The sequence below is a fragment of the Mesorhizobium sp. M0854 genome (assembly GCF_040319815.1).
Lineage (GTDB): Bacteria > Pseudomonadota > Alphaproteobacteria > Rhizobiales > Rhizobiaceae > Mesorhizobium.
Genome location: NZ_JAMYOL010000023.1, coordinates 1 through 83,880 on the forward strand (window position 1 = coordinate 1; position 83,880 = coordinate 83,880).

The 83,880-nt window shown below is 60.5% G+C and carries 65 protein-coding genes and 11 pseudogenes; 30 read left to right on the plus strand and 46 right to left on the minus strand.

Annotated features, from left to right (window positions below; all coding sequences use genetic code 11):
* The 4 genes and pseudogenes from NKH99_RS25245 to NKH99_RS25260 all read left to right on the plus strand — a co-directional run.
* Positions 1–647: transketolase family protein (locus tag NKH99_RS25245; RefSeq protein ID WP_353016189.1), on the plus strand; the 647-nt coding region annotated here is incomplete at its 5' end.
* 106 nt (positions 648–753) lie between these two features.
* Positions 754–1,040, plus strand: a pseudogene (locus NKH99_RS25250) (transposase); the annotation flags it as partial.
* Positions 1,041–1,111: 71 nt separating this feature from the next.
* Positions 1,112–1,267: pseudogene (locus NKH99_RS25255) on the plus strand (ATP-binding protein); the annotation flags it as partial.
* A 266-nt stretch (positions 1,268–1,533) separates the two neighbouring features.
* Positions 1,534–1,890: a hypothetical protein gene (locus NKH99_RS25260; RefSeq protein WP_352453730.1), complete on the plus strand. Its 357-nt coding sequence runs from the start codon at positions 1,534–1,536 to the stop codon at positions 1,888–1,890.
* 138 nt (positions 1,891–2,028) lie between these two features.
* On the opposite strand, the gene NKH99_RS25265 is transcribed toward NKH99_RS25260, so the two are convergent.
* Positions 2,029–2,982 carry a glycosyltransferase family 10 domain-containing protein gene (locus NKH99_RS25265; RefSeq protein ID WP_352881705.1) on the minus strand — a complete coding sequence of 318 codons (954 nt, stop codon included), beginning with the start codon at positions 2,980–2,982 and terminating at the stop codon, positions 2,029–2,031.
* 551 nt (positions 2,983–3,533) lie between these two features.
* Between NKH99_RS25265 and NKH99_RS25270 the strand changes: the two are divergent.
* Positions 3,534–4,657: pseudogene (locus NKH99_RS25270) on the plus strand (tyrosine-type recombinase/integrase).
* A 38-nt stretch (positions 4,658–4,695) separates the two neighbouring features.
* On the opposite strand, the gene NKH99_RS25275 reads toward NKH99_RS25270, so the two are convergent.
* Entirely contained in the window at positions 4,696–4,830 is a 135-nt protein-coding gene (locus tag NKH99_RS25275; RefSeq protein WP_353016191.1) for a hypothetical protein, read from the minus strand.
* A gap of 69 nt (positions 4,831–4,899) precedes the next feature.
* Positions 4,900–6,561, minus strand: a complete 1,662-nt coding sequence (locus NKH99_RS25280; protein ID WP_353016194.1) for a tannase/feruloyl esterase family alpha/beta hydrolase — start codon at positions 6,559–6,561, stop codon at positions 4,900–4,902.
* A gap of 191 nt (positions 6,562–6,752) precedes the next feature.
* Between NKH99_RS25280 and NKH99_RS25285 the strand changes: the two are divergent.
* A pseudogene (locus tag NKH99_RS25285) lies at positions 6,753–7,071 on the plus strand (integrase); the annotation flags it as partial.
* Between the two features lie 192 nt (positions 7,072–7,263).
* Here the strand turns inward: NKH99_RS25285 and NKH99_RS25290 are convergent.
* From NKH99_RS25290 to nadE, 3 genes and pseudogenes are all read right to left on the minus strand, one after another.
* Positions 7,264–7,332 (minus strand): annotated as a pseudogene (locus NKH99_RS25290) (hypothetical protein); the annotation flags it as partial.
* Between the two features lie 661 nt (positions 7,333–7,993).
* Entirely contained in the window at positions 7,994–9,076 is a 1,083-nt protein-coding gene (locus NKH99_RS25295; protein WP_352835558.1) for a sensor histidine kinase, read from the minus strand.
* A 404-nt stretch (positions 9,077–9,480) separates the two neighbouring features.
* Positions 9,481–9,812: pseudogene (gene nadE, locus NKH99_RS25300) on the minus strand (NAD(+) synthase); the annotation flags it as partial.
* Between the two features lie 1,013 nt (positions 9,813–10,825).
* Between nadE and NKH99_RS25305 the strand changes: the two are divergent.
* Positions 10,826–12,892 carry a carbamoyltransferase family protein gene (locus NKH99_RS25305; RefSeq protein ID WP_353016292.1) on the plus strand — a complete coding sequence of 689 codons (2,067 nt, stop codon included), beginning with the start codon at positions 10,826–10,828 and terminating at the stop codon, positions 12,890–12,892.
* A gap of 85 nt (positions 12,893–12,977) precedes the next feature.
* Here NKH99_RS25305 and NKH99_RS25310 read toward each other — a convergent pair whose 3' ends face one another.
* A complete protein-coding gene (locus tag NKH99_RS25310; RefSeq protein WP_352457364.1) occupies positions 12,978–13,154 on the minus strand; it encodes a hypothetical protein in 177 nt (58 codons plus the stop codon).
* 320 nt (positions 13,155–13,474) lie between these two features.
* Here NKH99_RS25310 and NKH99_RS25315 point away from each other — a divergent pair, with 320 nt between their 5' ends.
* The 5 genes from NKH99_RS25315 to NKH99_RS25335 all read left to right on the plus strand — a co-directional run bounded on the left by NKH99_RS25315 (position 13,475) and on the right by NKH99_RS25335 (position 17,138).
* Positions 13,475–14,659 carry a glycosyltransferase family 9 protein gene (locus tag NKH99_RS25315; RefSeq protein WP_352791170.1) on the plus strand — a complete coding sequence of 395 codons (1,185 nt, stop codon included), beginning with the start codon at positions 13,475–13,477 and terminating at the stop codon, positions 14,657–14,659.
* A 538-nt stretch (positions 14,660–15,197) separates the two neighbouring features.
* A complete protein-coding gene (locus NKH99_RS25320) occupies positions 15,198–15,482 on the plus strand; it encodes a type II toxin-antitoxin system TacA family antitoxin (protein ID WP_352453587.1) in 285 nt (94 codons plus the stop codon).
* Entirely contained in the window at positions 15,483–15,992 is a 510-nt protein-coding gene (locus tag NKH99_RS25325; RefSeq protein WP_352835552.1) for a GNAT family N-acetyltransferase, read from the plus strand.
* Positions 15,993–16,182: 190 nt separating this feature from the next.
* Positions 16,183–16,617, plus strand: a complete 435-nt coding sequence (locus NKH99_RS25330; protein WP_352858011.1) for a hypothetical protein — start codon at positions 16,183–16,185, stop codon at positions 16,615–16,617.
* 236 nt (positions 16,618–16,853) lie between these two features.
* On the plus strand, positions 16,854–17,138 hold the full coding sequence (locus tag NKH99_RS25335) for a hypothetical protein (RefSeq protein WP_353016197.1): 285 nt from the start codon (positions 16,854–16,856) through the stop codon (positions 17,136–17,138).
* Between the two features lie 105 nt (positions 17,139–17,243).
* On the opposite strand, the gene NKH99_RS25340 is transcribed toward NKH99_RS25335, so the two are convergent.
* The 3 genes and pseudogenes from NKH99_RS25340 to NKH99_RS25350 all read right to left on the minus strand — a co-directional run.
* The gene (locus tag NKH99_RS25340; RefSeq protein WP_353016200.1) at positions 17,244–17,579 is read right to left on the minus strand and encodes an FMN-binding negative transcriptional regulator; all 336 of its coding nucleotides are present in this window, start codon (positions 17,577–17,579) and stop codon (positions 17,244–17,246) included.
* A pseudogene (locus tag NKH99_RS25345) lies at positions 17,570–17,641 on the minus strand (hypothetical protein); the annotation flags it as partial. The pseudogene NKH99_RS25345 and the gene NKH99_RS25340, both read right to left, overlap by 10 nt.
* A gap of 89 nt (positions 17,642–17,730) precedes the next feature.
* Positions 17,731–18,613, minus strand: a pseudogene (locus NKH99_RS25350) (class I tRNA ligase family protein); the annotation flags it as partial.
* A 442-nt stretch (positions 18,614–19,055) separates the two neighbouring features.
* On the opposite strand from NKH99_RS25350, the gene NKH99_RS25355 reads away from it, so the two are divergent.
* Positions 19,056–20,702: an MFS transporter gene (locus tag NKH99_RS25355; RefSeq protein ID WP_353016202.1), complete on the plus strand. Its 1,647-nt coding sequence runs from the start codon at positions 19,056–19,058 to the stop codon at positions 20,700–20,702.
* Between the two features lie 891 nt (positions 20,703–21,593).
* Positions 21,594–21,793, plus strand: a pseudogene (locus NKH99_RS25360) (phage integrase N-terminal SAM-like domain-containing protein); the annotation flags it as partial.
* Positions 21,794–22,544: 751 nt separating this feature from the next.
* On the opposite strand, the gene rlxS reads toward NKH99_RS25360, so the two are convergent.
* The 9 genes from rlxS to NKH99_RS25405 all read right to left on the minus strand — a co-directional run bounded on the left by rlxS (position 22,545) and on the right by NKH99_RS25405 (position 30,612).
* Positions 22,545–24,515 (minus strand): relaxase/mobilization nuclease RlxS, encoded by a 1,971-nt coding sequence (rlxS, locus tag NKH99_RS25365; protein WP_353016204.1) that lies wholly within the window; start codon positions 24,513–24,515, stop codon positions 22,545–22,547.
* Between the two features lie 193 nt (positions 24,516–24,708).
* The gene (locus NKH99_RS25370; protein ID WP_353016207.1) at positions 24,709–25,395 is read right to left on the minus strand and encodes a lytic transglycosylase domain-containing protein; all 687 of its coding nucleotides are present in this window, start codon (positions 25,393–25,395) and stop codon (positions 24,709–24,711) included.
* Positions 25,383–25,931 (minus strand): signal peptidase I, encoded by a 549-nt coding sequence (gene lepB / locus NKH99_RS25375; protein ID WP_353016210.1) that lies wholly within the window; start codon positions 25,929–25,931, stop codon positions 25,383–25,385. Before lepB ends, NKH99_RS25370 begins: the two co-directional genes overlap by 13 nt.
* A complete protein-coding gene (locus NKH99_RS25380) occupies positions 25,928–26,197 on the minus strand; it encodes a helix-turn-helix transcriptional regulator (protein ID WP_023679653.1) in 270 nt (89 codons plus the stop codon). Before NKH99_RS25380 ends, lepB begins: the two co-directional genes overlap by 4 nt.
* A gap of 150 nt (positions 26,198–26,347) precedes the next feature.
* Positions 26,348–26,671, minus strand: a complete 324-nt coding sequence (locus tag NKH99_RS25385) for a DUF736 domain-containing protein (protein WP_023672372.1) — start codon at positions 26,669–26,671, stop codon at positions 26,348–26,350.
* A gap of 545 nt (positions 26,672–27,216) precedes the next feature.
* Complete coding sequence (locus tag NKH99_RS25390; RefSeq protein ID WP_353016212.1) at positions 27,217–28,938, minus strand: ParB/RepB/Spo0J family partition protein; 1,722 nt, start codon at positions 28,936–28,938, stop codon at positions 27,217–27,219.
* A gap of 77 nt (positions 28,939–29,015) precedes the next feature.
* The gene (locus tag NKH99_RS25395) at positions 29,016–29,435 is read right to left on the minus strand and encodes a DUF2958 domain-containing protein (RefSeq protein ID WP_353016214.1); all 420 of its coding nucleotides are present in this window, start codon (positions 29,433–29,435) and stop codon (positions 29,016–29,018) included.
* A gap of 14 nt (positions 29,436–29,449) precedes the next feature.
* Positions 29,450–29,653, minus strand: a complete 204-nt coding sequence (locus NKH99_RS25400) for a hypothetical protein (RefSeq protein ID WP_352549568.1) — start codon at positions 29,651–29,653, stop codon at positions 29,450–29,452.
* Positions 29,650–30,612, minus strand: a complete 963-nt coding sequence (locus NKH99_RS25405) for an ArdC family protein (RefSeq protein ID WP_353016217.1) — start codon at positions 30,610–30,612, stop codon at positions 29,650–29,652. The genes NKH99_RS25400 and NKH99_RS25405 overlap by 4 nt, the downstream gene beginning before the upstream one ends.
* Positions 30,613–30,956: 344 nt before the next feature.
* Here NKH99_RS25405 and NKH99_RS25410 point away from each other — a divergent pair, with 344 nt between their 5' ends.
* Positions 30,957–31,127, plus strand: coding sequence for a hypothetical protein (locus NKH99_RS25410; RefSeq protein ID WP_352740732.1), 171 nt, complete (start codon positions 30,957–30,959; stop codon positions 31,125–31,127).
* Positions 31,128–31,325: 198 nt separating this feature from the next.
* Here the strand turns inward: NKH99_RS25410 and NKH99_RS25415 are convergent, their stop codons facing one another.
* Both NKH99_RS25415 and NKH99_RS25420 read right to left on the minus strand, forming a co-directional pair.
* Positions 31,326–31,553, minus strand: coding sequence for a hypothetical protein (locus NKH99_RS25415; protein ID WP_023679647.1), 228 nt, complete (start codon positions 31,551–31,553; stop codon positions 31,326–31,328).
* A 135-nt stretch (positions 31,554–31,688) separates the two neighbouring features.
* Entirely contained in the window at positions 31,689–31,940 is a 252-nt protein-coding gene (locus NKH99_RS25420; protein WP_023722035.1) for a helix-turn-helix domain-containing protein, read from the minus strand.
* 117 nt (positions 31,941–32,057) lie between these two features.
* Here NKH99_RS25420 and NKH99_RS25425 point away from each other — a divergent pair, with 117 nt between their 5' ends.
* The gene (locus tag NKH99_RS25425) at positions 32,058–32,327 is read left to right on the plus strand and encodes a DNA -binding domain-containing protein (protein WP_352496249.1); all 270 of its coding nucleotides are present in this window, start codon (positions 32,058–32,060) and stop codon (positions 32,325–32,327) included.
* Positions 32,328–32,422: 95 nt separating this feature from the next.
* Here NKH99_RS25425 and NKH99_RS25430 read toward each other — a convergent pair whose 3' ends face one another.
* From NKH99_RS25430 to NKH99_RS25480, 11 genes are all read right to left on the minus strand, one after another.
* Positions 32,423–34,330 (minus strand): putative bifunctional diguanylate cyclase/phosphodiesterase, encoded by a 1,908-nt coding sequence (locus NKH99_RS25430; RefSeq protein WP_353016220.1) that lies wholly within the window; start codon positions 34,328–34,330, stop codon positions 32,423–32,425.
* A gap of 303 nt (positions 34,331–34,633) precedes the next feature.
* Positions 34,634–35,815, minus strand: a complete 1,182-nt coding sequence (gene ubiM, locus NKH99_RS25435; RefSeq protein WP_353016294.1) for a 5-demethoxyubiquinol-8 5-hydroxylase UbiM — start codon at positions 35,813–35,815, stop codon at positions 34,634–34,636.
* 423 nt (positions 35,816–36,238) lie between these two features.
* Positions 36,239–36,391: a cbb3-type cytochrome oxidase assembly protein CcoS gene (gene ccoS / locus NKH99_RS25440; protein WP_352453617.1), complete on the minus strand. Its 153-nt coding sequence runs from the start codon at positions 36,389–36,391 to the stop codon at positions 36,239–36,241.
* The gene (locus NKH99_RS25445) at positions 36,388–38,676 is read right to left on the minus strand and encodes a cation-translocating P-type ATPase (RefSeq protein WP_353016223.1); all 2,289 of its coding nucleotides are present in this window, start codon (positions 38,674–38,676) and stop codon (positions 36,388–36,390) included. The genes ccoS and NKH99_RS25445 overlap by 4 nt, the downstream gene beginning before the upstream one ends.
* A complete protein-coding gene (locus tag NKH99_RS25450) occupies positions 38,673–39,170 on the minus strand; it encodes a FixH family protein (RefSeq protein ID WP_352642228.1) in 498 nt (165 codons plus the stop codon). Before NKH99_RS25450 ends, NKH99_RS25445 begins: the two co-directional genes overlap by 4 nt.
* Complete coding sequence (gene ccoG / locus NKH99_RS25455; RefSeq protein ID WP_353016226.1) at positions 39,167–40,726, minus strand: cytochrome c oxidase accessory protein CcoG; 1,560 nt, start codon at positions 40,724–40,726, stop codon at positions 39,167–39,169. Before ccoG ends, NKH99_RS25450 begins: the two co-directional genes overlap by 4 nt.
* 111 nt (positions 40,727–40,837) lie before the next feature.
* A complete protein-coding gene (ccoP, locus tag NKH99_RS25460) occupies positions 40,838–41,701 on the minus strand; it encodes a cytochrome-c oxidase, cbb3-type subunit III (RefSeq protein ID WP_352516163.1) in 864 nt (287 codons plus the stop codon).
* Between the two features lie 2 nt (positions 41,702–41,703).
* On the minus strand, positions 41,704–41,853 hold the full coding sequence (locus tag NKH99_RS25465) for a cbb3-type cytochrome c oxidase subunit 3 (protein WP_023679629.1): 150 nt from the start codon (positions 41,851–41,853) through the stop codon (positions 41,704–41,706).
* Positions 41,854–41,864: 11 nt separating this feature from the next.
* Positions 41,865–42,596, minus strand: a complete 732-nt coding sequence (ccoO, locus tag NKH99_RS25470) for a cytochrome-c oxidase, cbb3-type subunit II (protein WP_353016229.1) — start codon at positions 42,594–42,596, stop codon at positions 41,865–41,867.
* Positions 42,587–44,218 carry a cytochrome-c oxidase, cbb3-type subunit I gene (gene ccoN / locus NKH99_RS25475; protein WP_352468490.1) on the minus strand — a complete coding sequence of 544 codons (1,632 nt, stop codon included), beginning with the start codon at positions 44,216–44,218 and terminating at the stop codon, positions 42,587–42,589. Before ccoN ends, ccoO begins: the two co-directional genes overlap by 10 nt.
* 604 nt (positions 44,219–44,822) lie before the next feature.
* Positions 44,823–45,569: a Crp/Fnr family transcriptional regulator gene (locus tag NKH99_RS25480; RefSeq protein WP_353016232.1), complete on the minus strand. Its 747-nt coding sequence runs from the start codon at positions 45,567–45,569 to the stop codon at positions 44,823–44,825.
* Positions 45,570–45,723: 154 nt separating this feature from the next.
* Between NKH99_RS25480 and hemN the strand changes: the two genes are divergently transcribed.
* Positions 45,724–47,073, plus strand: coding sequence for an oxygen-independent coproporphyrinogen III oxidase (gene hemN, locus NKH99_RS25485; protein WP_353016234.1), 1,350 nt, complete (start codon positions 45,724–45,726; stop codon positions 47,071–47,073).
* A 558-nt stretch (positions 47,074–47,631) separates the two neighbouring features.
* On the opposite strand, the gene queE is transcribed toward hemN, so the two are convergent.
* From queE to queC, 3 genes are read right to left on the minus strand one after another with little or no spacing between them, the layout of a single operon-like run.
* Positions 47,632–48,366: a 7-carboxy-7-deazaguanine synthase QueE gene (gene queE / locus NKH99_RS25490; RefSeq protein ID WP_352823958.1), complete on the minus strand. Its 735-nt coding sequence runs from the start codon at positions 48,364–48,366 to the stop codon at positions 47,632–47,634.
* Entirely contained in the window at positions 48,363–48,719 is a 357-nt protein-coding gene (gene queD, locus NKH99_RS25495) for a 6-carboxytetrahydropterin synthase QueD (protein ID WP_023722053.1), read from the minus strand. Before queD ends, queE begins: the two co-directional genes overlap by 4 nt.
* Complete coding sequence (queC, locus tag NKH99_RS25500; RefSeq protein ID WP_353016237.1) at positions 48,719–49,417, minus strand: 7-cyano-7-deazaguanine synthase QueC; 699 nt, start codon at positions 49,415–49,417, stop codon at positions 48,719–48,721. The genes queD and queC overlap by 1 nt, the downstream gene beginning before the upstream one ends.
* A gap of 611 nt (positions 49,418–50,028) precedes the next feature.
* On the opposite strand from queC, the gene NKH99_RS25505 reads away from it, so the two are divergent.
* From NKH99_RS25505 to NKH99_RS25530, 6 genes are all read left to right on the plus strand, one after another.
* Positions 50,029–50,418 carry a hypothetical protein gene (locus NKH99_RS25505; protein ID WP_353016240.1) on the plus strand — a complete coding sequence of 130 codons (390 nt, stop codon included), beginning with the start codon at positions 50,029–50,031 and terminating at the stop codon, positions 50,416–50,418.
* A 33-nt stretch (positions 50,419–50,451) separates the two neighbouring features.
* Positions 50,452–50,607: a hypothetical protein gene (locus NKH99_RS25510; protein WP_353016243.1), complete on the plus strand. Its 156-nt coding sequence runs from the start codon at positions 50,452–50,454 to the stop codon at positions 50,605–50,607.
* A 155-nt stretch (positions 50,608–50,762) separates the two neighbouring features.
* On the plus strand, positions 50,763–51,587 hold the full coding sequence (locus NKH99_RS25515; protein ID WP_353016245.1) for an SAVED domain-containing protein: 825 nt from the start codon (positions 50,763–50,765) through the stop codon (positions 51,585–51,587).
* Positions 51,515–51,931: an SAVED domain-containing protein gene (locus NKH99_RS25520; protein ID WP_353016248.1), complete on the plus strand. Its 417-nt coding sequence runs from the start codon at positions 51,515–51,517 to the stop codon at positions 51,929–51,931. The genes NKH99_RS25515 and NKH99_RS25520 overlap by 73 nt, the downstream gene beginning before the upstream one ends.
* Before the next feature lie 12 nt (positions 51,932–51,943).
* Positions 51,944–53,161: a nucleotidyltransferase domain-containing protein gene (locus NKH99_RS25525; RefSeq protein WP_353016250.1), complete on the plus strand. Its 1,218-nt coding sequence runs from the start codon at positions 51,944–51,946 to the stop codon at positions 53,159–53,161.
* Positions 53,154–53,435 (plus strand): hypothetical protein, encoded by a 282-nt coding sequence (locus NKH99_RS25530; protein WP_353016252.1) that lies wholly within the window; start codon positions 53,154–53,156, stop codon positions 53,433–53,435. The genes NKH99_RS25525 and NKH99_RS25530 overlap by 8 nt, the downstream gene beginning before the upstream one ends.
* Before the next feature lie 58 nt (positions 53,436–53,493).
* Here NKH99_RS25530 and NKH99_RS25535 read toward each other — a convergent pair.
* A pseudogene (locus NKH99_RS25535) lies at positions 53,494–53,644 on the minus strand (chloride channel protein); the annotation flags it as partial.
* 310 nt (positions 53,645–53,954) lie between these two features.
* Between NKH99_RS25535 and NKH99_RS25540 the strand changes: the two are divergent.
* Together NKH99_RS25540 and NKH99_RS25545 are read left to right on the plus strand one after the other, a co-directional pair.
* Entirely contained in the window at positions 53,955–54,806 is an 852-nt protein-coding gene (locus NKH99_RS25540) for a hypothetical protein (protein WP_353016254.1), read from the plus strand.
* A 270-nt stretch (positions 54,807–55,076) separates the two neighbouring features.
* Entirely contained in the window at positions 55,077–55,319 is a 243-nt protein-coding gene (locus NKH99_RS25545) for a hypothetical protein (protein WP_353016256.1), read from the plus strand.
* 15 nt (positions 55,320–55,334) lie between these two features.
* Here the strand turns inward: NKH99_RS25545 and NKH99_RS25550 are convergent, their stop codons facing one another.
* The 5 genes from NKH99_RS25550 to NKH99_RS25570 all read right to left on the minus strand — a co-directional run bounded on the left by NKH99_RS25550 (position 55,335) and on the right by NKH99_RS25570 (position 57,298).
* Positions 55,335–55,724 carry a hypothetical protein gene (locus tag NKH99_RS25550; protein WP_353016258.1) on the minus strand — a complete coding sequence of 130 codons (390 nt, stop codon included), beginning with the start codon at positions 55,722–55,724 and terminating at the stop codon, positions 55,335–55,337.
* Between the two features lie 341 nt (positions 55,725–56,065).
* A complete protein-coding gene (locus NKH99_RS25555) occupies positions 56,066–56,269 on the minus strand; it encodes a hypothetical protein (RefSeq protein WP_353016260.1) in 204 nt (67 codons plus the stop codon).
* A 21-nt stretch (positions 56,270–56,290) separates the two neighbouring features.
* Complete coding sequence (locus NKH99_RS25560; RefSeq protein WP_353016262.1) at positions 56,291–56,611, minus strand: VpaChn25_0724 family phage protein; 321 nt, start codon at positions 56,609–56,611, stop codon at positions 56,291–56,293.
* Positions 56,612–56,624: 13 nt separating this feature from the next.
* On the minus strand, positions 56,625–57,014 hold the full coding sequence (locus NKH99_RS25565; protein ID WP_353016265.1) for a hypothetical protein: 390 nt from the start codon (positions 57,012–57,014) through the stop codon (positions 56,625–56,627).
* A gap of 122 nt (positions 57,015–57,136) precedes the next feature.
* Positions 57,137–57,298, minus strand: a complete 162-nt coding sequence (locus NKH99_RS25570) for a hypothetical protein (protein WP_353016268.1) — start codon at positions 57,296–57,298, stop codon at positions 57,137–57,139.
* A gap of 407 nt (positions 57,299–57,705) precedes the next feature.
* On the opposite strand from NKH99_RS25570, the gene NKH99_RS25575 reads away from it, so the two are divergent.
* The 4 genes and pseudogenes from NKH99_RS25575 to NKH99_RS25590 all read left to right on the plus strand — a co-directional run bounded on the left by NKH99_RS25575 (position 57,706) and on the right by NKH99_RS25590 (position 60,695).
* Positions 57,706–58,182 (plus strand): nucleoside/nucleotide kinase family protein, encoded by a 477-nt coding sequence (locus NKH99_RS25575; protein ID WP_353016271.1) that lies wholly within the window; start codon positions 57,706–57,708, stop codon positions 58,180–58,182.
* Between the two features lie 192 nt (positions 58,183–58,374).
* Positions 58,375–58,713: a hypothetical protein gene (locus NKH99_RS25580; protein WP_353016274.1), complete on the plus strand. Its 339-nt coding sequence runs from the start codon at positions 58,375–58,377 to the stop codon at positions 58,711–58,713.
* A 339-nt stretch (positions 58,714–59,052) separates the two neighbouring features.
* Positions 59,053–59,883 (plus strand): annotated as a pseudogene (locus NKH99_RS25585) (TniQ family protein); the annotation flags it as partial.
* Positions 59,844–60,695 carry a hypothetical protein gene (locus tag NKH99_RS25590; protein WP_353016277.1) on the plus strand — a complete coding sequence of 284 codons (852 nt, stop codon included), beginning with the start codon at positions 59,844–59,846 and terminating at the stop codon, positions 60,693–60,695. The pseudogene NKH99_RS25585 and the gene NKH99_RS25590, both read left to right, overlap by 40 nt.
* Positions 60,696–61,038: 343 nt before the next feature.
* On the opposite strand, the gene NKH99_RS25595 is transcribed toward NKH99_RS25590, so the two are convergent.
* The 5 genes from NKH99_RS25595 to NKH99_RS25615 form a co-directional block, all read right to left on the minus strand.
* Positions 61,039–61,605 (minus strand): hypothetical protein, encoded by a 567-nt coding sequence (locus tag NKH99_RS25595; protein WP_353016280.1) that lies wholly within the window; start codon positions 61,603–61,605, stop codon positions 61,039–61,041.
* 41 nt (positions 61,606–61,646) lie between these two features.
* On the minus strand, positions 61,647–62,312 hold the full coding sequence (locus NKH99_RS25600; protein WP_353016282.1) for a hypothetical protein: 666 nt from the start codon (positions 62,310–62,312) through the stop codon (positions 61,647–61,649).
* Between the two features lie 78 nt (positions 62,313–62,390).
* Complete coding sequence (locus tag NKH99_RS25605) at positions 62,391–70,358, minus strand: hypothetical protein (protein WP_353016284.1); 7,968 nt, start codon at positions 70,356–70,358, stop codon at positions 62,391–62,393.
* Positions 70,355–81,313 carry a hypothetical protein gene (locus tag NKH99_RS25610; protein ID WP_353016286.1) on the minus strand — a complete coding sequence of 3,653 codons (10,959 nt, stop codon included), beginning with the start codon at positions 81,311–81,313 and terminating at the stop codon, positions 70,355–70,357. Before NKH99_RS25610 ends, NKH99_RS25605 begins: the two co-directional genes overlap by 4 nt.
* Before the next feature lie 12 nt (positions 81,314–81,325).
* Positions 81,326–83,116 carry a M23 family metallopeptidase gene (locus NKH99_RS25615; RefSeq protein ID WP_353016288.1) on the minus strand — a complete coding sequence of 597 codons (1,791 nt, stop codon included), beginning with the start codon at positions 83,114–83,116 and terminating at the stop codon, positions 81,326–81,328.
* Between the two features lie 197 nt (positions 83,117–83,313).
* On the opposite strand from NKH99_RS25615, the gene NKH99_RS25620 reads away from it, so the two are divergent.
* Positions 83,314–83,496 (plus strand): hypothetical protein, encoded by a 183-nt coding sequence (locus NKH99_RS25620; RefSeq protein ID WP_353016290.1) that lies wholly within the window; start codon positions 83,314–83,316, stop codon positions 83,494–83,496.
* Positions 83,497–83,880 lie beyond the last annotated feature (384 nt).

An 83,880-nucleotide genomic window follows, 5' to 3' on the forward strand; every position in this document is an offset into this window, starting at 1 on the left:
AACTCAATGTGAAGATCGTCTGCGCCTTACCGGGGCTGACGACCGGCTACGGCCCCAGCCACCAGGCGACGGAGGACATCGCGATTTTCCGCGGGATGCCGAACCTGACGATCATCGACCCTTGCGACGCGCTCGACATCGAACAGGCCACGGAGGCGATCGCGGACTACAACGGGCCGGTCTACATGCGGCTTTCGCGCGGTAAGGTTCCTGTCGTGCTCGACGAAGACGACTATACATTTGAAATCGGCAAGGCGCGAATGCTGCGCGAGGGCGCGGACGTATTGTTCATTTCCAGCGGCCTGATGACCATGCGCGCGCTGGAGGCCGCGAAGGCGCTTGAAGCCGACAGGATCGGCTGCGCCGTTCTGCACGTTCCGACGATCAAACCTCTGGATACGGAGGCGATACTCGCTGCCGCGCGCCGTTCGGGACGGCTGGTGGTGGCGGCGGAGAACCACACCATCATTGGTGGCCTTGGCGAAGGCGTTGCCGCGCTGCTGATGCGCGAGAGAGTGACCCCAGTCTTTCGCCAGATCGCCCTGCCCGACGAGTTCCTCGACGCTGGCGCGCTGCCGACGCTTCACGATCGCTACGGGATCTCAACTTCCGAGCTCGTGCGCCGCGTCCGCATTTGGAGCGAATGAGAAGTAAGAGCTCTCCCCACACAACAGTTGAGTCATCGACCTTGACCTTGCCCCTCTTATCTAATCCGGTTTGAAGTTCGTTCTGGCCCATCGAGAGGACCAGGACATGAAACGTAGCCGCTTCTCTGAAGAGCAGATCATCGGAATTTTGAAGGAACATGAGGCCGGGGTATCGGTTGCCGATCTGTGCCGCAAGCACGGGGTCAGCGACGCCTCGATTTACAACTGGAAGGCCCGCTTCGGCGGGATGGATGTCTCCGAGGCTCGGCGACTGAAGGCTCTGGAGGACGAGAACACGCGGCTGAAGCGGCTTTTGGCCGACGCCATGCTCGACAATGCCGCGTTGAAGGATCTTGTGGGAAAGAAATGGTGACGCCCGCGGCCAAGCGGAAACCTTTCCAGCGACCAGATCGATCAACTTCAACGCCGACTGCAACGGACCAGGCGATCAAGGAAAGGTGCATCATGAAGCATTCGCGGAGCCGACAATAGCCGACGCCATTCTCGACCGGATCATCCACAACGCCCATCGCATCACCCTCGAAGGCGACAGCATGAGAAAGCAAAAAACACCGCCGCCCTTGACCGGCGCCGAAAACGGCGAAATCAATCGCAAATGACTTCAACCAGGCAACCGAGCGCCGACCCCATCCTGCTGTCCGCGAATTAGTGAAACTGCTGTCCGCGATTTAGCGGAACGACTGTCCCGTTTTTGCGAAATACGCACGTCCGACGCAGCTTGCGTTGACAGAGGCGGTTTTACGCGCAGTTGCAATAGCACTTCCGCCGGCCTATTTTTGTGGAGTTCAATTGTGGTTCGGCCAAGGGCGCTTTGGGCGCCGGACCGGCCCCGTGTAAACCTCATTAAAGAGAGACGAACCCTGCCATGGAAGAATTCTTATCGCGCATCGCCACTGGTGCCGGCATCGGCCCGGCTCTCGCAGAGAAGGCCGTTGGGTTAATGCTGGGTTTCCTGCAACGCCACGCGGCCGACGGTCCCGTTGCGCGCATGATCGCGGCCATTCCCGGAGCTTCGGAATTAGTGGCGAAGTATCATGGCAACGACCCAGAGGGCGGAGGCGGCCTCATGGGGCTCGGCCAGCAATTGATGAGTGAGGGTCTCAGCATTCTAAAGATCGCCGCCATCGCCAACGAGACGATCGCCTTCGCCAAGGAACATGCCGGCGACGAACTCGTGGACGAGGTCCTCAATTCCGTTCCTGGCCTTCCCCAGTTCGTCTGATCAGCGGCAGCCGGGGGCGCATGACCTCGTGCGCCCGTGCTGGCCCGTCTGCGCAGGTAGGCATTCTCCGCCGAGCGCTCCGTACCGATCTCGCCAGACCACCAACCGCCGGGCACGCGAAGCGAGCGTTGGAGTACTTCATTCGTCTGTCCCAAAATCGACCGCAGGCGAACCGATGTGTATAACTTCCGGCGGTAAGGGTTTATCGTGAACGCTTTCGATGAAGCCCGCGAGATAAGCAAACGTATTGTATTTCTCAAGAACCAACCGCTTCGCCTCTTGTATTGCGCCGCGACGCTCCTTCCAGAGGTCCGAGTCGATGATTTCTTGAATTTTTTGGATTACGTTCTTGTCCTCTGGGTCAATCAGAACCATTGAGTCGGAAGGGAAGAACCTCGTGATTGCCGGGCTGCCGTAATAGATCGGCATTGTTTCAGCAACGAAGCAGTCCATAAGCTTCTCTGTAAAATAGTAATCAGCACGAGTATTCTCGAAAGCTATACTGTAACGGTACGGTGCGAGTGCGTCCCATTTATCTCCAATCAGCCGAAAACCTCGGCCGAACAGGTCAAAATCGAGCTCCTCTCTCAGCCGTTCCAGAAACGCCAGCCGATATCGATGCCCTTTAAGCAGGGCGATGTTACTGGTAATCCATGAGAGCCGAAGCGGCTTGTCCACGACTTCGCTGACCAGAAGTTGGTCATATGTCTTTGTTACAGACCAAGACCGAGTGATAGGTGGAGACAAAACGAATCGGCGCTCTGCATTCTGCCGAGCAGCCAGCTCTGCGTCAGACGTCAGGACGATGGTATTTTTCCCTTGCCCTTCATGAAATGCGCGATGAGCTTTCGTCGGCGGTTCGCCGATTGCAAAAATTGTCCTGTTTGGACTCGCCTCGATATCAACAGGGAGCCCAAAAATAGAAGCAGAGTTAAAGACAATATGCCAATCGGGCGCGAAGGATGTCCTGCGTACAAAAGCGACATTGTTCCAGATTCCACTGCCCTTTGGAGTGAGATGGTGGATTGCATCATCCAAAACGCCCCAAGAATCCAGACATGTAGCAACAATGGGCGCCGGACGTTCCGTCAACAATTTGGTCGACAAAGCAGTTCCACCCCATTCACTTCCGTTGGACCGGGAGCAACTCGTGCATCGGGCGCAAGACCTCTCTGCGCCTGAAATAGCTCGCGATCCTGATCGGTATCAAACACACGATTCTGTGCGACTTCGCGATTCTGTGCGACTTCGCGCCATTCGACAACTCATCTCTAAGACCGCGGGAATCCCTTCACTCGTGAAGGTACTCAATCGCCATTTCGGATTGCGGTAAGATTGGGCAGCATAAACCTTCCGGGACCCGCTGTCGAGGCAATTGTCGCTTTGCACCTAACCAGGTTCTTCCTCACTTTGTGTGGTGATCAGGCCGGTTGAGTGGCAGCATGCGTGCCCTCTAAAATATGGAAGTTGACTACATTCTTATTATCAATCGGGATATACGACCAGTTTAGAGGCGGCTCGCCTCTCACAGGCGACGTTTGCAGCGGCGACGGCAGATCGAGATATTGGCGGGTTGATGCCGGGGCTTTGTCCGAAATCTGTGGTCCGATTTCGGACGAAGTGACGGTCAAGATGTCCGAAACATGCTACGAATTTCGGACAAGCTTCACACACAAAGCGCCGCGGCTTTGCCCGACATCATCGATATCGTCATGCAGATGGGCGATGCCGACCTAGCCTCGTCCCCTCCCCTTCCAGCCATTGCCAATCCCAGCCTGCCTGCGCATCTTGAGGCGCTCGCCGGCCGCGCGCGCGATTATATCGAGGCGGCGAGTTCGGCCAACACGCGCCGCGCCTACGCAGCCGACTGGAAGCATTTTTCGAGCTGGTGCCGGCGCCAAGGCATCGAGATGTTCCCGCCCGATCCTGAGGTCGTCGGGCTCTATATCGCCGCCTGCGCGTCAGGTACGGCCACTGGCGACAAAAAGCCCAACACCGTTTCAACCATCGAGCGCCGGCTTTCGTCGCTCTCCTGGAATTTTGCCCAGCGCGGCCAGCCGCTGGACCGCAAGGACCGGCATATCGCCACGGTGATGGCTGGCGTTCGCAACACCCACGCCTCCCCTCCCCGGCAGAAGGAAGCGATCCTGCCCGAGGATCTGATCGCATGTTCGAGACCCTCGACCGCGGCACGCTGCGTGGTCTGCGCGACCGCGCCATGCTGCTTTTGGGTCTCGCCGGCGGCCTTCGCCGATCCGAAATCGTCGGCCTCGACGTCGGCAGGGATCAGACCGAGGACGGGCGCGGCTGGGTCGAGATTTTTGCCGATAAGGGTCTGCTTGTCACATTGCGCGGCAAAACCGGCTGGCGCGAGGTCGAAATCGGCCGCGGCTCCTCCGACGCCACCTGCCCTGTGGTCGCTCTGCAGACCTGGCTAAGACTGGCGCGCATTGCGCACGGACCGCTGTTTCGGCGCGTTGCTGGTCAAGGCAGAGCCGTCGGTGCCGATCGCTTGAACGACCAGGAGGTCGCACGCCTGGTCAAGCGCACGGCGCTCGCCGCCGGCGTGCGCGGCGATCTGTCGGAGGGCGAACGGGCCAAGAAATTCGCCGGCCACTCACTGCGCGCCGGCCTCGCCTCGTCGGCCGAGGTCGACGAACGCTATGTGCAAAAACAGCTCGGCCATGCCTCCGCGGAGATGACGCGAAATTATCAGCGCCGGCGCGATCGTTTCCGCGTAAATCTCACCAAGGCGTCCGGGCTCTGATGCCCCCGTTTTGTCCGCTGGGATGAGGCGGTCAGATCTCAGGCGATAACAATTACCTCATCGAGCACAGCGAGCGCTGTGTCCAGACTATCGGCGGCCGACGCTTCGTAGTCAGGCATGATCATCAACTGCGTTATGGCACGGCCCACAAATTCCGGGTTTAGCTTTTCCAACCGATCCTTGGTCCGGGAGACCTGTTCCGGGAATGCGCGCAGATTGAAGCGAACAAATGACGAGGTCTCTTATCCCCGACACGAATAGCTCGCGATCTCATCGGGATTTCCCTTACCGCCATAGGCAGCTTGAGTGGGATAAGCGCAGATCGGCTGGTGCTTGCCGGGGAATGCCTTGCTGCCAGCCGCGAGAGAATCCGGAGCCTTGTCTTGGTTTATCCAGCCCTCGATGGCGGCCAAAGGATCAAAGTCGTCGAAGGCTTGGCCATCGCCGCAGTGGGTCATCCCCGGGATTATGAACATGCGCACGAAACGGCGAGTCGCTTCCAAATCGCCGCCGCTTGTGACCTCGACGACTTGCTTGTACCAGCGCACCAGATCGTTGGCTGAGAAGACCGGATCGGAAAGTCCCTGAAACAAGAGCAGCTTTCCACCGTGGGCAGCGAAGCTGGCGAGATACGTGCCGGTCGCATCATTGAGCTTGGCCGTATCCGCAACGCGTGCCGGATCCTTGTCGAAGTCGAACTTCAGGGGGTCAAAATTCGGCGCCGGGGGCGTCATGAAGTAGTATTGAAGCGAGCGGGCTCCCAGAACGATGTTATTTGCATCCGACTGGGAAGTGGGGGAATTGCCCAGCTTCCACATTCTCCAGTCCGCGCCCGCAACGCCCGTATCATATGGCCAATCGCTGTAAAGCTTTTCGCCATCGGAGCTTTCCGGACCCGCGAACGCGCGGCTCATGGCCTGCACTTGACCAGCCGTGAGGCAGCTGTCCGTCTTATCGCCTTGGCAGGACAGGACCTTTGGGTCGAACCGGCACTGCTGCCAGGCGTTGATGACGCCATCCTCAATGCCATCGCGGGCATCACAGGCAGCGAGAACCGCCTTGGCGACGATGTTCAGATCCTGCTGGGAGAAGGCGCGGGACAGAATGGGATGGCCGGCCTCATCCTTGGGAGCGATGCTCATGTACTGGCGAGTATCCCAGGCTTCGGCAATGTTGGCGGCACTGAGACGAAAACCCGGGCTACCTGCAACAATGCCGTCGAACTCGAGCGGATATCGCTGAGCCGCTATCAACGCCTCACGACCGCCATTCGAGCATCCCATGAACACCGACTTTTTCGGAGCCGCCCCATAGAACTTTGCAATCACCTGCTTCGAGACCGAAGTGACTTTGCCAATGGAGGCGTACGCAAAATCAATGCGTGCGGCTTGATCGACCCCGAAAGCCGGATCGGGGCTTGGGTGCCCGCCATCCATGCTTACAACAGCGTAGCCGCGCAAGAGCCCGGGAGCCGCGGTCGAGTTCCGGCAAGGAATGGTCCCGACGGCCGGCGCCAGGAAGCCATCAACTGCGCCGCCGCCCTGGAAAAGGAACATGTCGTTCCAGGTCGTCGGAAGACGCACCTCAAACCGGGTGCCATATGATCGACCATCGACCCCCTGGCGTTTCCCGATAACACCTCGGACAAGGCAGTGCCCGCCCACTTTTACCGCCTGAGGCGAGGCGCCGGTGAATGCAGTGAAGGGATCTGCGGGGATCTCCTGCGGCTTTTGAAGGCTAGCCTCGGTAAAGATCACGCTTGGAATTTTGAGCTTGGCGATGGACCGGCACGCCTGATCCGACGCGTTTGCCGCCAGTGCAGGCGCACATACACATATAATCGCCAACATCAGTGCCAGCGTGCACCCGCGGTCCCGCAGCTTGAGCCCGTTAGCCAAGAACATACCCATCCTCCCTGGATGCGCCCGATAGCCCGAAAGCTGATCGCATTGGTAGCTAGTTGTGAGCTTTCAGTAGCTTGTCCATCCGGTCCGAACCGGGAAAGCTGAGATTGTCGAAGCTTCAGTGACTCCAGGGGGACCGGATGAACATCCATAAGAATACCGGTCTGACGCCGCTCGGTCGAGAGTGGATTTTTTGCGCCTGGGCGCGCCGGCAGCACCTCGGAGGTGTTGCCGCCTGATCCGCAGACCGTCGGCCTCTACATCACGGCCTGTGCATCCAGAAAGGTTACAGGAGACAAGAAACCAAACTCTGTGGCGACGATCGAGCGCCGTCTCTCCTCCCTGGCGTGGAATTATACGCAGCGTGGCGAGCCGCTCGATCGAAAGGACCGCCATATCGCCACCGTGCCCGCCGGCATCCGTAACAGCCACGCAAAACCGTCTGTGCAGAATGAGGCCATACTTCCCGAAGACCTGATCGCCATGCTGGAGACGGTGCTCCGCAAGACCCATCAGGTCGCCCCAGGCCAGAGCAACCGGCTCGTCCCCGGGGAGGACGAAACGGTCGACCACTTCGCTTGTTCGACTTGTGTTCGGGCGACTTATCCCGGCTTCTATGCATCGCGCTTCGGCGCGGCGAGCTTTGTCCAACGCGCCAAGCCTTTGAACCGAATCGCTGTAGACGGAAGTCGCGGCGAGCTTCGCGTTGTTGATCGGAGCATCGAACCAGGCGTCGTATCCGCGGTATCCACCCCATCGTCTGTCGCGCAATCTGTTGGCGAGCGCGTCCTCAGCCGTTCGATCGCGGCCGTCTTTGCCGCAAACTATTATATGGCGGCCGCCGATGCCATTCGGGCGCGCAATATCTCAGGGGTTGAAGGATCGTCGATCAGTTTTCCGATGTCTTGGCGGGCCGCGATGATCTGCACATGACCCTACAAAGATTGCGCGTAGTAGGAAATACTGGTGCAACTGGTCACCCCAGGCGTCAGGATAATCGTAGAACCAATCGAACGAATGCACGCATCGCGGTTTGCCTACAGCACTGCTCTCCTGTCCCGATAGCGCAAATTCGCGGTTACCTCCGGCCACGAACGGTCGGACCAATTTTATTTGTAGGTTAGACCTTCGTCCTCGGCAAGATTGGCCAAGCGATGACTCGCTGCTGAATTGCCGGCCCGCGCGTGATGAGCGCGAAGGCGTCAGGTGCCCCCGCCGTCAAGACTCAAGCCGCAACGTAATCAGGCGGGAGTGCCTTCCGCTAGGTGGGGATGGACTGGCCGCCGAAGTCAGAAGCAGCAAGCCTGGAGCATAATGGAAGACCTCGACCATGTGAAACAGGCCGTGAAGGGCGACCTAGCCTATTTGCAGCCACCTGCTCAAAGCCGCGACATGAAGCCAGCCGCCAGCCTGCTAGTTCGACAGCAACCGTTCAGCTTGCTGCCGCCGACCGCTTGAAAACGATGGTCACCTTCGTCCCTTTGTTGGCGCTGGACTCGACGGCTAGCTGCGCCTTGGCGTTCTCGGTCAGCGATCGCGCGATCAGCGCTCCGAGCTTGCCTGGTTTGGGCCACACCTCGCCTTCCGGCAGGCCGATTCCGTCGTCCGCCACCATAACCCGGCAGCCGTCGCCATCGACGACGCTGTGCAGTGTTATCGTGCCGCCATCGCGGCCCCGGAACGCATGCTTTAGTGAATTGGTCAGCAATTCGTTTACGACCAGCCCGGCCGGCATGGCGACGTTTATTGACACGGGATATGTATCCACCTTCATATCCAGCCGGATCCCCTCGACTGCATGCGAGCTCATCACCGCGGACGCGATCTGGCTGAGATAGACGCCAAGATCGACCTCCTCCTTCGGCTCGTCGGCCGTTAGCGTCTGGTAGAGGATCGCCAGAGCGTCGACGCGACCGGCGAGCCGCTCAAACCGTCTCCGGTCGGCCTCGGTCGCGTTGCGGCTTTCCAGCCGGATCAGCGCGGTGATCATCTGCAGGTTGTTCTTCACCCGGTGCTGCAGTTCGCGCAGCAGCGTGTCTTTCTCGCTGACACGCTCCTCGGCCGAGCGCTGATCTCCCGCCTCGCCGTGAGCCGATACGTCGACCAGGGCCACCAGTCGGAAGCAAACCTTACCGTTGTCGTCTTCGATCACGTTGGAATAAACGTCGACGATCGCGGGTTTGTCCTCGCCGCGCTCCAGCCTGAAGGTGCCGACCAAATCGGTTCCCTCGACCACCGCCTCGGCTAGCGGCCTGTCCTTTTGCTGATGGAGGCCCGTGCCTAAAAGGGCCGCCCAGTTTTCTTGGGTGAGCCTGGCGGCCATCAGGCCTGAGAGTTTCTCGAATTCCGGATTGGCGTAGACCACGCGCTCTTCACCGGCAAGGTCCGAAACGGCTATGGCGATCGGCACCTGGTCGAGGAATTTCTTGAACTGTTCGCTTTCCAGTGCGGTTGCAAGGTCAGGTGTATCAAGTAACTGCTCGACCGCCTCAGCCTTCTCTGAATCCGATGTCATTTGCGCGCCTGTTCTGTGCGGATGATATCAACAATGCGGCGAGCCCGCCATCGCCAAAACTGGAGCTGCATCTCACGTTTCGCATCACGCATCTGACAACCAGCTCTGCATAGCGTAACGGCCGCACGTCTAGCATTGCGACCGGCCGAAGGAGAGCGGCAAGGATCGGCTACAATCCAGGTGCCTGGAATGTCGAAGCGACCGGTCAAGTGGGTACGCTGCGGAAGATCGATAGAGCAGGCATTCAGGGAGAATGAGTTCGCGTGCCGGCCTCGGCGATACGTGCCGACACTGTCAACCTCATGACCGCATGCGGGCTGAAAGAGCAGCGCTTCGCTCCAGCGGTAATTCAGGCCGCTAGCTGCCTAACTGCGGCAAGCCCATCGATCGTGTATGTTGAGACGCTATTGCCGATGCCTAAATATCGAACCCGTCATGGCAATCGTTGTGACGGGAAGCGCTCGCTTATGGGCTGTGCTGGAATGCGCATGAAGTATACGCCTGTGCGCCGCTTCGTTGATCTCTTGGCCTTCGAGGAAGTCGTCAATCTCATCGTATGTGAGACCGGGACGAGGTTCTCCAGGTCGGCGGTCGGGATCTTTTCAATAAGATCAGACGGAGCGCCCAGACACACTGCCAAGGCGCGAACTCTGCGCTTGCTCAGCCCGGAAAAAGGAAGAATGTCTGCGGCACCATCGCCGAACTTGGTGAAGAAGCCCATCAAGGCCTCGGCTGCTTCGAAGCGACTTCTGAAAAAGAAGTGTGGGTTTGCTCTCATACCCTTTGCTGAAAAATGTTGTCATAGAGCGCATGGAATGCCACGCGCTTCGAATCGGAGTAGCCATCCGGGAAGCCTGAAGCCCCTTTGAAGCGCATGTCCGGCAGCTATTCATAGCGTGGATGACTTTGATCGAAACAAACGATTTCATAACTCTTCGGAAATCTTGCATGGACAAAAGCACGTCCGCACCGGTCACCCATCCAAAGGAGAAAATCTTCCATGCGCCCTGACGTGCAGTGGAGGTCGTGCCGAGAAGTGAGTTGCAACTGGCCGATCATGTCGGCGGTTCGACGCTAGTCGTCCCCAATGTTCCTGAGCTGCGAAGTCTTGCAGGCGAGCCAGCTGCCCAGCGCGATTCTGCTTGTGGCGGGCTTTTTGCCGCAGGCAGTCCGCTCGTTTGGGCAGCGGATTGGAGACCCGGCCGGCAGCGCTACCATACAACATCAGCGCACTTTACATCTACGCGGTATTGCCGGGCTTCCAGTCGGTGCCATGTTTGGCCGACGAATGACGCGATGCGGCCTCCTGCACAAGCGAAGGAGTTATCGGATGTGCGACCGGGAAGCAGGCGGACAGTGCAGCACATGTCAGTCGCCTGTGCGACGGTCTTTCGGGGAATGAAATCGGGCCAGTTCACGGCGCGGCATTATTCGTCAACAGCCGCCCCTTCGCAAGGATATAGGCAGCCCGCGTCACAAGTTCGTGCTGCAGATGAAAACGGCATCGCCGGCATGCAAGTCAGCAGCCGCTCAAGATTCGATGATCCAGCCAAGCTCTCGGCGTCATGGAATGGCAGGCGCCACGATCGAAGCATCTCATGTTGATTCAGGCGGACCCTTATGAGGCGTTCTTTGATGCCGGTGATGCCTGACAGGCGGTTGCAGCTGCAAGCGACAACGCGGCCTATTTAGTTGGAAACGGTCTGAGGCAGGCCAATTTGGCTTGCCCGTCACTATGTGGAGAAAGAAATGCTGTGTCTAGGAATTAGCGGCGGACTTGACCAAGTCCATGAAAACCGATTCGAGCTTCGGAACGCCTTTATGCACGATGGCGCCGCGGTGCTCGTCCGAGACGGACGGGTGATAGCAGCCGTCGAAGAGGAACGCCTCAATCGGATGAAACACTCCAACAAGCTCCCAATTCGTTCGATTCAATACTGTCTGTCAGCGGCGGGGGTTCAGCTCAACGACATTGATCGTGTCGCGCTCTACGCCAGCGAGCCCTATGCCAACGCCATGCTTGAAGGTATGTCCGCATCCCACCCGGACATTCTCTCCATTCCGTTGGATGCTAAAACGTTGGTGCAGGATCTGTTAACGCGTGAGTTCGGCACTAAGTTGGACAGTTCGCGTATTTCATTCGTAAGTCATCATCAGGCGCACGCCGTGAGCGCCTTTGCAATGTCGGGCTTCGAACAAAGTCTCATTCTAGCGATTGATGGCTCTGGTGATTTCCTATCGGGCCTCTTGGCGGTAGGGTCTGGCACAGAAATTACGCAACTCGAGGCTTTCCCCGAGAACAATTCTCTTGGGCTGTTTTATCTCGAGACGATCCGCTATCTCGGCTACGGCTTGTTCGACGAGTATAAGGTAATGGGACTCGCGCCCTACGGCGACCCCGCTCCCTATCGCGAGCTCTTCGAGCAGTTCTACGAGCTCTCCGCCAACGGCGGTGGCTACCGTGTTCACCTCGACCGCATCGGTCCGGCGTTGCTCCGCAATATCGAGGTCAGGCGAAAGGGAATGCCCTTCACCCAGCAGCATCGAGATGTGAGTGCGTCACTGCAGGAAGCGCTTGAGCGGATCGTGTTCCACATTCTCCGGCATCACCGTGAGGCCACCGGCATGAAGCGGTTGTGCCTGGCGGGGGGGGTGGCCCACAACTGCACGATGAACGGTAAGCTGCTGTATTCAGGGCTTTTCGAAGACATTTTCGTGCAACCCGCGTCTCACGACGCTGGCTGCGCATTGGGAGCTGCGCTGATAGTCTCTAACGAGATGGGCCGCCCCGCGCCGTGTGAGCGACTGCAGGGGGTCTATTGGGGTCCTGATCTCGGGAGCGAGCGCGCCGTGCAACAGGAACTGAATGCATGGGCCGGACATCTCGAGGTTGAACGCTCTGATGACGTGGCAAGCAGTGCAGCCGACTGGATCGCCAACGGCGCCGTGATCGGCTGGGTGCAGGGTCGTTCGGAGTTTGGGCCACGTGCGCTGGGCAACCGCAGCATTCTTGCCGACCCTCGGCCCGCCGCAAACAAGGACCGGATCAATGCGATGGTCAAGAAGCGCGAAGGCTATCGGCCCTTCGCGCCATCTGTGCTGGAGGAGGATGCGAGCGAATTTTTCGACCTCCCGGACGGTAGGCACGAATTTCCATTCATGAATTTCGTCGTTCGCGTGCGTGACTCAAAGCGCGCCTTGCTCGGTGCCATCACGCACGTCGACGGTACCGCTCGCCTGCAAACAGTATCGCGCAACGCCAATCCCGCGTACTGGGAGGTCATCAATGCGTTCAAGAAGCGCACAGGCACTCCAATTCTGCTCAATACGTCCTTTAACAACAATGCCGAACCGATCGTGGATTCGGTTGCAGACGCGATTGCCACCTTTCTGACGACAGAGCTGGATGGACTTGTGGTCGGGCCCTTCCTGGTAAAAAAGCGGACTGCAACGCTGCAGGATTGGACTGCGCTTGCGGTTTCGTTGCCGCCCTATGTGTCCCTCCATCAAACCCGCGCTTACAAAGCGCCAGATCGTCGGGAGACTCACTGCGAGATCAGCACGACCCACTTCAGCAGTGACAGTGTACGAATTTCACACGACTTGTTTAATCTGCTGATGCGGATTGAGGGCGAAGCCGTGTTGGGAGATCTCCTCAATACAATTGCGCCGGATCAGGCTAAGCGTGAAGCTCTGATGGAGGGCCTGCGACGGCTGTGGGAGCAGCGCCTCGTTCGATTGCATCCCTCACAAGCTGCTCGCATGGATCAAGACTGCGATCAAACGCTGGACCAGCATAACAGGCTCTCAGCGTGATAGAGGTGCCGCTATCCAAGCTCGGCGAATAATGGTGTTCATCGATGCCGCCTGCCACCTCACCGCTGGCAGGCAGTCGACTTCATCACAGGGTTGATTCGTCCACTTCACCTTGGACGACCGGACGCGCAGAAAAAAGCGGCTGCGGCGGGTCCTTGCTAGCGACCGTGATGCGGGACCACAGCGACAGGGCGTGCCCGAGACGGTCAATGCGGCCGGCGGTGTCGTCGCCGGCGGCGACGGTCGCATTCAGGATCAGCATCGACCAAAGAGCGAGGCCACTGCCGTTATGCTCCGAGATCTGGGGACGGCGGCTTGGCGATCACCGTCTACTCGGCGTTGCCGAACTCACTGCATGCGAGACCGTGACGAAGCCCTTCACATTGCGGGTCGGGACATAGCTGGCTTTCTTGGCGCGCTACCATCGCTAGAGATGCAGACTTCGCCCAACAGCTCCTGCTGGAGCGCGGCTTGGATCTGATGGCAGAATTCTTGCGGAGACGCGGACAAAGTGGGGAGCACTCCAATCTACACACGCGTCACTGGGCTATCAGTGTTGACCGTATAATTTTCGGAATGGCAATGGCATATTTTACAAAGCACGACGGCAATCAAATTATATACCGCAGCTGGGAAGAGCCGGAACAGTCAAGCGCAAGGATGAGAATTTTGGTCCTCAAGCTTGATCATGTCGGCGACTTTTGGATGTCTCTAGGGCCTCTAAAGGACCTTCGTCAGCGTTTTGCGCATGCCCACATTACGCTGGTGGTGGGAAGCTGGAACATCGCTACTGCAAAACAGTTCGACCTCGCCGACGATCACGTTGCTTTTGACTTTTTTCCTCGCAACCCAAAAGTCAAAACGCGCAAAGAAGCCGCGGACATAAGGCCGCTGCTGACCGGCGAGTTTGATCTTGCCATTGATATGCGTGTTCCGGAAGAAACAAGGCCGATCTTGCTTGAAGTTCCCGCCAGGCACCGTGCGGCGATAGTTGATCCGTACAGCATGCATCAGATCGATATTGCGATAGCGCCATTCAATCTGAAACTGCGCAGAACCATTTTCTACAAGCTGGTCCAAAAAATAGGGCTTGCTAACAAAATCCCCCGTAGATGGCTTGATTGGTTCATTGACCGTAAGCAGGTGCGTCTCCAGCATGTGTCAGAAATCCTCCTCTTTCTGGTCGCAAAGGCAGCTGCCTATTTCGAAAGCGGAGCGGGTCACCCACAGAATTCGACTACAGGCAATGCCCCGATTGTCGTGGCTCCGTTCTCCAATTCCAGCCTGCGAGATTGGCCGATTGAAAGTTTTGGCAAAGTTGTCGCTGCTCTTTCGACCCGTGGTGAGGTGGTCCTCGTTGGCCGTGGCGAATGCCTGGAAGCGCTTGAGGAGGTTGCGAAGATAGCTAGGGAACGTGGGGCCGCGAACATTCGGACGGCTGTCGACTTGTCAGAATTGGAATTCAATTGTCTCGTGAATTCGGCCGCCCTCGTCGTTTCGAACAATTCAGGCACCGGCCATGTCGCTGCCCAGCTTGGCCGCCCTACTATCGGCATTTTCACGGCGTCACATCTACCGGAGATTTGGGGGTTTCGAGGTCCCTTGGTCAGCATGCTTATGAGTGTTATTGAATGTCGCGGATGTGGTCTGGACCAAGTGCGGCATTGTCCGGTCAAAGTCCGATGCAAGTTCGACATCACGCCGGATCTCGTGATTGCCGAGGTAAACGCCTTGATGAATCATTGTAAGGGTACGGCACAAACTTAGTGGCTCGCGGTCACCACAACCGCGATTGCCCAGCCCTTGTCGCTGATTCAATCGCTACAATCATCTAAAGGCCGAAATTCAGAATCGAATCGACTTGTTCGAAGGACCGCAGTGGCGATGTCACATTGGCCGACAGGTGGCATAGAGCGGCGCCTGAGAATGAAAGTGCCGCCGCCCAGGCTTCATAGCCGTTCCTCCTTTGTGGCGTGACGGCCCGAAAGTCGCCATCGCGTCAGATGTTCATCAGCTTCGGGATAGCCGGGGCTCGTCCGGCGACAGTCATGGCAGCGACTTCGCTTCTGGACCCGCTCATCCGGCCGCCAAAAACAAATGCGCTTTCTAAGCCGTAATTGATCCGCCGGAGCTGACCAAAGCCACCTTGCTCTGGGTTGCGGCAATGGCGACTGGGGCGAGAAGCCGAGAAGAACCGATGCGGCGAGAAATCCTGAGACCATCCGCCACGAGACGTCGCCAGGGAACGTAGTATTGCGTTCCGCGTTACACTAACGTATATACGTCCGCAGCACAGGAGCGCGCCATGGCCACCACACCCACCAGGAAGGAAGCACCCGTCTCGATGCGGTTTCGCGACGATGATCTCACCATCATCGACCGCGGCGCGGAGCTGCTCGGCCTGTCGCGCACGGAGTTCATGCGGCGCGCCGCGCTGCACGAGGCGCAGGCGGCCATCCTCAACGAAACCGTCATCCGCGTGTCCCCGGAAGCCTATGACGCCTTCATGCAGGCGATCTCAGCCCCGGCCGCTGCGCCCCCGGCGAAGGCGGCCGAGCGGCTGCGTCGGTCCCCGCCCTGGGACCGCTAGGTGGCGCTTTCAGGCATCGAACTCCTCGACCACGCACACCGCCTCGACAGCTTCGATTGCGGCAAGCCGGCGCTCAATGCTTGGCTGGCCGGCTTCGCGCGAACGAACCAGGCCCGCGGGTTTACCCGCGTCCTGGTCGTTCACGACGAGGGAACAGTCGTCGGGTATTACGGCCTCGCGCCGGGCGTGATCCAGCCAAATAGCGCACCGCGCGCCATCCGCACCGGACGCCCGCCCGATCCGATCCCCTGCCTGCTGATCGGACAACTCGCCATCGACCACCGCTATGCCGGACAAGGCGTCGGTAGCGGCTTGGTCAAGGACGCGCTGTATCGCTGCGTCGCCGGCGCCGACATCGTCGGCGGCCGCGCGGTGGTGGTGCGGGCGATCGACGCCGAGGCAGAGCGCTACTGGCAGAGCTGGGGCTTCATTCCCGCGCGGGACAATCCGTCGGTGCTCATGCGCTCGATCCAGGACGTGAGCCTCTGGCTGGCCGACAAAGGCCACTAGCTCCGCGCGCGTAGCGCCTCCGGAAGCGGCAGGTCTGCGCGCCGGCCTGCCGCCGACCGGGCTCTAGTTGCGGCGTCCCGCCGCTCCCCGAGCCGGCTTCGCCGTCTCGGCGTTCGGGTGACCCCTCACGCAGGGCCAGAGGGAGACGGCGGTCAGAGCGAGGGAGCCCTGGAGAGAAGGGAAAGTCATGATGTCGATGATATTCATAGGGGGTTCACGCGAGATATTTGAGCTGACGGAACCTGCCATCGCTCGGATCCGCCCAATCGTTGTTGCCGTGCACGGCGTGCTGATTGGCGACGCGTCTGGAGCCGATGCCGAGGCGCAGGGCCTGCTCGCGGGCTACGGCTACAAACATGTCGGGGTCTTCCATGCGGCCAAGGAACCCCGCAATGATCTGGGCGACTGGGCTGCCTACCGGGTCCCGTCTCCTGAAGGTGCTAGAGGATACTGGATCTACGCCGCCAAAGACCGGGAGATGGCGCGCGCCGATTTTGGGATGATAGTCTGGGACGGCGCATCACCCGGCACGGCCGTCAACGTGCTTCGGCTCGCCATGGCGAACAAGCCGAGGTCATCTACGATCTGGCCAGGGGCAGCATGGCGACTACGCACCATGTCGTAGACTGGTGCGCCATTGCTCCGCGATGCCGGTCCAGACATTCGGCGCGCCAAGCCGAAGCCCGCATGACGCGAGGCGAGCGCCTGGCGTTGCCGGGATGATGTACGCGCGGTCCCGGCGGGTCCAACGCGATAGGCTTGATCCGGCCCCGCGCCCCCAACTCCACTTGTATGAACGGCCGGGGCCGGCCCTTTTCGAAACCGGCTCACCGCCGCGTGGCGTTGTGCAGGATGATTGTCTTGACCCGTCTCGCATCTGAAGCGGGTGCAAGCCTGCCGCACATGCCGCTGCTTGGTCATGCGAGGCATCGCTACCGTGGGGCGTGGCGTTCGCCGATCTCCAAACCGCTGTGCCGCCATACCGAACACGCAAGGCGGTTTAACCGCCAGGCTGCTGTTCAAGGTATTAACGACGCAGGCGGCATGACCGGCGAGACTGGCGGGGTAAGCAGCTTCCATCGATCCGGCGGCATTGCGGATGTGGCTGGCGATGGCGGCCTGAGTTCTTGTCCATCTGCCGCATAGCGGGTGGTCAGATGCTGGTCGCGTTTCCGGCGAGCCGAAGCATTTGTCTCTCAAGGTCACCCGTTGGAAATCCAGCACCAGCGGCTTGTCGGGACAAGATAGTTGCTATTGGGATTTGGCCGCCGCAACCGCGAGCATCGCTTCTCCCATCCCATTGACGCCTCGGGCATTCAGCATTTCACCAGCGTTCTGAATGTCGCGCACCTCTTTGTTCTGGCTGAGTTTTGATTTACCAACCAGGCTGGTGATCTCGATTTCCAGGGCGACGATCGCCTTCACCATCGTGTCAATGAAGTCCTTCGGCGCGTCGCCCATCTTCCACGGGGCAGGCTGCGAGGCTTCATGCATGTGAGTGAGCTTCGCCACGTTACGGCGCACATAGCGCTCATCATCCCGGACAGTGATGCGTGTCCGTGGGCGTGGACGACGAGATAGTTCCACGTCGGCGCCTGGTTATGGAATTCATGCTTGCTTGGACCAGTTCGGCGAGATGTAAGCGTCAGACCGTCGAGCTCGTCCCGGACCGCATGGCGCTACGGCGCCACCTCCAGCCCGGCGAGACAGTCGTCATTGTCCGTGAGGGTGACCGCCCCTCTATGGTGAGAATATTGATCGCCGGCAACTTATGGCGCCTGCCGACCTCAAATTCGTTGAAGTCGTGCGCCGGCGTGATCTTGACCGCGCGGCTGCCTTTCTCCGGATCAGAATACTCGTCCGCCACCACCGCGATCCTGCGGCCGACGATCGGCAGAGGATGAGGTTCTTGCCGACAAGATGCCGGAAACGCTCGTCGTCGGGATGCACCGCCGACCGCCATATCGCCCAGCATCGTCTCCGGGCGGGTCGTCGCCACGGTGATGAAGGTTTTAGGATTTTCCGGATCCAAAACCTCGCCCTCGACGGGGTAGCGGAAATGCCAGAGATTGCCGTTGACCTCCTGCTGTTCGACCTCAAGGTCGGACTCGCGGTCAAGAGCTTCGGGTCCCAGTTGACAAGCGCTTGTCCTTGTAGATCAGGCCTTTCCTTGTAGAGCGTGACGAACACTTCGAGCACCGCCCTGGACAGGCCCTCGTCCATGGTGAAACGTTCTCGGCTCCAGTCGGCCGAGGCCCCAGCCGCTTCAACTGGTTGAAGATCGCGCCGCCGGATTCGGCTTTCCACTCCCAGACTTTCTCAATGAACTCGTCGCGCGTCAGGTCACGGCGGTGGATCTGCTTCTCCATAAGCTGGCGCTCGACCACCATCTGCGTGGCGATGCCGGCGTGATCCATGCCGGGCTGCCACAGCACGTTCTTGCCGCGCATGCGCTCGAAGCGCACCAGAATGTCCTGCAGCGTGTCGTTGAGCGCATGGCCCATGTGCAGCGACCCAGTGACGTTCGGTGACGGGATGACGATGGTGAAGGCTTCCGCGCCCTCCTCGGCGCCTGCGCCGACACGAAACGTCTTTTGAAGCGTATTATGTTTTTTGTGCATAGACCAACGAGTTGAACGGCGGCCCCATAAATCGCCGATGTGATAGGTCGGGCGAAGGCGTCCACCAGCTCGTACTTGTCAAGACGATGCCACCCTTGATCTTGCACCCGCCTCCGATACCAGCGATGCGCTGCGTCGTACGCTCATGCCTGTCAGGATGGGATGGGCGCTGCTAGCACCGTGGCAGTTTGACAACCCGGCCATCGGGGCGGTAGCACCGTCCAAGGCCAAGAGTCGCAGGGCAGACCGCACCCCATCGGGCTGCGCGACCCAGACCAGCTGACGCCCAACTGGCACACTCATCGCGCATCAGCACCGTGGATGCGACATCTACTTTGTTGCGAGCGCGATATCGGAACTTGGTTGTGACGCAGCTGTGCGTAAGCGCACCGCTGTCAGCAAGTGAGTGAGCGAAAGAACTACGTGGTGGAGGTGAGAAGTCATGCGGCGTCAAGATTCCCCGCCCTTTGCGGCAAACACACTGATCCCTCTTCAGAATCCGGTCTTTCGTTCGATCTGGACAGCCACGCAGATATCCAGCCTTGGCTGGCTGGTGCAGAGCGTGGCTATAAGCTGGCTTATGGCAACGATTTCAGCCTCCGATCTGATGGTTGCGCTCGTGCAGGCTGCATCGACACTGCCCGCCTTCTTCTTGTCGATCCTTGCTGGAGCGATTGCAGACAGCTTCAGCCGCCGCGGCGTGATGCTTGCCGGACATTGCCTGATCGCACTGGCATCCACGGCGCTGGCTCTCTCTGTTGGACTGGGCTTTGTCAGTCCATGGCTGATCTTGGGACTGAGTTTCTTGGCGGGATGCGGCTTTGCCTTGAATGATCCAGCCTGGCACGCCTCGGTCGGCGACATCCTGGAAAAGCGCGACATACCCGCTGCAGTGACACTGATGTCGGTGGGGTACAACGTGGTTCGAAGCATAGGACCGGCGCTTGGCGGTGTAATTTTGGCTTTGCTGGGCCCCCTTACGGCTTTCGCCTTCGCTGCGCTGACCGACCTGGTCCCGTTGAGCGCTGTACTGCGCTCCAAGTGGCAAGTTCGCTCTTCGCCTCTTCCGCGCGAGCGGATGACGACGGCCATTCATGATGGCATGCGCTTCACGGCAATCTCCTCGGAGATCAGAGTGGCGATCGTGCGTGCAACCCTGTTCGGGCTGTCAAGCATCTCGATCCTTGCTCTGCTCCCCCTCCTGGTTCGCGACCAACTGGCGGGGGGGCCAATTGTTTACGGCGTCCTGTTGGCCGGCTTCGGCACAGGCGCCTTCATCGCGGGCATTGGCAATAGCTACTTGCGACGCATCACGTCCCAAAATCGATTGATCACGTTCGCGTCCGTTGCTTGCGCAACGTGTTGCCTTTTACTGGCTCTCACATCATCGGTGGCTGTAGCAGCGATCGCGCTTGCAATCGCTGGCGCAGGCTGGGTTGTCACCTGGACCGGAACCGACGTGTGTGTGCAGTTGGCAAGCCCAAGGTGGGTCGTTGGTCGCACCCTGTCGATCTATTACGCCCTGACCTACGGCGGCATGGCAGCGGGCAGCTGGATCTGGGGTGCTGTCGCGCAGAACTATTCCCTGACGTGGGCTTTGGAAGGTGCTGCAGCGGCGCTGTTGCTGGTTGCAGCTGTGGGAAAGCTATTGCCGGTCCGCCTATGGGAGGAATCGGATCAAGGGGCCTTCGACTTCAGGCCACCAGAACTGGCCCGCGATTTGAAGCCCAGGAGCGGCCCGATCGTGATCAAGGTGGAGTACTCGATACCCGAGGAGAATATCGAGGAATTTCTGAGCTGCATGCGCGAAAGGCGGCGCGTTCAGAGCCGTGCCGGTGCGCGGGACTGGACCCTCCAGCGCGATCTTCAGAACTCGACTCTTTGGACCGAGACATTCCGCACGCCGACATGGACGGACTATCTTCGTCTAAACCATCGGCTAACGGTGACTGACAGGGAAGTAGGCGAGCGCCTTGCCGCTCTGCAGGTCGGTGATTCTCCTCCTCGTCTCTCACTTTCGATTGAGCGGTCGACAAGCCCCGCCCCCGGCAGCCAAGTCCAGCCTGTGCCCTTTGTATCGCGCCCGTAAGGAAACCAGTAACTTTTCTGGGTTCGGACACGGGAATGGCCGAGACCTACTCCTTCTTTCGTCGGGTCTGCCCGGATTGCCATACGTTGCAGCCGGTTAGGCGAGCATGAGGATTTGTGTGGCACGTATGTCCACCACGGGCCCATGTCCAGCCCCACCGCCTCTGCGGCCATCAGATCGGCTTGGGCACGGGTTCAGGTCGCCTGTCCCCCTGCATCGCGGCGAGCAGCGGGAGCAAGGGGGGCGGAAGGGTCTCCCCGGTCTGCAGGGAGCGCAGCGGGCAGACGGAGGAATCCGCCAGCGGCGGCTTGCTGGGAGAGGGCCGCGCGCCTCTTTCCCCTCCCTGACAAAACGTGCCGCCAAGCACGTTCACGTCGGCGCAGCCGTGCCGCAGAGGCGGCCGCAACAAAGAAGGCCTACAAGGCGGAAGCATCGAAATGTTCGCCAGCGGGACCAATTCAGTTCGGTGCTGGAGAAAGCGATTCAACAGGGCGGCCATGGGAGCGCCAGCATAGCGCCGCTGTCAGGCGCGATGCGGACCGACAGCCCCGGCGAAGGGCGCTGATTGATCGACCGAAATTGGATCGGGTCATAATCCATGAATTTTTCACGATGCTTCAGCACGCGCGTGGATTTGTGCATTTAACTGCAGCGTCCAGGTGGTCCGGTGGAAGCGCGCCCGGGGCATCTTGGAACTTATTTGATGCAGCCATCCAGGACTGCTGCATTGCCACAGCAATGGTCACAACCTGCTAGGATCCGGACCCATAAAGGGATTGAACGAAGCCGCTGACGCGTCATTTGGTGCGTGGGTTTGCGGATGACGCTTCTGTTTTGAAGGATTGCGGCTGTTGAAGCGCAATCTTGAGAACAGGAGTTTGAGAGTTTGAGATGGCCGAGTTGAGCCCTCTTCACCGACGCATGATCGAGGACATGACGATCCGCAATCTGTCGCCGGCCACCCAGCGATCCTACGTGCACGCGGTGGCCAAGTTTTCGCGATATTCGACCGCTCGCCGGACCGGCTCGGCCTGGAGGACGTTCGCGCCTCCCAGGTGCATCTGGTCTCTACCGGAATCTCGTGCCCCTCCCAGGCGCTGCGCCAGTAAAGCGTCGGCGAGCCAGCATCCGACGGTGCGTTCGAAGCGATCTCATTCGGCGGCCATGATCGCGCCGGTCACCATGCCGCAGCGGAAAGCTGCCGAGCTCGTCTGGTCAGGTCGCTGACCGCCTCGTCGTCGCGGGCGACGATCGAAATCTTCCCCACCGCAGCGAGGTTTCTCCCGTTAGAAGATCCTCAGCGGGATGGGCTGCCAGTTCACGCCCGGTCAACAGCATCCGGCCCGCGGGGTCGACCTTGTCTCCCGGTCGTGTGAGCAGAAGAACATCGCGAAGTGCGGCTTCATCCTCGACGCCGCGAGCCTGCTTCGCCGTACCACGGCCGCCGAAAGCCCTAGGCGCTGTCACCAGGCGCCAGCCCACCTCTCTAGCTGGCGGACCATCTCATCGAGCGCGCCGATGGCTGCACCGTCAGTGATTGCAATGTCCTCAATGCGCCGCAACTGTTTGGGTCGGGGGCAGCCCTGTGCAACCAGGCCGGCACCGCCGCGTCGGCGCGGCTTCCGTGGCACCGGGAAGAGTGCCGTGGTGGCGCAGGAGGGTTTTGGCTCAGAATCATGGAACACGATGAATCATCGCGGCGCATTTTGTAGAGCGAACGATAAGTCTTGCACGACCAGCCATTTATCCCTCGCGAGATCAATGCCGCGGGCAATTAGCAGGCGAACTCCGTCCGGACTGAGTACCTGTTTCAACGCGGGCAAAAGAAGTTGTGTAGCCATGTCACGAAATGCTTGGTCCGCTTCTCTGCCGGCCGATGGTCCATGAAATCCCCTCTGCACGCACGACGCCGGAAACGTCCTTGCCGATATGATGCTCAAGCACCGGCCGCCATGGCACCAGCGTGAACTCGCGCGATTTCTCGATGACAGCGTATTTTCCGCCGGCGAGCTCGACGGAGCGGCGGAGCGTGCCTTCTATTCGATCTCCACTCTGGGCTTCAGAATAGGGCAGACCGAGTTCGTTCGACAACTGGCCGGCCACGCGGTTCAACTCGCGTTGGCGCAGCATCGAAAGCATGTTGGCGCGATAGACGATCCGGTCCTGCTCTTCCCGAGCAAGACCTTGCGCAATCAGCCACTGCCGTCGGCGGCCTTGCGCCTCTCGGACATCGCGGCCGAAACCAGAGCTGTGCAAGGCCTCCGGTATGTCGGAAACCAGCTCTCGATCGAGCCAGGTGGCGCCGTCGAAGCTGACTTGTTGTTCCAGCGGCGTCGATGAGAGCTTGTCAACCGTGACAGGCTCGGCCCCGGCCCGCTGACGCTCGTAGTCAGACACACGGTCGAGATGATCCGGTGCGACGATCCAGGTGCCGTCCGGCTCGCGCTCGACACGACCGGTCGCCCGGCGGATCGCCTCCAGTCGCCGCGCGTGCGTTTCGGCAAAGCGTTCGGTGGCCGACGGGTCATGCTTGAGATGGATATCGATGCTGTAGCGCCCGTCATGGGCCGTGGCGATCTCGGCAATTGTGCGGTCGACTTGCCTTGGCCCGGTGTCCCTCGGCGTGACCCGCACTATGCAGCCCTCTGGCGTCGGTTGGGTGGCCTCGCCTTTGCCGATATCAACATAGTGGCTTTTGCCGTCCACGCCGTCGACGACGAGGTAATGGCGGTCAGTGATTTCGTCGGCCAGGCCGCGCGCAATGATGCGGCCGACGACAGGCTGCATCTGCTCTGCAGATCGATCATGGACAACATAGTCGGCGGCACTGCGGGCGAGCCCCTTGCCGGTCAGTTCGCGGTGCATGGTCTTGATGATGTCGCCCCGCTCGCCGATGCGGCGCAGCGTCGCTTCAAGCTCGCCATCAAGGCGCCAGCGGCCCGAGCCGACTTCCTCAGCCAGACCCATCCGCTCGAGCTTGCGCAGGCGGCCCTGGTGCAGCGTCTGGCGAAACGTGTCTCGGCTGGCCGGTGAGACATGCCCCTCATGGTCGCGCATGCGGAGCAGCTGCCGATCTATGTTGGTGAAGCGTTCCCGCTCCATTTCCTGGCGCAGGCGTTGCTCGATCTCGCGGTCCGTTCTCGGGCCAAGGTCGAGGCTGACCAGCTCCGCCGCCCGTTCACGGATTCCAGACGAGATGTAGTCCCGCGCGATGACGAGGTTTTCGTCGCGGTCGTCCTTGCCGCGGACGATAATATGGGTATGCGGATGACCAGTGTTGAAATGATCGACGGCCACCCAGTCGAGCCTAGTGCCGAGGTCTTCTTCCATCTGCGCCATGAGGCGCCGCGTGAGCGGCTTCAAGTCATCATACTCGATGCCGTCTTCAGGGGCGACGATGAAGCGGAACTGATGCCGGTCGCCATCGGCACGATCGATGAAGGCCTTGCCATCAACGCGGTCGCTGTCGGCGCTATAGAGCTCGCCAGGCTCGCCTTCGCGGGTGACGCCGTCGCGCTGGAGGTAGCGAAGGTGTGCACGTGCCCCGTCAACACCCTTGCCGGCCAGCTTGACGATACGCGCCTTGACGACGGCGCGCCGCTGCCGAAACGCCGCGTGGGGGTCGCGCGCTCTGAGAACGGCGGCAGCAGCCCCGCCGCGCCCCGCCCGGCTTCCGATGAAGCGGCCACGGCGACCGCTGCCGCCGCCGGCTCGGTTGATCGCGGCGCGGATCTGGCCGGCGAAACGCTTGCCTGCCTTCGAGCCGCGCGATCCGATTTTGCCCAGGCTCGGCTTGAACTCTTCATCCTGCATTGAGCCTCCTAGTAATCTTAAGCAATATCAGAGGTTTGTCGGCAGCAGCTCTCCTGACGCTGAAGGCAGCCTCCGTGGAAAACGATGTGCAGACAAAGACTTCGCCGCCTCCAGGAGGCGATGCCTTTATCTTGCCTTCCGCGGACCTGCCTCCCTGCCTCCCTGCCCCGCCCGACCCACGGTACCCCTGCCCTCACCTGCGATCCGGCCGGCCTGACCTTGCTCGCTCCGATCCGAGCGGCACCACGATTTGGCCATTCGGATCGGTCACGGAAACACCGTTTCGCAGGAAAAACAGCGACTGCCCGGACGGGATTTCCGGCGCTTTTCCGGAACGGGATTTGCCGGTGAACGCGTCCATGTCGGCGGCCGCGATCCCCGCCGCCTTGAGCTCTTCCAGATACGAAACCGTCTCGCTGGGCAGCGGTCGCCCACGCTGCAAATGCTGTTCGTAGCGGTCCGGCCCAGCGTTATAGGCGGCAAACAGGCCGGGAAAGCCGAAGCGGTCATACATGGCGCGCAGATAGGCAGTGCCTGCCAGAATGTTGTCGCGAGGGTCGTGCGGATCGGCCCCCAGGCCAAGCTCTGCGCGCATCTGCTCATAGGTGCCGGGCATCACCTGCATGAGGCCAATGGCGCCGGCGTGTGAGGCGATCGGCCGTCCATTCAGCCTTGTCTGCCCCCGGCTTTCGGCATCCATGACGGCATAAATCCAGGGCTGTGGAATGCTGAAACGCCGGCTTGCCTCAGCTACGTAGTGCTGCCATCTTGCCAGCTGCGGACCACGGGAGATGGCGACCGGCTGAGCGTCGGTCGCGGCGGAACAGGCGCATGGCGCTATCGCGACCATGCCCAGCATCAGGAGGGTTACTCGGTCCATAGCGGCACCAGCCCCCCGACAATATTTTCGGCCGGCACCGGCCCGAAATAGCGGCTGTCGAAGGAGTGATTTCTATCGTTGCCGAGCAGGAAAAACTCGTCGGCGGCGAGCTTGCGGCAGGCATTCCACCAAGGCAGCGGACGGTGCTGCGTGTCGGTTGCCAGCCGGCGCGCGACGATCTCGCCGCCGATGATGATGGCGTCGCCGAAGGCGCAGACATGCTCGCCAGGCAGCGCGGCAAGGCGCTTGACCAGCGGCACATTGCTGGGCAGATAGAAGCGTTCGGCGGCGAGATCGGCGACCGGTTTTGGCGGGCGGACGAGCACGAGATCGCCACGGGCCGGCGATCCGGACGCGACGCGATAGAGGCCGACCGGCGCACTGGCCGAGGCGTTCCACACCAGCCAGGGCGATGGGTTGTCGAAAGCGGCGAAGCCGATCAGGCCGAGGCCTATTGTGGCCACGGCGATCGTCTTGCGCGCCCGAACGCGCCGCAGATGGCTGCCGATCAGACGGATAGTGGGACGCCGGCTCATGAGCGGCCTCCCTCACCGGCCGAGCCGGAATCATGCCCGGCATCCTCGGGCCTGGTCTCCTGCGCGCGTCCCTTCGACCAGTCGTCGAGCTCGTCGATGTGATAGCGGACATAGCGGCCGTGCTTGCGAAATTGCGGGCCGCCGCCTTTGAGCCGCATCTTCTCCAGCGTGCGCTGGGACAGCCCGATATAGAAGGCCGCCTGCGCGGTGTTGAGAAACGGACTGCCCTTCTTGGCACGGGCCGCGCGTTCGTTTTCGTCGTCCATGATGGTCCTCGTTTTGCTACGGACAAGCGAAGGCGAGGATCGGCGAGCGAGATCGTTTCGGGGACGGGCGAAGAGTGGGGGGCGAGTTTTCGCCGCCCCCTCCCGAAAGAGCCCCGCGCCGGTTGCGGCGCGAGGCTCGAGGCAGGCGGTTCAGTCGACCGGGTTCCAGATGATGGCGTATGTGTCGTCATCATCCTGGCCGGCGGCGCGGCCGAGATTGGCGTAGAGCTTGCGCGGGCCGAACTCCGGGGCGGCAATCGACAGGCTCACATAGTCCTTGCCGGAGGTCTCGCCGGTGCGGATCCAGCCGGCCCCTACTTCGACCCCTTGCGTCAGCACCCGAAAGTCGGGATGGGTGTCGGCGCTCTTTGCCTGATTGGGCACGATGTCGATGTCGGCGCGGACGCTAAGCGTCTTGAGCTGGCCCTTGTAGCCGCCGTTTTCCTGTTTGGTGACGTATCCGATCGCGGTCATTTTCAGTCTCCTTTTGGTGCTCGCCGGGGACCATTCCCCTGCGATGGCGGACCGTCATGGGCGCGTCCGGACCGCCGGAACCGGGACGGCCGCAGCGATAGCGGAGGACCCGAGCGGACAGCTTTTTTGAAGCGAAGCGGCGCGAGGAAGCCGCCGCAGGCGGCGGGGAAAAAAGCTGCTGGCGAGGGTTTCGGGCGGGCCGGATCCGCCCATAGGTCGTCAAGCCAGCCGCAGGGGAATGGTTCCTGAGACACATGGAGACAGGTAGCGCGATCGGCGGCGCAACGAACAGGCGGCAACGCAGGGCGCCGGCTGCGCGGGCTCTGTCGGCAACCGGATCGGACAATTGGCCCCATGCGCCTGGCGCCTCAGCAAGCAACCCGGCGCGGTGCAGGGCTGCCGAAACGGGCGCGAATTGGCGTCGGGATTTCTCGCGCGCGGCACTGGCTCGACATGACGACCGATCGGCAGCCGGCACGGTCCGGAGCGGCGCGCGCGACCTGAGCGGCGGTAATCGAGAGAACCGCCGCTCGGGCCCTGATCGATTATTCGCGGACGAACAGCGGCTGTACCTGTGTCCACTGATCGGCGGTGCGGAAGCCGCCGCGGCTGGTGTAGCTTTCGGCCGGGAATTTCATCCAGCGCGGCAGCCAGGTCTCGACCCTGAGGCGGCCATTCTCGCCCGCCAGGAAGTCGCGGATGATCTTCTTTTGCGTCTTGACCTTCTCGGCGACATTGCCGTCCGCGACCAGCTTGCCGCCGACCTCGGCCAGCATCGAATTGGCGATTTCCTTGTCGCGCAAGAGGTCGAAGAAGGCATCGTCCGGTTGCCACCATGTGCCCATATCGACGTTCAGATGGTTGCCGAGCGCCTCGATGACGGCGCTGCCGGCTGCAAGCGTCTCGGCCATGACAAGGGTGAGAACGCGCATGACATCGTCGTCGCAGAGCGCCAAGAGGCGCGCGAACACGCCGGCGATAGCAAAGGCGTCGCCATTGCCGCCGGCGACCACGCCGTCCTCATCCGGTGATCCGAGCAGGGCCAACACTTCGCGCCGTTTTTTGCCGAATGCAGCTTCAGCCTTGCAGCCGGCAAGGCTGGCAGTCACCGTCTCGTTGACTGCGCACTGTGGCTCACGGCGCACCTGCCACAGGCCGGAACCGGTGACGGCGTGCGCCACCACGAGGCGCAGCGCCACGGCGGGATGGTCGAGCATGGCCGCACGCACGGCAGCATGGCGATGCAGATCGACATAGTTCTGCATCGGGCCGGTGAGTTCGGGGCGCGGCGGCTTGGCGGCTGTTTCTTCTTGCTCGCCGCCCTCGCGGGCGCGGCGGGCTTGCTTGCGTGACAGCCAGCCCTCGTGCCACTCGACCTCGCCGCGATACGTGACCGCGATGAAGACCTTGCCGCCCTTCTTCTTCGGGGTCTTCTCGTGGTCCCATGGGTGGAAATACTGGCCCGGCTCCAGCAGCACCACCTCGCTCCAGCCGTCGTTGAGATAGGTGTCGCGTCTGGCGGCAATCGCTTCGTTCTGCTTTTGCCAGAACAGGTCGGCATCGGCGAAATAGCTGTCCTCGCCGAACAGGTCCGAGGTGATCAGGCCGGGATACTCCTCGATGGCAAACAGCGCCACCTTGGTGGAAATCGACTGGCCGCCGAACAGCCATTGCTTCAATTGATAGCCACGCGGCGCGTATTGATCGGGATCGGCACAGAGTGCCAGCCAGTCCTTCTGCTGCGCCTTGGACGCCATGGTGAGATGGCGCACCGTCTCGGCGTCGATCTCCTCGCGGCGATAGGCTTCGCGGATTTTGGGCAAGAGGTCGCCAAGCGCCAGAATGCGTTTGACCTTGAGGTCAGTGATGCCGAAGGTCGCAGCGATGTCGGGAACGGTGCGGCCTTGCCTGACGAGCCGCGAAAACGTCTCCCATTGCGAGACTTCGTCAGGATCGAGGCGGGCGAGGTTTTCGATCAGCGAGGCTTCCAGCGCATCGGCGTCGTCACCGTCTTCCATGATGGCGCAGGGCAAGGGATCGCCTTCGCCGCGCTCGTCGGCAAGCGATTTGGCGGCGAAATAGCGCCGCCTGCCGGCGACGATCTCGAAGGTTTCCGGCTGGCCGTTCGGCCGCACAAGGAGTGGCACCAGCACGCCGCGCGCACGCACGGAGGGCAGGATGTCGGATATGTCGGGCGCGCGTTTTCCATGGCGCATGTTGAGCGCGGAAATATTGAGCTGATCCAAGGGGATGTGGGCAAGCTGCATGGTTACTCTCTTTCGCTTTGGTTGAGGTTGTCCCGCCGCAGGGGGCGAAGGCCGGCGGGGCGGGACGGTTTTTGCCCCTATCGGCGCTGCTGTTCCGCCGTGTCGGGCGGAAGCTCGGAATGGGGCTTTGAAAGGGCGTCTGCTGCCTGCCGCAGAAGTCGCTCGGCCTCGGTGATGTGGCCGCAAATGCGGGCGGCTTCGGCATAGACGGAGAGCGGAAAGCGCGCCTGGAAATGCAGGTCGCGCTCGATGCCGAGGCCAAGCGGACCTTTTGCGGGTGCAAGCTCGGCCAGACTGACGTTGCCGAATTCGGGGAAGCCGAAGCCGAGATCGCAAAGGCAGAACAGCGTGTCGCCATCGGCGTCGAGTTCGGTCAAAAGCCACGTGGCGGCACCTGTCGGATTAAACAGTTTCACAACGGGAAAATGGTCGATGTCGGCGTCGGCGGTGCCATTGGCTAGCAGTCGTGCGCGCAGTGGATCGGTGATCAGGATCATGGAAAGACTCCTTGTCAGAACAGGTCGAGTTGATTTCTGCTGGCTTCATCGAAGAGGCCGATATCGAGCGGCTTTTGCGCCGCGCGCGGACACATCGGCGCGTCCATCAGGAGGGTGAGCCGATCGCGCGTGGTGATCGGCCGGACACCGGGAATGAGCATCTGCTCGCCTTGCGGCGTCGGCTCGCTCGCGGTCAGTTGAGGATCGCGCATCGTCATGCCGCAATCCCTTCCTGCGCCTCGCCTTCGGCATCGGCCTGAAGGCCAAACAGGAAATCGGCGGCCTTGGAGGCAAGACTGGCGGCACGGAAGATGGCGCGGTTGTCCTCGCGCAGCACCTTTAGCCATGAGCCGACGTAATCGGCATGACGCACGGTCGGCTCGATACCGAGATTGCTGCAGACGAAGGCGGCAGTGATTTCGGCGACCAATTCTTCACGCGCGTAAGCCTTGGAGCCGAACGAGCCGGAGAGGTCGCGAGCAAGCCGCGTTGGGTGGCCGGTCCAGTGGCCAAGCTCGTGAAAGCAGGTCCGGTAATAGTCGATCTGGTGATGGAACGCCGGCTGCGGCGGCACCTGAATGTGGTCGCTGCCCGGCATGTAGAAAGCGCGATCGCCGCCGACCCTGAAATCCGCACCGCTGGCGCGAATGAGCGTCTCGGCCTGCGGCACGATCTCGCACTGAGGCAGCGGCTCGGCGGCGGCATAGAGGTCTTCCGGAAGATTATCGCACTGCGCGACATTGAAGACGGTGAAGCGCTTCAAAAAAGGCACGGCCTGTGGTTCATCGCCCTCGTGGCGTGCGCGCTCCTTCTCGTCCTTGGGGACAAAGCGGTCGGCATGCACGATGGTCGTGCCGCGCTCGCCCTTCCTGACATTGCCGCCAAGGACGAGCGCCTGCCGGAAGGTGAGCCAGTTCTGGCTGGGATAGCTGCGCTCGATGACCGCGCCCCACAGGATGAGGATATTGATGCCGGAATAGGTGCGCCCAGAGGATGCATTCCTCGGCAGGCCAAGGCCTGCCTTTGCGCTGCCCCATGGCTTGACCCATGGCACGGTGCCGCGCTCCAGTTCGGCAATGATGCGGTCGGTGATCTCCTGATAAAGGCTGGCGCCCGGGCGCCCGCCCTTGCCTGCGCCAGCCTCTGTGCTGGCACAACGCTTGCTGTTTGCATGCATCGTCTCATCCTCCGCTCGCCAATCGCCGCGCCTTTCCCCGGAAGCGGGGTGGGCGGCGAGTCGCGACCGGAAAGGCCCGCCGTGGGAGGCGGACCGCATCCGAAGGACCGGAACGAAGAGGAGGACCCTGAGCGGCACGCGAAGGGTTGCGGGCTGCCGCGGCGGGCCTAGAAGGGAGTGCCGCCCACCCCGCGCCACCGGGAAAGGCCAACAGACAAACCGCGCCGCCCGCAAGGGCGGCGGCCGTCACAGCCCGAAGGGCTGCCCACGCCAAGGGGCGAAGCCGAATGGCCGAGACCGCCTGAGCTTGCCGAAGAAAAGCGGGCTCGGTTCACGAGCACCTGGTGCGCGTCGTCAGGCGCGCGGGCGCCCGCCAGGACAGATTTTTCGCACGGATCATCGTCAAGCGCCGCAGTTACGTCGAGAAACTCGACGACATCGCCGCCGTGCGCGCGGCTTCCTACGAACAAAGCCAGCGCTCGCCTTTCAACAGGTTGAGGCGCGTGTCCCAGTAATATTCCTGACCGGGATCATGATAGACGCGCTCGCCCGTTTGTGGCTTATATTGGCTTTGATGATGCAGCCGACAGCGGCAGGGTCGATTCGAAGGCAAGAATGCCAGCCAGGAGTTGTCCTGATAGCGATGGTTGCCCACGCCCCTTCCCTCCGAAGAGAGAATGCGACGTTTGCGGCCTAGAGTCTACAAGTCGGGTCTAATTCACCGGTCCTGTTCCGAACCATTGAATGAACGGCGCATCCTTCCCCGTGATATCCTTCACCGTCTTTAACAGCGCTTCATGGGTGCGCTGGAGAGCCAGGTAATGGTTGCTGGTAGGTGATAGAAGCGGCTGGACGATGCTCTTGTGCAGCCGTTCCGCCTCCGCCAGAAAGCGCTCGATTTCAGCCTGTGAAAGCTGCTTGGAAAGTTTGGTCCTAGCCATTGCGATCTCCGTTGAGGAATCGCCCCACCTAGGATTATCATCCTATACCGGCATGGGTTGGTAAAGACCCACCCGCAGCGGAATGGCAGCTTGCCGAAGAAAAGCACGCTCGGTTCACGGTACCGGCGCGAGCCGTTAGACGCGCAGGCGCCCGTTAGCCCGCAGGCTGGACAGAATCTCGCACGGATCAGCGTCAAGCGCCGCAGTTAAGTCGAGAAACTCGATGACGTCGAGACGCCGCTCTCCACCCTCGTACTTGGCCACGAAGGATTGGGGACGATCAAGCTTCTCGGCCACCTGCGCCTGAGTCAGGCCTTTGGCCTTGCGCAGGGAAACCAGCTGGGCCAGAAACCGCTGGTGGCGGGGCGATCGAAGAGACTTGGGCATGTAGGCGAACCGGTCGGGTAAAGACCGGATCAGCGACTAATCCCGGTTTCGGATTATCCCATTTTGGGATATTCTGCGGACGCTCAACAGGCGAGGTTCGCAGGCATGAATCGATCAATGGGAACAGATGAGACTCGAAACTCAACTCTGTGCGACGAAGTCCCCTGGTCGGAGAACCTCACGAGCTACGACAGGGAGCATTTCACGATCTACCTGCGGATCCTGGATGCCTGCGCCGACAATGCCAGCGAAGAGGAGATGGCCGATCTCATTCTCGGCATCGACCCGTCCCTTGAACCGGTCCGCGCCCGCAAGGCTCTTCGCAGCCATATCGACCGGGCGAACTGGATGGTGACGACTGGCTACAAGGAACTGTTCGCCGGCTGACGCACAGCACGGATAGTCATGCTCTTCAAACAAGGAAGTTCAGATACCCGCCATTCATGAGCGCACGGCCGCGAGAGACGGCGCGGCGGGAGCGGTCACAACTGGTTCGCGTGCTGTTTGACTGCCATTTCCAGTGCTTGGCTCAGAGGCACAGCCTTGGAGAACAGGAAGCCTTGAGCGGTTCGGCAGCCAAGCTTGTGCAGGGTTTGCCGATCCGCCTCTGTTTCGACGCCCTCGGCCATGACCTCGATCCCGAGCATGTTACCGAGATCGATGACCGATTTGACAAGCAGTCGGTCCTCTCGGGACTTGGCCAAGCCGCGAATGAAGCCCTGGTCTATTTTGACCTTGCGTATCCGACTGTCCTTGAGCGATGCCAACGTAGAAAAGCCGGTGCCGAAGTCATCGAGCGCGATGGAAATGCCCGCATGTGAAAGCCGTCCGAGCTTTTCATCCACTCTGTCCGGGTCCACCGGGGATTCTTCGGTAATCTCGATCTCGAACATCGTTGCAGGGAGATCTCTTGCCGCCAGACCATCCAGAACCATGTCGTCGATATCGCCGGCTTCCAGTTCGCGCGGTGAAACATTCATCGCCACACGGAGATCACGACAGTCAGCTTTCACCAAGCCGTCGATAAAAGCACAACAGTCGGCGAATACGGTTTGCGTCAGCAGCTGAAGCATTCCGGTTTCGCGTGCAGCTGTGATGATTTCGGGTGGAGAGATGGCACCATGAGTCGGATGGGACCACCTCAGCAAGGCTTCAAAACCGACCACGGCCTCGGTGTCGAGTTTCACGATCGGCTGGAACCAAGGTTGCAAGCTTCTCGTCTTTATCGCCGAATGAAGGTCCCGTTCGACGGACTGGCGGCGTTGCAGTTCCCTGTCGAGTTCGGCATCGAACAGGCAAAATTCGTTCCTGCCACGACGCTTGGCCGTGTAAAGGGCGATATCCGCCCGCAACAACATTTCGGTCAGGCCCGGGCTTTCCGCCAGGTATATTCCTATTGATGCCCCGACACGGACGGACGCGACCTCGATATAGGGTCGGGCAATTTTGGCTATGATATTGGAGGCGAGATCACTGGCAGAAAGCGAAACCCTCGTTGAGGGAAAAAACAGCACGAATTCATCGCCGCCGATACGAGCGAGCGTTGAGCCTTCCGGTGCTTCCTCCTCTATGCGGCGGGCGATCCTGACAAGCAGTTCATCACCGGTCCTGTGACCGTAGGTATCGTTGACGGATTTGAACCCGTCCAGATCAACCAGCATTGCCACGAAGGGACCATCCGCGGTCTCGAAACGTCCGATTGCGTCTTCGAGGCCACGCCTGTTGAGAAGGGCCGTCAGGTGGTCCTGCCTGGAACTGGCCTTCATCTCCGCCGCAAGCCGCTCGGCCTCATGCCTCAGGCGGCTCGCTTCGCGGAACCGTGCTTGCCCAACAAACGAAGCTCGAACCAAGCCGCCCATGAAGAGCAGAACGGTAAAAGCCAGAATGTAGTCTTCAAAATTGCCTTTCGCCAAAAGGCAACCCACCGTGATGAGGAGCGGAGGTGTGATGAAGTTGATCGCCGCCGCGGCATACGAACTGCCGTATGTAACCGCACCAGCTGAAATGCCCGCCAGAATGACCAGATGCAGCGGTGCTTGAGGTGTCGTGTATCCAACAGTCAGGACGGCCAGGAAGGACCAGGCAAACCCTGCCAGAAGAGCAAGGATGCCAAACCAGCGAAGCCGCGGCAAAACCCCCACTAAACCGTCATGGCGCCCCGTTTCCTTTAGCTGATAACGCGCGAGTGCAAGGCGGGCGGCATTTATCGCATTGACGACCAGGAACCAGATTGCAGCGGCAAAGCCGCTGCCAGAAAGGGCGTGCACCGCCCAAATCAGGCCTGACAGGATACCGCTTATCGGCATCGACACGAAGAGGCCGGTCCTCAGGTCAGCAAGCTGATCCTGACGGATTTTGGCCTCCAGCGTGTCTGCTTTCTTCGGGGCCATGGACGGACCAGCTTGCTCCCATCGTTGTTCGCGAGGACAAGCTTACGCAGGCCCACTGAAGGACGGGTTAACTATCCAGCGGGGGTAACCAGTGCGCTCACCATGTCTTCGGGGCGCACGTCTGCCTCTTGGCCTTGCCGTCTGACCATCGAGCTCTTGCCCGCACGCGTGCCTTGATCCGAATCATCCCAGGATCGGCAACGTCACCATGGAAGCAGCCCTGCCAACGGCATCAACGCGCCCGGCGAGACAAAAGGAAGCCGGGCCGAGATAGCGTTCCAGAGCGGCAGCGCTGCCTGCGATTCACCGCCTGAGCATGGCCGAAATACCAAGGCGGATAAAGGGAAGATATTGGGCAAAGCGAAGCCCTGCATGTCTTGCAAGCCGTGCCGCCGGGTGCTCGCCTGAGTAGAGAGCGACAAGTGCATTCGTAGCATGATAGAGCGGTGCCGCCGACAGACGCAGCCGGCTTTCGTATCTGCCGAGTATGTCGGGATCAGCAATGTCGCGGCGCTCGCGACATGCCGCCAGGATTCTATCGGCGAGTTGCTTCTGGCCACTGAGGCCGATGTTGAAGCCATGCGCGGTCACCGGGTGCATGCCGAGGGCAGCATCGCCGATCAGTGCCGCACTCGGAGCCCAGAACTTGTGCGCCCAGGTCGTGACCAGCGGATAGGCATGGCGGGTGCTTGCCAAGGTCATCTCTCCGAAGCGTCCTCGACACCGGCTCGTCGATTCCATGAGGAACAAATCGTCGTCGAGAGCAAGCAGTCTGTCGGCCTCGCTTGAGCGCAAAGTGAGAAGCAGCGACGACACGCCTTCCATGAGCGGCAACATCGCTATCGTCTGATGGTGATCGAACCATTCGACCGCGATCTGGTGATGGGCGCGCTCGTGCCTCACCCGGCAAATCAGCATGGAGTTGCCAAGCCGATTGATGTCGGCGCCAATGCCGAGCAGGTCGCGCGTCGCGGACAAACGCGAATCCGCTGCAACGAGCAGCCGAGCGGCCAATTGCCTGCCATCAGAGAGCGTTATGACTGCTTCTTTGTGGCTGGTTGTTGCATTGACGACCGAGCGGCCGCACAGCAGCTGGGCATGATCCTGGAAGTGGACAAGCTTGAACAGGGCGTCGCGGATCCGACAATTTGGGACCAGAATTCCGAGTGGTTCCCCAGATCCGCTGGGAGAATCGAAGCTCAGGGCGAAAGGGCTCGATCCGTTGAGCACGCGCGCGCCTTGTAGCGGTGATTTGTCCGAAGCGGGGATGGCATCCCAGGCGCCGAGCTCGCGAAGGATTCCAACCGATGCGTGGGTCAGCGCGATCTCGCGACCGTCGAAAGCCGGATTCGCCAGGCTTTCGAGCGACTGCCGTTCAAGCACTGCCACCTTGAGTCGGCTCTGGGCAAGCGACGCGGCGAAGGAAAGTCCGACCGGCCCGGCTCCGACCACAATAACGTCGAATCTATCGACAGAGCCGGCCATCAGCGTGCCGCCATTGCGTCGGCTATCTGCGACGAAGGGCACTGGAACGCATCGCAATCGATCCACGGTTTGCGGCTCATCTCCCCAAGCGTCTCCACGCGACCTAACCGTCCGTTAGACATCCGTTCTCCGTTCAAAAATGCTCAATGAAACCATGCCTATGAAGAGATAACCCTGATGTGGATCAACCAGGCTCGATAAACGCGGCAACGGCGGGTTCACGGTCGACTGGTCGACCGCCACGCCATGGTCTGGTCAGGTCATCATGGAATGGCCGGCTTCCCGTTCGGTGCGGCCCTTTCCTGGCCGAAAGTTCGGCAACGTATTCTGGCTGATCCGTTCGCACCCGTCGCGCGCCGAAATCGGCATGACGCGAAGCAACCGCGGAAAATATTCGAGCGAGTCCTCGCAGGGCAGGCTGGGTCAACTGCGTTGCTCGTCGCGGTCGATCAGGATCCGCTCGGCGGCGCCATCGAGATCTTCATATTGGCCGCTCCTCAAGGCCCACAGGAACCCCGCCAGCCCAAGCGCTCCGAGGAACAGGGCCACAGGTATGAGGTAGGCGAGCGTCGTCATGAGGATTGTGCCAGTGCGCCAATGTCCGAGCGCCTGTCATGTCGGGCATCTTGCACCGATGCATTTGACACGAAACCTTGCAGACGTAGCGCATTGCCGATGACCAGGAGGGACGAGGCGGACATCGCGACCGCCGCGATCAGTGGCGTAACGTGCCCCAGAATGGCGACCGGCACGGCGATGCCATTGTAAACGATCGCGATGGCGATGTTCTGCCGGATCAGCCGTCCGGCCTTCCGCGAAATGTCTAAAGCAAGTGGGACCGCCAGAAGACTTTTACGCAGGAACACGAAATCCGCGGCGTTGCGACCGATATCCGCCGCCGTGGCCGGAGCGATCGAAACGTGTGCGGCGCCCAATGCAGGCGTGTCGTTGAGCCCATCGCCGACCATCAGCACCTTGTGGCCAGTTCGCGTCAATGCTTCGATGTGTTCGACCTTCCCGGAGGGAAGCAACGAGGGAACGAAGCGCTCGACGCCCAGTGCTTCCGCGACTTCGCCGCAGGCAGCCTCTGTGTCGCCCGACAGCATCTCCACCGACACGCCGGCGCCGTTCAGTTGCTCGATGGCCGCCTTGGCATCGGCACGCAGCTCATCCTCGAAATCGAAAGTCGCGACAATGACCCCGTCCTTCGTCAGAACGGTTCCGCCATAGCCTTGTTTGCCTTCGCCGCCGATCCGAGCTTTCCACTCACGCCATCCGCGGCGACCCAGCCGCCAGGTACTGCCCTCGCCGATGGCTTCGATGCCGAAGCCCGGATGCTCGCTGACGGACGCGAGTTTCGGCTGGCCGGCAAAGGCTGCATTGCCAGCGATTGCCTTCGAAAAGGGATGGCGGGAATGCGCTGCCATCTCGGCCGCCATGGCGAGCATCGTCGGATCGATGGACGGCGCATTGATCAGCCTGGGCAGTCCGAGCGTAAGCGTGCCGGTTTTGTCGAACAATGCCGTGTCGATCCCCGCCAGGCGCTCCATGGCGGAGCCGTCCCTGACCATGACGCCGCTTTCAAACAGCCGCCGCGCAGCGACCACCTGCACGATCGGCACGGCGAGACCGAGCGCACACGGGCATGTAATGATCAAAACGGCGATCGCGATTGTTGTTGCCCGGTGCCAGTCGCCGGTCGCCGCCATCCAGCCGAGGAACGTCACAAAGGCGGTGAGGTGGACCACGGGGGCATAGAGCGCGGAGACGCGATCGGCGATCCTGCGATGGCGGGCGCGGCCGCCCTCTGCCGCTTCCATCAGCCGAACCATTTCGGCCAGGAAGGAATCCTTCGCGGCGGCCGTCGCCTCGATGGTCAGTGGACCGGTGAGATTGAGTGTACCGGCCTGGACCTGCGCCCCCGGGCCCACCGTTCTGGGCGTGCTTTCCCCGGAAACCAGGGAACAGTCGAGATCCGATGCCCCGCCAATGATCCTGCCGTCGATGGGCACCCTCTCGCCAGCCGCAATCAAGAGCTCCATTCCTGGTTCGATCTCGCCAACCGGCAAGTAGTCGCGCGAACCATCCTCGCGCAGCACCATGGCGCCGCGCGCCGCCAGCCGAGCCAGTCCGTTCACGGCCGTCCGTGCCCGTTCCCGCATCACGTGATCCAGCGTGCGGCCGATCAGCAGAAAGAACAGCAGCGACACCGACGCGTCGAAATAAGCATGGTCGCCATGGTTGATCGTCTCGTAGAGGCTCATGGCGTAAGCGAGCGATACCCCGACCGCGATCGGCACGTCCATGTTCATGCGGCTGTGGCGCAGCGCATTCCAGGCCGAGCGAAAATAGATGCCGCCGGCGAAAGCGAGCGCAGGAATGGCAATCAAGGCCGAGACCCAATGGAACAGGTCGCGGGTCGCGCCTTGCGCGCCGGACCAGACGGAGACTGATAGCAGCATGATGTTGCCCGCCGCAAAGCCGGCGACCGCGACGGCGCGGATCAGTTCCGAGAGCGTCCTGTCCTTCCCGTCAGCCTCGGGATCGAACAGGTGCGCGCCATAGCCCAGCCGTCCAAGTGTGGCGACGAATGGCGGAACCTCGTCGCCGCGCCACCGGACCGAAACACGTTTCGTTGAAAGATTGACACGAGCGCCTTCGACGCGATCCAGCTTACCGATCGCCGTCTCGATCGTCTGGATGCAGGCGGCACAATGCACGGCCGGCACCGAGAGGTCGGTCTGGCGAAGATTTTCGCCGATCGAGCGGCTCGCCAGTCTGATTTCCTGGCCAGAAGGCAGGACCAGTGTGACCTTTTCCAGGTCCAATGCCATTTCGGCGCCTGGCGCGCAGCAGCTCATTGCAGCGCCCCGCGGGAAATCACGATCCGGCGAACGTCGCGATAGGGTTCCGCAAGGCTCGCATCGGCGTCGATTTCGACGATCCAGACGCCATCCTTGGGGATGTGGTGCGCGGCGAATATCTGACCGGAGGCAGCGGCAAGAGTGACGGATTTGTCCTCGGCCTCGTAGGCAGGATGACGAAACAGCACCTTGACGCCATGCACGGCAACCGTCTTGCCGCCAGCATCGGTGAGGCTGTAGCGGACCTCACCGCCTGCGATGGTCAGTTTGCCAGTCCAGCCGAGGGCTGCCTGAGCTCGCCCTTGCTCGGCCTTTTTGTTGAATTGCTGGCTCGCCACATAGGTGTTTTCGACGACAAGGCCGGTCCAGCTCGTGTTGGCGAGCGTCGCCATCGTCAGATTGACCGCTATGACCACGCCGAAGAAGCCAAGGATGGTGAACAGCATATGCCTGCCGGTGAATTCGCGAGATTGTCGCGAGGTGTCGCTCATCTGGCGCTCTCCGGTGCGTTGAAAGTGGCCGTGTATTCGTCCGACTCGAACGGTGCCTTGTTTTCGACCCGGAACTTGAAGCTTTGCGCTGCACCCCGAACCTGATCTGCCGGCTGACGCACGAAAACCTTGAGCATCTTGAGCCGGTCGGGTTCGACCGGAATGGCAAAGGAGCGATCCGCCGGCAGGTCGATGCCGACAACGCTCATTTCGGCTCCATGCAGGCCCTGCATCGTGACAATGATCGTTCTTGGTTCGGGGATCATGTTGAGCAGCTTGACGGTGTAGCCATTGCGGATCGAACCGTCGGACAGCGTCACGAACTGCGGGTTGCGATCGTGCAGGACATTCAATTCGAGCCGTTCGCGGGTCAGCAGCGAATAGAGCAGCGCGAGACCGACCGCCGACCAGGCGCCCATGTAGATGAAGGTGCGCGGGCGAAAGATCTTGCCGATATGGAAACGGGCCACCTTGTCGGAGAACAGGCCGTCAGCGTTCCTGACCAGTGACGGGTTGACTGAACCGGAGCCGCCCGGGGTCGCCAGCATCATATTGGCGTTGTAGTCGGCCAGCGTCGCATAGGAAATCAGTCCGCGCTCCCTGCCGAGCTTGTCCATGATACCGTCACAGGTATCGATGCAGAGCGCGCAGGTGATGCATTCAAGCTGCTGGCCATCACGAATGTCGATCCCCATCGGGCAGACAGCCACGCAGGCGTTACAGTCGACGCAATCGCCGACTGACTCTCCGGCGGCCTGGACCTTCTTGGTGTGACGCGTGCGCGGTTCGCCGCGCCAGTCATTGTACGTGACGGTGAGCGAACTTTCGTCGAGCATGGCCGCCTGGATGCGCGGCCATGGGCACATATAGGTGCAGACCTGCTCGCGCATCAGCCCGCCGAACGTATAGGTCGTCGCTGTGAGCACAGCGACGGTGATGTAGGCGACAGGCGCTGCCGTGCCGGTGAAGAGTTCGACCAGCAAGATCGGCGCATCGGCGAAATAGAAGATCCAGGCGCCGCCGGTCGCTGCACCTATGATCAGCCAGATGGCGTGTTTCGATATTCTCAGCGCGAGCTTGCGGGCGGTCCAAGGCCCGGCCTCGAGCTTCATGCGGGCGTTGCGGTCGCCCTCGATAGCTCGCTCGACGACCAGGAACAGATCGACCCACACGGTCTGCGGACACGTATAGCCGCACCAGGCACGACCGATAGTCGACGTAACCAGGAAAAGACCGACGCCGGCCATGACCAGAAGGCCGGCCACATAGTAGAATTCCTGCGGCCAGATCTCGATGAAGAAGAAGTAGAAACGCCGGTTGGCGACATCGAGCAGCACGGCCTGGTCAGGGGCAAACGGGCCACGATCCCACCGCAGCCACGGCGTCAGATAGTAGATGCCGAGCGTGATCGCCATCACCAGCCATTTGAACCGGCGGAAACTGCCAGAGGCCCGGTTCGGGAAGATCTTCTTGCGTGCGGCATAGAGCGGCTGACGGGTCTTGGCGGAGTTGACCGCATCGGCTTCGAGCCGTTCTATTTGCGTGTTATCGAGCACGAGAAGCTCCAGTCACCAGCGACCCATCGGTTTCTGGATGATGCCGAGGCCCGGCTCGCGCCGGGCCTCGTCGCTTGGCGGTGGGGGGGAGGACGAGAATAGGCTGCGTACCTATTCTCCGCCACCAAGCGAATGGACATAGACCGCGAGTTCCTTGGCCTTGATCTCGCCGAGACGCCCGATCCAGGCCGGCATGACGCCGTGCTTCGGCGCGCGGACCTGCGCGGCGATGGCTGTTTCGCCAGACCCGTATAGCCAGATCGCGTCGGTCAGGTCGGGTGCGCCGAGCTCCCTGTTGCCCTTTGCATTCTCACCATGACAGGCCGCACAATTCTCGGCGAAAACATTGGCGCCGAGTTCGATCAGGCTTGTGTCCTGAACAGGATCGGAGAGGCTTGCGACATAGGCGCCGACCTGCTTGATCTGATCCGTCGTGATGATGTCGCCAAAAGCAGGCATTTCCGACAGGCGCGTATCCGGGTCTGATGCGAAGCGGATGCCGTGCGCAATCGTCTGCTGGATCTGTTCGGCGTTGCCACCCCACAGCCAATCATCGTCGTTTAGGTTGGGAAAACCCTTGGACCCTTGAGCGCCCGAGCCATGGCACTGCACGCAATTGACCTTGAACGCGGCGCCACCTGCGGCGACGGCGAATTCGCGTAGCGTATCGTCGGCAGTAATCTCGGAGACGGTCTTCGCCTGAATGGCAGCGACAAATTTACCCTTGGCCACTTCGGCCGCGGCCAGTTCATTCTTGACGTCTCTGCGGCTCGAATACCCCAGCACACCCCTGGTCGCGGAAGTCAGCATCGGCCATGCCGGATAGACGACGGTGTAGCCGATCGCCCAGGCAATGGTGATGTAGAAGGTGATGACCCACCAGCGGGGAAGCGGGTTGTTGAGTTCCTTGATGCCGTCCCACTCATGGCCGGTCGTCGAGATACCCGAAACCTCGTCGATATGCTCGCTGCCCATGATCAGTCGTCCTTGAGAGGAATGTGAGCGGCTCTCTCGGCTTGCCTGCGGCTGCCGGGACGAAGTGCAAAGGCAACGCATCCGAGGAAGAAAAGCGCCATGGCAAGCAGACCCCAGCTGTCGGCAAACTCCCGCATGAAATTGTAGGTCATCGCCATTCTCCTCAGCGGTAACCGGCGGCTTCGTCATAGGTCCTGAAATCGACCAGCGTGCCGAGCATCTGGAGATAGGCGACCAGCGCATCCATTTCGGTGACCTGCTGCGGATCGCCGTCGAAGTCCCCAACCTTGGCTTTCGGATAGCGTCTCTCCAGGCCCGATGTGTCGGCATTCGCATCGGCCTGCGCCATGAGATCGGCATTGGCATGAGCGATCATGTCGTCTGAATAGGGCACACCGACACGGCTGTTGGCGATCAGATGCGTCGAGAAATCCTTCACCTCGATGGGCATGTCCTTCAGGAACGCGTAGCTCGGCATGATCGATTCCGGCACCACCGAACGCGGCTCGGTGAGATGCTGGACGTGCCATCCGTTCGAGTAGCGGTCGCCGACCCGGGCGAGATCCGGCCCGGTGCGCTTCGAGCCCCACTGGAACGGGTGGTCGTACATCGACTCGGCCGCCAGGCTATAGTGGCCGTAGCGCTCGACCTCGTCGCGGAACGGCCTTATCATCTGGCTGTGGCAGAGGTAACAGCCCTCGCGCGCATAGATGTTGCGCCCGGCGAGCTCGAGCGGCGAATAGGGCCGCATGCCTTCGACCTTCTCGATCGTATTGTCGAGATAGAAGAGCGGCGCGATCTCGACGATACCGCCGATTGTTACGACCAGCAGGGACCCGAGGAGAAGAACTGTGGCGTTCTTCTCGATGACCGCGTGTCTGTCCATCAAGCCCATTTTCTGGCTCCTGATCGCACAGGCTGGAGGGCGGGGATGGAGCGCGGCATCGGATCCTCCTCGCGCCGGTAGCCGAGGATGGTCATGGCGATGTTCCAGGCCATGATGAGGGCGCCCGACAGATACATCGCGCCGCCGATGGCACGCATGATGTAGTAGGGATGCATGGCTGCGACGGTTTCGGCGAAGGAGTAGACCAGGAAGCCCTGCTCGTTGTATTCGCGCCACATAAGGCCCTGCATGACGCCGGAGACCCACATCACCGCGGCGTAAACGACGATCCCAAGCGTCGCCAGCCAGAAGTGCCAGTTGACGAGCCGCAGCGAATAAAGCCGGTCGCGGTTCCATAACTTCGGGACCATGAAATAGATCGCGCCGAACGAGATCATGCCGACCCATCCGAGCGCGCCCGAATGGACGTGACCGATGGTCCAGTCGGTGTAGTGCGAGAGCGAGTTGACGGCCTTGATTGACATCATCGGGCCTTCGAAGGTCGACATTCCGTAGAAGGCGATGGCCATGACCATCATGCGGATGATCGGGTCGGTGCGCAGCTTGTCCCAGGCGCCCGAGAGCGTCATCAGGCCGTTGATCATGCCACCCCATGACGGCATCCAGAGCATGATGGAGAACACCATGCCGAGCGTCTGGGCCCAGTCCGGCAGGGCGGTGTAGTGGAGGTGGTGCGGACCGGCCCAGATGTAGAGAAAGATCAAAGCCCAGAAGTGGATGATCGACAGCCGGTAGGAATAGACGGGTCGGTTGGCCTGCTTGGGAACGAAATAATACATCATGCCGAGGAAGCCGGCGGTGAGGAAGAAGCCGACGGCATTGTGGCCGTACCACCATTGCGTCAGGGCGTCCTGTACGCCGGAGAAGGCTGAATAGCTCTTGGAGCCCAGGAAGGAGACCGGCATCGACAGGTTGTTGATCACATGCAGCATTGCGATGGTCACGATGAAGGCAAGGTAGAACCAGTTGGCGACATAGATGTGCGGTTCCTTGCGCTTCAGGATCGTGCCGAGGAACAGGATGAGATAGGCGACCCAGACAATGGTCAGCCACAGGTCCACATACCATTCGGGCTCGGCGTATTCGCGGCTCTCGGTGATACCGAGCAGGTAGCCGGTTGCCGCCATGACGATGAAAAGTTGGTAGCCCCAGAACACGAACCAGCCGAGATCGCCGCCGAACAGCCGAGCGCGGCAGGTGCGCTGGACGACATACAGGGACGTGCAGAGCAGCGCATTGCCGCCGAAGGCGAAGACGACGCCCGACGTATGCAATGGCCGCAGTCGGCCGAAATTGAACCAGGGCTGGATGTTGAGATCGGGGTAGGCGAGCTGCAGGGCGATGACCACGCCGACCAGCATGCCGACGACGCCCCAGAATACGGTGGCGATGGCACCGTAGCGGATCGGCCCATCCATGTAAGCGGCGGGGTCGATCGGAACTGCCGGCTTGAACTCCGTGTTGCGCAACAGAATCGCAGTGAAGCCAGCCACGGCGAAGAACAAAACCCACATATGCCGGCGAAAAGGTTCATCTACGCCGAAGCCGGCAGCCACCAGGGCCGCAAACGCAAACAGGCTTAGAAGGACGATCTCTGTGCCGAATTTCATCGCAAGCCCCGATTTCCGATTCCGGCGGGCGCCAAACCGCAGTGCCTTATTGCGCAGCCGTGGCCTGCTCGCCCTGATCCATGTCAGAGCCGCACGATTTTGCTTCGAGCAGCATCGAGTTCGGTGCGATCAGACTGTGGCGATCGAATGTGGAAGCGCAGCACCGGCCGCCACGCTTATGGACAGGCCCGGCGTCCCCGGTCTGGCCGGGTATGGAGGCGATCGCGGGCGTGTGGGAAGCGCGCCTTCTGTGACGCTGGAAAGTAGGCCGATGCCTTGCCGAACGTCGATCGTTTCAATGCCTTGGGACAGCCAGCGCCAGCGTTGCGCTGCCTTCGTAACATTCATGGTTCGGGGAGACGGCGATTTTCCCCTGCGTATGAGGCGTATTGACTTCGGCCGAGTGCGATCCTGCCTGGAACAGCCGGTTGCACGTCGAGCACGTCGAGGATGGATGCTTCTCCGACGAGTTGGCCGAAACGCACCTGGCTCATGCGATCGGATGGAGAGCGGGCTGTCGCTATGCGACTTCTTCTACGCCCAACGCCAGCATGCCCTGCCCCGAACGAAGTAAGTGACGTAGGCCATGCAGCTTCGGTGTCATTCAAACGGCGGTTGCGCCTCGGTCGCCGCAGCGCCGTTCCAGCCGGCTCATGCTGTCCACGGTGACACGGCGGTTGTTCTCGATCCGAATCACGCCGTCCATTCTCAGGCTGGTCAGCTGACGGCTCACGGTCTCGTTTGTAATTCCAAGGAAATCAGAGATGTCGGCACGCGTCATCGGCAGCTCGAAGCACGCCGACCTAGCCGCCGGGTCAACACTGGAACCGATGTTCCGGGCGATCATGAGGAGAAAGCTCGCCACCTTCTCCGGTGCGGTCTTGCGCCCCAGAGTCACCATCCATTCGCGTGCCTCGTCGAGTTCGTTCAGCGCCTGCTTGAGCAGGCGATGCACAAATTCCGGTGATTCCTTCATCATCCGTTCGATGGCCGCTCTCGGAAACGAGCATAGCGAGACAGCTGTTGCCGCTTCCGCATTGATCGCGCTTTTCATCTTGAAGGGCCGTCCCAGAAAATCCGGCGCGAACTGGAGACCGACGATCTGCTGGCGGCCGTCCGAAAGGCTCTTCGTGAGCTTCACCACGCCTGAAAGCACGTTTGAATAACAGTCGACCGCCTCGGCGTCGCCGATCAGTTCGACCCCCGGCTCGATATTGTGCCGCGACGACGTCTTGGCGAGCTGAGCCAAATGGTCTGGTTCGAGCGCACCACAGACACCGCGGTGCCGTGCCTCGCAAGACAGGCAAAGAACGGGAATGCCGGAACTGTGAATGTCCTGCCGTAATGTCATTCGATCGCTCTACCGGTCCAGTGCGGGCAGGATAGCAATCGACGGTAGAAAAATCCTTGCGGCAGTTTGTCCGTGCTGAAGGTTGATCGAAATCAGGGCTTAGGCTCATCCAAGCATCCACAGTTCCGGCGACGCAAACACGGTGGACCACGACATGCGACTGGAGCTAGCTGCCAGACTTGGCGAGAACGTCCCGCGCTATACCAGTTATCCGACCGCGCCGCATTTCCATGCGGGGGTCGATGCCGTCGTTTACCGAGGCTGGTTGGAGGCGCTCGAAGGTGGTGACGAGATCTCGCTCTATCTGCACATCCCGTACTGCGACAAGCTTTGCTGGTTCTGTGCCTGCCATACCAAGCAGACACGCCACTACGAACCGGTGACCACATATCTTCGCTCACTGCATGCCGAGATCGCCACCGTCGCCGGTCTTGTCGCAGGCAAGGGCCGCGTGCGTGCCGTCCATTTCGGCGGCGGTTCGCCAACGATGCTCAAACCGGAGGATCTGGTGGCGCTGGGAACCGCCCTGCGCAACAGTTTCACCTTTCTTCCCGGCGCCAAGATCGGCGTCGAAATCGAACCCAATGATATGGACGATGCCCGCCTCGACGCACTCGCCGAAATCGGCATGACCCGTGCGAGCCTCGGCGTCCAGGATTTTGACCCGAAGGTGCAAAAGGCAATTAACCGCGAGCAGAGCTTTTTGCAGACCAAAGCGGTAGTCGACGGCGTTCGTTCGCGCGGCGTCGAATCGGTCAATCTGGACCTGCTCTACGGCTTGCCACACCAGACCAGGGAGAGTGTCTCCTCCACCGTCGCGCAGGCACTGACCCTGGAACCGGATCGGATAGCGCTTTTTGGCTACGCCCATGTGCCGTGGTTCAAGAAACATCAGACGATGATCGACGAGGCATGGCTGCCGGGTCCGGCAGAGCGGTTTGCTCAATCGCAACTTGCGGCGCGGGCGATCGTGGACCAGGGATACGAAGCAATCGGGCTCGACCATTTCGCCAAACCGGGCGATGCCCTCGCGCTTGCCGCCCGCGCCGGAACACTGCGCCGGAACTTCCAGGGCTATACCGAGGATCGCTGCGAGACCTTGATCGGCCTTGGCCCGTCATCCATCAGCCAGTTTCGCCAGGGCTATGCACAGAACATGCCTTCGACCGCCGAGTATGGACGCATGGTTGCTGATGGCGGGCTGGCCGCTGTTCGGGGTATCGCGCTTTCCGACGACGACCGTGTTCGCGGCTGGATCATCGAGCGATTGATGTGTGACTTCGCCTTCTCGGCGATTGAGCTGGTGGAGCGCTTTGGCGAAGCCGGCCAAAGACTTCTCCTCAAGGCGAGTTCCACGGCTCTTCATGGTCCTGCGCGGCTGCTTGAACTTGATGGTGACCGCTTCGTCGTGCCGGCGGAAAGCCGGCCCTTTGTCAGAAGCATCGCGGCGAAGTTCGACAAATATTTCGAAAGTGGAACGGCCAGGCACTCAGCGGCAGTCTGAGCACCGCAGAGGAACGGTCATGGTTCTCAGTCGATCGTGAACCGATGCGCTACGTTTTTCACTGTTGACCGGCGACCGTCGTGTCAAGACAGGATTCGGAGCGGACCAGACGCGTCTTGGCATAGCGACGATATCGTCCGGTCGTGCCTTCCGGCGCCGTATTCCATTTCGCAGTCCCTGAAGCGCCACGTCGAGTCCGGCCTCTTTTCTGTATCGGAAGCAGTCGACAATCGTCCTGGCCAGATCATGGTTGTCGGCCGACAGCTCCCTTCGGCCTTGCAACGAGAATCCGCAAGGACCGTGCCAGCTGCAGCAGGCGCCGCCGGATCGCAACACCATACTATTCCACCCGTGGCTCGCGCTAACCTTTGATTGGTTCGCGCCAGGCCGACGCCCGTCGAAACCGAGCCTCGGCAACAATCCTAATCGTAAGCGGCTGGCCACGCTCTTGGTGCCGGTGGTAGAAGTCCGCAAGCACCCCGGCAGCGCCTTCAAGCGTGGGACAACCCGTCCACCCGAATATTCGTCGGCGCAGTTTCAGTGAAAAGCGGGCCTAGGCTACACAGCTCTCTTGTTACCCCAGAGCATAACGTGCAGCTGCGGCAGCACACGGGCTTCGAACCACCTGTCGCGGGTCACGCTATCAACCAGCCACTCCATGCGCTTCAATATTCCGTCAAGGTCGACAGGCGCGTCTTCATTTGCGGGGCGTGGCGGCGTGTGATTGCCGGGTTGCAGATAGATCGGAAGCCGCGGAAATCTCGCAGCGGCGTCTTTCGCGTAGGCGTAGTCCCTTTCGTCGAAAACAATTAGCTTGAGCACGATTTGTGGCCTGCCTTGTGCCGCCTGGAGGCACGCCTCGAAAGCGGCCCAATCGGTCGTCATTTGGCTTGACGGCGGCTTTGGGCTGAGGACTAGCACGTCAAGGTCGGCAAACCAGTCCCTGGCCACCGAACCTTGGGTTTCCAGCGCAAAACGGTAACCTTCACCATGGCCTCGCTCGATGAGCGCGCCGAGCGGCTGGATGGCCGGATTGCCGCCTGACAGCGACACCATCAGCGGGCGGCCACCGGAAAGCGCAAGCACGTTTTGCCACACCGCGCCAATGGACATCATCTCCCATTCGTGGCGGAATTGATTGTCCACCGCATGCAGGCTGTCGCACCAGGAACAGCGATAGTCACACCCGCCGGTTCTGACGAAGACCGTCGGCAAACCGATGAGCACGCCCTCGCCCTGGATCGTCGGCCCGAAAATCTCACTCACGCGGATTGCGGGATGCGTATCGGTCATGGCCGGTATTCCGCCCAGGTTTTCGGCGTTTCGCTCACCCGCACGGCCGAGGTTTCGCGCAGGCGTGCCTTGCACCATTCATAAAAATGTCTGGCCAGATATTCCGCCGTGACTTGCTCATGTCCCAGCACGTCATTGAGATGTCGGTGGTCGAAGCTCTCGTCGATGTAGCGTTTGAATGGCGCCAAATCGTGATAGTCGCGCACGAAGCCGTTGTCGTTCAGTCCATTCGCTGAAAGCTCCACTTCAACGATGTAGTTATGCCCGTGCAGGCGCGCGCATTGGTGATCGGGTGGCAACGAGGTGAGCTGATGCGAGGCTGAGAAGTGGAATTCCTTGGTGATGCGGAACATTACGCGGTCCTCCTTCGCAGCGCATCGAGCCAGAAGTCGGAGTCCTCGTAGTCGGTGGGGTCCGGCTGCCCAGAGAGATGAAACGCCTCGCGCCGCTCGACACAGGTCCCGCACCTCCCGCAGTGACGGTCGGCGCCCTTGTAGCAGGACCAGGTCTGCGCAAATGGCGTGCCGTATGCTGCTCCATTCCTTACAATGTCCGCCTTCGTGAGATTCACATAGGGTGCATAAATGCGAATCTTCGCGTAGCCGTCGAGCGCGTGGTCCTGCATCATCTGGAAAGCGTCGATGAAGGCCGGACGGCAGTCGGGATAAATGAAATGATCCCCACCATGCACGGCCGTCGCCACCGCGTCAGCGTCGTGCGCTGCGGCGAAGCCGAAGGCAATGGCCAACATGATGGCGTTCCGGTTCGGCACCACCGTGACCTTCATCGTGTCTTCGGCGTAATGCCCGTCGGGCACGTCCACATTATCGGTCAGCGCGGAGCCGGAAAGGCCGCCGCCGATCTCGTGGATGTCGATGATACGGTGCGGGACGCTCAGTCGCTCCGCGCAAAGGGCGGCGAAGCCCAATTCCTTCCTATGCCGTTGGCCGTAATCGAAAGATAAGAGGCCGGCGAGTTCGTGCTCCGCTGCCACCTTGTGAGCAAGGGTGACGGAGTCCAATCCGCCGGAGCAGACGACGAGAGTCTTCATTGTTGGGTCCTTGTTTTAACCGGGTAGGCTGCGACCGGAGATTTCTCTGCGCTCCCAGTACTTCAGGAAATCCATTTTGTGAAGTGAACGGGGGACGAGTTTCATGCGCTGACGTGCCGCTGTGTGCAAGGCGCCCTCGCAGTGAGCCTGCAAGGAACACGGACTAGCGAAACGTCACGCTTCAGCGGAATGCTCAAAGGCGAGCGCACCAGAATATCATCTGCAGGAGGTCCGGACCTTCGTAAACAAAGTTCTCGACGATCAAGCGCCCGGCGGTCCCGAGTTTCGAGGGACGCCACCGCGAGGGTTTCAGGTACTAGACGGCCCAAGGATGGGCTTGCCGCAAACAACGGACTTACCAGTGGGATGTTCAGCGACGCCGATGCAGATGTCTGGAATGATCACGACATCAATTGTCGCGGCAACTTTGGCTGGCCTGCTCCTCGGGTTCCGTAGATCCAGCGCATTCCGCTTCAGGATCGGTTCGAACCGGAGCACGCCCTCGGTCAATGGACGTCCGGCAACAACCTGAATGATCGGTCGTGAGCCGACATCTGTGAACAAGCGGTGTGGTCGATTGCTATCACCCATGTGTTGCGCGCAGGTACCTTATGGCAGTGGATGAACTGGATTTGATGGTTTTACGGCTGGCGGTCGAAAGCGTCCGCTCGCTCTCCTTAAGCTTCGCTGAAAAGGCCGCCGAGGTAGCCACCAGGAGCCGCGGCATCCTGCTTTTCGACGTGCGGGTCGACCGTGACGCGGAGGTCCAGCGGGTCGCAGCCATCCGATATCAGGGCGACCAGATCGGCGTGCTGGCGTTGGACAGACAGGGTCTTGTTACCCACCAGTGCATCGTCAACGGTACGTTCTCACATTTCACTGCGCCCTTGGAGAACTGGCACAACATGCCGCTGTCGATGCAGGCCAAGATCGATGCCAACGGCCATGCCAGTCTCTTCCTAGGGGCCTTGCGAAATGCCGGACATTTGCTGGGCAGCTAGCATTTTGGCCAGAATGCATCTGTGAATTTTTGCATGCGCATCGCTGCCGACACCGCCGGCATGATTGTCGTGCTCGAAAACGGCTGCGGCGATCGCGGCAAAGCGATTGGTGCCACACCCAAAGTTGGGTACCTGAAAGCCAATGTTGTGTACCTGCGGCGTCGACCAAGGTACGTCCCTGAAAGGTAAGTCGCCAATTTGGGCAAGTTGCTGCTCGGCGCCGCCAGCGCCGAGCGATAATTAAGAGATTCGCGGCGGGCTCAGGCTTGCCGCGAAACGCCAAGTCGAACGAGTCGTGAATCAAGCCTGAGACGAGAAATCATGAGTTGGTTGCAGAACGTGAGATGGAAGATCAGGTGCCAGCGGAGCCGCGCCGCGGTCGCCGACGGGCGCTACCGGACAAGGTCAAGAACATCGTATGGGGGCGCGCTGCAGGACGGTGTCAGTATGCGGGATGCAATGCCCTGCTGATCGGCGACGAGGTGTCGGGAGCTGCCGACGCTAACGCGGCTTACATCGGGCACATCATTGCGGACACAAAGGCCGGGCCGCGGGGCGATCCGGTTCTGTCACCCAAACTTGCCCAGGAGCCCGACAATCTGATGCTGGTCTGCGACCGTCACCATCGCGTTTTCGATCGCGAGATGGTCTCCGAGCATCCCGCGAATGTCCTGATGGCGATGAAGCGCCGCCATGAAGTCCGCATCCGGACGGTCACAGCCATCGACGAGGATCTGGGCAGTCATGTCATTCGATACGCTGCGAGGATCGGGACCAACGAATCCCCCGTGGCCAAAGGCGACCTCAAATGGTCGATGATCCCGGATCGCTATCCGCTTGACGATGGTTGGATAGATCTCGATCTCGCGACGCTCGATCTGTCCGATCACGAACCGGATTTCTGGCGCATCCAGGTCCGCAACCTGCGGACCGGCTTCGCCGAGAAAATCCGCGGGCGTATGGAGCGGCAGGAAATCCGTCGCCTGACAGTGTTCGGATTGGCGCCGATCCCGCTCCTGATCGAGCTAGGACGCCTGATCTCCGACATCGCGACTGCAGACGTCCGGCAGTTGCTGCGCAGCCCTAAGGGCTGGAAGTGGGACCCGAAGGCTCCGCCGATCCGGTTAGCGTCCTGCGGCCGTCCGGTCTGGCCGGCCAAATCGCGCTGAAGCTGGAGGTCAGCGCACCCGTCGTAGACGAGCGGGTCCACGCGGTGCTTGGCAACGATGCGGCGATCTGGTCCATCGCGGCCGACGGAGCCCACAACGACATCATGCGCAGCCAGGCCGATCTGGCCGAGTTCGCGCGTCTTTTCAGAACAACGCTGGACGCCATCAAGGTCGCCCATGGCGAGAACACGATCGTGCACGTGTTTCCCGCCGTTCCAGTTTCCGCGGCTGTCGAAGCTGGTCGCGCCTGGCAGCCGAAGGCGCACCCCGTTCTGAAGATCTACGACCAAAACAAGAAGCTCGGCGGCTTCATTTTCGCCCATGAACTTGAACACGCCAGCTAATCAGGAGTTTTCATGAACATGCAATTGAGCCCGACGATCACCCCAGAGGCTGACGAAGTTCTCGAAGACCTCGCCAAAGAACTCGAGATTCCCGAACATCGATACGAACAGGCGGAGACGAGCTACAAGTCGCTGGGCGACTGGCTCAACCGACCGGAGTCGACAATTCGGCGATACGGGCCCCAAGTCCACGTCCAAGGGTCGTTCGGTCTCGGCACCGTCACGCCACCGCTCACCGCGGACGAGCACTACGACATCGATGCCGTCTGCGAGTTTCAACGCCTGACGAAGAACGAGACCACGCAGGCCAATCTAAAGCGCCTTCTCGAAATCGAAATGAGGCTGTACGCCCGCAGCAAGAACATGATCAAGCCGCTGGAGGAGCATCGCCGCTGCTGGAGGCAGCCGTACGCGGACGAAGCTCAATTCCACATGGACGTCACGCCAGGAATTCCAAGTGGCGGCGAACTGATCCAACTCCTGAAAACGCGCGGCTTCGATGCGTCGCTCGCCGAGACCGCGATCTCGATCACCGACAACCGCCACCCGCACTACCAGATTATCGCGGCCGATTGGCAGCGGTCGAATCCACGCGGCTATCTGAAATGGTTTCTGACAAGAATGGCCAAAGCCTACGACAAGCGCAAGAAAGAGCTTCTTCAGAAAGGCGTGAGGGCGGGCACCGAGCCGATTCCGGACTACCGGATCCGCACCCCGCTGCAGTACGCCATCATGATACTGAAGCGCCATCGCGACATCATGTACATCGGCCGCAGCGACGAAAAGCCGATCTCGATCATCCTGACGACGCTCGCCGCCCACTCCTACGAAGGAGAGGAGAACATCGCCGAGGCGCTGTTCGTGATCCTGACGAAGATGGACAGCTTCATCGGCACCGCGGCGGACGGCAGCCGTCTCATCGCCAATCCCAGCGATCCGCTGGAGAACTTCGCTGACAAATGGAAGGAGCATCCGGAGCGGGAGAAAGAATTCCATAATTGGCTGCGAAAGGCCCACGCCGATTTTGCGGCGGTGGCGCACTTGTCCAACAAGCAACTGATCACCGATCAACTTGCCAAGGGCGTCGGTGCCGAAATTGCGGACCAGACGCGGCGGCGTTCGGCCGCTCGACTCAGTAAACCGGCCCTGCTGACCGCCGGCCTCGTCCGCAGCGAGGCGCAGGCGCAAACCTCGGCTGTCCGCATCGAGGGAGATCGCCGGAATGCCTGAGGGTGTCGACCCTCTCGCGAAGCGCTTCAAGTCAGCCGTCAGCGTCGTTGAATCGCGCTGGCAGCAAGCTGGCTTGCGCCCGCGAAGGCTCGACGCCAGACAACTCGCTACCTACCAAGGGCGCTCCGCCGGGGTTTTGGTGATCGGTGCCTACGCCACCGAATCTTGGAAACATTCCTCGTTCGGCGACAAAATCGTCAAAGCGACCGGCTGGCGCGACCAGGGTTTGCCGATCTCAATCGTCGCCGAAAGCCATTGGGCCAGCTTCCTCTGAGAAAGGCGACATATGCCTTTTGCACGTCCGACACGTTATTTTAGCCGCATTCGTTGGGCAAAAACTTTTCGGCAAAGAAGATTGAGGGCAGTGGCGTACCTTCGGCACCCTCTGCGTGCCTGCACGTAGCCGGTGCCGAAGGTCAGCCCGCCCGACGCGATACCGATCACCGCTACCGCAAGCCCGCAGACGGCCGCCACAGCGGCAGCGGCCCTTTCAGCATCCTTAGTCGGATCGTCGGCGCCTCGCGCGGACCAATCCTTTTGAAGCCTGGAACGGCGCGGGCTCTCAAGGATTCGAATCCTGCGTCGACAGTCGGATGCTGCAAAGCCTGACATTCTTAAGGTAGTATGGCTGGAAAAAAGCATATTGTTGACAATAAGTTAGCTCCATCCGCCGGCTTGACGTCGCCGTTTCGGCGTCATAGCCATGGCGCGCGGCAACTGGCCGGCGGCGGCATGCAGGGTTGTGACCGCAAGCTAGCTTTGGGGGTGCTCTACGAAGACCGAAGGTTCAACGATGAAGAAAGCGCCGCGAAAAAACGCACCGACATTCGACCATTCCGAACTCGGCCTGGGATCTGCCGAGCTCAAGGCCATAAAAAAGTGCGAGGCCGAGATCATGCTGCTAGGCCGAAGAACGACGGAAGAAACCTTCGATCTCGGCGATCAACTGAACATTGCCGCAGCTCTTATCCCTGATCGAATGTTCGGAAAATGGGCCGTCTCGGTATCTCGATATAGTCGTCAGCATCTTTTCAGCCTGATGAAGATAGCGACGGTTCTCAAGGATCATAAGACACGGCTTGTAGAAGCGCGCATGTCCGCCACCGCCATGGGCCACCTAGCCAGTTCCCCAGAGCACGTGGCCGAGGTTCTCGCCGAATTCGAAGCCGGACGCTCGTTAACGGCAAAACAGATCCAGGCAATTGTCGGTAGCGATAATGAAAAACATGACATCGACTTACCAAATCTCGGCGGCGTCGCCGGTCTAAAAGCGAACGCACAGGCGAAGTTGAAGTTCGGCATTTCCGAGTTCACCCGAAATATTTCCTCAATCATCGCCGATGTTGATGCCGCGCTCGTGCCGTCATGGAACGGAAAGCGGGTGTTGAAGGGCGAACTGGCAGACAAGATCGAGCGTCGGGCGAGGCTCGCCCGTTTTCAGTTGGAAAACATCGCCCTTTTCGTTGAACTCAACCCGAACAACTCGGCGGCATCCCAGGTGATCGGTTTTCCCGAGGGCGGCAAATGGCTAGAGGTAACCGAGTTGCTGTGGGTGTTGGGCGGGCGCGACAGCTGGCCACGCGAGTATCTGGCCACTTGGCTGAATACAGGCGTGCTTCCGCTGCTGGTCAGTCGGCGATGGTGAGGATTTTTCGGCTGCTCCGGGGTCTGAAATCAGCAATCGGTAAAATGATTTTACATGCCGCCGGTCCGGGAACTCTCGCGCTGCCACTTTAGCCGACCGTGTCCCCGTCGACCTGGAAACATCGGATGCGATGTCTCCGGAGTGGAAATCAAGAGAATGTCGCCATCCACTGAGAAGATCCGCGTCTGTTTGCTACCCGCCCCATGCGGTGCTGCACCTCCTTCGCCTTTTCCGGTTGATGCACCACGACGCGAAGAAGTGCCAGAAGGCGTGAAGGCCCGGATATTTCGCCACCGTTTCGATGATCGGCTCGCCACGCTCATCAAGGACGGGATTTCCGTCCTTGTCGATCCCATATGGCAACTGGCCAGCCCCGAGGAGATCATGCCGAAATTGTCGGCCGAGGAAGAGGCCACGGAACAGAAGATCGCCGAGATCGCCCGCAAGCGGCCGGACAACGCAAAGCGACGGCGGATCAGGGCGGCGGCGATTCCGCCCTTGCGCCAGCATTGAAATCCGGCTTGCCGTCTACTTTTGGCTATTGAAGAACCCGCCAAGCACCGATCCGATGAACTCGCCGATTTTCGTGCGAGTCTCGGGAGAGGTAGGCTCGGCAAGTGTAGTTTCGATCGACTGGCCCTTTGAAGTGGGAGACTCGAGGCCAAGGATCTGCAGCCCGACCGCGGTCAACTGGACCTTTGGAAACCAGCCGTTTCCTAGGCTCGGCCGTCCGGGTACCCTGATGACACCCTCATTTTCGAGCCACCGCACGATGTCAACGAAGTCGTCGCTTGGCATCTTCGGGCTATCTGCGCTGACGACATGGTCTGGCCCCAGCACGGTTCCGGCCAGGCCGTGGCTGGCCAAATAGGCCAAAATGTCAGCGATTGCGCGGCGGTGATCGTCGAGTTTACTCACGCTTTTCCCCTTCGCCTGATCTGGCCGGCGGGCTGTCGATCATGCCCTTTCAGTTCTTGGTCGGTTTGTCGACGCGCACTCATGCTCTGCAGCCAGGGACCTGAACCCACGCTCGCTCATGCTTGTCTAACAACTGCTGTGCCGCTTCCGATCTTCCGTGCTCGGTCTGGCGGCTCGATCATGAAGCAGGTACGCCAGATCGTTGCGGCGATGGTTGACCACAAAGATTGATTCCTCAACGAGCAGACAACGAGGATCCTCTCGCGTTGTCCATTCGTCGAGAGCCCGCGCATATCGCTATGGCATTTCGGCGTCAGTGAGATTTAGTTGAGGTCGACCTGTCATTTCCGCCCGCCGCGTTTCTTGGGCTTGTCGGGCGTCAGGATTGTCCTGATTCCGCTGCCGCTTTTCCTCATGTAGATCGGCTCGCCCTTCTCCACAGCCTCGTCAACGCGAGCGTTTGGCGCCAGGACGCGCATGGTGGACAGGTCGAGTTGACCGATCACGTTGCCGTTGATGTCTTCGATGTCCGCGAACTCACCCATTCCCAGATCTCACTTCCATGGTCAGTACGGGCATTCCGGATACGCGTGCAGAATGCCTTCGCACGAATCATTCCCTACCGCGACAGCTTCTCCACGCTCGGTCAATCTCGCGATGGCCAGCTCTTCGATGGACTCGACGACTACGAGGCCGAGCTCTGACAGGCGCTGCAATGCATCCCGGACTTGCTCATGGCTGCCGCCAAGCGCGATCGTCTGCAGGTAGTCGGCGAGGACGCGATCGTTCGCCTGGCGGCCCTGATCACGACGTAGCACGCGCAGGATTGCGAGCGCCTGGTGCTCGCGCCGGATTGCATGCATCGGCTCGATCGTGTTGCGCAGCATGAGTTCTGCCGCCCTATGCGCGCTTCCGACCTTCCTTCGTCAGCTCATAGTCGGCGTCGGCGATCCTCTCCACCTCCGCAATCAGCCACGCCCAGGCATGCAGGTATTTCGCCCGAAACTCGAGATAAGCCGCAACGTTGTCGATCAGAATCGTGGCGAGGCACTTTTCCAAGTCCCAATATTCTATGAGATGGCCATGCTGGCCAGCGTCGTAGACGTAGACCGAGTCGAGCGTCTCCCCGAACCGATGGTGGAGGAGCACGCCGTTGCGCCGATAAATGTCCGGAATGTCGCCTCCGTGCTCGTCGGCGTCGTGCATAATTGCAGCATACCAGTCAGGCGCCTCGCAGGGCTGCAGCGAGATCCCATCGAAACGAAGGCAGGCTTCTTTGTTGGCTGGCATAGTCGGCTCCTCTGATTCGGGGAACCGATCATGACTCGCTGTCGGGCTTCCTGCGAGGGGTAACCATGGAGTGGCGCTGGCGGCTTTGCAGTGCGTGTAAGCCCACGCGGGTCACTCCGCCTTCAGCGCAGTCGCTTGGCGGTACTGTCACGCCGCTGCCACTTCAACCGCACGTCACGTATGTCGACGCCGCCGCCGGAGATGTCGTCGTCTGCACGGATGGTCTCACCGACATGCTCGACGATGACGAAATTACCCTGTTGCTCGCGAAAGCCGCCGATCATCCCGCGGCTGCCAGGTCCGGGAACTCGTCCGGAAGGAACAGGAGGCCGGCCGAACTTTTCGCCTGAACGCCCACCGGGACTTTCTCGAGCTTTCCCACAGCGCGATGAAGGCGGCAGGACTTCCCTCGCACGAACTCACACAGAAGCAATTTGATAATTTGATATGGTGTTGGGGCTGATCGAGCGGTCAGGCCAGGCCGGCCTTGGCTCGGTTGAGTACGGCTCCGAGGAGACTGACGATCAGGACCTGGGAGAGCAGGTTGCGGTGTCGAAGCGCAGCAGGATTCGTTCGGCAGAACCTACAACTCCCCTGCCTTCCCCATCTTCAAATCAAGACATGTCCAGCCAACCAGCTAAGCCAGCGCCCTTCGGTGGCAGCATGAATCTCTACAAGGGAGGCCAGATCGATGAATCCTAAACTTGATCGGGAATTGCGCACCAGCGGCGAACATGTTGATGGCACGGGCCAGTCGGAATGGAACGACACGGTGTCCGATGACGACTTCCTGGATACGATTTCCGGCCGCCTCAGCGAGAACGAGCAGCATGTCAAGAACGTGCTGGAACGCGTAAAAAGCGTATACGTGCCTTGTGGCCGGGACCAGGTCGCAAAAGAGATCCTGTCGCGCTTCGTAACGATGATGCTGGCGAAGAAGAACCGTCGGCGTGATGACGGCCGTATCTTGTTCGTGACCGGCGAAAGCGGGGCGGGAAAGACCACTTTGGTGGATCGGATGCTTGAGGAAAACCCCACGCTGGCCCCGATCCAGAAGTCATATGGCACCATCGAGTCCGTCATCTCGCTCACGCTGATGGGGCCTTCGACCCTCAAGTTCCTGGGCCTGAATATCCTGCAAAAGGCTGGCTATAGCATCACCCGCTAGTACGAACAGGGCGAAGTATGGGACATCCTTCCCGGGCAGTTGCACTTGCGAAAGGTCCTCCTCATTGACATCGACGAGACGCAGCACCTGCTGAAACTCACCGAATCCGACAGGGAGCGAGACTCTGTCAGAAAGGCACTCAAGGGTGTCATAAACTACAAGCCCTGGCCTGTCAGCTTCGTCATGTCAGGAATGCCGAGCATCACCTCCCTGGCCAAGCTTGACGAGCAGATCGAGCGGCGCGCACGGCACCTTCACCTTCCAGATGTCGTTCTTCCAGAGGAGCGCATCCTCATCCTCAATGTCGTGACCGCCATGTGCGAAGCGCCCGGGCTGGACTCCAGCAGAACCCTGGAGAGCGATCTTCCGGAACGTATCGCGCATGCGGCCAGGTATCGGTACGGCCGCATTGCTCAGGTGATCCTCGCCGCGATCGAGCAGGCGGCCTCGAAAAATGCCGCCACCCTGACGCGCGACCATTTCGCCCTCGCCTATATCGAGCATTCGCAAGCCCGAGGGCATGACAAATGAACCCCTTCCTCGTGGATGACTGGATGCGCTTGGAGCCTGGCATGTTCATGATCGAGGAGGACGGACCATGAGGTCCAATGGGCGGACTCTCGAACCGCTTGCGTTTGCCTATCCGCTCGACGAACCGCAGCCGGCGGCGGGATTCGGGTCCCGCCTCGCCGCTTTGAACGGCCGATCACTCAGGGATTTCCTCCGTGACATGTGCATCCAGCAGCGGAGCCTCGATAAGGGCATTGCGTCGGTCGTGCGTGACATTGCCACCCTTGGGCGGGCAGACCCTGAAAAGCTGCTGAGGTACACGCCAGTCCCCAAGGGAGGCAAGTTCTACGAGGTAGCCGACGAGACATTCGTCCGACTTGCGGTCAACCGGACGTATTCCGGTTCTGTGCCCGCTGCGTGCAAGAAGATCTGGACCGTTACGACGGACCTTTGTGCAGCAGGCCTTGGCTCCGGCTTGAATGGACATTGTCTCATTTCCGTTCCTGTACTCGGCACGGAGTCTTTCTAACGGCGACGAAGCCGATACGAACACCCTTCGCTCCTTTCGATTTCAGCGACACCATGCGCAGGTTGATGCCGAGCCTTCCCCATATGGCGGACGCGGCCTCTGCCGCGGGCGCGTCTCCTTTCCAGGCATGGCTTCAGGATCGGCTGCGCGGAGTTCGGTCGCAGGAGAACTGGCTGGACGACCTCCCTCTGTACGTGGCGGGGCCATTCTGCGAGGCCCTCGGCGTTTCCTCGCTGCACGAGCCGAAGGTCAAGGTCGCAAAGTTCACCGCCTCCGACTGGGCCGCGGCTGCCGATGAAGGATTTCGCATCGCCAGCGCCGGCGAAGACTCCCTGCGGACGCTTCTCGGACGGCTTAACGAAGCACAGTCTTCGACACGGGGCTTCTGGGTGCCCCGGGACACTTATGGCTACGCGTATGGCTTGCTCCAGAAGACTGCCCATGACCCAGCCTACGGCAAGCTCCGTGACGCCGTGCGCAGGTTCGCGATCGAGACCAGCCGATCGAACCTGGCACTGAAGTCCTTGGCGAGATCGCGGGCCAACGGAAGGTCCACACGGTACGCACCGCAGCCCGCGACTCTGGAGTCCACGCACTCACCATCCGTCGCCTCTTCAAACGGATGGGCGTCGAGGAAGCGGGGGAGCAGTCCGGTATCATGAATCATCGCATTCTGGTGAAGTCGGACGATCTCCATCGCGTGGTGGCAGAACTCAAGGATGCGATCACCGCTCCCGAGGTCGAGAAGCTTCTCGGCGTTCCCCGCCTGCACCTGAAGGAACTGGTCGCCGGCGGCCACCTTTCCGCGTTGGCAGACACAGGCTCCCGAAGGAATTCGAAGCGACGCTTCTCGACAGAAGCGGTCGAACAGCTTCGCACCCGCCTTTTCGACGGCGCTTGCGAGGTTTCGGAGCCGACCGAACGCCAGGTCGATGTTATCGGCGCGCGCCGCGCGTCCACCTGCACTATTCCGCGCCTTCTTGACATGGTCTTCACCGGGAAGCTGAGTTGGAAAGGCAGGCTGGCCGGTAGGATGGACTACTTGGGCCTGCTGCTCGATGCCGACGAGGTGACGCGGATCGTTCGTTCGAGCGAGAAGCGAACCAACCTCACCAGGGAGGAGACGGAAGCTTTCCTTCCGGGAACGCACGATCGAGTCGTGAACGCGTTGATCGGACTAGGTCATTTGGCCCTGATCGAGGAATTCAGTCAGGATGCGAGGCGGATGATCCCAGTTGTTTCCCGAGACAGTGCTGAAGCATTTAGGACCCGCTTCGTCTCGCTCGGCGAGCTTTGCCAGAAGACCGACTTGCACCACAAGCAGGTCCGCGCCCTGCTTCGGCAGGCCGGGATCGCCCCCACCTGCCTCCGCAAACAGTCGGCGCTTTTTTCTACGAGAGGCCATCGATCGAGCATTTCGAGGCCGAACGCGCGGACGCTTGGTCCTACGACAAGGCATCGGTTCAGAAACTGACCAGGAAGACGAGAGAGGAAGCGCGAGAGGCACTGCCGCCCTTCGCGAGATTCAGCCACATGGCCTGATTTCCTTGCGGACCTGACTGTGTCTCTCCACTAGCGGCGGAATATGTTCGACCATTGGCCAGCGGGGATTCCCGTAGCTAGAGCCATGGTGGTCACAACCACAAGCCTCATCGACACCACAGACCAAGCCGCTGGACCCGGCGCCGCTGAAGTCTCGCTGGTAGTATGACCAACGCTTCGGCCCCTGCGGCCCACCGCCTCCCCCGGTTGGGGTTAGGGGCTCCCCCAACGGCACGCTTCCAGATTTGGTTAGGGCGAACGCAAGAAAATTATCGCTAGTCCGCAACACTGCAGAATACTTCGAAAATTGGCTCATTGACTCCCGTGGTAAAGTATTGATCGAAATCGTCGTGGAAAACAGATGTGCTCCACCCAACAGACAGAATACCCCAAGACGGGTCTATGATCGGCTTGCTGCCCGGAAGAGTCTTGGACAGCTTTTCGGCGACGACCGGCTTGTAGAAATTGCTGAACCCACAAGATATCCATATTTTCTTCGAGTCTCCACTGAGGAGGCAGAAGCCTACCAGATTTGTTGGTACGTTTGGATTTTTTCCATCGTTCGGGTAGGCGTACTCGCAGTTATGCCTCTTGCCACTATCGGTATCCATATAGCAAGGTTTGCTTCCAATCGGTCTTTTTGAGTCCTTTGTGAACTCGCATATGAACCCAGTGGCTTGTGCCATCGTGCTTACCAATACGATTGACGCAGCTGAAACTAGCCTTAGCATTCTTACCTCCCTTTCTATTACCTGATACGGCGGGATAGCTCGTTTAACTCCCCTGATCACAAACGACTGCTGATCAGCGTTGACGAGGTCTCGTCTGAGCTCGGAGGCCAAGCGCAACGCACGATGGATTAGTACGGCAGAAATAGCCCACCTCAGCTCCGGTTCGTGTGTTCGTCGGGCATAACTCTATCAGTGATTGGCCCCCCGACACTCTCGCGCGAGAGCCGCGTGGCTGCCGTTCTCCTCTGAGGGAAGCGCGACGCCAACTCCTCAACGAACTCATCTAGCCTAGAGCCGGGATACCAGCCGCGCAGCGCGTCCATGAAAAACCTACGTGCCAGTGTTCTGGGTGCGTAGTCCCAATCCACCAATTGGGCTGACACCCAGCCGAGTGTCGACAAATCTTCAATCAGGATTGCCCGCTTTTCGCAAAGGTCCTTCGCTCGTTCCAAATGATTGAAAAGGATTACGAATGAATGCCTGTACATGAGCGCAATCTTGTCTTGCTGCAATGATCGCGAGAATTCTGGGATCAGGGCGATCCGCATCGACTCCAGACTTGGCTCGATGGCCGGCTCGTCCACTATCGCGCGCCATTCTGAGGGCACAGGAACCAGCCCTGCCCCCCAGTCCAGACTCGTAGTGGCAAACCGCAGGATCTCATTTAGTTCGAGCTGACTGGTTAGCTCCTGGGCCAGCTCCAATCGTCTTCGACGTCTTGTCTGCAGGTATTCGCAAAGAACGCCTACGAAGGCGGCAAGCGCGATTAGCGCTGAGACCATCTCGCTGATTGAACCGACACTCCAATCGCTGTTCATCACCTATCCTCCCGTGGATGCTAACAATTCAAACTCTTTGAAATGCCTTTGGTGGACCGGGTTGCTCTCGGGCCGCCTTCACCCTGTTAGGTACCAGCTCCCGTCAAGATCGTTGGGGAGCCAGCTCGCCCCGACGAGGTTGAGCTTCTGGAGGGCGTAGCGCAGCTCCTCCTGATCCGCAGCCGTGTCGTAAGTGCGCCAAAGGTATGTCCCGCGACGGCGGACCAGCCCGTCAAGCATATCGCGGGGGTCGACGATCTCGATCAGCGTAGGTTCGGGTCCGTTGGCGTAGAGCGCAGCCGAAAAGCGCGCTTCCAGAGCAACGTTCAGTTTGTCTTGTTGTTTAGGCCCGGAGTACGCCACTAGCGTGAAAGCTGATGGGTTGGCGGTCAAGGTCGGCCGATCCGATACGTCGATCAGCAGCGATGCGAAAGGTGGCGGCCTCGTGTCCTTGTCCCACTCGCCAAGGAAGAAGTCTATCGACAGTTGGTCATCCGGCGCCAAGCCTGGGCGGTCGCCGTCCATCAGGGCCGAGCATTCAATCGTCAATGGGTGGAACCAGGTCACGGTGTCGGGATCCGCATCGAGCAGGAACGCCTGCTGCTGATTTCCGATAACGAAACGGGCACCCGTGACGGGTTGCCGGTCGCCGGCCGGGGTCAGGATCCTGGCGTCTTCGCCACTTCGCTTTCTTGAGAGGACAAGGCGGACAAGCTTGGTCTTAGGGGTCATGCCTTTGTCGATCTCGTAAGCGAGGGCCTTGTTCCCATCCGGGCCATCGGTCGCACGAAACTTCAGGCCAACATCGTCCCCTGCCCTTGCGGGCAGTACCGCGAGCGCGACTTCCAGCCTATAGTCCGGCCTCATCTCCCCGACGTCTGCCGCAAGGACGAAGTCGCTGGCAGCGTCGTATGCTGATCGCCTCCGTTCGACCTTGGCGAGGCCGCCAAGCATATCGTTGAATTCAGGATCATCGAAGCGAGTGAACACAGGCGTTTCTATTCGGGCGACTCCGGTCCCGGTCGTGAGAAGCGTGAATCTGGCCTGCCGATAGAGGCGCACTGAAGCTTCACGGCACTCGACATTCAATTCAAACTCAACTTGGGTCGCGGGAGGCATGCCGCGGAGAAAACCAGGCGCTCCAGAGAATTCACGAAAGAAGAACGTTCTTCCATACGGGTCGTCAGGCTTGATTTCCTTGTCCTCCTTGCGTTCGGGAATCTTCGTAGCCAGAAACCGCTGGCCGGCGGCCACCAGTGCCGCATTCTTGATTTCCCAGATGGCGCCCTCCACTGTCCCGAACCACTGCGCCACGCTGACTGCGATCGATCCGTCCCAATCCGGCGGGAAGACGCCATCGGCTGGACTTGCCAGCTCCAGCTTGGTCGCGAAGAGCGAGCGCGGCGCCCGGTCCAGTCCGACCGGCAAGGAATTCTCTCCGGGGCGTGCGGCGCGCGGACCGTGCAGCATGAAATTTTGCGTCGTCGAAACTACCACATGGCGGCCTTCCTCATGCGAGCTTCCCCGCGGCCGATCGTTGACCGCAAGCAATGGCGGGCGTGGGAGGCGCAGATTAACCGGCGCCTCTGAAGATCGAGCGAGATGCAGTTCCTCATCCTTGAAGCGGACATGCGAGAATCCTGTCCTCATGGACATCCAGGCTCCCGGGCGGACCGAAATCCGGCTGGTTCCGATAATCGCCGGCGCATATGCTTGCTCGTAGGCTTTCCGCTCGACCGCCTCGCGCTTCGGGACAGCGACAACGGACGCCGGCTGCAGGGCGCGCGGTGACGCCTCGTCGAAGCCGGTGGGAAGTGCGAACGACAGGTCGAACGGCCCTGCGTCTGGCGCCAGCGCAAAAGGTCGAAACCCTACACGCTCGCGATCGGCTATCCAGAACGACTCGCTCTCCCGAAGCCGCGGCTTGTACGGATCGGGATCGGGTACATCCTTGTCAGTGCGATCCTCGAGTATGGCGTGAGGGCCATAGACGAGCCGCCATGCCGTTTCGACCCCGGTAGCGGTCAGCCGAGCTCCGCCGGCCGCTCCCATCGGCTCTTTCAGGTCGTCACTGGCAAACAGCGCTGGCCCTATGTCGGCCGGCATATAGCCGGTGGGAGCGGCAGGCTGGTCATGTACCGGCCATCGCTCCATTTGCGGTTGTGGCGCCACCAAAATGTTTGGAGACAGCTTTCGGGTAGTGATCTGCATGTCGCGAAGATCCGCTCCTTCGATTACCTCGACCCATTTCTCCTCAAGTTCCAGGCCGAAGTCCTGCCTTCGCATTGTCAGGAGACCGACTCTGGCCCACGGTGCGGCCCGCTGGAGGGCGCTTATCGCCCACGCGCCTGAGTTGCTTTTCAGCGTTTCCACGTCTTTGGATTCGCGAACCGTGATCTTCGTCTCTGCAGCGGAGATAAGCTTGGAACCGTCCCGGGACCTCGTCTCGAGAAGCACGGTCCAGGTTGCGTCCGCATCCATCGCCTCGTTCAGACCGTGGCTGGGTTCTACTGGGCCAGCAACGATGTTGCGCACGCCCCAATCCCGCAGCCGCGCCAGTGCCGATGCATAGTCGATCCTTGTGAAGTCTGACCCTTTCTCCAGTGGATTGTCATTCTCATCTGGTCGGATATAAAAATCCCGTCCACCGACGTGACCGGAGCCAACAAAGCCAATTGCCAAGGGCGATGGATCGAGCAGCGCCCCGGTCTTCTTGTCGGTTTGGTTCTCGAAAAGGCTCGACAGGTGAAACGCAGTGGCGGCGGTGGGCATGTCATCGACGGGCACCTTCACCAGCTTCTTGTCGACCTGCTTGAATGTCAGCGACTGGAAAACCGCCCTATGAGCTCTGGTCCCGTCAAAATCTGTCGCAGCACAAGGTATGTCTGCGACCTCGCGGGTTCGCCTCGCCGGGGCTTGCCTGGCCCGCGAGATCGCCTCATCAACAAGACGCGGGTCGAGCGCGGGAAATACGTGAGCCTCGTAGCGGTCGGCGTACCCGAGAAAGACCTTCGTATCCTGCTCGGGACGGCAGGCCAGCATCCGGCTCAAGGGAAGTGCCTGGTCGGAAGGAAGCGAATCGGCTCCGGCGAAGCCAAGCGCTGGCAAGCTGCACAAAACAGGGTTCGCGCCCAGCTTCGCGTAGCCTCTCGCCTCCGGGCTGAATGCGAGGAGAACGTGGTCGGAGAATTCTACCGCGATGGAGGCGGGTAGGTACTCAGCCAGAGCTTTTGCGAGGTTGCCGGACAACCCGCCGTTGTTGACCGCAGCGATTTGGAAGACAGAGCCGCCCGCTGCATACTCGGCGATCGGGCTGGCAAGCTTGTCCTGCCAGGGTGCGACGCCAGTCCGTTCCTTGCGAATGGCCGGCGGGCTAGTATCCGCCGGAGTTGCCCACTTGGCCAATGCTTTTACGAACAAGCTCCTTGGCCACAATCGAACGACTTGAAACGTCCGCCACGTAATCGATTGTCCGATTCCGACCTCCCTTCCCGCTTCGCCCGAGGTAACGCGATGTTCAACATCCACCATCAGGGGTATCGCGAAGTCTGCTTCTTCCACGGGATCGGACAGCTGCAATGGCATGAGCCTCTGGCCGTCGAAACGTATGGTCGCCTCGTGCGCAAATCGCCCTCCAAGTTTTGGATTGGCGGAGAAGCTTGCAACCTGCCAGTCACTGCCGAGGGCTTCTATCTTGAGCCTTGGCCAAGTCAGGGCGCTGTACAGCTTGAGCGTCCCGGCCAGCCTGTAGCCGACGTCGTTCTCGTACGTAAGAACAAGGGACGCTGGAGCAGTGTTGGCCGTGGCGTCCACCGTAAGCCCCATATACGCCCGCAACCTGCTTTGACTGATTTCGAACGATGGAAAGTCTTCCTCCGCACGTTTTCTTTGTTTCAGTGTCGCTATGGCAGCCCCTCTAAAAGGCGCGACCTTCGCTGCGCCAAGAAAGCTGCCGGATGGCTGATCCGCAGACCAATGCACGACGAAGACATCCGTAGAGAACACGTGCCTCCTGACGCCGATGTTTGATATTGCTTCCTTGGCAGAGAATCGCCACTCAAGCTCACAAGTCCCGGAATTGCCGAACCTGTCCGCCAGAAGGTCGAGTTTGCAGTCTCCGGATAGTTGCGCCCCGGGTTCGCCGAGGACGACCGCGTAGTACAGCGCTGCCTGGTGTCTTTCAGTCAGGCCGAGTTCGCCATCGTCCTTTCGCTCGGCGCGGCCCATCCGTCCCCTCATGGTCTTGAAATCGATCGATCCATTGGGACTTGGCTTCGGTTCGGCAGCGAATTTCACGAACGAGATTCCACCGTCCGCTTCGCGCGCTACGCGGACTCCGCAGGCAAACTCCTCCCCTCCGAGCGCGAAGCGCAACGTGGCATCCGCGTCATCGTTTGGCTGCGGAAGGCTGGCGACCTCAAGCACAGGCGCCACTCCATCGAAAGTCTCGGGATTGGCCAGCGGTAGCACCACATCCGTCGCTTCCAGCTTCGCGCCGAACCGACCTTTTCCATCGGCCTCCAGAGTCAGTGTCGCGGGGCCGGCGTCGAGCGGAGGCGACTTGCCATCCAGGCGCACGGGTACATGCAGGCGGCCATGTACCTTCACCCAGGTCGGCAGTTCCTCGCCCTTCTGATGGAACTCGATCAGTTCCATCGGCTCGAATGCAAAGCCATCGATGATGACGAAGCCGCCAACCATGTCCTCCTCGTCGAACATCCAGCGAAACCCGGCGAGATGGTTGAGTCCCCGCGTGAACGCGTTGGCGCGGTCTTCTATCGGACCGGCAGTGGTGAACCGCGCTAGCGTCGCATCGGCGCTGTCGCCGGTAACCGGCACGTCTGCGCACCAGAACCGGAGCTTCCTTCCATCAACCTCGATGGGTTTCACGAGGGTAACAAGACGCGTCTCGTCTCCGAGCTTGAAATCTTCGCCATCAGGAACAGGCGCCTGGATTTTTCGAACGACAACGTCTTTCGCGCTCGGGAACGCCGATCTCAGGCCGTACTGATCGATGAACCAGCCTCCCTTGGCGGTCGCGAAAGCCGTGCCGAATCTCACGTCGGACGGGTCCTGCAGCCGCAGGAATTTGCCCGCCAGTCCGACAAGATCGCTGCCTGCCGGGAGGCCGAGAAGGTCGAGCGCCATCGTGCCGCTTGTGTCGATGGCGCTTTTGAATTCCATGCGCAAGCGGCCAATGGCCTCGACAAGCCTCTCGCCGTCGGGCTGCCCGCCAGAAAAAGTCGGTTCCGGGCTGACTTCCACTTGCTTTTTGAGCCTGTAGTTTATGTCTCCGAACAAGCCGCTGAGGAACAAACTGTCCTTGACCGACGAGATCATGTTTCGGTCGTCGAGCGCGGCCAGAGCAGCCTTGCGATTCACTGAAAGGCGGACGGCATCCCATCCATTCGTCCTCCTCCGAGTTTCGGGCCCGTTATCCGGGCCGTTGTTCGGCAGCGGTGCAAACACGGCATCCACCGTTGGCCCTTCGCTGTCATAGGCTGCTTTCGGTTCGCCTCTCCTGGCCGGAGGAGCCGGCGCTCGCTGGAATGCGTTATGCTCGTCGCGGAGCGCCACGTCATAGCGGAATTCGGCGGAGACAGCGGTTGGAAGCCCGTTCCAGTCATCTGCAACCTTGCTCGCGCCCGGACGAGGGTCTGCGCCGACTACGAAGCTCACGGACGGCAAAGTGGTAGGCGCCATCACGGTCTCGTCCCGCCAGGAACCCTGTCCGACAGGTTTGACGAAGGTTGCAGCCTTGCCGGAGGAGCTGACTGTCAGGTCCAGCCACGGCCGTGTCATGTCCAATCCAGCGACGAGGTAGGTGAGCTGCCCGTTTTTTGCGGGAGGGTTCGCGAGCCTCAGCGGAGCAAGCGCCCGGGCGTAGGAGGGCGCGTTTCTTGCCCTTCCGGCGGCGGCGACGGGCAAAGACTGCACGACAGGGAGCCTGTCGTGCTCGCGCCAGACCCAGGGAACCATTGACTGGCCCCATGACTTCGCCAGGTCCGAGGTGCCAGCCATCTCGGTTAGCAGGCTGACTTCGGTATTGGCACCGAGGTTGCCTCGCCCCTTGTCTGTCGTAACGACCGTGAGGTCATTCACCGAAACCGCAAGCCTGACCTTTGCTTGCGCCGCCCCCGCGGTAGACTGCTTCCACATCTGGTCTTCGATGCCACGCAGGTTCGAGGGCGAAACGCCCCGCAAGCCGAACGTTCCAAGCGCGCGTTCCGCCTTTTCGGGAAGCAGGCGCTCCGGCGTTTGTCTGAATGCCGTGGCCAGAAATATACCGTCGAAGGATACCAAAAGGTTATCCAGCTTGACCCGGGCCTCCAATATCGAGCCGATCTTTTCTGGCTCGCCTTCGACAAGCAGGTCAAAGTAGAATTCCGCTCCCTGCACGTCGGAAAGAGCGAGTGACCACGGTCTCTCCGCTTCGGTGAAGCCCGAACGCCCCGGAGAATTGCCAAATGCGAGCGCGCCGGTAATCGAAATCCCCGACCCGTAGTCCGTTGCCACACGCTGCTCGGACGCGCTGCGAACCGCGTCGCCAATCAGGCTGCCGATGTTCGGTGCGGTGGCATTGGGCAATGGCCAGTGGAGCCACCCATCCTTGACCGGGGTGAACGCCCAAAGGAGACCAAGCTCGTCAGCGGGGGCAGGCTGCGGCAAATCACATGCGCGCCGGACGATTTCGGCGGTTTCGATGAGAGGCAGCGCAAGCGGCACCGGCTTGTCGATGAGCTTGCCAGCGCCCACGGTCAGCTTGTCGCGAATCTTCGAGTCAAATTCGTACTTCGCATGAACTTTGTCCGCGCCATTGCTGACGATGCCCGCTGTTCCTGAGATTCGGACTGATTTCGCGCCTGACGTTTCTACCGTGAAGCTCTTCGGCTGGATCGTCAGGTTCGTGACAGCGCCTGAACCCCCTGCCCTGTCTGACAGCCGGACGAACAACCCGGCGGTATCTAAACCGACAGCGTAATCCTTTGCAGGGGATCGCGAGAAAAGGGGCCAATCCTCCTCTTTTGGCATCGTCTCGGTCCAGAAGAGATCCTCCGGGTGAATTTCCGAGTTGGGCGAGACCTCCAGCCAGGCCGGTCCGCCTGTGACCTCGTCCGCCTGCTGCAGAGCCTGCTGCAGTTTGTCAACGGACTTGCGCCAGCTGCCTTCGACTTTGGAATAGTCCTTGCCCGCCTCTTTCTCGGCTTCCGGATCGAACCACAGCCGCAGGGCCCGCTCGACCCTGGGGGCACCGTCGAAGTTCCGAAAAGTCGCCTTGAACCACCCCGATATCTCCGCCGACTCCCACGGCAGCCTATTGCTGCCGGCGACACAGAAGCCGTCAGGTAACAGGACGACCTGGTCTCCGTTGGGAACCCCGGCTGGTGAGTTGAGCCCCAGCTGCGTGCGGACCCTGGCGAGATAAGCGGAATTTGGCTTGTAGCGGATCCGGCCCTGAATCAGTTGCATGGCCGGCAGATAGGTCGCGTCAATCTCTGCCTTCTTGTTCAGCTTTGGCGGAGGATTGTCGCCGAACGTGCTGACGAGTATCGGGTCTGAAGACTCGGGAACATTATTCTTGTCCCATGAAAAACCGACGTCTTCCTCGTCGAGCTGGATCAGTTGGTCGCCACTAGCATGCTTGCCATCGATCGTATCGACGGCAAGCAAGCTCAGTCGGGTCTCCGAGTACTTTCCTTCTTTGCCTTTGCCCTCCCTTATCGGCTGGAGAAAACTTTCGATCTCCGCGCGAAACAGGGCTGGCCGATGGTATGCGTTCAGAGAACCAAGCTCTGCCGCGTTTCCGTCCTGGAAAAGAAGGCCAAGCGCGAGCGCGGCCGCGTCGCCTTTGCCCCCGGGCAGAATCTTGACCGCTCCGGATTTCTTCAGCTTGACGCCGAAGGACCAGAGAGGACCCATTACTCGGATGTACGGCAAGTTCAGGCTGTACCACTGACGGGACCAATCGGAGTCGTCAGGCTGTGGCGGCAGCCGTGGACTGTAGTGGGGCGGAAACAGTGCACGATAAAGATTTCTGTTGGTCATGGCTGGCTGACTTTCGGCATTTCAACTGAACCCCACCGCACAGCCGGCTCGTTGCCGCGCTGTGCGAAAACAGACGGCTGCAGGAACGGACCGCTCCGCCAGGCAAGCTTCGCCAGGCTTGTGAACACGTCGTTGGTAGCAAGCACCTTGGCAGGATCGAAGTCGGGATGCCTGGAGGCGAGACCGGTCTTCTGCAGATAGTCCACGATGTCCGTGATCGGGTTCATGTCCGCGCCTTTTGCCCGAACTGAAGCGACGGTAAGCAGCACCCACTCCTTGACGTTGTCCGACGGAGACGCGATCAGCTTCCAGCCATAGAGGCCCGAGTCGCGCCGATAGCGCTCCCAGAAATCCATTCCCAATTTGCTCCAGCCAGCGAGCATCTCGCCATCTTTTGCTGGAATGTAGCTGCCTCGATCGAGCAAGACCGCAAAATCAGTAACTTCCGTTAGGCGCATCACCCGGAGACACTCTTCCCGGGCGCCCTGATCGAGAACTCTTCCGTTTTCGTCGTCCGTCGCATCGAAGTCATGGCAGACAAGCGCGGCCGCCAGCACGCGCTCCCGATCGGCGGCGAGCCGCATTCCGAATGCCAGGTCAGCTTGAGTGAGCGTTGGCGAACCCTTGTCGATGTTCATGGAAGGCCGGCAGAGGTATTGGGGTCCGTTCAGCGGGCCAGTCATAGCCAGCTTGTTTGCGTAGAGGTGGAGGCGAAGCGCAAGCGGCCCCAGGTTGAGGTAGGACCCGGTCCCCGGGATTGTATCTTCCGGGAGTAAATCCTCCGCGGTCGGCCCCGAGGGATCTAAGTCGCCCAAACCGGATGGCATGAAGATCTTGAGTGTTTGGGCTGGCTCGAAGCTTGTCTCGACTAGGCTGAAATTGGGCCGCGTCGAAACCTGCGCATGAATGCCTTTGGGCCAGTCACTGTCGGGCCGCCCTATAGCGATTAAGGTGCTGAATTCCGCGGCGGGGGTCTCTTTGGTGAAGGCTCCATTCCCGTCATTTTGTGACTTCGCCGAGATTTTGGCGATCGTGCTGACCGATCCATAGCCAGTCGAAAGCACCAGGGTGCGCACGTCGCGGTCAGGCAGCATGCCGACCGGTCTTCGGCTGCCGCCTCCTGTGTCTGCCTCATAGGCGAAATGAGCGGAGAGGCTTCCCTCTTTAAGGCTCTCGATAAAGCGGGGCAGCCTGATGTCGAGCGCGAAGCCCTCGGGCAGAAGGTGCTCTACGATCTCATGGATGGAAAGCACGTTCTTCAGCATTTGATAGAATGGCTCGCGTTCAGGCCGGACGTCCAGCCACTTAAGATTACTGGCCGCCACAGGGTTGCCGCCTTCTGGAGCCGGAGCGAGCGGATCCGGGTCGTGGGACGGAAGCACCGTCTTTTTCTCGATCGACCGCACGTCAGATCCGGCTTTCGCCCACAACTTGACGCTCTGTTCGTAGTAGAAAGGTTCGGCCGCATCGAGGTGGCGGCTCGCCCCCCAGCGCGCCTGCGGCGCAACGAAGAGGACGGTCGCCGCAGTTGAGGCGTGACTGTGGTGCTCTTCAGGAGAGGGCTTGAGCCTGCTCGTCGGAGCCGGCAGTTGAGGGACAGAGGACCCTACCCCGTCATATTCGCGGTCATCTTTGAGCACGTCGATCCAGTCGCCATGCTTGAAGCGCCGAGTGTGCTCACGCTCGATCTCACCGAACGACAGCTTGCCCGACACGGTCGTGTTGCTCGTAGACAGTTCGCGCTCGGCATGGGCGAGGATGATTTCGTTGAACGGCCGGCCTTTATCGTTCCGAACGGCGCGCGCTGCCAGCAGCTTGGGAGGTTCGAGCATCCGCACGCGCTCGATCTTGGCATGGATGATGTCCTTCCCTCCGAGCTCGGGCGTTCGGTAGGGAGGCTCTTCCGGCTTGGCCTGGACCGTGCGGGTTTCCGGTTCAGGATCAAGTTCCAGCCCGGCCCAGAACTTGTCGTAGCGGCCAACTGGCATGACGGCGAAGGTTCGAACCCCGGCAAGTTCCTCGTCGAGGAACCGCACATGGGTGATCACTCCCCGAGCGTCAGCTGCCGTCCGTTGGGGTTCTACCGTCTTAGGCTGCGCCACCGCCATCCACGCGGCCGGGTCGGCCTCGGAGCGCTTTCCCTCTCCCACATCGAGAGGCGCCGCGCGGAAGAACCTTGCCGACCATGAGAGGTACGAACGGACAAACTTGGCCTTGGGACTGTCAGGTTCGCCGTTCTTGATTATTTCGTCGCGCCAGGCGGGCAGCTTGTCTTCGTCTTCCGGACGGCGGAACGCTTCGGTCAGATAGTACAGGAAATCTCGGAGGGTCGAACCCTGCCACTCATCGTCCTTGCTATAGTCGGTGCCCAGAAGGGAAATCCAATCCTCAATTCTGGGCGCGAAGCGCCCAAAGGGTGAGTAAGCGCTGTCGGCCTTGCCGCTGTACTGCAACAATGGCAGGGGGCTCTCCGGATACTCATTCCCCGAGGCATCCGCGAGATCGAGCTTACTCCCCACTATTTCCCGGAGGAAATATCCGAGCTTGTCCCTCTCGCCTCCGCGAGAACGCACCAGCACGATGTCGCCGTTCTTGAATGTCGCCTGAACCGTGCGTGCGCCGTCTGCCTTCATGTTTATCGACGGACGCTCCGAGTTCGCGAAAATGATCTCGCAATCGGTGTTGAAAGTCTCGTCTCTGCCGACGTATGTGATTTTGAAGACCTCGTATTTCAGGCGCGAATAGTCCTGTTGGGGCAGAGGCCGCAACGAGACCTGAAGCAGGCTGAGCCCAGCGTCATCGAAGCTTTCCGGTTCTTCCCTGGACTTGTAGGCGCGCAGGTGCTGCAGCGGGACGTCAACGAAAAGATGCCTCGAAATCCTCTTCGCAGGTTGACCCGGATCCGCAGCGTCGATGGCTATTTCTACCTGCTTTAGCGCCTCGGTGAATTCAGAGAGGATCATTTCCGGCGAGAGGGGCAAGCCACTCGCGGAGTCTCGCAGCGTGAAGGCCGTCAAAAGTCCGAGCGTCGAAAGCGCGGCCCAGCCGTAGGGATCGACGCCCTCGTTGTTCGCATCCAGCCATTTGCGTGGATCCGTGACTGTGGACGATCCCGAGGGCATGGCCTGAACCTCGTAGCGCGGGTTCGATAGCGACCTGCCCCTGTAGACGAGACAGCCAATCAATGCTGCCAGATAGTCGTGTCTCAGCCACCTAGCCGCGCTGAACCCGTGATCGCGCCAATAGCAGAGCTTCGAGTCCGCCTTTTTTGGCAGCGTGGGCGACTCTGTATCCAGCTTGTCGCCGCCGTGGGTGAAGACGAAAGGCGCTGGCCAGAGCAGCTCCGATTCAGCCCAAGAGTACCATCCCGGCCAGCGTGCCGACTGGTTGCGTGGATCGACCTTGGTCTTGGACAGGAAATCCGAGCTTTTGGCAAAAGCTGGAGTCTGGCATTCCCAATTCGTGGTATCGGTCATCGCAAGCGGCGTCTGCCGGGCCAGCACAGCCTCCGTCGGCGCGATGTGTTTCAACCATCTCCATTCAGGCCGGAACTCTTCATTCCCCTTCATCAGGTCTGCATTGAGAAGGGCATCCTGGCGAAGCTCGAACAGATCGTATCCAGCAAAGGCCGCCGGCGGAGTGGGCGGAGGGGGTTTATCGCCACCACGCTTCCGGGCCGGTTTTTCTGATGGAGATGGAACTGCATTCCATGCGAGCGTGATTGCCCGGCCAGTTCCAGGTTTTGGCACGAATCTGATTTCCAACGGTTTGCCGTCCACCTCAGGCGGGGACACCACGCCTACCGTGACAGCGCCAACCTTCGTCTTTCGCAGATCGGCATGCTTGACTTGAGGCGGTTTGTCATCCGGCTTGATCCATTCGAAATGAGGCAGCGGCCGGAGGCGTTCGGGGACTGCCGTGTCGTCCTCGATCGAGAGCGCCAGATCAACCACCGAAAGGCCGGACAGTCCTGTCCCGAGACGCTGTGCTGGCAGGTCCCTGTATTGCTGGCTGGACGCCCTGAGGAACAGCCGCCATGCCTTTCCACCAGGATCGGCGGCCGAAATCCGATTGAAGAAGGATTTTGCCTCGGCGTAAAGGCTAGTGTCTTGGGCCTGGAACCTGCCGGCGTGATCGTAGACCTTCCCAGGCAAGTTGCCTGCGCCGAGTTTGTCAAAATTGAGGTCTATCTTCCAGTCCGCCGGATCGCGGCCTTCCGCCCGATCAGCTTTCAGATCATCTGCGTTCGGCCTTGTCTTCTTGAATGCTTGATCATCGAGAGCGATTACGATGTCGCCTTCGATAAGCGTCTGTCCGGTCGCGCTCATAAGGCCGCGGTCGTTTATGTCGAGCGTACCATCAGGATACGAACCAAGGGGAACGTTCCGCAGGGGCCGCAGGATCAGATCCCAGCCTAGCGTAACGGCAACGCCGGGCTTGGACGGCAGAGTGAGCTGGCGCCAATCGAGCCTGTAGGAGATCTTTCTGATCTTTTTGCTGATGTCGTACCTGAAGGTGAGCCTGGCTGCATCAGCGGGAAGTGGCGTCGAGGAGGGTTCAAAGCGAACGGTGCTGCTGATCTTTCGACCGCGCAAGCCAGTCTGGCTGATCGGCACCACCGACACGCCAAGCCGATGCACCCGGCCGCTGTCCTGTAGCGAAGCTGCCGGCAATATCTGGGCACTCGGAACACTATACTTGTACCGCGTGTTTATGCGGTCGTATGAGTTATCCTTTTGCTTCACGATGCTTTCCGATGGCGAGACGGTTGCCGTCTTGATCACGGATTGGCTGTCTAAATCGAAGAAGCTGATTTCATAGGCACGCACGAACGCTTCTATGTCCTGAACCTCGTTGCCGGCGAAGTCGGTCGCTTCAGGCCTGTCCCCTCCCCAGTCGATCGGAAACGCGACAGATATGACGTCGTCGTCGAAGTAGGTCGTGAGGTCTCGGATCGCGGGCGGATTCTGCTCGAAATCAAGAAGCTCATGCTTCACCGCAGGCTTGAGCACAAACGGTTTCTTCTCCTGTCCGCCGTACGCCGGCAGGAACTTGAGCGTGGGAAACTTTATGCCGTCCGACCGCTCCTTGATCCAGGCGGGCTTCTCGGCGGCCCTGACGCAAATGACCATTCCGAGGTCGAACGGCGTTGGGCGCCCGGCCGCTTCCTGCGGCACGTTTATCGCAACGTTCCCCTTGTCGTCGACCGTGACTGTCGCGGAATTCGTTATCCGGACAAGTTCATCGTGGTAGGCCTGCATGACGAGGCCTTGATTGCCCAATGCCTGCTGGTTCGCGGCGACCAACTCGTCGTCGTCTCCGTCAAGGGCGACGGCAAGGGTCTGGTCGTAGACATGCGTGCCGTGGCGCTGATAGGTCGGCTTGCGCGCTGGACCATCACGCTCGAACACGCGGGCGTCCACCAGCGGCGCCTCCGCGATGACGGGTTTTGCCGGCGCCGCGAGGGGCGGTGCAGGAGTCGGCCAGGATGCAGGGAAAGGGATGTCGTCACTGTCGGCATCTGGCACCCAGCACCCTGCGATCAGGTTGTCGACGCAGAACGTCAGTTGGCCCTCGTCCTGTTCGGTAGAAAGCCTCTTGCCTGACGAAGAATAAAGAGTGACGGTCGTACCAGCCTTCACCCACGCGCCGGTGTCCCCAAGGTAGTAGACGTCACCCTCGGTCCAGTTAAGATCGAGGATGGCGTATTCGGTTCGCTTTTTTTCGGTAACGTCGCCCGTGGGTGGGTAGAAGTAAGCCCACGTTCCGGCATCGTGCCCGGGCATGATCCAGACAAACCAGCTCGTCTTGCCGTCCGAGTCCTTCCCTCGTTCCATGTGGGCTGTTACGAACCGGTCGGCGATGTCCTCCTCGGCGTCTATGACAAGCGCCCTTCGGGCCAAAGTCGCCACAGCTTTCTGGCCGAGGCCGGCGTTGTCGAATCCAGGCATAGGCGGCGCCCTGCCTGCCTCGAGCAGCGAGCCCATGTATGGTCCCAGCGCCTGCCGGGCTCCGTTCACCCCGCCTTCGTTGACTCCTACCGCCACCGCGATCGAGAGCCGTCGTCCGAACACTGCGACCATCACGATCGCCCGGGCGCGGAAGCCGAGGTTCAAGCCGCCGGCCCATCCCATTTCCATGGCGACGGCGATCTGAACTTCGAAGGAAAAATCTATGTCGATGCTGATGTTGAAGCAGCCGATCTTCTTGCGAAACCACGCTTTGAGGGAGAAGCGGACTGCGATGTCCAGGCCGTGCTGGGCGTAAATCTTGCTGTCAAGCAGGCGCAGCGGATACTGAGCGGTCAACATGCGCGACCCGAACTGAACGACGGCGTGTGTCTCGATCCGAACGCCGATGAATCCCAGGTCGATTCCTCCGCCGAGGTCGAGCGAGCCTCGCCCGGCGAAGTAGGTCCCCTGGATCAACACGTCGCGCTCAAGGCGGAACAGTACGCCGCCGCGGCATTCCAGCTTCAGACCGCCGAGATCGAAGCTGAACATTAGCCGGTCGGGCCACCCGAGCTCGCCATGAAGCAGTCCAGGCTCAATGAGCAGGGTGGCTTCGAAGTGGACTTTGCGCAGGATGTCCTTGACGATCTCGGGGACCGGCTTGTCCTTCGGGCCCATGTAGGGATCTGGCCCTTTCGCGGCGTGCGCGAGAAACCGGTTCTGCGGCGCCGAATAGATCATGAAGCCCGAGGCCAGCGGCCGGCTTCGCATGCTTTCCTTGTTCAGGAAGAAATCATCGATGCTGACGGGGAACCAGATCTTGACGGCGGACACAAGGGTGAAGTCGGACCGGAACGCTGCGATGATCTGGGCGACTAGCGTCTTGAGCTTCTGTTCCTGCTTGGGATCGTAGTCGAAAGGCCTCGCCTGCGAGGTGCCTAGCGTGAAGGCCGCCTCTATGGCGATCGTCCACAGGCTGCGGCGGGACGCGCCGACATCGGGTTGCCAGCTGTCGATACTGGCGAGCGTCTGGTGCTTGTCCAGCGCAGCCAACATGCTCCGCATCAACTCCCCGATCGACTTCTGCTTCTCGAATTCAAGGATCAGAGGCAGCGTGAAGCGATAGCCAAACCCCAACCCGACTTGGCGCAGGAAGATGGGAAGCGGAGTGATCTGGTAGCTGATCTTCGAAGCCTCGATCGCCACGAACCAGGCGTGCACCCACGGGTCTTCCGGCGACGATCGCAGCCGCCCAAAGGAAAAAGCGGCCGACAGCTCGGGAAAGCCCGGAATAGCTACAGTGCCTTCGCCGGCGAAGCCTGCCAGGTTTCTGTCGTCATAGGTGTCGACCCGTCCGCCAATCCGGAAACCCTCGGATGAGGAGATGTCGACCCGCAGCTTGTCGAAGTACACCTGCGGCGCCGAACTTCCTGATTCGGGAAATCCTATGTACATTGCGTGGAAGCTGATATCAGCCGTGATCACATCGCCGAAGCGAGCGAACTCGCACTGGCCTCCGATGATGAGCGCTGGCCCGGGTTCAGCGAATCCGTCGAAATTCGGGGCGAAGCCGATGGAGCGTATCTCCATCCGGAACAAGTTGAAGACCTGGAATTCCACCGGCCGCTTCAGCTCCACGACCATCGACAGAGATTTGTGGAACTCGTCGGTCAGCGGAGCGCGCACGAATTCGATGCGCGCTGACTTCAGGTCCTCCAGCAGTCCTCCGGCGAACTCTCCATGGTCCGGCGTAAACTGCGCGGAGCCGCTTACTTCGAAGAAGAAATGCCTGTCACCGCTCGGGGTCTCGCGGACGTATCGGACGTCGAGCGCCGAGATTTCGAATTTGAACCTTGTTCCGCGGGTAAAGATCGGCTGGTTCTTTTCGCCCAGCGTGCAGCTGATCTCGTCAAGGTCGATTGGGCCGCCGGCGAACGCCTGGACAAAGGAGATCACGACCTTCAGCGGGGCGTCGTTGAGCAGCTTCGGCAAGCTTCCGCTTGCTGCGATCGCCAGGTGCTCAAGCCGGCCGGAGCGGATCCTGAGGTCGGCCTGCTCGAGAATGAACGGCTTGTTCAGCCCCTTCACTCTCAACGAGGCCGACATCAGCTCGGCGTCGAGGTCCACTCCGCCGGGGCCGATCTTGAGACGCGTGACCATGAACATCAGCGCGTCGTTGCCGAGCCCAGTATAGCGAAGGATGACGGAGACGTTTTCGGGCAAGGCAAGGAGGAAACGGCCACGCTCGATTTTCAGGGTCAGGAAATCGATCTCGGCCGGCTGCTGGTCCGCTTCGTTGCCCTTGTCGTCCTTCAGCTTGGGCATGAAGGAAGTCATTTCCAGGCCAAGGAACGCAAGCGGCTCTCCGTACAGGTAGCCGTCGGGCTGGCGGATCGTCGGCACATCCTTTGCCCAGCCCGGGGTCTTACCGACCTTGCGATTCAAGGCGAGGTTCGCGCCATCCTGCACCGAGAGGGAAAGCTCCCGCACGTCGAAGCGGAAAGTGACCTGACCGGAGGCCGTGAACTCGCCGATCCTGAAGGTAAGGTTTGTCTTTATGAGCGCCGCGTCAGGGTCGGATTCGTCGAAGCAGATGTGAGTAATGTCGAAGCTGACGCTTTGGTCGCTGCCGTCGCCGAACAGATTGAACAGCTGCTTCTGCGCCTTGATATAGACAGACAGCCTCCAGTCGCCCTCAGAAAAGGCGGGAGTGCCAAATGCGTCAAAATCGAGCCGCGCGACTGGCGTCGGGGCAGGTGCAGGGCCGGGGCAGCCTGGATCGCCACTGCCGCCGTCGGCGGGTTTGTCCAAGATGATGGGAGTGAGCGCGCTTGCGCGACGATCCAGGACCTGCAGGAACCGGGGCGATGCCCCTCTCCTCCAGCCGATCGTTCGAAGCGCGGTGCGTCTGTTCAACGACGTTCCGACGGCGAGAGATAGGAATGGACCCTGCCCTCCGTCCGTTGGTCTGGTTTCGAGAACCTCGCGCGCGTCATTGCGGTCAGCAAGGGAGAAACCGATTTGTGCGTAGGCGAGGGGTGCAAGCGGCTCGTTCGGCTTTGCCGCGGTCGCGGCCGGGAAGTGAAGCAGATGGCTGGCCGAAGTGCTGCGGTCCGAGCTCCGGGAAAGTATGATCGACTGCGTGGCCGGACGCGCGATGAGCAGCTTGACGGCGGGCAAATCGAAGGAAACCGCGCCTGCCGGGGGAGCGATCTGAACGCCGCCTGACTGCACGGGAATGCTGAAACGGATGGCGTCGCCGGTAACTGGAATGCAGCCATTCGCGCCAGGTTTGGGCGGCAAGGCGATCGGGGAGCCGGGGTTAGGCGCCGGAAGCTCCGGTTGGTCGGATGGTCGCCAGTCCAGCCGAACTTGGGTCGCCGTCCCTTGGTCGAAGCGGGCGAACTCAAGCGCAAACAGTGTGGCGGCCTCATCCGGAAGAGCTTGGCTCGCGGACTCGCCGCCAAGCAGGTCGTGCGCGAGCGCGCGGAGGAATTGCATGCCCTTTTGGCTCCAGGCAATGAGCAAGCGCTCGCCGGACCTGAATTCGCCGTCCAGGAACTTCATACCATAGTCATTGGCTGGTTTCGTTGGATCCGGGGCCGCGAACAGGTCTGCGGCGAAGCTCAGTGCGGCAATGCGCACTTTCTGGTACCTGCCGAAGACATCCTTTGATTTCGGATTGGTGGCGCCTTCAAGGAAGTAGATGTTTCCAGACGTCATGTCGTTGGTCATGACGTTCAGGTCGCGCAACAGTAGGCGGACGTCCGTGTGAAAGAATCCCTTTCCCCCCTCGTCGCCCCGCAAGGAACTGGTCACGTCCAGTCCGCCGATCTCGAGCATGGCCTGAAAGCAGGCACGTTTTCCGCCCTTGTTCGACATGAACAGGCCAACCTTGAACTGCCAGCATTCCGCCTCGATGGCTAAGACGTCGAACGGAAGGGCAAACTTGTATGGCTTTGGTTCGGGATCGTCAGCTCGCGGGTGCTGACCTTCGATCAGGGTAGCCTCTACCCAATAGCGCTCCTCACCGCCTGCCGTCTTGTAGCCGAGGATCAGTGTGCCGCCGAGTTCAATTGGCTCGCCGCCCCAGGTCAGTATGAAATTCCTGGCGCCGGCCTCAACCGCGTATCCGTCGTCTCCGCGCCTCACGACCCGTATCCAGGTTTCCTCGGCGCCGATCCCGAGCGGGAGATCGATCGTCGCGGGAATGTCGAGATCATATTCCGGAAGGACGAACTTGAAGTTGGGCAGCTTGATCTCTGGTTTTGCTATCGTCAAAAGGTCCCAGAACCATTTCACCAACCCGTCCACTCGAAATAGCGGCCAAGGTGGAAGAGACGCCTCCGGAACGACGAAGTCGAACAATCCAAGAGGCAGCCAGTTCGTGGTCAGCCCGAAGGAAGGCATGTCGAGGCGCAGTTGCAATGCTGGCAATCCCAGCTGGTCAAGCTTGGGAAAAATGGCTGAGAACCCGACGCACACCTCGATGCTGGCGTCAGCCTTGGTGCCGAACTTGCCCGTCTCGTCCACGCATCCGAACTTGCCGCTTGTCTGCTCCTTCACCTCAAGATCCCAGCACGCCACAAGCGCGAAACAGGGAGCCGCGCTGCTCCAGTCACTTCCGGCCGGCCGCGGGCGGAGCACGACCGTTACGCTGGCCAGGCTGGCAGTGACCGAGACGCCGGCGCCATCGGGTTCCGGGAACGGATTGAACCCGGCAACTCCCGCGCCTCCAAAGGCTTTCTTTCCGGAATCAGGGAGTTTTATCTCCAGCGAGACGGTGTCCGTGAGCGTTTCGAAGGAGAAGCTCGATCCGGAAAAGCCTTTGGGCCTGTCAAATGGCCACTCGACCCACTTCTCCTTCTTCTCTGTTGGATCAAACGCCGAGAATCGGAGCGTCTCCTGGTCCTTGTCATCCTTGCCGAACCTTATGCCGAGCCCGACGTCGACCAACTGGTCTTCTAACGTCGCCTTGGCCGGAAAGGAAAAGATGTCGTCCATACAGCCGCCGCCTCAATTCTGCGTGATCGGGTACGGCTCAAGCCACAGCATGCCAACCTGCGGCGTGACGCGCGGTACGGCAGTCGATCCTTGCTCAAAAGCCTTAATGGCAGCGTCCAGTGCATTGCTGCCTGTTTCTGCGGCCTGCTGTAGGAGAGTCGCAATCGCGGGCTTCGCGGCGTTGAATTCCGCGCCATTCGCGTCTTCCTTCCAGCCGAGATGAGGCAGGAGTCCCTTGATCTCCGCGATGAGCTTGACGATGGCGTCCACGAAGCCGTCGATCTGCTTGAAGCGACGGTAGTTGGTGTCCTTTCGCCCTGTACGGATCAACGCGGAATTCCGTTGCGCGAGATCGAAAACATACGTGGCGGTGTCGCCGAGCCGGAAAGTTGCCGTCACCAATTCGCGAACGAGTTTCTGCGGCTGCGTCGTATCCGGGAGGCGGTCCTTGGCCAGGATCGTCTCGTCCATGATGGCGTGCCATTCGGTGCCAGCCCCGAAGGACACGCCCATGGTCACGGTGTCCCTGAGTGCGACTTCACCTTTGTCATTGCGGTACGCAAGCCAGACGTGCTGCATAACCGCCTGGCCGTGTCCGGCCGACAGGGCGCGCGCTGTGCCGCCCGGTCCGATGCCGCAGTCGACGACGGCCCCGGAACTTGCAGGAGGCGCCTTGCGGGCAACGTCGTGAAGGCTGGGGCCTCCCATCAGCACATACAGCGCTTGGTAGGTCGCAAGCAGAAGAAGCACAACGTCGGTGGAGCAGTCTTCTCCCGAACCATTCTTTTTGAAACTATCAGCCCGCGTTTTTATTTCGTCGAACAGGCGGTAGAGTCGGCTTTTGTCCGTCGTCTCCTTGTTCTTATAAATCACCCATTCGTTGATATCGCTCTGAAAGCGCTCCACGCCTCTGTCGCGATGAGCCGTCTGCTCCGACTTCAGCCTCTTAGCCATCAGCGCGTGAGCATTGTATGTCGTGTGGAGCGCGTTCCGGTCGTCGACGTCGATCAGTTCGAACGGCTCGCCCAGGCTGGTTGCCGGCGCGTTCCAGGGAGTTGTTTCCGGCCCCCGCGATCGCGCTCCAAGCAATCCTTTTTGGGGGGATCTCGAAATCTTGGTATCGAGCCGCAACTGGGTTTTGAACTGGTCGAGATGCAGCGGGCCCAGCTCCCCCGGTTTGTTGAAGCGGAGCTTCCAACCGAGCTCGATCGCACCGTCGCCCACCGCGCCCGCCTTCTGCCATTTGAGGTGGACGTGACCGGCGTTTATATAGAACTCCCCGATCGACGATGCCTCCCTGTGCTCATCGGCATTGCCGCTGTGACCGGCATAGCCTATCAGCTCGCCCTTTCGAACCTTGCGGGCCTGGCCGGGATTGTAGGTAGGCTTGAAACGGCCGCGGAAACGGTTCAGGTGACCGAAAATGTAGCGGGTGTCGCCGCTTGCGTTTTCAGGCCAGAGCCAGATTCTGTTTCCGATGTCGTTCGGGTCGAGCGCGTTCGACTTCGCGGTCGCGGTGCCCGACACCATCGCATATATCGGCGTTTCGAGGGGGAAATCGAAATACGGCGCGTAGATGTCGATACCGTCGTGCGTCCCGCCGGGACGGCCGCCCTTGGTGCTATACTTGGGAAGCCAGACGCCCACTCCACCCTGCGGACTTGTATCGGGATAGAAGCCCCGCAACTCGCCTGCATAGCCCGAGTTATCGGCAGGTTTGACTTGCGTCTCGTAGCGTACGGTCCCATCCTCGCCCTGTTCGAAGAGCGATTTCCTGACATCGTCGTCATTTTGACTGGACATGTCTGTTACCAACGTGTGCCGATCAACAGATCTGGCAAAACGACGGAAAAACTCTAATCATCTTGTCGAGATACAATATCGCGAGAAGCAAATGACATGCTCTGGACGGGAACTAAGGCGCACCGATTAGGTACGCCCCCTCTCTTTTAACAATACTGGCAGATAGAAAATAAAAACGCAATAGGTGCAGTAACTTCATGGAGACGATAAGAGCCGATCGCTCGAGCGTCAGCTTGTATCAAGCGCTTCGCCATTCTGCACATGCGCAAATAATGGCCGGAAGCCGCAACAAGCTCGTCAGCAACCAACGATTCATCTGCTACACCGAAGCGCTGGCCGAGCGCACGCGCTTCACTCTCAGAGCCATCCTCCTGCTCTAGGATGCGAGCCGTCCCGAGGCGACAATAGTGAAGCTTAGTTTGCGAGCTTGGTTAGGCAGATCGTGAACGCGAGGGGCACTTAACCAAAATGGCCCGTCAAGTCGTGCCCTGAAATTCGCAGTCGTCGATACACACGGCGATGCGGCGACCTTGGGAGGCCGTCGAAATCAGCGCCGTAGCCCATTCGCCTGGCGCACCGACGACGGCCTCGAGGATCGAAACGAGTGCTCCATCGTGGTGCAGATGACCGCGCGCGAGGGGCTGTACGGCCGTAGAAACACTGATGCCGTTGGTTGCTGATGACCTTGCCCCTCTTATCTAATCCGGTTTGAAGTTCGTTCTGGCCCATCGAGAGGACCAGGACATGAAACGTAGCCGCTTCTC

Excerpts from the sequence above, each read along its gene's own strand:
- NKH99_RS25610 (WP_353016286.1), bottom strand. The coding sequence starts at position 81,313 with ATGGACGACATCTTTTCCTTTCCGGCCAAGGCGACGTTAGAAGACCAG.
- NKH99_RS25600 (WP_353016282.1), bottom strand. The coding sequence starts at position 62,312 with ATGAACAGCGATTGGAGTGTCGGTTCAATCAGCGAGATGGTCTCAGCG.
- NKH99_RS25515 (WP_353016245.1), top strand. The coding sequence starts at position 50,763 with ATGGAAGATCAGGTGCCAGCGGAGCCGCGCCGCGGTCGCCGACGGGCG.
- NKH99_RS25320 (WP_352453587.1), top strand. The coding sequence starts at position 15,198 with ATGGCCACCACACCCACCAGGAAGGAAGCACCCGTCTCGATGCGGTTT.
- rlxS (WP_353016204.1), bottom strand. The coding sequence starts at position 24,515 with ATGCAGGATGAAGAGTTCAAGCCGAGCCTGGGCAAAATCGGATCGCGC.
- NKH99_RS25525 (WP_353016250.1), top strand. The coding sequence starts at position 51,944 with ATGAACATGCAATTGAGCCCGACGATCACCCCAGAGGCTGACGAAGTT.
- NKH99_RS25480 (WP_353016232.1), bottom strand. The coding sequence starts at position 45,569 with ATGACATTACGGCAGGACATTCACAGTTCCGGCATTCCCGTTCTTTGC.
- NKH99_RS25580 (WP_353016274.1), top strand. The coding sequence starts at position 58,375 with ATGCCGAGCATCACCTCCCTGGCCAAGCTTGACGAGCAGATCGAGCGG.
- NKH99_RS25400 (WP_352549568.1), bottom strand. The coding sequence starts at position 29,653 with ATGACGATGCGCGATCCTCAACTGACCGCGAGCGAGCCGACGCCGCAA.
- NKH99_RS25560 (WP_353016262.1), bottom strand. The coding sequence starts at position 56,611 with ATGCTGCGCAACACGATCGAGCCGATGCATGCAATCCGGCGCGAGCAC.
- NKH99_RS25370 (WP_353016207.1), bottom strand. The coding sequence starts at position 25,395 with ATGGACCGAGTAACCCTCCTGATGCTGGGCATGGTCGCGATAGCGCCA.
- NKH99_RS25385 (WP_023672372.1), bottom strand. The coding sequence starts at position 26,671 with ATGACCGCGATCGGATACGTCACCAAACAGGAAAACGGCGGCTACAAG.
- ccoO (WP_353016229.1), bottom strand. The coding sequence starts at position 42,596 with ATGGGCTTGATGGACAGACACGCGGTCATCGAGAAGAACGCCACAGTT.
- lepB (WP_353016210.1), bottom strand. The coding sequence starts at position 25,931 with ATGAGCCGGCGTCCCACTATCCGTCTGATCGGCAGCCATCTGCGGCGC.
- NKH99_RS25510 (WP_353016243.1), top strand. The coding sequence starts at position 50,452 with ATGCGCATCGCTGCCGACACCGCCGGCATGATTGTCGTGCTCGAAAAC.
- hemN (WP_353016234.1), top strand. The coding sequence starts at position 45,724 with ATGCGACTGGAGCTAGCTGCCAGACTTGGCGAGAACGTCCCGCGCTAT.
- NKH99_RS25555 (WP_353016260.1), bottom strand. The coding sequence starts at position 56,269 with ATGGGTGAGTTCGCGGACATCGAAGACATCAACGGCAACGTGATCGGT.
- NKH99_RS25310 (WP_352457364.1), bottom strand. The coding sequence starts at position 13,154 with ATGCTGATCCTGAATGCGACCGTCGCCGCCGGCGACGACACCGCCGGC.
- NKH99_RS25415 (WP_023679647.1), bottom strand. The coding sequence starts at position 31,553 with ATGGCTAGGACCAAACTTTCCAAGCAGCTTTCACAGGCTGAAATCGAG.
- NKH99_RS25570 (WP_353016268.1), bottom strand. The coding sequence starts at position 57,298 with ATGATCGGCGGCTTTCGCGAGCAACAGGGTAATTTCGTCATCGTCGAG.
- NKH99_RS25540 (WP_353016254.1), top strand. The coding sequence starts at position 53,955 with ATGAAGAAAGCGCCGCGAAAAAACGCACCGACATTCGACCATTCCGAA.
- NKH99_RS25405 (WP_353016217.1), bottom strand. The coding sequence starts at position 30,612 with ATGCATGCAAACAGCAAGCGTTGTGCCAGCACAGAGGCTGGCGCAGGC.
- NKH99_RS25425 (WP_352496249.1), top strand. The coding sequence starts at position 32,058 with ATGGGAACAGATGAGACTCGAAACTCAACTCTGTGCGACGAAGTCCCC.
- NKH99_RS25395 (WP_353016214.1), bottom strand. The coding sequence starts at position 29,435 with ATGATCCTGATCACCGATCCACTGCGCGCACGACTGCTAGCCAATGGC.
- NKH99_RS25295 (WP_352835558.1), bottom strand. The coding sequence starts at position 9,076 with ATGACATCGGATTCAGAGAAGGCTGAGGCGGTCGAGCAGTTACTTGAT.
- NKH99_RS25575 (WP_353016271.1), top strand. The coding sequence starts at position 57,706 with ATGAATCCTAAACTTGATCGGGAATTGCGCACCAGCGGCGAACATGTT.
- NKH99_RS25445 (WP_353016223.1), bottom strand. The coding sequence starts at position 38,676 with ATGAGCTGCTGCGCGCCAGGCGCCGAAATGGCATTGGACCTGGAAAAG.
- NKH99_RS25380 (WP_023679653.1), bottom strand. The coding sequence starts at position 26,197 with ATGGACGACGAAAACGAACGCGCGGCCCGTGCCAAGAAGGGCAGTCCG.
- ubiM (WP_353016294.1), bottom strand. The coding sequence starts at position 35,815 with ATGGCCGGCTCTGTCGATAGATTCGACGTTATTGTGGTCGGAGCCGGG.
- NKH99_RS25565 (WP_353016265.1), bottom strand. The coding sequence starts at position 57,014 with ATGCCAGCCAACAAAGAAGCCTGCCTTCGTTTCGATGGGATCTCGCTG.
- NKH99_RS25390 (WP_353016212.1), bottom strand. The coding sequence starts at position 28,938 with ATGCAGCTTGCCCACATCCCCTTGGATCAGCTCAATATTTCCGCGCTC.
- NKH99_RS25330 (WP_352858011.1), top strand. The coding sequence starts at position 16,183 with ATGTCGATGATATTCATAGGGGGTTCACGCGAGATATTTGAGCTGACG.
- NKH99_RS25355 (WP_353016202.1), top strand. The coding sequence starts at position 19,056 with ATGCGGCGTCAAGATTCCCCGCCCTTTGCGGCAAACACACTGATCCCT.
- NKH99_RS25260 (WP_352453730.1), top strand. The coding sequence starts at position 1,534 with ATGGAAGAATTCTTATCGCGCATCGCCACTGGTGCCGGCATCGGCCCG.
- NKH99_RS25420 (WP_023722035.1), bottom strand. The coding sequence starts at position 31,940 with ATGCCCAAGTCTCTTCGATCGCCCCGCCACCAGCGGTTTCTGGCCCAG.
- ccoN (WP_352468490.1), bottom strand. The coding sequence starts at position 44,218 with ATGAAATTCGGCACAGAGATCGTCCTTCTAAGCCTGTTTGCGTTTGCG.
- NKH99_RS25605 (WP_353016284.1), bottom strand. The coding sequence starts at position 70,358 with ATGACCAACAGAAATCTTTATCGTGCACTGTTTCCGCCCCACTACAGT.
- NKH99_RS25590 (WP_353016277.1), top strand. The coding sequence starts at position 59,844 with ATGGGCGTCGAGGAAGCGGGGGAGCAGTCCGGTATCATGAATCATCGC.
- NKH99_RS25615 (WP_353016288.1), bottom strand. The coding sequence starts at position 83,116 with ATGTCCAGTCAAAATGACGACGATGTCAGGAAATCGCTCTTCGAACAG.
- NKH99_RS25305 (WP_353016292.1), top strand. The coding sequence starts at position 10,826 with ATGCTGTGTCTAGGAATTAGCGGCGGACTTGACCAAGTCCATGAAAAC.
- NKH99_RS25280 (WP_353016194.1), bottom strand. The coding sequence starts at position 6,561 with ATGTTCTTGGCTAACGGGCTCAAGCTGCGGGACCGCGGGTGCACGCTG.
- NKH99_RS25620 (WP_353016290.1), top strand. The coding sequence starts at position 83,314 with ATGGAGACGATAAGAGCCGATCGCTCGAGCGTCAGCTTGTATCAAGCG.
- NKH99_RS25505 (WP_353016240.1), top strand. The coding sequence starts at position 50,029 with ATGGCAGTGGATGAACTGGATTTGATGGTTTTACGGCTGGCGGTCGAA.
- queD (WP_023722053.1), bottom strand. The coding sequence starts at position 48,719 with ATGTTCCGCATCACCAAGGAATTCCACTTCTCAGCCTCGCATCAGCTC.
- NKH99_RS25530 (WP_353016252.1), top strand. The coding sequence starts at position 53,154 with ATGCCTGAGGGTGTCGACCCTCTCGCGAAGCGCTTCAAGTCAGCCGTC.
- NKH99_RS25450 (WP_352642228.1), bottom strand. The coding sequence starts at position 39,170 with ATGAGCGACACCTCGCGACAATCTCGCGAATTCACCGGCAGGCATATG.
- queE (WP_352823958.1), bottom strand. The coding sequence starts at position 48,366 with ATGACCGATACGCATCCCGCAATCCGCGTGAGTGAGATTTTCGGGCCG.
- ccoS (WP_352453617.1), bottom strand. The coding sequence starts at position 36,391 with ATGACGACGCTCGCCTACCTCATACCTGTGGCCCTGTTCCTCGGAGCG.
- queC (WP_353016237.1), bottom strand. The coding sequence starts at position 49,417 with ATGAAGACTCTCGTCGTCTGCTCCGGCGGATTGGACTCCGTCACCCTT.
- NKH99_RS25465 (WP_023679629.1), bottom strand. The coding sequence starts at position 41,853 with ATGACCTACAATTTCATGCGGGAGTTTGCCGACAGCTGGGGTCTGCTT.
- ccoP (WP_352516163.1), bottom strand. The coding sequence starts at position 41,701 with ATGGGCAGCGAGCATATCGACGAGGTTTCGGGTATCTCGACGACCGGC.
- NKH99_RS25430 (WP_353016220.1), bottom strand. The coding sequence starts at position 34,330 with ATGGCCCCGAAGAAAGCAGACACGCTGGAGGCCAAAATCCGTCAGGAT.
- NKH99_RS25315 (WP_352791170.1), top strand. The coding sequence starts at position 13,475 with ATGGCATATTTTACAAAGCACGACGGCAATCAAATTATATACCGCAGC.